A 115,343-nucleotide genomic window follows, 5' to 3' on the forward strand; every position below is an offset into this window, starting at 1 on the left:
ATCTTGTGACCCATCTCGGCCAGTGCCACTAACCTGTTCTGCGGCGAGCTCGACTTATCGATACCATGGTTTCCGTAAGAGATGATCAGTCTCACTTTGCTCTCCGTCAACCGATTGTCAAAGATTGCGCGGCTGTTCCCGCGCGCTGGTTTCTCTCTCAGAAATGCGTATACGGATTTAGAGGAGGAGAACATCGCTCGTTACACGCGTTTGAATGCGCTCAGCCCTCCCCTCACTCTGTGTTGCCGCCTCTAAATAGCAATGGCTGTGCCAACGGCGCTCAAGCGCGTTAAGCTTCGGGTTCGCTTTGATGACCGTTCGCACCGTACATGGCGGGCGGTGTCTTGAACCCGACGATAGCCGTTGCACACTGTCAGAAACCGGACAAGGATCAGCGGTCGTTTGCGGCGAGCGGCCGTTGTTTCGGCGATTGTTGCGGCAGCCGCCGGATCGGAATTTGCGAGCCTCGTTGATAAATAGTCGACTGTGAAGAACCTCCCAAGCCATTGAGCGGGAGTCGATTTTCGGAACGGAGCGAGGTTTGAGATTGCAAGCTTTTGGGGCCTCAACGCCCAAAACCCGGCAATCTCGAATGTCGTTGTGACCAGAAAATCGACTCCCGCTCAAGGACTTACGAGATTCTTCACGGCCGACGAGATATGCCTCGAAGCCGGCGATCGCCCGCCGATTGGCTACTTCTTCAACAGCCTGCTAGGCCGAGCTGCTTGAGCTCGTGCGCAAGTTAGATCGGTTTACTCGAGGCAACGGTGAGCACGACTTAGGTTCTATCTCGCCTCAGACCGCTACTTCTTCAAGATCGACTACTACGACCTGTCGCGTACAGCTGGTTCGCCGGATCCGGGCCGCTCGGCAGTTACTCAGCGCGTGATGACGATCATGCGGTCCGACGAGTACTGGGTGCCCGCGGTCCCATCAAAGAAAAGGCCCCGCTCACGAGCTGGCGTCACAAACTTCATCGCGGGTCAATCGGGCGCCGGCAAATCGACGCTCATGCAAACCTGCAGCAGATGAATCCGAGACACGGCGGTATCGGGCGCGTTGCCGCCGAGGATCTAACCGCGGATCGCCCGCAGGATTGCCTTGCGCACGTTGGCTAGCTATAGCTAGGCCGTGCAACGGCAACTTGAGGCGTGGGCCGATCTCTGCAAAACCGGCCTTCAAGTACAATGCTGAGTTGGGGCTGCGGCTCCACATCGGCTGCCTCGGCGCTCCCACTTCAAGTTGGCCCCAGCCTTTTTCCGTCCCCAAGCCCACGGCAGCCTCAATAAGGTGCATCGCGACCCCAGACGATCGCTGATCCGGCACCACGTAGAGTTCGGTGATAATGCCGTAGGTTCCGCGCGCAAAAAGCGCAGCGCTTTCCGACACCATGATGATACCGACAGGACGTTCCTCGGTGAAGGCGAGAAACCCATAGACGCGCTCTTTCATGGCGAGAAGATTGGCAACCAGCTGGGTATCTAATCCGGCCTGCGCTTGGCCAGCCCCAAGTTCGGCGAGTAGGGCAGCAACCATTTGGGTCACCGTTGTGGCGTCGTCGACAGACACTTCACGCATGGTCACCATGTCACATCCTCCTCCAAGCTCAACATACCACGTAGTAGCATCGGGGCAGCGAGGCTGCCGCAGCATCCGACCCAAAGCAGATATGCTGCGATCTTGAAGCTCAAATGACGCTTTAGTTCACACCATTGGTGAGGTGATAAAGTCTTCGTGTCGATGGCAACTGAAAAAATCGCCAGAAAAATCGAAAGATAACCTGCCGGCAAGATTGTCATGGTCGTACGGAGCGCTCTTGCTTCTTTGGACCTGGGTGTCGCCCCACATTGAACCTCGTCCGAATGAGTACGGCCAGCCCTGAGTTCCATGGGCCGGTGGGATGGCAGCGATGATTTTGAGCTTCTCAGTTGCTGCGAGTAGCGCGTGCGAGAAGCTGACCGATTCGTGGTGCTTGTCGGCGCCATAGCCAGCGGTGAAACGGATTTGGTCGAGGCGTAGTCGAAGCCGGCCTTCTCGGCGATCTGGCCGCGCTTTCAAATTGTAGTCGATCTCCCAGCTGGTGCGTTGCTCAATCGACGAAATAACGGGGCCGCCCGGACACATTCGGCATCCGATAGGCGAATTTGATAGGATCGTTATCGTGGTCATCCTGTTTTCCTCGGCAAGATGGAGTTGGAACGACGGGACGATTGATAAAACGGGCAGCAACTTGCATCACGCCGCTCAGACAAGCGGGTGCGCATCTATTCAAAATCCGACTGCAGGGTACGGCTTGTAGAAGCCTTCGCTATCTGCGGTGTCAGCACGCTGACGCGAAATGGATTAGGTTAACAACACGACGCGCAAGTCATACGACGTGGAGGTGTGCGCAGACCGGAGTTGTTGGCTTCGTCGAAGACGTCATTCCAAATCATCAGCGTTCCCCTTTCTAAGCACCATTGATGACATCAATAGTCTCAGAGAAAGAGCGGCTGCGCGAGTCGAAGACAAGCTATTTTTCATCGCAGTCGGAGAACCCGCTTTCCAATATCCACAACGAACGGATCGTTTGTTACCGTGCGAGAAAAATATTGCCGGCGACAACTCCGGCGGAGGGCCGCACTAGGGCTTCTCACCATTAGAATGCGGGCGACCGCGATCAACCGTACCAGGGCGATCGGATTCAGCCTCTCCGCGGTATCGTTGACGGGCACGCCCTTGACCTGACTCCAAAGGTGATCGGAACGCTCTCCGGATAGCTCGGCAGATTGGCGAGCAGAACCAGCATGCCCATTCGGTCATCAACGCGTTCACCCAGGCCGACGATGCCTTACAACAGATCTCGATGCCGGCATTGCGCACGTGCGCCAGCGTATCGATGCGATCCTGCAGGGTGCGGTGGTGATGATCTTGTCGTAGAACTCGGGCGAAGTGTCGACATTCTTATTGTAGGATTCGAGCCCAGCTTCGGCGAGCCGTGCGGCCTGCCCAGGGAGTCAGCATGCCGAGCGTGACGTAGGTCTCCACGCCGAGGTCTTTCACCGCGCGGACCATATCGCAGACCTTTTGACATCACGGTCTTTCGGGTTGCACGCCAGGCGCACTGGGCAATCCGCTTGGCTCGCTCTCTGCTAGTCTGAGCTGGTCTCCTACAGCGCAGCTCCACATCGCAGACGGCCTAGTGGCAGAAACGCTATTTTCTTGCTAGGGCCAGCCTAGCTCCTCGATAGCGGCCAGAGCCGCATTTGTGCGCGATCAATCGCAGCTCTCAGAATGGTGCAGCGTTAAGGCGCGCGGTCGGGGCCCTCCAAAGCATCACGATCGCCGACAAGCTGTCGTGCATTGTCGCGCGTTCGCCTCCATCCACATCTTTGAATGTGTTTGCAGTCTGCACAAAGCTCATGCCGCGTCTCTTGTGAACGCTTGCGTCAAAAAGAAAACAGACGACTGGGGGCTACCAGTTCACGACGCTTTCCTTTTGTGAACCATTTCACAAAACTTGGCGCCTGAGCGGCGTAGATAACGGAGCGTTTGATTGAGAGTAGATCAGGTGATGCCGACAGAGCGGGAATTCTCGCCGTTGGAGAAGCAAGCTGCGGACGCTCTTCGTCGCGCAAGACGGCTGCCCATTGGTCCGAAGCGAAACGATCTCCGTCAGCTCGCAAGGGGACTTCTTTGGCTGCATCGACACGGTATGGAAGCTCTGGAGCAGGAGCGATCAAAAGCGGAACGTGGGGCTAGATGAGATGAGTTGCGGGTATCGGGCAGTGCTGGCGGTTGCTCGATGAATAGGACCGGCGCGCTTGTTTTCGGATCATCCATCCTGGCAAACCGTCGAGCCGGACTGACGACGAAGAAGTTGCGGAAATGGCATTGCCGGCGGGCTCAACATCGTGAGACGGGGTGGGAGAAAGAAGATCGAGCGAGTAAAGGCAAACCGTGTCGGCGAGTCCCCGAAACCTCTCACCTTAGTCATTTCCGTTTAGATACCAGCGGCCTCAGCCTTGTGTTCTCGGCCTTCATCCAGATTAAAGTTCTTTTTCAGCGTCAAAGTCATCTTCTTTTGGATTCAGGACTCGTAGAGCATTTTTGCGCACGGCGAGCGCTTCCGCAGCGCGAGTAGCGCGCTGCCTTTAGATGAATGCAAACGCGAGCAGGCTCGAGCAGAGCAGCGCGAGGCTGGCCGCCGTCAGGGCCAGGAGACTACCGGAGACAAAGTCGTGATTGCGCATAAAAACTCTCGATTCCATTACAAGGAGAGCAGCAGTCGCTGCTTTGCGCCGTTGACCGGTTAATTGATAAATCATTATTCGAATCCGGTGCCTTATTCCCGCTGCTTCAGGGACAGATTGCATTTTCCCAGCGAAATTACGCAAGTATTCGCGGTTTTGCGGCGAACCTCAGGAAAATCGCGCTTGAGGAACATTGAGGGGCTTTCTTTGGAGGTGTGCTTCTGACTGAACGCCGGAGCGTTAGCGCGCCGATCCCCGAGCAGCTGGATCGAATTCGGCTTCGAAGAACGGAGTTTAGGCTTCTGGAGCTTGCGCTTTGACATACCAACCTAAGCCGCTTGAATCCTGCCCAGGAAGCTGTTCACGCTTCAGCCGAGCACTTTCCTCAGACAGCTGCTCTGCAGACATCTCGCAAAGGCGCGCTCGCCATCATCCCCACCAACACGTCGCGCGCGCTCCAATACCCGCGAGACAAAGCATCTCGATGTCCAGCGCCATCTCGTGGAATGTGCCTCTCAAACTCAAGCAGTTCCGGCCGCGTCGCAACGCGCTTCGAAAAGACCGCCCGAAATTGCCGAGCCGTCGTCACTTTCGCTGCCATCGTCCTATGGATGCGATAAGTGTCCACACGACCCACGGGCCCACTCGATGGAATTCTACGAAGCGAGCGTCAAGTCATTCGGCTTCGCTTCAGGACGACAATCGTATTGGAGAAGTGCTACGCCCGCTTTGCGGCCGTGGCAGAAGTCTTGCTCGATATTCGGTCCGATGAATTCCTCAAGTACTCAAGTGCAGACTTTGCCCTTTGCAATGATGCTTCGTCCGAAAACCAAAGTATAGGCTGATGCCGCCATCCAAGGCGCGAAGTGCGTTTACGCATTTTTTCATCGCTCACTCGCATACAACGCGCAAAACCCGCGCTGGGTCACTCTATTCTATGCTGCGGCCGACAGAGCTGAGGAGAATTCCTTTAGATCGGTGTTCGAAGGCAAATTAAGAATCGCGAATATCGTATCGCCATTCACTCGCGTGACCCATCCACCCTGACGAGATCAAAATATCGGAACTCGGCCGTTCAAGAGGTTCATCTGAGATTTGGCTGCGAAACAGCGATCTCGCCTCACGTCGCCGTGATCTAATGCCATGTCCATCCGCTACGCGATCAGCATCAATCTCGAAGTCAAGACCGCCACCGAGCGGGACATGCCGTGCTTGACCGCGAACCCTGCCCAGACCGGAACGATGATCGCGTTCACCGAGCAATGCCGCTGCTGGGTCGACCAATTCGACAAGGCAGACCGAGGTTGCGTGGTAGCGTCGAGGTTGCCCGGACCATCACTGATCTGGCCCAGGCCCACATTATCGGAGGCGAGGCAGGAGCCAAATGACCGAGTTGCCCCAGTCGCAGACCTTCAGCGCCGATGGCATCATTGCGCCGTTCCACCATGTCACGTTCCGCCGCATATGGCTGGCGAGTCTTTTCTCTAATCTTGGCGCCTTGATTCGGGGCGTTGGCGCGGCTTGGGCGATGACGCAGATGACATCGTCGGCCGACAAGGTCGCACTGGTCCAGACCGCCTTGATGCTGCCGGTCATGCTGATCTCGATGCCGGCCGGTGCCATTGCCGACATGCATGACCGGCGCATCGTGATGCTATTTTCGCTTGGTATCGCGCTCGCGGGCGCGGCCGCGCTGACGGCCCTCGCCTGGCTCGGCCTAGTCACGCCGAACCTGTTATTGGCGCTGTGCTTCGTGGTCGGCAGCGGTGTGGCGCTGATGGATCCGGCCTGGCAATCCTCGGTCAGCGAACAGGTACCGTCGGAAACGCTTCCCGCGGCGGTCGCGCTGAACAGCATCAGCTACAATATCGCACGCAGTGTAGGTCCGGCAATCGGTGGCATTGTCGTTGTGACCGCTGGCGCAGTAGCTGCTTTCGCACTAAACGCGCTGCTTTATCTGCCACTAATGCTGGCGCTGTTCCTGTGGAAACCTTTCTCCGAACCGTCGCGTCTGCCGCCTGAAAGGTTTAACCGTGCCATCGTTACGGGCGTGCGCTACATCGCCAATTCGCCATCGATCAAGATCGTTCTGACCCGCTCCATGGTAACAGGCGCGATCGGCGGCGCGATCATCGCACTGATGCCGCTAGTGGCGCGCGATCTCCTCCATGGCGATGCCCAGACCTATGGCATCATGCTGAGCGCCTTTGGCCTGGGCGCGGTGATCGGCGCTCTCAATCTCACTGAGGTGCGGAAGCGCATGAGTGGCGAGGCGGCGATCCGCGCCTGTGCGCTGTCCATGGGCTGTGCGATTGCCGCGGTGGCGCTGAGCCGAGAGCCGGTACTGACGACGGCCGCGCTTTTTCTCGCGGGCGCCGTGTGGATGATGGCGTGGGCGCTGTTCAATATTGGCGTGCAGCTATCGGCGCCACGCTGGGTGGCGGGACGCTCGCTCGCGGCCTATCAGGCGGCGAGTTCCGGCGGGATTGCTATTGGCAGTTGGGGTTGGGGCTATCTCACCGATGCCGCTGGGGTCCAAACTGCGCTCCTGGTCTCGGCCGCCCTGATGTTGGTCTCGCCGCTCCTAGGCCTTTGGTGGCGCATGCCGCGCGTCGGCGCGTGGGGCGAAGAGGCCGAGGTGCTTGAGGATCCTGAGGTGCGGCTGGCGCTGACCGGACGCAGCGGCCCGTTGGTTGTCGAGATCGAATATCGCGTAACGCAGGGGAATGCGCGGTCCTTTCACAACGTGATGCAGGACGTACAGCTGTTCCGGCAGCGCAATGGCGCTTATGGCTGGTCGATAGCGCGCGACATCGCCGATCCCGAACTATGGACCGAGCGCTATCACTGCCCGACATGGCTCGATTATTTGCGCCAGCGCAACCGCTCGACTCCGTCGGAGCGCGCGATTGAACAGCAGGCAATTGCTTTCCACATTGGCCCTGAGCCCGTGCGGGTCCGACGCATGTTGGAACGCCCGTTCGGATCGGTGCGCTGGAAGGAAAACGTGTCCGCGGCCTTTGGGAAGATTGCGTCTAGCTGAATCAAACTCTCGAGGATAATCGATCGGTTTTCATAAACCTTTGTGCATCTGCACAGGATGCTTTTGCATCAGCTTCTCTGCTTTGACTGAGGAATACAAAGCAGGCAGGCCACAATGATGCAGCTCCTCCAGACTACTACGGCGAGTTCGTCGCTGATCTTGCTCAGATGCATCGGTTGCGCTATGGCGCCCGGCGAGCCTTTCGAAAGCTTTTGTCCGCTGCCATGAACCGCGCCAACACGACTTGCGGACCGAATGCCCGGGATGCGCGCAAAAATATGCGATGCGCGCCGGGCGGCGGCGGCAATCACCTTTTTGGCCTCGACGATCCTGTCCTGATCAAGGACAACCACATTGCGCTTGCCGGTAGTATCCAGGCTGCAATCGAGCGCGCAAAAGGCTCGTGTCGGCCATCTCGTCAAAATCGAAGTCGAGGTCGACAGCCTGGCCCAGCTTGCGGACGCACTGGCGCTCGGCGTCGATGCGGTGCTGCTCGACAACATGACGGTTGAGGCTATCGAGCAGGCCGTAACCATGGTGCGCGGCAAGGCGATCATCGAAGCCTCCGGTCGCATCGCCGCCGCCATCCCGCCCGCCATCGCCGTAACCGGCGTCGACCTGATCTCGGCCGGCTGGATCACGCATTCGTCGGCCGCGCTCGACATCGGCCTGGATTACGTTTGATACAGAGTATTCGCCAACCTGTGTGAAATCGATCGGAATTCCTCAATCGTCTGGGGATTCAAACCGCCTGCCGAAGGTGGAGATCGGCACGGATGGCGGCTATTTCAAACGGCCGGGCTCGACAGGGCAGCGCGTTGAGCCGCTGTCGCACTATGCGTTGATCTTTTTGGAGGCGACTCTGCAAAACGCCCCTCAAGACGACGTCCGCTCAAAACGCAAACGGCGGGTGAAGAGCGCGGGGCTAAGGCCTGGTGGGACGTTTTCGCTTGCCGGCCACGTGCTGTTGCTGCTGGGACTCTTATGGCCGCCGGCCAGCTTCGACAGCAAACAACTGAGGTATCATTCGCTGCGATTGATCGGGAGCCGCCACCTCCCTCTCTCCCGGTAGTCCGGCCTCGATCGGGCGCGCTTCCATGAATTTGAGCAGGGCACGTCCCTCTTCGGTGATGCGCCAGCCACCGCTTATGCGCTCAATGAGTTTCTGCGAAAAGATGTCGAGGTGCGGCACACGGGCGGCCAATCCCTTGGTGCGCTCGGCCCAGTCCCGACCGCTCGTAGCTAAAATGGCCATGTCGCGCTTGAGCTCCGCCACCGCTGCGAACCCGTCCGGATAGCTCACAAGGATCTTCAGGACTGTGACCTGGAAATTCACTTGAGTGACACAATCATGTTGTCCGCGCCGACCGCCATATGGTCGGCGCTTCGTCGATCTGTTTGAGGCGGTCGGGGCCTCGTCTCACCTCTGGGGGCGGCTTTCAGAAGCTTAGAGGCGACATGCGCGCGGGTGCCGGTCTCGTCCCGGCAAACTTTCTCACAGACCTCGTCGAGGACCGCGCGTAGAAGCTCGGTGATAGCGGCATCGAACATTTTGAGATCTCCCCCATCCCTCTAGTGAGGAAGATAATACGGATCGCGCGCTCCTGAATTCAAGTGAGTTAGTCACGCGGAATCTAAAACTGCTTTTCAAGCGTCCGCCGCACAGCGGTTTCCAGCTCCTCTTTCCGCTTCCTCCAGCCTATGATTTCGCGCTGCCTCTGAGCTCTCTCGAATAATTCCAGCGCGGCCCCGCGTAGAGAGGCGGACCACTCTTGCTACACAATTCAAAGGCTCAAGATCCGCCGAGATGACGCTGGGGCCGCATCATGCCCTCTGGGTGAGCATGTGAGGCGCTAGCCGCTTGATGCACAGCGCCAAATGCGCTGGTTGCGGCTTTGAGCAAGCTCAATTTGCTATCCCAGACGGAGTTACACCAGTTTGGCGACGGCTTCAGCCGCATCGTTTCCATGCAGGACCGGCCGGCCCGCTGCGCTGGACCAATGCTCGGATTGCATTAGTTCGCTGCCTGTACTGCAGCCAGATTCTTTCCTGCTTATCGCGCTTGCTGCGCCGAAACAACGTCTCAGCATAGGTGCCCCTGAGGGAGTTGTTACAAATACCTAGCCACGTACTGTTCCTATGCCGTTTCTCCGAACTGGTACTGGAGATGGATTTGACCGCATGATTGTCTTTGCCGCGCCCAAAAGAGTCGGCTCGCGAAAAAGGGTTGTGCTCGACCCTGCATAATAAGGATCCTTCGATGTTGATTACTGCAACGAGTCCCGCGTCGACGGTTAAACTCCGCGTTAGCCCGAGCTTTTCGACGGATTTCACCGCATCGATTGTCCGGTTGTGCTGGCAGCGACCCAGCGATGGGCAAGTCCCGACTTCTGCAGCGCCGAGTGATCTGAGTGCCCACGGGTGACGCGCTGTGGATTGGATTCGCGCTGACAGCGTTGTCCCTGTTAAAAATCCGCGCTATGGAGAGGAAAGCAATGGAACGCTGACAATCCATGCCTCCTGATCTGCCCAGTCTAGCAAGAGCGGTCGGTAGTAGCTCGCAAGACTTTCAGGAGGTGGTCCGGCGATTGGTGTGGCAGATCAGATCCATCAACTTTTGTCTGGAGGACTCCGGGCCAGTGCACTTGGCATCACTGGGCCACAGTGACTGATCTTGATGGCTTTAATGGAGTTGGACGAAGGAAAAGGTATTCCTGTGAATGTGGTGTCGAAATTCATCCACGTCGACTCTTCATTCGTCACTAGCAATCAAAGCTGCTGGAGAAGAAGGGCTTCTTGCGGCGCAAGCCAGCGATGCCGGGGTCGTCCAGATGTCGCTGACGGACAAGACTTACAAGCATTTTACGAGCGTCGCCGCACAATAGGAAGCACTCGACGAATTTGTTTTTGGTGATCTCGCTATTCATGAGGTGACCGAGTTTGCTAACAGGCTTACTGCGCTCAAGCATCGTCTAGAGAAAGCTCGCTTGAAGGCCGTTCTGGAGCTCTGAAGACAAAAACCGCCACAATCCAATGACGCGCTGCCCTGATCATGTCTGATCGATTTTCGGCTTTCGACGTCATAGCGGCCGCTCGCGAGGTTAAGCTTCACCGCGCGCGCAGGCTCATAATTCACAAGCGTTCCGATGTTCGGTCCTCGGTGCGCCGTACGACGTTGCGCATAACGATCTCCGAAAGCCGCACAACCAACTGCTTGAGATGCGCAATCTCCTGCTTGCAGCACTCCAGCTCGCGCTGTTCGTCTGTCGTCACTGATGATTCAGGGCGATCCCTACCGTCCGTCATATCTATTGAGAATTCCTCTCCGATCGAGTCGTCGTGAGCATCGTCCGACTCTGGTTCTGCGAAGGAGTCACCCCTTCGCGAGAACGAAGCTTCGCCTTTATTGGACCTCTTGAGAGCCTTCCTGATTGTTAAGCTTGTACGTACTGTACGGAACGCGCCGTTTAAGTCGTTGCTGTAGTCGGCACGCGTCACTTTCGTCCGAATCGTACCAACTATCTGATTTGTTTTTCTCCAGCGGCATTGTGCCTTTTCTTCATTTGCGGTAGGCGAAAACAACCATGGATAAACCCATGAGCTACAATTCCGCCGAGATTGCGCCGCCTAAGTGATTGGCGCCCACTCTGCTCATCGTCTGACGCCCCGTAGTAGCCTCGAGCTAGGTAGCCGGAAGCGGACACTTCGTTATGGGTGACATGCGATCACCGCATCTCGTTTATGAAAATCTGTTTTCTTTCTCACATGCAACAAGGCCGGCGAGCAATGTTTCGTTTTTATTTCAATCTCGCAGGAAAGCGGAATGTCGACGACCCCTGCGGGTTGGCATTCGAAAACGAGGTGCAAGCCTTCCGTGCGGCCGAGCGCTTGGCAGAGGAGCTAGCGAGAACTCACCCTCTTCTACGGGGTACCACCAGTGTAGTCGTAACATGCAAGGACCGAGATGAAGTGTATTACATAAGCGTGTGATCGGCATTCCATCCAAAGCGAATTGCGGGCGACGAGGGCATGATTCTACCCTGGGGTCGGCTCGGCACCCGCAAGCTGGCGGGAATGGATCGGCGCCAAGGGCTCTATCCCCGAGCGCAGCATATGGAGAGTCCCTTCAGCGAGGCTTTGCCGTCCAACTCCCGCTTGCCTGCGGGAAAGGCGGACAGAGGCGCTGTCAAGCGGCTTCCGTTCCGGCGGGCTGGTGGGTCTGGCAGTTGGTCGGACAAACCCGGGCGCAGGCGCCGCAGCCGATACAAGCGCCCTGGTCATTCATCACCATAATCTTCTTTTCGATCTCATCGTCTTCGTCATCGTCGAGATCGACAAGATCGCCCTCCTCATTGATCCCCTTCAACGTCATGACGTCGCGACCGCAGACCTTGAAACAGCGGCCACAACCGATGCACTTCTTGGGATCAATTGAGATCAGGTAGTTCGGCGTCCAGTCGCGGCCGTCGCGCGTTGCAAATGACATGATCGGATATCCTTTAGGCCTTTTCGAGCGCCTTGAGATCCTCGCGCTTGCGCTCCAGTTCGGCAAAGGCATCGTGCGCCTTCTGCGCCACCGCCAAGATCGAGGTCCAGTTGACGGGAAGTTCCTCGGACAAATCGTGCAGATCCATCTTGGCCTTGGTCGCCTTCACCGACAGCTTTCTTATTTCTGCTTTCAGGATTTCAGGTTCGCTCATGAGCTGCCCTCAATAGTTTGCCACGTCGGGAAATTTCCGGATCATCTTGATGCCGCCTTCGACGTATTTGCCACCCTCGGCGGCGAGCTTTGCGAGATTGTCAAAGCCAAAGCGATGCACATCGCGCAGCTGCTTGTTCACCACGATCAGTCGGCCGCCGATCAGCACGATGCGGCCAAAGCCTTCATGATGCATCTTCAGCATCGGCTGGATCATCACACCCGTCGCCTTCTCGATCGAGAGCGCGACTGCATTGAAGAACAGCTCCAGCCGCCAGAGCGTATCCGGATCGGGATCGCCGACGATCGGCAGCGCCCGCCGTTTCTCCTTGTCCAGAATATACGGTTCGAGCAGATCGAGATCGCTCTTGCCGTCCCACGCGCCATGGACGTCCTGGGCGCGCCAGATCTTGATCAGTTCCCTCACGAATGGCGCATCGAGCGCGCGATCAGTTTGCACGATATCCGCCGCTTCAGTCATGTCGTCCTCATTCTTCGAAATCGAGCGTGCGCTCCTGGTCCTTTGCCAGCGCCTTGCGCAGCCAGGGTGGCGGCGTACCCTTCAGCACGTGCCGAAGCTTCTCGACCAGCACCAGGATGTTCTCGGGCTTGTTCACCTTGATCGGATGTATATTGTTCGCCACTACGCGCGCCGCACCGGAGCCGCCGATGGCCGCGACATAGAGGATGGCGCAATCCTTAATTGCCTCGATCTTGGGCGCGAGCTTGTCCTCGTTGCCGTCTTCCTTGAGGTCGCCGTCGAACTGAATTGCCTTCAGAAATACGTGCCCGATTGGCCCAACATCATAGATCGCGATGTACTTGGCCCAGCCAAAATGCGCATCGACGCGCCTCAAGTCTTGGGTAGCGAATGCGACTTTCATGCAATCGATTCCTCTGTTGAGGCGATGAAGCTGCGGCGGCTGGGCTTTAAGGGCTGTCTCGAGGTCCGCCAGCTATCGGGCGTAGGCTGATGATTTTCCTCGCGGTCGGCGATCACGAGATTGGCGATATCGAAGATCACATCGCGCGTGCCACGATAGCCGACGGATAGCTGGTGTCCCGCGCCGATTCGATCGAACATCGGAAATCCCGCGCGATAAAACGGAATCTTCAGCCGCGCCGCCGCTTGGCGGCCATGCGAATGCGTAATCAGCAGGTCGCAATTCCTCGTCCTAGCAAGCTCTTCCAGATCCTCGAGATCGCCGATCAGCACCTCGTTGGTTCCGATCCGCTCCAGCACCGGCGACTGCGTGGTCGTTACGGCTGCCGTCACCTGCGCGCCCATCTCGTGAAGCATGCTAGACAGGTCGAACAGGAGGTCAGGCTCGGCACCAATCGCGAGCTTGCGGCCGCCGACATGGAAATGGGCGTCCAGCATCGCGTCGGCGAGCTGGCCGCGCTGGCGCCGATATTTTGCTGGCACAGGGCGGCCACTGATGTCGCTCAGGAAAGCGATGAATTCATCGTTGGGGATGAGGCCGCACAGCCGCTCGAACAGGCGGAACGGCACCCCGGTCTTGGCCTGCATGGCTTCTGCCGCCCGCCGCATCTGCTCACCGATGGCAATGGTGCAGCTGGACCGGCCCATGCCCGCTACTTCGTCAACCCCGATGCCACCAATAGTCGTTGGCGTAAACTCGTCCGGGATATGCCCGTCCAGAGATCCTGCGAGATCAGGCAGGAAGGATGGCTTCAGGCCGAAATCCTCCAGGATCGTCCTGAGTTCGTCGAGGTCACCCGGCGTCAGGTGACATCCGGGGAGGACATTCACCCGCGCGGGATCACGCTCCGCCCCGCCCGCCGGCGACTCCACCAGTACCTCGACCATGCATGCCACCGTCTTCCCCCACCCGTCCTGAAAGGTGTCCTTGAAATCGGGCGTCGAGACAAAGACTAAAGGAAATTTGGCGAGCTGCGGATGCTGCTCGCGGATCAGCTTGATGTAGCCGTCGACGTCATCGCCATTAGTTTCGGTCACTCCGGTCGAGCAGATCCCGATGATCTCCGGCTTGGCACGATTGTATATGTTGAGGATAGCCTGCTCGACATTTTCATAACCGCCGAGCACGGTCGCCACCTCGCTCATCGCAGTCGTCTGCAGCGGCACCGCCTCCTTGAAATGCCGCACGAACAGCGTGAGCCCGAAGGATGTGCACCCTTGCGAGCCGTGCAGAAGCGGCATCGCTCCACGCAGGCCCATGAAGGCGAACGCGCCGCCAATCGGCTGACTCATCTTCAGCGGGTTGACCGCGCAGGCCTTCTTCGGCGTGGTGACGATCGCCATGACGCCGTCCTATTCCGCGGCCTGCAGCATGGCAGGCGGCGAGGACACCGGCATTTTCGCCAGGATGTCCTCGATACGCCTCTTGCAGCAGCCACCCAACGCGTTGGTGTGCTGTCTGACTGCCTCGACGCTGGTCAGGCCATGGGAGCGGATTGCATCCTCGAGGGTGCCGAGATCGACTTCCTTGCAGAAGCAGACCTTTTTCGCGCGCCGGGTCGTCTCCGGATCGGCGGCGACCTCGGCGGCCTGCGCGTCCATCTGCGCCATCACCTTGGTCTGCCTATTCTTGGCCACCTGCTCCCACGGCACTGGTCGACGCAGCTGCTCCCACATCGGGTTGAACAGCGCCTTGTCGATCTCCTCGACCAGCTTCACCATACCGAGGTAGCCCATATAGGCGTGGCAGCGCTCCTGGTTGATGTCGAGCCAGGGCATCGCCGCTTTCAGCGCAACGAACTGCGATTTGCCGCCCGAGAGCATGATATCTGCTTTCGCGTCCTTCAGCATCTTGTATATCTCGCGCGGCGTCATGTCCTCGATCATGTGGGCATCCTGTCCCATCAGCTCTTTGATGCGCTCCTTGTCCTGCTTGGTGGATTTCTTGACGCTGGTGCCGACCAGGTCGAGCCCTGCCTCCTGCAGCGCCGCCACCACGGACCAGGACTTGACGCCGCCAGTGATCAGAAGTGCCCTCTTGCCGGCAAAGCGGGGCTTGTAGGGTTCGATCGCGGCCCAGGCGCCCGCCTCCTCGCGCGCGATCACCGCCTCGGTGCGCTCGATCAGTTCGGAAGGCGCCCCACGTTCGACCAACAGCCGGGCAATCTGGCGCAGCGAATCGCTGGAATCCTGGATGCCATAGAACGACCCTTCGAAAAACGGGATGCCGTAACGCTCCTCCATCTTGCGCGCGACACTGATCATCGCCTTCGAACATACCATCATGGCAGCGCGCGCCCGGTGCGAAGAGGCGACTTCGCGATATTTGCCGTCCCCCGAGATGCAGGAGAGGATGCGGATGCCGAGCTCGTCAAGCAGCGGCTTGACCTGCCAAAGCTCGCCGGAGAGGTTGTATTCGCCAATCAGGTTGATGTCATAGGGCGTGGTGTAGTCCGGCTCTTGTGTGCCGATGACATGCTCGAGCAAGGCCTCGCCGGCGAGCTTGTTGCCGAGGTTCTTGGAGCCGACGAAGCCCGGTGAATTTACGGGAATGACCGGCTTGCCGAGCTTTTGCGAAGCCGCCTTGCAAACCGCATTGATGTCGTCGCCGATCATGGCGGGTACGCAGGTCTGATAGACGAAAATGGCCGGCGGGTTGTACTTGCTGACGATCTCTTTGATTGCTTTGTAGAGACGCTTCTCGCCCCCAAATACTATATCGGTTTCGTTCATGTCAGTGGTGAGTCCGGTGCGCCAGATGCTGGCGCCAGACGAAGCCGCACCGCGGTTATCCCAGGAATTACCCTCACAGGCGATCGGACCGTGCACGAGATGGGCGACGTCGGTAAACGGCTGCAGCGCAATTTTGGCGCCGTCGAAGGCGCAGCCGCCTGCGGCGCCGCCCGGCTGCACCTGCTTGGTGCAGCCCTTATTGCGCTCGGCATCTGATTTGTTGGCGTTCTTGGCGCAGCCCGGCTCGTTGAAGATCTTCTGGATCGTGGCCGATAGCGAACTCATCCGTCTCTCCTCCCAACCGAGCTTGTTCGCGAAGGTCAGTCCATCGTGCGCTTAGGCCATCGCCGACGTTTGCCGGCGATGGCGTGCGCCGTTCGTCATCAACGAATGATATCGAAGCTATAGTCGGTCTTGCCGGCAATGTTGGTGTTCTTGTCGATCTCGTCGAAGATCTTGTCGAGAATCTTCACCAACACGTTCATGCCCCCCTGATAGCCCCACACCGGAGAGCGGTGATGGTGATGCCGATCGAAGATTGGGAAACCGATCCGGATCAGCGGCGTACCAGTGTCGCGCTCCAGATATTTGCCATAAGTGTTACCAATCAGGAAATCGACCGGCTCGGTGAACAAGAGCGAGCGCATATGCCAGAGGTCTCGCCCCGGATAGGCATGGCAGTTCTGCCCAAACGGCGAGCTCCCAAATAACGCCTGCATTTTCTCCTCCCAGGCCTTGTTGCCGTTCGTGGACAGCACATGAATCGGTTCGGCGCCAAGCTCGAGCAGGAAGGCAGCCAACCCATAGCAGAGATCTGGATCGCCATAGATCGCAAATTTCTTGCCGTGGATATGCGCGCTAGAGTCGGCCATCGCGTCGACCAAGCGGCCGCGCTCTCGAGCCAGCTCCTCCGGAATGTCTTTGCCACTGATGCGCGACAGCGCCATCAGAAACTCATCCGTTGCGGACACGCCCACCGGATAATTGAAGGCCACGACCTCCTGGCCATGATCGGCGATGAACGGCAGCGTCTTTTCCGTGCACCACTGCTGCATCGAGATCGTTGCTTTAGCGTGAACCGCGTTCGCGGCGTCTTCCAAAGTCGTGCCGCCGTCATACATCCGGAACTCGCCGTCGGTCGGTGTATCGAACACATCGGAATTATCGGCAAGAATAGTGTAGTGAATGCCCATCAATTCGAAGATGCGCTTGATCTCGCGGATGTTGCCAACGGTATAGCCGTCAAAGCCGCCGATGAGGTTGATCTTATTGTTGGGCGCGCGCTCGAGTTTCGCGGCTGTCCCGGCCTTGCCGTCCCAGAAATGCTCGAGGATGCCCTTGAGCGCATTGTCGTACCCGGTGACATGGCTGCCCACGAAGGCTGGCGTGTGCGCAAACGGCACATCGAAATCAGCTGGCACCGAGCCTTTTTCCTTGGAGGTTTTGATAAAAGCATTGAGGTCGTCTCCGATCACCTCCGCCATACAAGTGGTGGAGACCGCGATCATCTTGGGCTTATACATATTATAGCTGTTGGCGAGCCCATCGATCATGTTGTTCAGCCCGCCGAATACCGCAGCGTCCTCCGTCATCGACGAGGAGACGCAGGAGCTTGGCTCCTTGAAGTGCCGCGACAAATGGCTGCGGTAGTAGGCCACGCAGCCTTGGGAGCCATGCACGAACGGCAGCGTGGCCTCGAAGCCAACTGAGGCGAACACCGCGCCCAGCGGCTGGCAAGCCTTGGCTGGGTTTACCGTGAGCGCTTCCCGCGCAAAATTCTTTTCGCGATATTCGGGCGTCTTCGCCCATTCCCTGATGCGTTCTACCTCCGCGGGATCGCGGGGATTCTCGAACATCTTCTTCTTGTTGGCCAGCATCTGCTGGTATTCCGGACCGCGGAACAGCTCGAAATGATCGAGCACGTGTTCTGCACTCTGCGCCATTGGTAGGATCCTTTTCGAAAATCGTGATCAATATTGGGTTCGGCTCTCAGCAGTGAGCCGGGCCACTTGGGTTATTCGGCAGCCAACAGCTTCGGCTTCGGGACCTCCTTCCACGGCGCCTTGGTCTTTTTCCAGATCGGTGAGTTGATGGCCATGTCCATGTCGCGCGCGAAGATCGCAAATCCGTCATAGCCATGATACGGACCCGAATAGTCCCAGGAGTGCATTTGGCGGAACGGTACGCCCATCTTTTGGAAGACATATTTTTCCTTGATGCCAGAGCCGACCAGGTCAGGCTGGATCTTCTCGACGAAGCGTTCGAACTCATAGCCCGTGACGTCGTCGTAGATGAGCGTGCCATCCTTGACGTAGTGCTGGGCAGTGCGCTGGTAATCGTCATTGTGGCCGAACTCATAGCCGGTGCCGACGACCTCCATTCCGAGGTCCTCGTAGGCGCCGATCACATGGCGCGGACGCAGTCCGCCAACGAACAGCATCACGCTCTTGCCTTCCAGGCGCGGGCGATATTTAGCGATCACCGCGTCCACCAGCGGCTGATATTTTGCAATCACCCGCTCGGCACCCTCCTTGATCTTGTCGTCAAAATAACTGGCTATCTTGCGCAGCGACTCCACGATCTTGGAGGGCCCGAAGAAGTTGTATTCGCACCAGGGAATACCGAATTTCTCCTCCATGTGGCGCGAGATGTAGTTCATCGAGCGGTAGCAATGCAGCACGTTAAGCTTCGCCTTCGGCGTTGCCTCGAGCTCGGCCAGGGAACCGTCACCGGACCACTGCGCGATCACGCGCAGGCCCATCTCCTCAAGCAGAATTCGAGATGACCAGGCGTCGCCGCCGATATTGTAGTCGCCGATGATCGCGACATCGTAGGGCGTCGGCTCGAATGTCGGCTTACTCTCGGGGGTGACCTTGTCGAACACCCAATCGCGCACCGCGTCGTTGGCAATATGGTGGCCGAGCGACTGTGACACGCCGCGGAAACCCTCGCAGCGGACCGGCACGATGGTCTTGCCGCCATATTCCTTCGATTTTGCCCTGGAGACTGCCTCGATGTCGTCGCCGATCAGACCGATTGGGCATTCCGACTGGATGGTGATGCCGTTGTTGAGCGGGAACAGCTCCTGAATTTCATCAATGATTTTGACGAGCTTCTTGTCCCCGCCGAACACGATATCCTTTTCCTGGAAGTCGGATGTGAACTGCAAGGTCACGAAACTATCGATACCTGTCGTGCCGACGTAATAGTTACGCCGCGAGCCCCACGAGTACTGTCCACAGCCGACCGGACCGTGGCTGATATGGATCATGTCCTTGATCGGTCCCCAGACCACACCTTTGGAGCCCGCGTAGGCGCAACCGCGGATCGTCATCACACCGGGGATGGATTTGAGGTTGGACTTGACTCCGCAGTCCGACTTGCCGGCCTCGTGAACATTGAGGTGCTTGGCGCGCCGTTTTGCGGTCTTCTCCGGATAGACCCTCAGCACCTCCTGAATCAGCTCTTTGTTGCGGGCTTTGATTTCTGCGATGCTCTGGGTCGTGGCGAGACTCATGCTGATATCCTTCAAAGGTTTCCTGTTGCACGGCGGCTCTCGGCCAAGAGTTTTGCAACGACCGTGCCAGCCGCGACGTGAGCGCAAAAAACAGCGCAGTTGAAAGTAGATAGGCACCTTCGCGCGGGTAACCGGACTGTTGTTGCAAACCCGACATCGAGCGTGTCTACCGTGCTCGTTTGATCCTGTTCGAAACAAAAACAAGGGCGGGCGCGCGCGATATTGCACAGCATTTGCCCCACAAGAGCGCGAGAACATTGCGACACGGGCCCGCTACCGAAAATGGGACGTGACGAGGCGACCCAGCTGCAAGGCTGCGTCAGCCAGTCTGGATCACCATCGTCATGAAGCCTGACCGCTGCTCAGCTCGTTGGCGACGGTGGTGCGCATATTGCGCCTGGCCTCCCTCGCCATCCTGATCCCAATCCTATTGGGCCGACTAGCCAGAGAGATGGTCGCGGCCGGCCCGCAGGCGTTGTTCGACTGCCTGAGCACCTCAAGCCACAGCGCTTGTGGGATTTCCGCTCCATGGGCTTCTGCATGCGCGTCGACGCCCAGACCGCCCTGGCTGATACGCCTTGATGTAATGGGGGCTGTTGATGGGGGTGCGATCCGATGTTGCATCCGGGCTGCCGGGCGTGCTTCACATCCGGCTCCATCCACCGGACAACTGACCTTGATTAGACGAGCACAGAATTAGAAACTTGGGGTTAGAAAACGCGAGAGTAGCATGTCATCTCATTCTGAAGATCTCCTTTCGGCGGCGCTGGCCTATCACCGGCTGCCGCGACCCGGTAAGCTCGAAATCCAGGCGATCAAGCCGCTCGTCAACCAGCGCGACCTTGCGCTCGCCTACTCGCCCGGCGTTGCCGCCGCCTGCACCGAGATCGCCAAAGACCCCGCTGAGGTCGCCTCTCTGACGGCACGTGCCAATTTGGTTGCCGTGGTCAGTAATGGCAGCGCCGTGCTCGGCCTCGGCAATATCGGCCCGCTGGCGTCCAAGCCCGTGATGGAAGGCAAGGCGGTGCTGTTCAAGAAGTTCGCCGGCATCGACGTGTTCGACATCGAGATCAAGGCCGACACCATCGAGCGCGTGGTCGACACGGTGGCGGCGCTGGAGCCGACTTTCGGGGGCATCAATCTCGAAGATATCCGCGGACCGGAATGCTTCGCAATCGAGGCGCAGCTGAAGGAGCGCATGAAGATCCCAGTCTTCCATGACGACCAGCACGGCACCGCCATCATCGTGGGCGCTGCGATCGCAAACGCCCTGCTTCTCAACGGCAAGAAGCTGCCCGACGTGAAGATCGTCTGCTCCGGCGCCGGCGCGGCCGCGATCGCCTGTCTCAACCTGCTGGTGTCGATGGGTGCGCAGCGTAAGAACATCTGGGTCTGTGACATCGATGGCGTCGTCCATGAAGCCCGCAATACCTCGATGGATCCCTGGAAGGCCGTCTATGCGCAGAACACTGATGCGCGGGTGCTCGCGGATGTCATTCCCGGTGCGGATATCTTCTTGGGGTTGTCAGCGCCAAACGTGCTGAGACCGGAAATGGTCAAGCAGATGGCCGACAAGCCGCTGGTGATGGCGCTCGCCAACCCGGTGCCGGAGATCATGCCGGACGAGGCCCGCAAAGGCCGTCCCGACGTGATGATCTGCACGGGACGTTCGGACTTCGCGAACCAGGTCAACAACGTCCTGTGCTTTCCCTTCATCTTCCGCGGCGCGCTCGATGTCGGCGCCACCGAAATCAACGAGGAGATGAAGCACGCGGCGGTCGATGCAATCGCGCAGCTTGCGCGCGATCCTCCGTCGGACGCGGTGGCTTCCGGTTTCGACACCGGCGAGACGCAGGGCTTTGGGCCGGGATCGCTGATCCCGAGCCCGTTCGACCCGCGCCTGATCCTGCGCATCGCGCCGGCGGTGGCGAGGGCTGCGATGGACTCCGGCGTCGCGACGCGGCCGATCAAGAATTTCGACGAATATCGCGCGCTGCTCGAGCGGTTTGCGTTCCGCTCCGGTCTCGTTATGAAGCCGATGTTCGCCAAGGCCAAGACGCAGCCGGTGCGCGTCATCTACGCCGAGGGCGAGGACGAGCGCGTGCTGCGCGCCACGCAAGTGGTCCTCGAGGAGAAGCTGGCGCGGGCGATCCTGGTGGGGCGGCCCTCGGTGGTCGAAGCCCGCATCAAACGGTTTGGCCTCTCGATCAAGCCGGGCGAGGATTTTGACCTTGTCAATCCTGAGGACGATCCGCGCTATCGCTCCTACGTGCAGTCCTATATCGACGTTGCCGGGCGCCACGGCGTCACGCCGGACGCGGCGCGCACGGTGGTGCGCACCAACAACACGGTGATCGCGGCCCTCGCTGTGGTGCGTGGGGAAGCCGACGCCATGCTGTGCGGCGTCGAGGGGCGGTACATGAGCCACCTGCGGCATGTGCGCGAGATCATTGGCTTCTTGCCGGGGACCAGCGATTATGCGGCGCTGGCGCTGATGATCACCAGGAAGGGCTCCTATTTCATCGCCGATACCCAGGTGCGGCCCAGCCCAAGCGCGGAGGAACTGGCGGAAATCGCCTCGCTGGCGGCGCTCCACGTCCAGCGCTTCAACTTCAAGCCGAAGGTCGCGTTCGTATCGCATTCCGACTTCGGCAGCTATGACACCGACTCCTCGCGCAAGATGCGCCGCGCGACCCAGCTTCTGAAAGAGAAGCACCCGGGGCTCGAGGCTGACGGCGAGATGCAGGGCGACACCGCGCTGTCGGCCGCTGCACGACGGATGGTGCTGCCGCAATCGATGTTGGACGGCGAGGCCAACATCCTGATCATGCCGACGCTAGATGCTGCCAACATCGCCTATCAGACGGTAAAGGTCCTGGCGGATGCGCTTCCCGTGGGGCCGATCCTGATCGGTCCGGCGCGGCCGGCGCATATCCTAACGCCCGGGGTGACCGCGCGCGGCGTCCTTAACATGACGGCGGTCGCCGCGGTCGAGGCCCAGGAGCGCGCCGGCCGTCCGCAACTCGGCTAATTGAAGGCGGTCGCCTTCCGGGCGCAGACGGATTCGATTTGATCGCGGAGAGCGGAACGACCATAAACGTTCCGCTCTTCCCGCGTCCGCACTGCAGTCAGCTCCACCAGCCAGCGTTCGTTACCTTTGGGCGAGTTCTTTCGCGTTGCTGTTCATCTACACGCGGGCGACGAAGCTGTTCGGCATACAGCAGACCGCCGATCTCATCGCGACCAAATTTTCAGTTCCCGAGGCGTTCGCGTCCTACACCGCGTCGCTTGAGAGCGCGACCGGAATGCCGACGCCGCAACTTCAGGCGGTTGTGGTCGATTCGCTCGAACTCCTCGCGGCGCTGATGATCGCGTTGAACTTTGGTGCGCGCTTCTTTCTGGTTGTCACGGTCCTCCATGTCGGGATCTCGACTTTGTATTTGTACGACTTCCGGAATTATCCGAGGCACGGCAACGCAGGATGCTGTCGATGTCTTGAAGAAACCTCGCGACCATCGGCGCGTTGTTCATGATCGCAAGCTATGACCGCTGCCGGAAGAATGTCGAGGCGCCTACGGGGACGTGTAGGTCCCGCGGCTCTTGGATTGCGCGACAGGCAGATGGCGAGCGAGGATCGGCAGGCCACCGCGCCTAATTGGGGCGCTGCCGTGCTCAGATCAAACTTGAGGACGAGCCCCCTGCTGCACAACGTTGCAGCATCTACCCCAGATCTTTGTCCCTCTCGCGCCATTGTTGCCGGGAGACCACACATGCGGGTGCGCGAGAGGTGGGCGGCTCGATCAGCGCATCAAGCCGCGTCACGGTGAACGGTGGTCCGCCTTCGGAAATGGTTCGGTCGGCGGCATAGTGGTCAATTCGGGCGGCACGCCGGGCAGGCGTCTCGATCATGATGCGACTAGATGGAATTCGCATCATGATCCCATGTCTTTGTTTGAGCAGGATCTTTCGGGAAACCGGTTTGCACTTTTCCGGATCATGATCGAGGCTTAATACCTCGATTCCACCGAGAGATCCGCTCTCGCCGAGACGAATCATCCCGTGAGCGCGACTGATGATGAAGACGGCCCGCGCTATGAACCCAAGGGCGTAGGACAGATCTGCCGCACGGTTCGAGTCTCGCCCGCAAAGACCAGCGGCTCACCAATATCATTGGGCGGATCCATGCGCCGTTCTTAATCAGCATCAAGTAGCGGACCCACTCGCCCGGGCGGAAGTCCTGCGATACAATGCTTAGCGCATTGCTGCGGCAACTCGCGTATACACGACGCGTCTCATGGTCTGGGGCCAGCCCCTTCGTTCATGAGAACAGCTCCTGCGCCTTGATAAGCGCGCCCGCCAGCACATCGATATCTTCATGCGTGTTGTAGAGAGCGAACGAAGCGCGGCAGGTCGCTGGCACGCCAAAACGTTCGTGCAGCGGCATCGCGCAATGGGTACCGGCGCGCACCGCCACGCCTGCACGATCGATGACGGTGGCAAAATCGTGTGCATGCGCGACTTTTATTTCGAAGGAGATGATCGCGCCCTTCTCAGCCGTCGTTCCGATAATACGTAGGGACTTGATGCCCCGCAGCTTGTTCTGCGCGTAAGCGAGCAGTGCGCTCTCGTGCTTGTGGATCTGTGCCTTTCCTATTGAATTGACATAGTCCACAGCTGCGCCCAGACCGATCGCCTCGACGATCGGAGGCGTGCCAGCCTCGAACCGGTGAGGCGGATCACCGTAGGTGACGCCGCCACGCGAGACCTCGCGGATCATCTCGCCGCCACCATTGAACGGCGGCATCGACGCCAGATGCGTATACTTACCGTAAAGCACGCCGATGCCGGTCGGCCCATACAGTTTGTGGCTCGTCATCACGTAAAAATCGCAATCAATGTCGCGGACATCAACATCTAGATGAACGCAGGCTTGCGAGCCGTCGACCAACACCGCGATGCCACGTGCATGCGCGATCCTCACGATTTCCTTCACCGGCAACACGGTGCCGAGCACGTTGGACATCTGCGTGATCGCAACCATTTTGGTGCGCTCGGTCAGAAGCCGTTCGAACTCCTCGAGGAGGAAATTGCCCTCCCCGTCCACTGGCGCCCATTTGATGACAGCGCCATAGCGTTCCCTGAGAAAATGCCATGGCACGATATTGGCGTGGTGCTCCATGATCGAGAGAACGATCTCATCACCCGCTGTAATGCGCTCGCGGCCGAAAGTCTGCGCGACCAGATTGATCGCCTCGGTGGCGCTACGAGTAAAGATGATCTCCTCGGTGCCGCGCGCGTTGACGAACTGCGCCACCTTCGCGCGGGCGCCCTCATAGGCGTCGGTCGCGGCATTGGCGAGGTAATGCAGGCCACGATGCACGTTGGCGTATTCGCTCTTGTAAGCCTCCGTCATGCGGTCGAGCACGGCGGTCGGCTTCTGAGCGGAGGCGGCGTTATCGAGATAGACCAGCGGCTTTCCATAAACCTTCATCGCCAGCGCGGGGAAATCCTCCCGCACGCGATGCACGTCATAGGCACCATTTTTGACCGCCGGGTGCTGACTCATGAACGTGCCTCCAGCCAGCGCTGCGTGGCTGCAATTGCGAGTTCTCGCAAATCGTCATTGACGATGGATTCAATCGCCTCGCCCACGAACGCTTGGATCAAGAGCGCCTGCGCCTCCTTCTCGGAGAGGCCGCGGGCGCGCAGGTAGAACAAGAGGCTTTCGTCGAGCGCACCGGTGGTGGCGCCATGGCCGCAGGTGAGGTCGTCGGCGAAGATTTCCAGTTCCGGCTTGTTGTCGGCCTCGGCATCGTCGGACAAGAGCAGCGCCCGCGTCATCATCTTGGCGGCGGTCTTCTGCGCGTCGGGACGCACAACGATGCGGCCCTGGAATACCGAATGAGCGCGGTCGTCGGCGACGGCGCGGAACACCTCGCGGCTGGCGCAACGCGGCACCGCATGGTCCATGAACAGCGTGGTGTCGGCGTGCTGGCGGCCATTGAGCAGGTTGACGCCGTTGGTCTCGACCCGGGAGTGCTCGCCGGCGAACGTAATCGTCGCCTGGTAGCGGCTGACGGCGGCGCCGGATGTCATGCTGAAGGTGTTGAAATGCGCATGTGCGCCCAGCGCCACCACGGCGGAGGAGATATTGAAGGCCTCACGGCTGTCCTCGACGAAGCGGACATGGTCGAGCCGCGAATTGTCGCCGATCGCGATGATCAGAGAATCATGGGCCTGATAGATCTTAGCGCCATCGGCCGCGATGTAACTTTCAACCAGCGTCACCCCGGCATCCCTGCCGAGCCGCAGCAGCGAACGGGTGAACATCGCCGCGGGCGCAGGCCCGCTGGCGACATGAATGATCTGGAGCGGCTGCTTCAGCACGAGGCCGTCGGCGATTTCGATCACGACACCGTCTGTCGTCATCGCGCTGTTGAGCGCCACCATCGGATTGGCGTTATCGGGCGTGAAGAGCTCGGCCTGCAACGCAGCGTCGCCGGTTTCCAGCACGTCCCGCAAGGTGCGGATGGTAAGGCCTTTCTCCAGGCCCACAACATCTGAAAGCTTTGGCACGAAGACGCCATCGACCAGCACGAGCCGGCGCGAGCCCTTGATCGCCTGCAGCTTTACGGCCGCCGCGGCCCGCTTCAGCGCAGCCGCATCCGGCGCAGGCGCCAGCGGCAGCACCTCGCGCATCAGCGCGCGCAGATCGGTGTACTTCCAGTCTTCGATCCGCCGATGCGGCAGTCCTGCGCGCTCATAGGCCTCGAAGGCGGCGCTTCTCGCTTCTGCCACCTTGCCGGCGCCGGGCAGCCGATCGCGCGCAATCGCAAAGCTGTCGCTCAGCGCGCGTCCGGTCTCGTTCTTTGCCAAAACCAAATTCATCACAAATCCGTTTTGCGTCAGGCTGCGACTTCGAATTGGGCGTAGCCGGAAGCCTCAAGCTCCAGCGCCAGATCCTTGCCGCCGCTTTTGACGACCCTGCCCTTGGACATCACATGCACAAAGTCAGGGATGATGTAGTTAAGCAGGCGCTGGTAGTGCGTGATGACAACGATGGCTCGCTCGGGCGAGCGCAGCGCATTGACGCCGTCGGCGGCGATTCTGAGCGCGTCGATGTCGAGACCGGAATCCATTTCATCGAGAATGCAGACGGCCGGCTCGAACAGCGCCATCTGCAAGATCTCGTTGCGCTTCTTTTCTCCGCCGGAGAAGCCGACATTAACGCCGCGCTTGAGCATGTCCTGCGGGATGTTGAGCGACTTGGCGACCTCGCGGACCTTCTTGAGAAATTCCGGAGACGTAAGCTGGCTTTGGCCGCGCGCCTTGCGCTGGGCGTTCAACGCCGTGTGCAGGAAGTTCCAGGTGGTGACGCCGGGGATTTCGACCGGATACTGGAACGCCAGGAACACGCCCTTGGCGGCGCGCTCGTCCGGCTCCATCTCCAGGAGGTCCTCGCCCCTAAACAGGATCTGCCCGTCGGTAACCTCATAGCCCGGCTTGCCCGCGATAACGTGCGAAAGCGTCGACTTGCCGGAGCCGTTCGGCCCCATGATCACATGCACCTCGCCCGGATTCACTGTCAGCGTCAGCCCGTGGAGAATCTCGCGCTCCTCGACACGGACCTTCAGATCTTTCACTTCAAGCAATGACATTAGTTACTTCCGCCTTTTGTCGGAACGCTGAGCGACTTCCACCAACTGTTGCATTGGCTCGTTCGAATCCGACGTCCATCGTGATGGCCACTCTGTAAGGTAGCCGACATCATCCCATTTCAATTCAGGACTGCGCCGTACGAATTTGAACCTGGGAGCAGATGAAACGGAGTCTAGCCGCTCATGCATGCGCCAAATTATCGATCCGTCAACGAACGTCCTGAACCGCACCAACCACTTCTCTCCGTCCTCGACGGGAATTGTGCCCACCGCATCAATCGTCCAATAAGCCGGTCGGCTACTAAACTCCATCAACTCCTTGAGCAGCGCTTCAGACACCTTGATTGAACTATCACGGATGCTCGCCATCCAACCCATCGCGCGGACGAAAGCCTCGACCGGCTCATCCGCGGACTGGATCATCCGACGCTGCCCTCCAGCGAGATCGAGATCAGCTTCTGCGCCTCAACCGCGAATTCCATCGGCAGTTGCTGCAGCACGTCCTTGACGAAGCCATTGACCACGAGGCCAACCGCTTCCTCCTGCGAAAGCCCGCGCTGGGTGCAATAGAACAGCACGTCCTCCGAAATCTTCGACGTCGTCGCCTCGTGCTCGAAGGTCGCCGACGAGTTCTTCGCTTCGACATAAGGCACGGTATGCGCGCCGCACTTGTCGCCGATCAGGAGCGAATCGCAGGCGGTGTAGTTGCGTGCGCCGGTCGCCTTACGATGCGCCGTGACGAGGCCGCGATAGGTATTTTGCGATTTGCCCGCCGCGATGCCCTTGGAGATGATCCGGCTCGACGTGTTCTTGCCGAGATGGAGCATCTTGGTGCCGCTATCGACCTGCTGGTAACCGTTCGAGATCGCGATCGAATAGAACTCGCCGCGCGAATTGTCGCCGCGCAGGATGCAGCTCGGGTACTTCCAGGTGATCGCCGAACCGGTCTCGACCTGGGTCCAGGAGATCTTCGAATGGTTGCCGCGGCAGTCGCCACGCTTGGTGACGAAGTTGTAGATGCCGCCTTTGCCTTCGGAGTTGCCGGGATACCAGTTCTGCACCGTCGAATATTTGATCTCGGCGTCATCGAGGGCGACGAGTTCAACGACCGCGGCATGCAACTGATTCTCGTCGCGCTGCGGTGCGGTGCAGCCCTCGAGATAGCTGACGTAGGCTCCCTTGTCGGCGATGATCAGCGTGCGCTCGAACTGGCCGGTGTTGCGCTCGTTGATGCGAAAATAGGTCGACAGCTCCATCGGACAGCGCACGCCCGGCGGCACATAGACGAACGAGCCGTCCGAAAACACTGCCGAGTTAAGCGTCGCGAAGTAATTGTCCGAGGTCGGCACGACCGAACCAAGATACTGCTTCACCAATTCAGGGTGCTCGCGGATCGCTTCCGAGATCGGCATGAAGATCACGCCGGCAGCCTTCAGCTCCTTCTGGAACGTGGTCGCGACCGAAACCGAGTCGAACACCGCGTCGACCGCGATCTTGCGGTTGGCCGACGGCTCGCCGCCCGGCGGCGGCTCGACGCCTTCGAGAATGGCGACTTCGCGCAAGGGGATGCCGAGCTTCTCGTAGGTCTTGAGAATTTCGGGATCGATTTCATCGATCGACGACAGCGTCTTCTTCGGCTTCGGCGCCGCGTAATAGTGAATGTCCTGATAGTCGATCTTCGGATAGTTGACGCGCGCCCAGGTCGGCTCGGTCATGGTCAGCCAGCGGCGATAGGCCTCCAGACGCCATTCCAGCATCCAGGCCGGTTCGTTCTTCTTGGCGGAAATGAAGCGGACGGTTTCTTCCGATAGACCCTTCGGGGCCTTGTCGGATTCAATCAGTGTCTCAAACCCATATCGATACTGGTCGACGTCGATCGAGCGCACCCGGTCGACCGTGTCTTTTACGGCTGCTACCATTGCCCGCTCCGCCGCTCGCGCAAGGACGACTCCGACCATGTCCGACGACGGCGGCAGCGCGCCCCCTTCACCGCATGGGCGATCGCGTAAGTCACACGCAGCCCGCGGCCAACCAGGCCGCGAATCAGAAACGCCGCCGATAGTGTTTCAATCTTGCTGCGCGCAGCGGACCCGCTCATCGGCCGCTCCTTATGCCTGCACGCACGTGCCGGGCACCGGGCAGATAACGGCGCATTGCGGCGTGTCGCAATGCTCCTCGCATTGGGTGCACTTCTTCGGATCAATTACATATACGTCGTTCTTGAGGCTGATTGCTACGTTCGGGCATTCGAACTCACATGCGCCGCAGACGGTGCACTGGGAGGCGATTATCTTGTAGGCCATAAACTCCGATTCCTTGGGCAGGCGACGGGACAGTTTCTTCCCTTCAAAGGTCGTGCCAAACGCCGAGCTGATTTATCTCGGCGATTTCCCTCTTGTGCATGTCCTGGGCCAGACAGCGTGTCGCGACCGCGACACTCGGCTAACAGACGCTTGATCTGGTGGCCATACTTCTTGAGCGTGCAGCCGGCGTAGGTTAACCTAAGGCGGCGAGTCGCCTCCCTCCTGCACCCAGCCCGACTTCTCGATGGCCGCGGTAACGTGGTCGCGGTCGGTCATTTTCGCGCCGCTCCCAAATGCTCGGCGGTCTCGCCCCCGGTTCGGCCGCAACTTGCGAACTCGAAATCGGATGCAGTGACCAGTTCCCCCGGAAGCCGCGCCGGCGCTTCGGCGACAGCGGCACGACCAGCAGCTGCGGCAGTGATAGCTCGTCCGATCGGCGGCTCCACAGCATCGCCAACAGGCACCCGCCGTGAGGAGCTGGCAAAGTCGGTTCTGATGATCGCAAGTTTCTTGGCCAGCATCGCGTCCGCTACACGCAATTCTCGAGCTCGCACATGTTGCGGGGAAAACGCAATTCACTACTAGCACGTCCATTGCAGTGTAGCGAAGCTCAATGCACGACCGTTCTCGCCATTGATTTTTCCAAGAACTCGGCCGCGAGCAGCGGGATCTCACTGCGGCTCTCGCGCAAGGGCGGCAGCAGGATGCGCACGACGATGCGATGGTAGAGGTCTAGCGCGGAACTTGTTTCGCGCCACCGCCTCTCGAGATGCGATTGATCGAGTCAGTGACAGTACGGCGATCTTGATAGTCCGATGTGTCGACGCGCTGGAACTCCTGCTCCTCCAGGATCCAGAGCACTTTTGGAACGGTGGCGAGATCTCACCGATCTCGTCGAGGGGTTGCCTTGTCAGCGAGTTGAATCATCCCTGGCACGGGTTCAGCGCTCCGGTGAAGACCTCTTCTCATGGGCGTGACAATTTCGATCAACCACCGTCTCAGGCAGCCCGGCGCAATTCTTCTCTTATAGGGTCCCCCGCCGCGCGGCGACAGCTCGTGCACGCGTGGGGACCAGTTCCTTGCGGGTCGCAGAACGCCCCGCAACAACACAATCCTGTTGGACTGGGCAACGACCGCGATTTTCTCGAGAGGCCGCCGGGACTGTTGCCGATGATATCTTAATGGACCCTTTTGCAGTCGCGGGTGGGCTTCAGCTCTGATAGCCTCTTCTGCCGCCAGGAGCGCTGCGCCAAATAGCTGGAGGCGCGCGCGCGACCAGGAAATGCAGCTTCACGGTTTGGCCGACCAGATTGCTTAATGGCCAGAGGGCGGCCGTCGGAATCGAAAGCCGACATGGCGAGCGGTCTTCCAGCAACGATCTGCCCGCAACCGTTGCATCATTGCGAATTGGAACACCGATGAAGGCCGCGCGTTTCTTGGAAGCGCCGAGCGCATCTTTCTTTGTCGGGGCCAAACACCGGATTCGTCGCGATCGCAAAAAACTCGCCCTTACCTGCTTATCGTTCTGCCGAATTGGTGTCCTGAGCTCCCGAATGCAACGGGCAATCGCCAAGATCAGCCATCGAAGGCGGCCGAAAAGAGTGCAGATTGGTCTGCCGCTGATCAGGGATGCAGACTGCGGATCGGAGAATTAATCAAACTTGTGGAAAGCAAGATAAGGAACAAGGCAGGTTATCACCGCGACATTTTTGGCGATTCGGTTTTGCCTCCATCTGAGCTTTGCCGGAGCCCGCATACAATCCACTCCCAGTCACGAGATGCTCTCGGTCAATAAGAAATTCAAACGTCCGTCGTTTAGTTAGCTTTTGAGCGGCACAGGCTCCGAATTGACTTCAGAGCCTCAACGTCAAAGGAAATGTGGTCGCTAAGAGCCGTTCAAAGGCGGAACGCTGTTCAAGCAGGCGCTTCTCAACGATTTTTCGCTCCGCATCAGGCAACTCGGTTTGAAGCAACGTACGAACACGCCAAATGTCGTTCCGCACGGATTTGATCTCACTTAAGCTATCATCAATCGAAGTCATCCCGGATTCCGATACTTAGTTTAGAACCCAACCTTTGAAAACTGACCAATCGTGCCATTCTTCAGCAAGCCACCGTACATTTGCCTGGCGTCTTCATCTCGAATAATTCGGTGTGCGCGAGGTTTATATCGATCGATGCCACTCATCGCAGCGCCCCTACGATACAACGGCGGTTCGTCAGCAGCAGTGCAATCAGAGTGGCTGAGATGCGGCTGCCACCTGGCAAGTCCTCCGATTGGCCGCCGACTGGCTTTTCGTCTACCTGATTCAGCGCCGCTAGTATGTTGTCCAGGCACAATCTATGCAGGATAGCCGTTACCTCGCGAAGCGCCGGGGAAATTTGATCACACATATCCAACGCTTATGACGATATGATTACACGCTTCTCGTCTGCCCAAAGGAGGCATCGAGCACATCCTCGGGTGAACCGTGGGGGCGATACCGGGGATTTGGGCTAGCTGTGGTGAGTGGCAAGGGGCTGTGGCGCAAACTTCGCGCGTAGAACGAGGCGGAGGCAGCCAGCGCATCGTATTCTTCTCTAGACTGGTATTGGCATAGACAAGACGACGATCTGGCGGTGGACGAAGGTAAAGCTGTTGGCTGATCGGGACGCGATCAAAAGAGCATTGAAGCCATTGCTGGCCGGCTGCGCGCCGTCCCCGGGGCGCCGGAGCGCTTCGGTCTTCGGCTAAATGAACTGAGCTCCCCAAGAACGAGATGAGGGCCCGGTCGCTCTCAACCAGTTAGAATCTGAGATCTGTTTTGGCTTCCGCATACTGGCTATTGTCAATGACTTCACGCGGGAATGTCTTGCTTATCTTTTATAGTGCGCCGCCAGTCTTTGGGGGTCGGGCGAGCTCGATGCTGTGATTGCATTGCACGTTGTTCCAGCGATAATTGTCCCTGATAGCGGCACCGAGCTCACCAGCATGGCAACATTGCGCTGGTCGCAGCACCGGCAGATCGAGTGGCACTACATCCCAGCGAGCCCACAGTTATTCCTTCGTCCAACTGTCACATCAGCTCATCATATCTCTTGTATTCGTCGGCGTGACCGTCCCTAACCCGACTGCCATACTCACTCGGCGGAACGGGCCATCAGGTGCCGAGTTCTAGTTTTTCGGGAACACTGGCTGGTAGGCCGGAGTCCGCATGAACAGGTTCTATTTTGTGGAGTAGCATCATGACGCCCGCAAACTCCTCGCAAAATAAAGTGTGTGCTGAGTTGAGGGGTGTTCTGGAGCATGCTGTCAGGATGGTGCCCGAAGCGAGGCGGACCTCTTCGTTGAAGGCATGCCTTGCTGAGAAGGTCTTAACTCTGGCCGCAGGGGGTGAATCGGATCCAACTATCTTGGCGCGTGTAGCGGTGCGGACAATGCAGGAATCCTGTCGTAGCTGCTACGGATGTCAAGGCTGGTGACCTGCGCGCGACATGTTGCGTGCCGCCCGGGCACTTGAACTGCTGCACTGGCAGCCGAAGGCGAAACGCCGAGCTTGTCCTTCCCGCAACAGCGATGGTGTGATTTCCTGGGACCCTCAGGATCGCTTTGGTCTTGGGTTTGCGGCCATAAAGTTCCGACCGTTTTTCCGCCGGCAGAATTCCAAAGCTCGTCATCAACAATATGCGAAGGCGACCCCTGGCGACAGAAGATCGCACTATCAGCCGGGTTTTGCCGCATTGATTGATCAGCGACAAAGTCAATCTCGCATTCGCGCCGATTAACTCGCCATTTTCGAAGCCTCTCAGTGCGACGCAATCCTCTCGAACCAAAATGTCGGTTTATCTCGCGGCTGGCCTTGACGCCGACCAATTCCCTCCCCCGCGTCCGGCAGCTGGTCAGGTGCGGGGAAAGTCCTGCCGGACGGCGAAACAGAAATCAGGTCGCCGCGTGATATGCCTCTGAACCGCTTCCGGGCGGGAGGATTCCGGACGGCTTACGGCCGGTTTGGATTTTGTGCTCGGTTCCCGGGCTCGTGACGGAAACAGTCTGTGTACGCCTTTGTTGCAGGCTGCACGCTTGGCTTCCCGAAATAAGGGCCACTCCTCCCCAAAGGACTGGCTGTAGGCGCGTCGGCGCCTGAAGCTTTCAAGGAGCTGACTAGAAATCAGCGTGGGCCAATATGTATCGGTCGCGCATCGGTGAACTGGATTGCTGCGTCGAGCCGGCACCGGTCATTTCTGAGGGCCCGGTGCATTCACCGTTCTTCAAAACTTTGCGAAGATTCGGACACTAACCGCGCCGTTTTGTCAGCTTTGAGACCAATGTCCCACAACTTGGCGCTACCTACACCCAGTACGAAGCGACTGTAGAACCTCAAATTTTCGAATCGGCACGCCGATTGCTTCGTTCAACCACAACGACTGATCTGATCACATGTGGGACCGCTAATGTTACGGGAGGACTTTGCACGTGCTCGGTAGCGTCCGGTGCGCCCCGCCGTTTGCTGTGAGGCGAAATGAAACAGCATGTTGGAGAAGCTGCGGTCGCATTCGCTCGCGCTCTCCACCGTGATGTCCTTCACCAAACCCGTGGGTCAGGATCAGTGTCTCCGTACGCGCGAGCTGAGCAAACGGATACGATCATAACAATCAATGCGAAGTCAGCGGTTCGTTAGCGAACGGTGCGACGTCACGTGGCAAGGGAAACCTAGGCTGTTGCGAGCATACAGCAGTCTTGATTACGACACCTCAACCCACTCCTCGGTGAAGGCACCGAAAATCACGCGCTTATATTCGATTGCCGGAAGACTGGTTCTTTGCATAAACCGGCTGATGGGAACCGGTAGAGAATGACGGAGTAATGCGATGGAAATTGCCCTCGGAATCGGCGCCGCAGTCGTTTTCGTCGCGATACTTGTTGGCTGCGTCTGGGCCGTTCGGTGACCACACTCATTAAGATTTTGCTCGCGCGTAAACAGAAGCTCATCGAGCAACTGGGGGTCACCGAAGGCGCTCACGAGCGACACCAGATCGGACGTCAGCTTGGGCAGATCGACGCCGCACTGGTACTTTTGGAGAAAACTGAGCTCAAGAGCCAGGAACGACCGTTGGACGATCCCATGCGCCGCAGGGAAATCTGAAAGCTGAACGGGGGGATCCGTCGGAAGCGAATGCACTTCGTCGTGCCCGCCCGGCGCAGTTCCCTCAAAACCCCGCAAGCGCGCACCTCAACCAACGGGTCTCGCAGAACGACAATCCAAAACGAATCGGCAAAGCCCCGCGACGAAATCGTTTTTGGGCGCACATACCTCAGGCCTAGAAAAATGTCGTATTTCAGGCGCTGGACATCGGCGATGGATCCGAAGAAGATTCGCGGATTGAGATCCAGCGGCCGGCACCTTTCTCGCCGGTAACTTGCCTTGCCGCCGCGTAGCGCCTTGATGCGCATACCCCTGACTCGTGGGTTTCAGTCCAAGGCCTGACGTACTGGCGTCGTCCTATCTAGAACTGCATCGCTTTCAGAATGAGGCCATCGATTGCGAGCCGCGCCTAGATGAGGATGTGAGTGCCATCGCGCATGTGCGTTCGTTAGCGGATTTACGTTGTCACGCTAGCCCGCATGTTTCTAAGGCTGCTATCTGCTCGGACGACGAAAGGGAGAACGAAATTGATATGGCGCGACGGCCAGCAAACCGAATCCGTACAGGGCTGACGTACCGGAAAATGCTCGGTCCATCAAGAAAGCAAGGATCAGCTCTGATGCGACGCCGAGATGATCGCGGATTGGCCCCTCTGAGGAAGCGAGCTCGCGTTCGGTTGCTCAACGGGCGCCTGGCCGGCCAGCTCGTGGCAGGAGCTTCCCGCGACGGCGGTTAATTTGAACAGGGCTTCAAAGATTCCGCTCTTCCGGAAGCCGCCTGATCGCGCTCGAGGCTATCGCCCCGCTCAAAATGCCTCAACCATTGACGTGATCGCGCCAACCGCAGACTTCATGAAGCAATGGAAAGCGCTCCCGAATGTCGATATCGAGCCGTTCTGAGATCAGTACCGCCGAGAAGGAGCCGCGCATGTTAATTTCTCGACACCTCTGCTCATCCGCGACATGGCAAAGCTTTATCGGCCCGCAGATTGTAGCATGCACAAAAACACTGGCTCTTGCGCCCACGCAATCTCGAATGAAGAGTAGCGACCTTGTTGACGTCGAGTGAGTTGCGCAAGCTGCTCCCCTTCTCCGGCTGACTTGCTGATAATGTCATGCAACCATCACGCTGGAGTTTGTCGGATCACAAACGCCGGGCCCGCCTAAGCCTCGCCGTCAAGCCAGCCAATCTTGCTCTTCAGGAATCGAAAGCCCAGCACCTCGAAGCCGGCGCGCTCCCTGTTGTCCCGGCCGTAACCATGGCCGCCAGCCGCCGGCTCGTAGAAATAGGCCTCGTAGCCCATTGCCTGGAGCTTCGCGGCCATCTTGCGCGCGTGTCCGGGATGAACACGATCGTCCCGCCGCGTAGTGGCGATCAGGATCGGGGGGTATTTTTGGCCGCGCTTGGCGGCATGATACGCGGAATAGGTCTTGAGCCACTCCCACTCCTCGTGCTTATCGGGGTCCCCATATTCTGCAATCCAGCTTGCTCCTGCCAGCAGCTTAGTGTAGCGGCGCATGTCGATCAGCGGGATCGTGCAGAACAGCGCGCCGAAGCGTTCTGGATAGCGCGTCAGCATATTGGTGATGAGGATGCCGCCGTTCGATCCGCCCTGGGCTGCGATCCGCTTCGGCGCCGTCACGCCGCGTCGCACGAGATCGGCGGCAACGGCAGCGAAGTCGTCGTGCGACAATTTCTTACCACGGAGCCGGCCGGCATCGTGCCAGCGCGTACCGAACTCGCCGCCGCCGCGTAAATTTGCCTGCACCGTGGTGCCGCCGCGCTCGAGCCAAAGCTTGCCAAGCGCTGAATTGTAGTACGGCCTCACCGAGATCCCAAAGCCTCCGTAGCCGCCCATGTGGACGGGCGCATCGCCCGTCTCGTCGGCCGGACCGGTCTGTACATAGGGGATGCGCTCGCCATCAATCGAAATGGCTTCATGTTGGGTGACCACCAGCCCATCCGCGGTAAAGGTCTTCGGCGCCTGCTTGAGCACGGTCGGACTGGCGACGTTATTCTCGATCAGCATAAGCGAAGCTGGCGTGAGCGGATCCTGGCTCCCGACGAGCAGGTTGCCGTTCCTTTCGGATCGATAATAATCAAGAGGCCATACGTCGACGACCCCGATGTCGGGAAGCCCGCGCAGTTGCGCGCGGCTCCACCCCTTTTCGGACGGCGTGCATATCTCGAAGAGCGGCCGAAGTTCGTTGAGAATGGAAAGCACAAGCTTGCCGGCACTCCAAAAGAACCCCTGCAGCGCGCGGCGCGGGCCTGGTTCGAAAAGAACCTCGAATTGACGGTTGCCTTCAAGGAAAGCTACCAACGAGATGACGAGCACCGTATCCGCGGCATAGGTCTGCCCCGCCACAGACCAGGTTTCGCGCGGCCTGACGGCAACCCAGTCGTGATGAGGGAGCAGCCAGATGTTGCTTGGAAGATCGAGCTTTGCCGTCGCTCCCTTTTCGTCGCCGAGCCATCTGACGAAACTGAAGAAGTCCACCTGATCGACGAACCACATCCGCGGCGGCGCAACGGTGTGGTCGACATTGCAGTCTACTCCGACATGATCGGCTGCGATCTCAAAGATCGCTGTCGCTTGATCGGCCTGCGTACCGCGGCGCCACAGCCTCACCGTACGCGCATAGCCGGAGATCGTCGCCATGCCCTGCCCATGCGAGCTCGACAGCACCAACGTATCGGGATCGAGCCATTCAACGCAGCCCTTAGCCTCCGGCAAGACGAAGCCATCGCTGACAAAGGTCTTCGCGTCGATATCGAACTCACGCAAGGTGACGGAATCGCTGCCGCCGCGCGAAAGGCTCAGAATCGTCCGTCTATGATCGCCCGCCAGTGAGGCCATTCCGTTCAGAAGCCAGTCTTGGCCTTCGCTGATAGCGATCTGATCGATGTCGAGCAGAACTTCCCATGACGGCTTCGGCGTACGAAATTCTTCCAGAGTGGTTCGTCGCCAAAGGCCGCGTGGATTGTTGGCATCCTTCCAGAGATTGTAAAGATAGCCGCCGCACCGGCTGACATAGGGGATATTGTCCGGTCGGTCATAAATCGAGGTCAGCGCATCGCGATCCCGCTCGAATGCGGCGCCGCCAAACACCTGCAGAGTCTTGCTATTCTGCCGCTCGACAAATTTCAGCGCCCGTGCGCCTTCGATCTGTTCCAACCACAGATAGGGATCATCGTCTGGAGCGGAAAGCGTGGGCTTTCCAACCCGCGACTTTGTCGTCGCTCTTGCTTTGACCAAACTTCACTCCATCCCTGGCACTGACGCGCAATCCCGAAATGGCATTGCATCAAAGCTTCTAATATGTTGCATCCATACTTCCTTGATTCTGTCGCCGCGTGGGTTTCTTGATGCTGATTGCCATGTGTCCGTCAGTTCCATCAATTGCTGAATTTGGTAGTTGATTGGGCGCGCTCTGACGCATCCGACCATAACGCGCATCCTCCACACTTCCAACCGAAGCCGCCGGTGGCAACTTTCATCTTGCATGCGAGCCGCATCGGGTCGAGCGGGCGACTCTCAATGTCCAAAAAGCGCGAGAGAAGCGCCGCCCGCAGTTTTCTTCTCTCCGTCGTGGCGATGCAAACGATCGGTCTACGGGCGCTGCCTTTTCAATGAAAAATGAGTTCTGCATAGCGGCGCGAGGACAAGCCTCGCCCTCATTTTCGACGAAAGCTATCCACTCATTCAGGTCGGGCGCAGAAAACCTCCTCTTCATGGCCTGGAGGCCCAAGCGAATCACAGCCTAAGCTCTAATCTGCACAGGAAGAGCGGAATAACCGTGCACAAAGTTAGACGCAATTCGATCGGGTTCGCCGACAACCTCGACTTCGAGCCGCGCGTTCAAAACTTCTTCCCAGAGGATTTTCAGCTGCAGTTCGGCAAGATGTCGACCAAGGCAGCGATGGATGCCGAATCCGAACGAGAGATGCTGCCGGACGTTCTTGCGGTCGATGAGAAATCTGTCGGCGTTCTCGATGACCTCTTCGTCGCGGTTACCAGAGATGTACCACATGACGACCTTGTCGCCCTTCCTGATTTGTTTCCCACCTACGACGATATCGGTCGCGGCGTTGCGGCGCATATGTGCGATGGGAGTCTGATACCGAATAATTTCTGACACCGCGCTCGATACCAGCTCAGGATTATCGCGTAGTTTTCGCAGCTCGGAGGGGTGCTGGTTCATGAACAGGAGGCCCCCGGTAATCGAATTACGCGTGGTGTCATTTCCCCCGACGATCAGCAGAATCAGATTCCCGAGAAACTCGCTCGGCTCCATCTGTCGAGTTGCAGGCGAGTGCGCCATCATGGAAATCAGGTCCATGCGTGGCTCGGCATTGATGCGCTCGTTCCAAAGCCGCGTGAAATACTCCAGGCACTCGGACAAGATCGTGCTTCGCTTATCCCAGCTGTCGATCGCGTGGCCCGCTTTCGGGATTGCAACAGCTACGTCTGACCAATAGGTCAAGAGCCGCCGATCCTCGAATGGAAAGTCGAATAGCGTGGCCAGCATCTGCGTCGTCAACTCGATGGAGACCATGTCCACCCAATTGAAGTCATGATTGCGCGGCAAGCTGCCCAGAATCGTCCTGACCCGTCGGCGGATCAAGCTTTCGAGCTTAATCAGGTTTTCCGGTGCGACGATCGGGCTTACAGTATGGCGCTGCTCGCCATGTTTGGGAGGACCCATCTTGATGAAACTCTGAGTCCAGTGCTTGTCAGGCACGTCGACAATAGCGACACCCTGCTCCGATGAGAACGCTTTGTGATTTGTATCTACCGCTACGATATCTCGGTATTTTGTCACGGACCAATATGGACCATAAGGGCTGGCTTGACAGTAGTGAACGGGATCTTCCATTCGCAACCGCTCGAAGTACCCCCATATGCTATCATCCTGAAAGCGCTTGGCTTCGCTTACATCCAGATTGCTCAGCGGGATCTGACACACATCATCGGCTCTCAAGTCCGCCAATCGCGTTTTCATGACCAGATTGTTCTCTCTTGAGATATACGGATCTGGTCGCGATTCATGGTTCGAGCTGCCGTGACATTTTGGGTTGCGCGGGTCGTTCCTCGAACAGAGTATCTCAAAGTGCAGGCAGCCTCCCCTACCAAATCCAATAGTAAGGATCGCATTGACTTTCCAAATCGATCTGCTCCGGTGGATGGATGAGAGCTGGGCACTGCTACCCAGGCATCGCGCAATGGCAGCTGCATCGCCGCTGCGTTGTCAACGAGACGAAATGTGACCGCAGCTTCCCGCTTCTTTGAAATGACCAAACGCGGCGTCTTTGGCTCCTCACAGTTGGCCGCTCCTCGACTTGTCCTTAGCTTTGCGAGCAAGCGAAAGCTGCCGATCACGGTTCCGATGCTTGACAGCAGCTCAAGAACTCGAGCACACCGTCATTATTGGTCTTGTTGAGAAGGGAATGCTCTCGGCTGGATCGGTCCATGCGCCAGCTCCCAGTCGCAACACCAAAACGTGGATGGACGAAGACGCGGTGCAAGAATTGAAACGGTCCGGATGGTCGCTCGAGTTCTGTATGATTGAAAGCGAGGCCGATGCCTACCCCTGACTAGCACCGAGGATGCAGCAAAGCGGCTGCCGGGTCGTGCGGTCCTGCTTGCTGCTGCGGCAGGGTTATCGTCCCAAGCGGAAGCGCTGCGCCAAATGGCATCTAACGAACAACAATTCTGTATCAAAGAAGAACCATATGCTGCCGAAACATTTGCGTCGCCTCGAGGCTGAGTCGATCGAAATCATGCGTGAGGTAGTCGCCGGGTTCAAAAATCCGGTTATGCTCTACTCGATCGGTAAAGACTCGAGTGTCATGCTGCACGTTGCAATCAAGGCGTTCTATCCCGCGAAGTTGCCGTTTCCCCTCCTTCACGTCGATACGACCTGGAAATTCCGCGAGATGATCACTTTCCGGGATGAGACGGCCAAGCGGCTAGGCGTCGAACTCATCGTCCATGTGAACAAGGAGGGCCTTGAGCGCGGGATTAACCCGATCGATTCCGGCTCAGCTCTTCATACGCGGGTGATGAAGACCGATGCCCTGAAGCAGGCGCTCGATCTCTATCAGTTCGATGCTGCGTTTGGTGGGGCGCGACGTGACGAGGAAAAGAGCCGCGCGAAAGAACGGATCTTCTCCTTCCGTTCGGCCGGGCACGTGTGGGATCCCCGCAACCAGCGGCCGGAGCTCTGGAACCTCTTCAACACCCAACTCCTCCAGGGCGAAACCATGCGTGTATTCGCAATGTCGAACTGGACCGAGCTCGACATCTGGGAATACATCATGCTCGAGAAGATCCCGGTCGTCCCGCTCTACTTCGCAAAGCAAAGACCCGTGGTGCGGCGAAGCGGCGCAACGATCATGGTCGATGACAAACGATTGCGTCTTCAATCCAACGAGATGCCGGAGATGCGCATGATCCGTTTTCGCACGCTGGGATGCTATCCGCTGAGCGGGGCCATCGACTCCGACGCGACCACAATTGAGGACATTGTCGCGGAAATGCACACTGCGACCGTATCTGAGCGCCAGGGACGCTTGATCGATACCGATGAAGCCGCTTCGATGGAGAAGAAGAAGTGGGAAGGCTACTTTTGATGCCTTCCAAGGCAACAATCGACCGTGTCCAGGCCGGCAAGGACCAGCTGCAATTCATCACCTGTGGTTCAGTAGACGACGGAAAGTCGACGCTGATCGGACGGCTGTTGCATGATAGCAAGGTGATTTACGAGGATCAGCTCGCGGCGCTGGCACGCGACAGCGCCAAGCACGGCACCACCGGCAATGATGTTGATTTTGCTCTGCTAGTTGACGGGCTTGAAGCTGAACGGGAACAAGGCATCACGATCGATGTGGCCTATCGCTTTTTTACCACCCTGCGCCGATCGTTCATGGTGGCAGACACGCCCGGCCACGAGCAGTACACCCGCAACATGGCAACTGGCGCCTCGAACGCCCAGCTCGCCATCATCCTGATCGATGCCCGCAAGGGCGTGTTGGTCCAGACCAAGCGTCACTCCTTCATCTGCTCGCTGCTAGGTATCCGCCATGTGGTGCTGGCAGTGAACAAGATCGACCTGGTCAAGTACAACAAGGAGAGATTTGATCGGATCGTAGGCGATTATATGGCCTTTGCTGCCGGTCTTGGCTTCACCTCGGTCGTTCCGATCCCGATCTCCGCCCGGTACGGCGACAACGTCATCAACCAGTCCGATAAAACCAAGTGGTACCAAGGCCCGTGCCTGCTCGACTATTTGGAGAGCATCGATATTCAATCCGACGTCGCGCGCCAGGTTTTCCGCTTTCCGGTTCAGTGGGTGAATCGGCCCAATCTGGACTTCCGCGGTTATGCCGGCTCGGTGGCCTCCGGGAGCATCTCGGCGGGAGATGAGATTGTTGTCGCAGCGTCTGGACGGACCACTCGCGTCAAGCGAATCGTGGCCCAGGACGGCAATCTTCCCCGCGCCGACGCTGGCGATGCCGTCACCATTACCCTCGAAGACGAGATCGATATCGGCCGTGGCGATCTTCTGGCGCGTCCGAACGAGCGGCCTGAGGTCACCGACCAGTTCGCGGCCCATCTGATCTGGATGGACAACGATCCGCTCGTTGCTGGACGCAATTACATCCTTCGTATTGGAACTCGGACCGGAGTCGCCGGTAGCATTACCGCGATCAAGCATCGGATCGACGTCAACACACGTGAGCACCTGGCGGCCAGGAAGCTTAGCCTCAACGAGATCGGCTTCTGCAATGTCGCGACGGCACTGCCCGTGGCCTTCGATCCGTACGAGGTCAATCGCAAGACCGGATCGTTCATTGTCATTGACCGCTTTACCAATCGCACCGTTGGCGCCGGCATGATTGCGTTCCCGCTGCGGCGGGCTACCAATACGGCAACCGCTTTTTAGTGGGAAAGAGCGAGCGGGCCGCCCTGAAGAACCAAAAGCCTTGCATCATCTGGTTCACCGGCCTGTCCGGTGCCGGCAAGTCGACTATCGCCAACATCGTCGATCAAAAGCTGTTCGCAATGTCGTGTCACCCCATCCTGCTGGATGGCGACAACATGCGGCACGGGTTGAACCGAGACCTCGGTTTCTCGGAGGCCGATCGTGTCGAGAATATTCGACGTGTCGGCGAAGTCGCCAAGTTGATGGCCGACGGTGGCCTGATCGTGATTTGCTCGTTCATCTCGCCCTACAGAGCGGAGCGAGACATGGTACGCAACCTGGTTGCTAGGGAGGAGTTCATCGAAATCTTTGTCGACACGCCGCTTGAAGAATGCGTGCGGCGCGATCCAAAGGGTCTCTATTCGAAGGCGAAGTCTGGCAAGATCAAGAACTTCACGGGTATCGATGCACCCTACGAAATACCGATGAGACCCGAATTTCATCTCAGGACCATGGATCAGACGCCTGAGCAACTTGCGGAGGCCGTCATAGATGTCCTGAAGGCGCGCGCAATCGTCCACGGTCACTAGTCTAAAACTGATCGGCTCGACACCGAGTATTTGAATGGCGCTCTCCTCGGTTGGCTGCGCGGCGAGCCGAACCATTGCCAAATGGCAGCAATCCCAAGCCTCGATGAAGAGGACGCCCGGCGTCCAAACCGCGAGCGGGAAAACCTTGTCAGCCAACAAACCAGCATCGTCAATCGAATGAAGGCATGTCTCATTCGCCTGGGTATTCGCAATTTCAAGCCGACCCTACGTCATGCGTCAGAGCGGCTCGAGACGCTGCGCACGCCGGAAGGGGTGCCTCTGCCACCCAACACTGTCGCCGAGATGCGCCGGGACATGGTCCGCCCTCGCCTCGTCAGGGAGCAGATCAGGGAGATCGAGGCAGCTCGATTACAGCGTTTGCAGGTTTCTGACGGCGGAGCGCACGCGATGGTCAAATTGCTGGCGCGGATCATTGGCGTTGGAATCGAAACAGCGGACATGCTCGTGCATGAGATCCTTTCCCCGCAATTGAGAGATCGCAGAGCGGTCGCGCGCGCGGGCCTCACGGGCGCTCCCGATGAGAGCGGCAAGCGAAGACGGGAGAAGGGCCTTGCATGCGCTGGCAATGCCCGGGTGCGGCGTGGGATGATCCAACTGGCCTGGCGCTTTCTCCTTTTCCAGAAAGACAGCGCATTAGCACATTGGTACCGTACTCGCGCGGCCGACGCGCGCGGCGGCACGCGCAAGACCATGATCGTGGCGCTGGCGCGCAAATTTCTCATAGCGTTCTGGCGCTTGACGACGACAGGCGAAATACCTGCAGGGATCAAGTTACGCCCGGTAGCATGAACGCGAGACGGGACACCTCAATTGGGGCTTGGCGAAGCAATCGCTAAACCCTGATACGCCGAGGTGGCGGTGACCCGCGCTACAACTTGGTCCATATGACCTCGCGGAAGAATGGGCCCGCTGCCCCAGCTTCGCTAGAGATGCGCATTGCCGCATCCTGGTCGAAGATAGCGTTCGACCGCATACAAGTACGCGGCGCGATGCCCGCCGGAGATTGCAAGCTCCCTCGGAATGTCTCTCAGTCGCCATGCCATGGAGTTAGTGGTCTCTGATGATCATCCGAGCTTGAAGAAGGTGATCGCTGAGGTCCTGACAACGCCATGTGCACTTCTTCAGGAACGCGCTCTACTCCGTGCCCCGCAAGGTCGACGACGATTGCCTGCTTTATCGCGCTATCTGCTGAAAGAGCGCAAAAAAGGAGGCGTTACGCCCTGCCGCTTGACCATACTCAGGTCCACCGAGGGGACGGCTTCGCCGGACCCCACGATCAATTTGCCGAACTTGACGCACACAACTGCGCCCTCGGTGCAAGGAGAAGAATGGCTAAGAGCTCTTGACAGGAGACACCCCATACAAGTTTGTAGCCGGGGGCGGCGAGGACGGCGTTGATGGCGTCGCCCTCGCGATGCCAGAGGTGATTGCGGCCCATTCGATGCTCGGACTTGAGGTGGCCGATGACCGGCTCGACGGCGGAACGCCTTCGCAGCTCGCGCTTGATCTGTGGCGTCACCCGCCCCCTTCTGCCCTGAGGTGAACACCCTGAACTTGTAATCGGGTGGGGCATTGTGGCCGCGATAGTGTCGGCGAGGAGGCGCTCGAGGGTGATGCCGATGAGGGCCTCCATGTCCAAAATGACGGTTGCGAGCGTATGCCTGTCATAGGGGGTGCCGGGCAGCGCCTTCACGTGGGTCACGAATTGACCGCCTTTGAACGCCATCATGCGGCGGCTCCTGTAGAGACGACCGCGGAAAGAACCATGAACCCGGCAGTGGATCACGTTTGTCTATCGGGGTTGACACCGTGCCCGCGATTAAAGAACGGAGACTCATTCATATAATAATGCGGCGCGCGCTGGCGCGACCCGCCCGACTGTGCCCTTACACGACGGTTTACAATCGTTTCAATCACTGCTGCGGCGCTCGACGATGGCGCTGCAATCTTCTCGGCTGCCATCTGCGCTGCGGTCTTAGCTTGCGCCGCGGTCTCCTCCACGTTGGCGAGCTTTAGCTCGAGCTGCTCCAGCAATGCGCCTTGCTCGGAGGACTGTCCGAACTGCTCGTGCCGGAGCTTCTTGATCGTGAGTTTGAGCTTCTCGATCAGCAAGGCCCCCTGGGCTTCGGCTTCCGCGGCCAAACAGGCCGCTCGCTCGGGCGAGCCCCCCGGTGTAGTGTCCGGGAGAGCCGCTCCAGCCAGCTCCATTAGCCCAAGCCGGGATGAGCCAGTCGACTCTGGAGGGACCGCCGATTGGCGACTAGGTTGTCAAGGTGCAGCGGCTCGTGCGCTGGCCGCTCTCCTTGGGCCAATCGTCGAACCAGCGCCCGCGTGCCGTCCACCACAAAGACGCCGCAATCATAGCTGTTCCGTTGCTGGACCATGCTGGGTGACTCCAGGCGGGCGCGCAGCCGTCGTGCGAGCTGCGCTGCCGCCTCGTGGTTGTGTCCCCGGACAGAGTCGTAGTGATAGGCAACCGGCTCTCCTCGCGTGTGGCGATCAAGGAGCAGCAGCGACCAATGCGTGCCGAGGCGATTAGGATCCATAGCGTCGTTCACTGGCAGGAACAGGAAGTCGGCCGTATCATTACCATTTGGATCGTAGACGATGCGCTGGAACGCGCGGAGCATGTCGGGCTCGGCGCCGAAGCGCAGTTGATAGTGAGCTATCAGGGGGTCCACGAACTGCGTCAGGGCGGCGAGTTCCGGACGGACCCGCCGCAACTCCTCCGCCAGGAGCTCGTAATCCCTGTGGATATGCTTGTCGCCCAGCCATTCCTTGGCGCCGAGCTCTAGTCCACTGCGGCCGTGGGAGGAGGCGGTCGGATCCAAAGCCCCCATCTGAGCATCGGCGGATGTGCGCGGGAAAGGCGCATAACGAGCATCATCACGCAGCTCCTGCAGCGTGGGCGGATCTAGATCAATCACCTGCGGTCTGGGCGCATCCCGACCAACAAATGATACAGGACCAGCGTAGGTGTCCGAGCGACCCCTGGCAGGATGGGCTGGCGCAAAGTGAGCATCGTCGCGCAACTCGGACGGCGTTGGCGCATTCAGATCAACAAATGGCTCAAGACCAGCGTAGGTGTCTGAGCGACCCTTGGCAGGATCGGCTGGCGTAAAGTGAGCATCGTCGCGCAACTCGGACGGCGTTGGCGCATTCAGATCAACAAATGGCTCAAGACCAGCGTAGGTGTCTGAGCGAACCCTGGCAGGAGCGGCTGGCGCAAAGTGAGCATCGTCGCGCAACTCGGACGGCGTTGGCGCATTCAGATCAACAAATGGCTCAAGACCAGCGTAGGTGTCTGAGCGAACCCTGGCAGGAGCGGCTGGCGCAAAGTGAGCATCGTCGCGCAACTCGGACGGCGGTGGCGCATTCAGATCAACAAATGGCTCACGCCTGCCCTTAGCATTTGACGCGGGCCTGGATGGTGATCCTGGTTCTTGCCGCTGTTCACTCAACCAAACCCAAGCTCCAGCGCTTCGGCTGGCCGGCGTTGAGGGGAGATCCTGCGAAGAGCCGGAAAACCGATCGCCCTGCGCGGCCGGCGAGCTCGGCTGCTCAGGGCCTCGCAGCCCCAGCTCTCGGTTCGCCTCGATGAGTTTCAAGTAGCTGCGAAGATGCGACAAATCGGGACCGTGTACTCTGCCTCCAGTCCGTTGGAATGCTACCACGTCATGGTCGAGGGATAACTGCTGCCTGCTGGAGCCGTTTAGTCGCCCAATAATGCTCCCTTTGCCATTCCCTCTAAGCCACGCACTCAGCGCACGAAGACGTGTCGCCCGCTGTTGCGCAGACTGCCTCAGCTTCGCAGTCGGGGTTTTAAGATCTTTCAGGGCTTGGCTCAGCGCGCCCTCGATGAGGGGCGCATCTTCTGGATGAGGAACGTGGTGACGGGGGGCACCGAGAACGCGGGGTTCGGGTGCTTCGACTTCTTCCCCCCCACGTAGCAGCCGCCTGAGAACGTCCACAGCCGATCTAATGCGGTTCTGGGGGTCACGGCCCAAGCTCCTGTACTTCGCTATTTCCTCATCGAGCGATGAACCGTCTCGCAGCCGAGAAGCTACAGGGCCCCTATGACTTGCGTTGACCCAGCGGACAAAAGTCCTAAGCCCGGAAACACTGTTGTTGATGGCCCCTAGGGTGAGCTTGCGCCGCTCGGCGTCTACACGAAACCTCGCCAAGAGCTCCGCGTCTTCGGCCGGAAGCTGCTCGCCGATCAGCTCGTCCGGCGACGACACCGGAGCTTGCCTCTGCGATGGTGACGCCGCCAGTTGATGGGATGGGGTCTGCATCAGCTGCCGCTCAACCGCGTCGCCCTGTGGAGGCGGCGAGGAGCTGGGTCCGTCCATCGTCTCCAAAAGCAGATCCTGCTGGTTCGCAGGCAGAGTCTCCGGCCAGCTGACAGCTCCGTTCGACCCGCTGTGCTGCGCAGTCGCGGTGAGGGTCGGCTTCGTCTTGGCGCGAACCGCGTCTTCGAGATCAGGAAGGGGGCGAATATGACGCAGGAGTTCGATCGCTCTAGCACCCGCCGGCGACCTCAGGAGATGAGCCAGTGCGGCTCCGGCTTTTCTGCGGCCATGGGGGTCCGCCTCCTTATACCGACTGACATCTTCATCCAGCGAGTCGTGGCCAAGCCGAGCAGCAATGCCGGGCTTATCGTTTTCACGGAGGTAATCACTGAAATCGATAAGAAGAGTTGCATAGCTCCTGGCGGTGTTGGCGGTGCTTGGGGCTGCTTCTTCCTTGTACCTTTTGATGAGATCCGCATCCTGGGGATAGGGATTCCGCTCAACCCGGCTTGCAAACGGCGTGATGCCGCCCGGCGATTGGGAGGCTCGAAGATGATCCAGTGGGGTAGCGATGGCCTGCTCCTCCTTCTCGGCGAACTCCTGGGCATCCTTGTCCAGCGACTTGTCGTAAAGCCGGGAAGCAATGCCCGGCTTGTCGTTCTTCACGAGCCAATGCCCCAAGCTGAGAAGACCACGTAGATTGCGGCCGACCGTGCTCTCGGAGGCCCCAGCCTTGATGAGTGCCGGCCTCAGCCCCTCAATAAGAGAGGCATCTTCGCAATAAACAGGATCCAGGCTGCTACCTGCGAAAACCAATTTTGCATGGCCGGGCGGTAGCGCCGAGGCATTCAGCATCGTTCCACCGCCTTGACCGTGCGGAGGCGGCGTAGATGGGTGCCCGCTCGCCCGCATGATGGGAATCTGCTCGCCTGGCACGAGGATGTTGCGGTAACGTTCATCCGTCAGCTCGTCGTCCTGGTGGCGCCAGTTCACGGGATTAGGGGACTCTGTAGGATTCAATGCCAGGCCATGCCGCGGTGGCTGAAGACACGACGATGCACCGGCTTCGTCGACCGTCCCAAAGAATAAATCTTGATCATCCCCCTCAGCGAGTGCCGCTGGCCAACTGAAGGCGGGCTGCGAGCCGCCCTGCTTAGCCGCGGCCTCAATGCCCCCTGCCCGGGCAGTGATTGACGCGACTCCGCCCGGCGACTGAGAGGCGCGGAGACGATCTAGTGCGGTAAGAACGAGGTGCCTGCGACTTTGATCGAAGATCGCAGCCTCGCTGCTGAGCGATTCGTCGTTAAGCCGAGCAGCCACTCCCGGCTTGTTTTTTGCAAAGAGCCACCGGCTGAATCTGCGAAGAGGACCAACATAATTCGTCTTAGCGGTGATCTCCTCGTACCCAGCCTTAACGAGTGCTTCTTGAAGTCCGGAAATCAAGGGCGCGTCTTCGGGATGAAAAGGCGGACCGTTGAGTTTTCTCGCTCCATTACGGAGATGATCAAGTGCCGCGCCGATACTTTTGTTACCCCCGGCGTCCTTGTAGCGCTGGATCTCTTCATTGAGCGGTTCGTCCTCGTTCCATGTCTCGTCCTGAAGCCGAGCAGCAATGCCAGGCTTGTTGTTTGCCCGAAGGTAGTGGCTGAAATCCGTGAGAATAGATGCATAGGTTTTGGCGGTACTTGAATTTCCGGCCGCCACTGCTTGCTTTCTGTATTCTTTGATGAGAGTTCCGTCCTTGGGATAAGGAGTCAGGTCAGGGCGGCCTGCGATCGGTACGACTCCTCCCGTCAATTGAGAGGTCCGCAGATGAGCTAGTGCCCAAGGGACGTTCGCCATCCCACCTTTGGTTATGAACTCCTCGACATCCTTGTCCATCGACTCATCATGAAGCCGATCAGCAATGCACGGCTTGTCGTTTGCAAAGAGCCAGCGGCTCAAGCTGAGCAGATAACCGACGTTGCTCGTGGCGGTGCTCTCGGCGGCTCCACCCCTGAGGAGCGCCTGTTTAAGGCCGGAAATAAGGCGCGCATCCTTAGCATAAAGCGGCTCCTTGCTGCGACCTACCAAGACCCAATTTGACTGAGCGGTCTGCAGCGCTGCGGCGCCCAGCACCGCCTCATCGTTTCCGGCATGCGCCTCAGATCGCGATGCCTCCGCTTGATGGGCGCGGATGAGCACGGGAGCAGACGGGACAGCGATCTCGCTCAGCTGCTGCTCAAAGGCCGCCGCATCTGTGGACGGAGCCGGTGAGCTCTCTTGCGGGCCCGCGGTGCCCGATTGTTGACGCACCCAGTTGGTGGATTGGAACTTCATTCGTTCTCACTTCGGAATATAGGCCAATTTGAAGCCTGAGTGATTTGCCACGGACTCGACTCGGCAGCATCGAACCCAGCAGAAAACTACCGTGAACGCCCCAAAATGCCCCGTCCAAGCACCCCCGACCGCGCGCTCCAGTATTCTTGCAGCGATCGCCAGCTATGATCGCCTCTGGAGACCCTACTCTATGTGCGATAGCTGTCGAGAACCTGACGCGGAGCCGCCGACTTGCTGCAGCGGACACGCAGGCTGCCCCCATGGCCGGAAATCGATAAAGAACCTCGCGAAGAACGGTTCTGTGGGCTTTCCTGAGCCTTGTTGTATAATGAAGAACGGCCCCATGGGGCGATCGGCAATCGACCCGATTTTGCTGCAAAACCGCGATGGCGCCACCAGCCCGCCAACGTGTTTAGAGTCGTAAAACTCTAGTTTCGAGTGGTCCAAAGTTCGGTCTCGCTGCAGAACCACCGAGACTCTAATTGCCGCTGGATGAAAGTTTAGTGGCAGGTCAGCGGTCACCAAACATCCTTCGGGGATATCGAAATGGCCCTCTTGCGATCTACTGCCAAATTTTATGCCTTTGCCGGAACTCTCCACCCGACGAGATCTAGCTACTTGCGCTGTAATCATCCGGCAAGGTCCGGCGAGGGCCGCCTTGCTCAGAGGGTCTGCAGGCTGCAACTCCTATTGCAAGCACTAGGAGTAGTCCTATGACAACGGTAAGTGGCAAAGAGACCCCATCTGGCGGAGTGGATGAGCGATCGGCTATCGGCTGCGGAGTGTGTGAGCCGATGTGAGCTTCTATGTCTGCGCCTAGTTCTGAAACTAGACCTTCCATATGATCGTAGCGGTCGCAGAGCGTCTTGAGGGAGCCCCGCGACAACTTGGCCGACGCTGGTCGGATGAGTTCAAGGCACAAGTCGTGGCAGAGGCGCTGGAGCCCGGCGGGAGTGTATCGGAGAGCATTCACCCGTCGCAGCTCTTCACCTGGCGTCGCGATGCTCGGGCCTCGTCGCGGTTTTCGAGTCGCGAAGCCGCGGTGGGTGCATCAGTTTGTCACCGGCGAGCTCCGAAAACCGAAACGGTCGCGATCAAGACTCGGGCCTCTCAGCAACCCTCGCCCGAGTTGATGGTGAACTCACAAAGGTTTTTGGCCACGACACGGCATATCGTAGAAGCCGAGCGACCCAGCTCGATCAGGGCTAAGGAGGATATAAATCGGTTTGTGTTGCAGCGCTGAACTCGGTTGTCTGCACGTGCAAGCGACCGAGATCGCAAAAGCACTGAGGGCTTCAGCGTCAGCATCCGCACAACGCTAGCCTCGTGCACAGCGACCCCGGAGGCTCCATTCTTCGCGTGCGCGATACGCCTTCCCTCGGCCGTCACACGCGTCGACCTCCTTTCATTTCGCAGAAGCGCGTAAAGCCCTCTATAACTTCCCCGGTCACGTGCGGGTCTCTGCTCGCGTCTAGCCCCCGGCCAGGCCGATCAACAACAAGAGGCTTACGTAACCGAGCATGAAAGCAGAGGGTCTTCTGATGAAGCGGTCTTCAATTTATTGTTTTGAAGCCTCTCTCTTATGGTCTTGTCCACCGTATGCATTTGGCGAAGCCGCCGCCAAACGAGACGATCGTGTCATGGCCCCCGAAAGCCATCCACAGACCTTTTCAAATCCTAAGTAAGGAGACGGGCCAACGATAGACATCTCCCCCAAAGGCTTTCCCTGATTGTTACTCGGTTTATCTTCGGTGGAAGTGCCGGCCCGGCTGCTGCGCTCCACTGGTTCTAAGCGCACTGCCGTGTGGGTTCTAAGGGCCCTCATGGCCGCCTCGATCAGCCAATTTCTTTAAACGAAAGTTTTCTTTCGGCGTCATCAAAGCCCGAAAGCCCGGAACTCGCTCTTCCGCTCATGCCATTGATATCAATGGATTAATCGCACCGAGGCAACCTGATAATGCTAGCGCTAGCTGCTGAATCAGTGCGAGCGCAAGAGAGCCTAAACATTCGTATAATTCTCCAGCTGCTTTCGATAGTTTAGGTTGATGGGTGATCAGCTTACTAGATTCAACTTCGCAAGCTCACGCAGTTTTTTTTGCGCGGGCGTTGATGACGCTAACTTCGTTGTACCTTCACACCCAGTTCGCCGCGACGGCGTTCGGCTATTTGGAAATGATATTGGTGTTTTCTCTGATGGGCAGCCTCATCCCCTCTGCCACGCTTTTCATCTTGCCATTCGCTGCTTTGGCCTATTTCTTTGCGCCGCCCACTTTCAATCTCGACGATCCGCGGGATCTTCCTGTGGTTGTGGCCTTCCTTGTTGCCTCAATTGTCGGAACGCACCTGATTGGAAAAGTCCGCCGAGAAAAGGAGGTTGCGCTTGAGGCCGCAGCCAGGCTCCGGCGCAGCGAGGCTGAGTTGCGCGACCGCGAGAAACAGTGGCGCGAAATTTTCGAGCATAATCCGGTCATGCACTTCATGGTCAACCCCACCGGAATGGTCCTGAACGTCAACACGTTTGGCGCAACACAGCTCGGCTATGCGCCCTCGGAGCTTGTCGGGCATTCCGTTCTGAAGGTATTTCTGGAAGAAGATCGTCCGTTTGTTCGCGAGCGCGTCGGGCTGTGCATAGAAACGGTCGGCCAATCGCACACTTGGGAGATCCAGAAGATCAGGAAGGATGGCTCAGTGCTGTGGGTGCGCGAAAACGCCAAAGCCATGCAGTGGGCAGAAGACAAGCTCGTCGTCCTTATCGCCTGCGAAGATATCACCGAGCGAAAGCGGACGGAAACTGCCCTGCGGCGGAGCGAAGCCCATCTGGCCCAGGCGCAGGAATTGAGCCGCACCGGCAGCTTCGGCTGGAACGTCGCCACCGGCGAGGTCCACTGGTCAAAGGAGACGTTTCGTATTTTTCAATACGATCCGTCGACCGAACCGACCCCGCAACTCGTCCTTGATCGAACCCATCCAGAAGATCGGGCTGCCGTGCGAGAGACCATCGAACGAGCGCTCCAAAACGAAGAGGATTTCGAGCACGAATACCGACTGCTGATGCCGGACGGCTCGGTGAAGCACCTCCACGCGGTGGTACGAGCCTTCGGAAAGGCCTCTGGTGATATCGAGTTTGTCGGCGCAGTGACGGATATTACGGCTGCAAAGCAGGCGGAACAGCAGTTGCGTCGTAGCGAGGCATATCTGGCCGAAGCCCAGCATCTTAGCCACACGGGCAGTTGGTCCTGGGACGTTCACCGTCTCGAATTTGTGTATCGCTCCGCCGAAATCGATCGCCTGTTTGGGTTCGATCCGCAACAGGCTGTATCGATAGAGACCATCCGGTCGCGTATCCATCCAGACGACTTGCCGCGGCTTCAGGAAGTGTCGCGCCAGGCTATCGAAGACAAAGGAGGGCATTTCGAATATGATTTCCGAATCCTTCTTCCAGATGGCGCGATGAGGCGCATACATTCCGTTGCGCACGCCGTGGTCGGCAGCGATGGCAACGTCAGCGAGCTCATCGGAACGCATATGGATGTCACCGAGCAACATGCGGCCAGGGAACGACTGGAAAGGGCTCTTGCTGCGTTGCGCGAAAGCGAGCAGCGGTTTCGCGACTACGCTGAAACGGCCTCCGACTGGCTCTGGGAGACCGGACCGGACCATCGGATCACCCGCTTTTCGGAGCACACCAGCGCAGCAGGCATACTGGCCACAAGGGTCGTCGGCCTGCTTCGCTGGGAAATTGCGCGCGATGTCGAGGCAGAACCCGAGAAGTGGCGACAGCATCGGGCGACGCTCGATGCACGTCTTCCATTTCGCGATTTCATCTATCGCACCGTCACCCAGATGGGATCTCCAATTTACGTCCGGAGCAGCGGCAAGCCATTCTTTGATGCTGACGGCAATTTCCTCGGCTATCGCGGCGTCAGCACCGACATCACCGCAACCATCCGCGCAGATCAGGCCGAACGAGAACTGCGGAAGGCACAGGCAGAGCTCGCGCACGTGACGCGCGTGACGACACTGGGCGAGCTGACAACCTCCATCGCCCACGAGATAAACCAGCCGCTCGCCGCCATTGTCACCAATGGCGAGGCTTGTCTGGGTTGGCTTGGTCGCGAAACTCCTGACCTTTCCGCGGCGCGCTGCTCAGTGGAGTGGATCATCGAGGACGGGATCCGAGCGAGCGAGGTGATCCGCCGCATCCGCGCGCTTGCGAAGAAAAGCGAGATCGAGATGGTGCCGGTCGATATCAATGACATCGTCAAGGAGGTAATCGCGCTGGTAGCACGCGAGCTGGTCAGCCATCAGGTCTCGTTGCGGACCGAGTTGGCGCCGGCCCTCCCCCTGATCCTAGGTGACCGGGTTCAACTGCAACAGGTGATCACAAATCTGGTGATGAACGGGATTGAGGCCATGCAAACGGTCAGGGACCGGCCGCGCGAACTGGTGATTCAGTCATCCGAAGATGATATGGGACGCGTGCACCTCGCCGTGACTGATTGCGGTATCGGGATCACCGAGGACGACGCGGATCGCGTGTTCAATCCCTTTTTCACCACTAAATCAAGCGGCCTTGGAATGGGGCTTTCGATCTGCCGTTCGATTGTGGAGGCTCACGGCGGGAGCCTATCGATCGCTCGCAAGCAAGAGCCGGGCGCGACGTTTCAATTCGTCCTGCCGTTGCATAAAGAGGTCGTGTCGTGACCGGGCTCTCCGACTCGCCGCACCAAGGCGTGAAGGCCGAGGAGCCCAGCGGAAGGGCGATCGTGTTCGTGATCGACGACGACGTCTCAATACGTCGTTCGCTCTCGAATCTTTTTCGATCGGTGAACTTGGACGTTGCTGCGTTCGGATCGGCCCAGGAAATGCTGCAAGGCAAGCTTCCGGAGGTTGCCAGCTGCCTCGTCCTTGACGTCAGGCTGCCGGGATTGAGCGGCCTCGAGCTGCAGACCGAGCTAGCCAAGTTGAACCTTCACATTCCGATTATTTTCATCACTGGCCACGGCGACATTCCAATGAGCGTCAAGGCCATGAAAGGTGGAGCGGTCGATTTTCTTACCAAGCCGTTCCGCGATCAGGAGCTGCTTGACGCCGTCGTCGCCGCGACCGAACGGGATCGCAAGAGGCGAGAGGTTGAGAAGACAGTTGCGAACCTGCAATCCTTGTTCGAGACGTTAAGCCCTCGCGAACAGGCAGTGATGAAACTGGTCGCTGCTGGCCTTATGAACAAACAAGTAGCGGCAGAGCTCGAGCTCGCCGAAATTACCGTCAAGATCTATCGCGGACGAGTGATGAAGAAAATGGGGGCACGGTCGCTGGCCGATTTAATCAGAATGGCTGAGACCCTCGGAATTTGTGCCAACCAGCCCGAATAAGCCTAAGTATGAGTTTACAATTTCATCCCGCAAGCCCACCCTTGATCCAGGCGACTATGCTTCGGCAAGCGCCTTTCCCGCGTTAGAGGGCATCGTCTTGTCCACGCCTCCGCTCATTTCCATCGTCGATGACGACGGATCGGTACGTGCTGCGATAGATAATCTTTTGAAGTCCCGCGGCTATATCGTTCATACATTTGTGTCGGCCGAGGAGTTCTTGCGCTCGCCCCACCTGAACGGAACATCGTGTGTGATTGCGGATGTGCAGATGTCGATTATGAGCGGCTTGGACCTGCTGACACATATGCGGGCTCAAGGTTACGGTGCACCGTTCATTTTCATCACTGCCTTTCCCGATGATCGCGTTCGCGCGCGCGCGCTGAGCGCCGGAGCAATTTGCTTCCTGGCCAAGCCCTTTGCCGGACAGACCTTGATCAGGTGCCTTGATACCGCACTGGATAAGCATCGCGGCGGAGCCAGCGCATGAGACGATGAGCACGCAGTTTGCTCAAACTTCGGGTCTGATTTGTGAGCGCGGCCCGCGGAACCGCGCGCTTCGCCATACAACAAGGTCGATGAGGACCTCGGCCTCACGCGCAACTCGTCAGCAATTCTTGGCGATCGGGCTCTTTTATTGACATTCTTCGTTCGCTATTCGTCACCTTGCTTGCGGCCGGCCTGCATCACCTACGAGGTCTCCGATGAAGCCATCCGGCCAGTCCTCCGTTGCACTAGCTAACCGAACTTGCTCGCCTCGCTTCAGCTTTATGAATTTGGCCAAAAACCCGCACGTTGAGAATTGATGTTTGGCAAAGCACAGCCGGCTCGATTAAGCTGCCCGCCTCCTCAACTCTCTTGGTCAGGGCTGCCGGAGACTGCCGCTGCGAGAGTGCTGTTCGGGCCTCTGCAAGAGCTTCTTCAAGGACCGATTCCATCGTCATGGTAGGACCCGTAAAGCACGACAGTGCGCACGTTCGGATTTTGTAATATATGCTGTAAGAAATCGAAGAGTTCTTTGCGATTGGACTGCTCGCCATCGGTGATGAGCCGCAATCTTTCGGTCATCACCCCGACGGTCGTTCGTGCGAAGTTCCTCACGGTGATAAATGCCGGCGTCGGCCGTGCTGCAGCCGTGATAGCCCCGTAAGATCACGGGTTCGACAGCCTCAGCAAGCTTCTCGATGCACTACCCGATCCGGGCGGTGGGCCTCTTTATGAGCGCGTAATCGAGCGGCATCATCACAGCACACATGGTGGAAAGTACCGGGCTTTTTCGCGTACCGGGCTTGAGGCGTTTGAGCGTCGGGACAGTTACGATGCAGCTATCGAGTTCAATGCGGCCGGTACCGATAGGAAGATTTCGGAGGTCTTGTTGCCGCTGAGTGAAAAGGGCGGCACAACCGACCGATTTCGGAGCGACCCGAGTAGCCGGCTCTAGCAAACCGCCGCCGCTCGGCGGCGTTCAGAACTTTACGGCCGCGCCGGTAGTCCGCAGACGCTTAGCGCTTGCATTGTCCTATCTCTCACCCTCCCCTGAAACAAAATAGCCGATGGTGCTTCAGCACGAGTGTCTAGAACAGAAGGTTGTGCGCGATATGCAATGTGCTCCCTTCAAGGTCTGCCTGGTTATGGGACCCATTTATCAAGCCGCTCGCAACCAGCGAACTTTCTGTCGCATATCGCGGTCCCTTACTGGACCGCGGAGGAAGTATGGGAGCTGTTGCGCATTCTCGCCTTTCGGCGGATAGCCCCTTGCATTTTCTTCACGTCTTCACCACGCTGGCACGTGAAGTGCAGCGATGCCAAGTCTCGCGGCAGCCCAAGAGCTCGACTCTGATGTGCGCCTTCGTGCCGAATCTGCGCGCTCCATCACTGTGCTGCGCCGATTGCTGACTGTAACGATTTGGCGGCCGATGGGGTGGGTATAGATTCGCCTGGAGTCATCAGCGCCAAGCGAGATCCGACATCTCGTTGCGAGCCTTAGGCGGCTCCGTCGTAAGTTGAAGCAGATTGTCCGCAGGCAGCCTCTGCCCCACGGCAATGGGAGCTCGCTATGCTTTATCGTAAAACCGCTTCAGCAGGACTACGCCTACACTTTTTTGAAGTTCTCCTATCTGCAGTAACGCTGCATCGCTTTCTGGGCCGCGCGGAAGCCGAGTTGCTGACGATAGGATGTCGATCAGCAGTTGGAGCAGCTCCTCGATGGCGGCCGCGTCATCGCCCTTCTCACTCATGCGAGCACTCTCCTCCATCGCTTTCCAATCTTCCGGAAGCGGGACTTCTCGACAAAAAAGCATCGGTCGAGGGTTTAAAGCTGCGGGTACAGTGAGGCCGCAGACCGGAGAGTTGGAACAGGCGATGAACGGTGCTTTTGGCAATTTCCGTCCCTTTAGATCGGCGCACGGTCCAATGGATTGCGGCTTTGGGCCTGCGAGAAGTGTCTTGCTGATCAGCTCGGCCACAGCCTCACCCTCAACCGCGCGGGGTCCGCTGGTATGCGTCTCATCGTAGATGATCGGCGATTCGATTGGCGATAGAGCGATTGGGCCTTTTGCCCGATCCTATGGGGCCGACCACCAAGCCGCGTCGCCAAGACGATGGCGCTCGGCTCACGTTGGCAGGCCAGCACGATCTCTGTTCGCTGCGTCAGCGCCGCGACAGCGAGCGCGACCGTGTTATGGCCGTGAGCTGCGTGTCTTCGTCGCTGAAAATCGTCAGCATCGCCTTCCCGTCCGGTGCGCATCGGTATCTCCTTCATCGGGATACCCGGAACTCATGCAATAACCATGCTACGAAGTTGCGGGACAGAACACTAGCAGCGAGGCGGGGTCACGGTCCTCTTCTCCTGGGAATGTAACCTCGGCAAACGTGAACCGCGATGTTCTTGTGACGGGATCTTCGATCACTCGCGGAGAGCTGCAAACGATGCGACGTCGGTATTGTCGAGCAGCACCCGTAACTCGATCTGGATCTACGCGCATCGGGCGGTCGGCTATCGCCGGAGCAGCTCAGGAATGACAGGTGCCACCACATCGAGATCAGGGGTGCCGCGATGGTGCCGGAGTTTGGTGTGTGCCTTGCTTCACGAGAGAAAACACGCGCAGCCGCTAGCATGCCTTTGGATCGACGCTGCAGGTTGTCAGATCTCCGACACCTCCGTCTGGAACCCGACGCGTCTGATGTTGAAAGATGGAAAGTCATCTGATGACTATCGCCTCTCGTGCTGAGGCGGACGGATGCCTGACGATCATGCGTCCCTGTGCCGTTGGCGCCGACCTAGGCGCTCGACCTCACGTATCGTTAGGCTCTGCTTCTTCGCGCGCGCTGGCCATCGGGGCTAGCCGGCTATCTGATCGAATTATCGGCCTAATCCGGTGACCGTCGCGCCGGTTTTCGCGATTCCTTTGGCGCTCTTGCCGGCAGGTAATCGTTCGCGGCTCGTTTTCGGGGCTGGCACGGTGCTTGCTGGAGATCACTCGCTAAATGCGAGGTCTGCCTTGAAACCCCGGTGACGTCACCTGCCGTCCGCCCCGCAAACCAGGCGCTTCGTATCTTCTTAGAAGGACGAGACCGCATCTGCGATAGTAGAGAAGTTTCACCAAACCAATGATCGAAGGCAGTCTCGATGAGACTTTTCGAAGTTGAACCTGCGGGATCGTCGATCCTCAACCAAGCTAATGCCGCACGGAGGCAAGGGGCACCGGCGAGTTTCAGGCGCATCCCATCGAAAATGGGTACGGATTAGCTGCGATAGGTGCGTGGCCGATTTTGCGTCGTACGAATAGCGCACCAACCGGCCGATTGCCGCGGATTTGATGATTACCAATCTAGCGTTCACCGATTCCGGGTCGCAGCTGAATACGTTCGTTTGGTGAAAGAAACCGCAAAGACTGGAACATCCATGAGCGAAACGACCTTGATCGAGAATGTCATTCCGCGTACCGATATCGTCAAACGCGCAGCGCGCATCGGCGCCGAAATCAGAAATATCAAGCTCTCGAGCGATTTGCCGGACGAGACGATCGCTGCAATCAACCGCTTGCTGCTCGACCACAAGGTGATCTTCTTCCGCGACCAAAGTCACCTCGGCGATGCCGAGCAGGAGCGATTTGCTGCCCTTTTCGGGAAGCTGGTGCTGCATCCGATGCTCGGCGTTGCCAAGGGAACGGCATCGCTCCTCGAGCTTGACTCCGCTCGCGGTGGTGGCCGGGCCGATGTGTGGCACGCCGATGGGACCTTCGCCGAAGCCTATCCCAAGATTTTGGTGCTGCGGGCCGTTGTGATCCCACCATTCGGCGGTGATACGGTCTGGTCGAACACCGCGGCCGCTTATCTCGATCTGCCGCCACCGCTGCAACGGCTTGCAGACGAGCTCTGGGCCGTTCACAGCAACGTCTTCGACTATGCCGGAATGGCCCGAGTCCGTGAGGTCGATAAGAAGCATTTTGACGAGGTCTTCACCAGAACCATCTTCGAAACCGAGCATCCCGTCGTGCGTGTCCACCCCGAGACCGGAGAGCGGACGCTAGTGCTCGGCGCTTTGGTACAGCGTTTTCTTGGCATCCCCAAATATGACGGCCAAAAGCTGCTTGATATATTCCAGTCTCACATCACCGCGCCCGAAAACACCGTGCGCTGGAACTGGAGGGATGGTGATGTCGCGATCTGGGATAACCGCGCCACGCACCATTATGCTGTCAATGATTACGGCGACCAGCATCGCGTCGTTCGTCGCGCCACCATCGAGGGTGACGTGCCCGTCAGCATTGATGGCCGGCGCAGTGTAACGCGCGTAAAGGTCACCAAGCAGCCATGACGCGCTCGCACATTCACGGAGATCCGGCCGTTATGGACTATGCTGCCGCGTTCGCTGCTTGTACTAGGTGCGGTCAAACGGCCAGCGCGGGTCTGACGAAGACCTGATTTTCGCGAGCCTCATCAAGAGCGCGGTCGGCGCTGCAGTAGACGTACAGCACTGCGCCGCCACGCCTATAGGACTACCACGTGTGCGCGACGGCCCAGGTAATCAACCTCGAGGGACAGCGAGTTGAGTTCAAGGTGCCGGCAAGTGATGGCATAGAGGAGATCGGCCGCGGCACTTAACGGGTGGTGATCGACTTTCATTCGTCCAACGAGAGCCTTGAAAAGAGGAGCTACTAACCCAACGGTCGGCCTGACATTGCGGCCAGCTTGTGATACAATGCATGCCGGACCTTCCCGTGAGGAAGCGGTAGCGCCTTGCGATGGCAAAAAGGAGGAAATCGGGTGCGACCAGAAGGCGAGCATAGCGTGGCTTCTCACTGGCAGTATCAGGTTAGGTTCGACGTGAATGATTCCGCTACGGCGGAATCTGTAGGCCGAAAACTCCGTGCTCCGGCACTGGCACCGCTGTTCGATATTCTCGCCAAGCATCGCGCTGCACCGAAATGCCAGTTCGATGCCTTTGCGGAGTATGCCGCCGCAGCAGAAGAGCACGGCGTCGAAAACTATCCGCTCTACCAGTGGACAAAGGCGACGATCGAGAATGCAGCGAAGAAGGAAAAGTATTTGAAGTCCTTTGCGCTCTACGTAGACGAGCGGGAGATCTATGCCAAGGAGATTGCCGACTCGCTGGAGGCGGACTTGCAACCGCTCACCACTAGCGGGCTCATCACGCGGATATCGAAGTACGATACCAACCCCGCCAACAATCCTCAGCCGCGGCAGGGCCCCCGCGATTAGAGCTAGGAGCGAGCTGAGTGCCCGCTCTTGGCCCCAAGCCGAAGACCATCACCAACGACGCGCGGTCCGCTTTCTGGGGGATTGTGTTGCAAAAGTCGATGTTCGCCGATGACCAAAATTCTGGGGGCTGTAGGTGCGAATTCCGTATACAAAATGTGAGGGACCTCACGGCGTCACGCAAAATTTCACAGGCGACTTCAATAACGCGAATGAGGTCATACGATCAGCGATCGCTCGCTGCTTAGTGCTTTCGCGACAATTCCTGAGCCTTGCGACTTTCGACTTTTGCAACACTATCTGGGGTAATCGGACAGTGTTGGTGCTGGTCTTCGACCGATGCTCATGGGCCTAACTCGAACGTTGTGATCAGAAGAGCGCTGGGTGTCGAACCTCAATCAGCCGCATAGAACGCTTCCCGAATGGGATTGGAGATCGCGCCGGAGCCAATAATCTCCGCCTTGGGTGAACCGCTCGGTGACAAACGATTCCAGGCTGTTTCCCGCCACTTTCTCAAGAAGAGATCGATGCTCAAGTTCCTGAAGGGCTGGATGTCCATATCGTCGTCGATCACTACGCCACCCACAAGCCGCCCAAGATCAAAGCGTGGCTCGCCCGCCGGCCGCACTATCATGTCCATCTTACGCCGACGTCCGCATCATGGGTCAGGTCGAGCGCTGGTTCGCTGAACTCACCAGAAAGCAGATCCATCGAGGCGTCCACACCTCCGTCAGGCAGCTCGAGGCCGACATACGTACCTTCATCGACCTGCATAACAGAAACCCGAAGCCCTTCAAATGGACCAAGTCAGCAGACCAGATTTTGGCTTCAGTCAAACGCTTCTGCCACAAAGCTCAACAGACTTTATGTGGCGAACTTTAGATTCACGTGACTAGCCTTGAGGGCCTAGAAGAATATTGAGGTAGACACCAACAAATTCAGAGCATGCCCTGTTTGGCGCGTGTGTGTAATGCTCGTCGGGTTGTTGATGTATGCCAGTCCTACACTTGCATATATCCCGGGTGCCAGATGCGCGGTATAGGTAGCCAAGATCGCTGTGCTGTCGCGATGCACGAGATTCCCTTTAGCCAAGGCAGCGTCCACTGCAAAGTTGCTCCAAACGGTGTTGGTAGCAACAATAGCAATCTGATCACTGGGCCGGCTCTCAAACAGTCCCTTTGCATAAAGACGAAGCTCGTAATATTGACTGACTTTATTTAGGTCAGGCGGAGCGTACATTACAGAGAACCCACCATAGATACCACGATATGCCGAGCCTTGGACATCAGATTGCCAGAGTTGCCTGTCCCCTGCGACGTAGTAGACGCTGTTCGCGTCGGCTCTCGATTGCTGCGGATACTGCAAGTTCTTGTAGCTGCTGTTATTGAAACCGGCGCCCGCCCGCAACCAGGTCTCGGGTGAGCCCGGAGCAGCTTTGTTCTTGTAGCCAATTTCATCAAGCAAAAGAATGCCCGCGTTGGCCGTGCTCCAGCTTAAGCCGGCGGGATTTTCGCTGATCTGCGCATACTGACCGTCTGGACTGATTGAGCGCTGGATTGAGACCTTGTCATATAGGTGATCATCAAAATTGTACTTCACGTTGAGAGCTGGCGTAGGAGCGGCATTGTTGCTCATGCCAGCTTGATACAGGATATTCGACGAGGGGGCCAAAACGCTTGCTCCTGCGTTCCCTCCGACCAATGTGCCTGCGAACTCATTTACATTTCTGAGGTAGCCCATTTTGAGTTCGAGTTTCCTGTCGAAGAACGTCTGGTAGTAGGCCAACGTATTGAGACCTGCTCTATCTGGCCCGCCGGGTTTCCATGTCCAGTATTGCTGCTCGGCTCCCACGATGATCTGACCATCGGGAATTCCAAAGCGGCTGAGATCGTAGGTCACTATCATGAAATTTACGGTACTAAATGTCGGATTCTGGCCCAGGTATAGCTGATTGGCGGTGGTGGCTCTGGCTGCATTTGGCAGTTGATTGTCTATGACGCTGACTACTGTCCCGCCAACGTAGCCGATCCCGACGTCTGCCAGCGCGGATCTAACGCCGCCTTTATCATGATCTATCGTATCGGCAGGACCAGGGATATTGAGCCACATGCCTTTTTCGCGGAGGTTCTCGAACTTTGCGAATGGGTCAATCTCCTTTTGAGTTCTATTCTTAGCAATTTCATCCGCACTGTCCCGCTTTGCGGAAGGCAAACTGGCAGTTTGTGCTAGCGCCGAGTTACCGACCAGAAGCGTTGCTCGTTTGAGCTGGCGGCTTCGGAATTTTGTGACCGAATCGGACTCCCTCTCAATTCTTCTTTTAGCAACCTCATCTGGAATGTCGCGTTTTGGCTTAGGCCCATTGGCAGTCTGTGTTAGCGCCGAACTGCCGACGAGGCTCGCTGCTAGGGAGAGTGCGATAGCAAGCCCTCTTTGCTTCGTAGTTGATCGAAAGCTGAAAACGTGCGCCGCAGCCGTCGCTACGACAAAGTAACCATGCATAGTGAACTCCGCGTCCGTATTGCTAGTCTTGAATGGATTGCGCTCCGGCCTGATTGGCCCGGAGCTCCCCCCCAATTTTCTAATGTCCGTAGGCTCCGGGGCTTGGCAGCAATCGGCTCGTCTAGCTCAGCGATACCCGCTGAGCCTTCCCACCTCGTCACCGGCCGACACGCTATTGGCTTCATCGGCGAGGCACGTGTCGAGCACGCCATACCGCGGCCAAGCTAATCGACTGTTCCAACGCAGTTCTGTTGCGCTGCCTCGGTGTCGAGAGCGGCCGGTTTTATTCGGTGCCTTCGCTCGGCGAGATAGTGGCGAGGGGCGGACAACGCCTTGCTGTCCTCGCCACCAATACACTGCGAACGACCCGCCTCTTCCACCACAAGCATAAGGATTTCGGCCGTGCAGCATTCTGATCGAAGAAGACGTCTTCTTCGAGAAGATAGCAGTCATCAGAAAGCCAGGCTCGCACGCCAGCGACGACGCGTTGGTTCCATGATGCTTCACTGCCATCGCGGCAGCCGAGAGACGAGGCAACTGAGAGGCCCGAAGCCCAGAGAGCTTTGAAACTTGTGCGCTCGGCGATCGCGCCAGAAGGTCCATCATGGGCATGCATAAGAAAGGAGAGATCGCGGTTGGAGCCGATTTGATAGCCGCAGACGTCTTGGCACATCCATCAGGGCCGTTGGAGCGACCAGTTCTATATTGCATCCCAGTTCCTTGACTGTGTGACCCGCGCGACCTTCATCAACCGCCGATTGCCACATGTCCGTCATTTCCTCCAACTGCTGACGTTAGTAGTTGACTGGGTCGCAAGGCGTTGCCTGTCGATGCAGGGATCGTGGCTGTTTCGCTGCTCCGGATGAGGCCTCCTCGACAACTAGACGAACTCCGGCGATGGTGACATTCGGTCCGGTGGAAACCGGGCGGCGGTCACTCGTGAGCGCTGCAGCCGCTCAGCTCTTTACGCGCCCATCTCTCGGCGGGAACGCAGTGAAACCGCGATTTGTTGATCTGCATCATTAGCGTCGTTTTCAAGCGACGGCTTTGAAGGGTTGCCCGGATAGGCCCGGGGAAGAAGTTGGCTGAGTTCGTCGTTCGGGTGACCATTGACGATCATCCTCAGTATGTCGGTGACGTAGGCGAGAGGAAGGGCGTCATTGAGCTTGCAGATTTATGCCGACCGCCGGACCCTCCGAATGGGTTTATTTTCCCCAAGATTTTTCTGTGCAATTTGGCTCAACACAGTTGGCGTTGTGCTCCGTATTCGACTGCGCAGGCCAGGATAGCTTCAAGAGTAGTTGGGTACGAGCCGAGTGTTCCGGCGCGTGAAGAGTGGCCCCAACCGACAGCTCGTAGAGCTCTAAGTGGCGCGTCTCGTCAAGGGATGGACTTGCGGGCCACGGTAAGTGGCGATGCCTGGCTCGATACGAGCCTGAAGGATAATTCAGGAAATAACTACTGGCTCGCATTCGGGTCGGCAAATGGAGATTGTTCGCAGAGTTTTTCTGAATGGCGAGGAAATGCTGCGCCATGGCCGATGAAGACGAGAAGTATTGCTTTGCAGTAGCGCTATGATGTAGGAGCCGGCGATGCGCAAAAAGTGTCAACGCACCGATCACAGGAGTGGATGGCCAAACGATGAGGGCAACTTGCGGATAACGGTTTGTCGATGGTTGCGGCTCGTTGCAGCTCTTGACCCTCGTGTGATAGCGCGTCAACGAGCAAAGCCAACCCGGGCCGCGACATCGAGCGAGGGATGATGGAGATGATGGATCAAGCAACCGGTTCGGAGTTGCCGCCGGTATTGCACACGTCGCCGAGACGCGTTCCGTGGGTTTTAGTGCTCGTAGTTATCCTCGTTGGCCTGTGCGCTGCAGGAGCCTATTTTTGGACCAACGTCGAACACATTGTCGAGACGTCGGCGGCTCGTGAAGTTGCCCCAATGCCAGGCTTGTCACCTGAGGACAGAGCGGCCCTGTCGGAGATTCAGTCGGGACAACAGAAGACTAGCGATGAGCTCGCGGAACTCAGCCGCAGCATCAGCGCCCAGCTCGCCGATTTAACACGAATCTCGGATCAAATTGCGGCGCTCACTTTACGGGTCGACTCGTTGCTGAGTCCGGCACCCACGGCTTCTCCTCCTCATGTTAATCGTCCTGGCCATGCCGTTTCGGAGTCGGCCAGGAAACCCGTGCGATCGACTAAACCACAAGGGCCGGTTTCTGTCGGGGGCGCGCCGCTGATCTCAGGACCGAACGCGGACGAGCCTTGATGACGTCCCAGAGTGCTACAGGCTAATCCAGCCCGCCAGCTCCCGCTCAACGCGGTTGATCGTTTCTCGCCAAGCGGCCAGCCGGGCGATTACGGTGCCAAGGCTTACGGCAGTGCCAGGTCTCCAACGTGACGCTCGCAGAGGCCGTCGACATCGTTGCCGCACCGAGGGCAGTCTGGATCAGATTGCATAGAACCATTTCTACATGGTCGAGGCGCCGTCCTGTTAGCGACGAGCGGTGATGCTTTTGGATCCGTTTACGCGGCTTGTTAATAAGGTGAACGGTTGAGATAAGCGTCGAATGCGGCAGCAACAGCGCGAATCACAAAGCGGTGCTCCTGCCTCACGCGGACGAAACCCTTTTCGATGTCGACTATCCCGTCCTCGGCGAGCATCGCCAAGCGTTCAGCTGAATCGAGAAAAGGGTTCGCATAAAATCCGTGGGCGGCACAGATTGCCGGCACGTCGGCCTCCAGATCGCACATGAGCCGCTCGATGATCGCGGCTCGGACGCGGTCTTCATCGGTGAGACGGTAGCCTTTTGACGTCGCCAGACGGCCAGCTCTGATGTGCCGGCTGTAGGAGCCTGTTGCAACATCGTTCTGGACGTAACCGTCGCCGAGACGGCCGATGGCCGACGTGCCGAAGCCGATCAGGGTTTTGCAGGTGTCGGCCGAGTAGCCCAAGGAGTTACGCCGCAGGCGACCGGCTTTCTGCGCCAGCGCGAGCTCATCGTCCGGCAAGGCGAAATGGTCGAGCCCGATTTGGTGGTAGCCGGCGTCGACCAGCGTATCGGCCACGGCCGCGGCCTGTTCGGCGCGGGCAGCACTGTCCGGCAGCGCTGCCTCATCGATCAGGCGCTGACGTTTCATATACGAAGGAACGTGCGCGTAGCCGAAAACCGCAAGCCGGTTTGGGCGCATGGCGATCGCCATCGTCGTGCTCTCGACGCAGGACTGCACCGTCTGATTTGGGAGACCGAAAATAAGGTCGAAGTTGATGCGGCTTATTCCGTGCCGGCGAAGATTTTCGACGGCAGCGGCGGTCTGCGCCTTACTCTGGACCCGGTTGATCGCTTTTTGAACGATGGGATCGAAGCTCTGCACACCGAGGCTCGCGCGGTTCACGCCGGCTGCTCCTAACGCTTCGGCCATCTCGACCGTGAACGTGCGCGGGTCGATCTCGACGGCGATTGCAGCCGTTTTCCTGAACGCGAAGCGGCGGCGCAGGAGTTCCATCAGGGCCAGGAACTCCGCTGGCGCGATGACGGTCGGCGTTCCGCCGCCGAAGTGCACGTCGCTCACGGGCAGCGCTTGCGGCGCTTGCTCCGCGACCAAACGGATCTCCTCACGCAGCACCGACAGATAATTCAGGATCGGCGCACCCCGGCGACTGACGGCCGTCGGAAAGCCGCAATACCAGCAGATCGACCGGCAGAACGGAATGTGGAGATAGAGCGACACGGAGTCGTCAGGCGGCAGGCGCCTCAGCCATTTCTCACAGTCCTGTGCACCGACATCCGCGGAGAACTCCGGTACAGTTGGATAGATGGTGTACCAAGGCAGGCGGGCATCGCAATACTTTTTCAGGATTGAGGCCTGCAACGGTTGCTTTCCCAAGCTTATATCAGCATCACCCTAAGCGCTGCGCTCCCCTGTGTCTTTGCGCCATATCAAACGGTCCGCTCTTACCCGCGAAATCTGCGTTCCATCGAACCCTGCTAAGGTCCGGTCAGCATGATAGCGGGACTCATTTGACGTTTGTGAGAGGACCGAATTTATTACACGACTGATGTTGAAGCAGGGCTTGATGTTAAGGATGCTTCATGAGGAATCGCTCGGGCGATCTGCTCAAAGCAACAACGAAATGGCAGAAGTTGCTATTGTGCTCAACAGATCCGGGGTAATTGTTCGCCCAACAGCCAATCGACAATTCGCCCCCCACCAAAGCTGGTTGACAGCTGCACAAACTGATGGCTGTCGGCTACGGCCTCGCCGATATCAGCAGCATCGCACCCGAGCGGATGCCCCCTCATAGCTGCAAGCACGGCATCGGCCATATCAGCCGCCACGATGGCAACGAGCTTGCCCTCGTTGGCGACATGTAGCGGATCAAGCCCAAGGAGTTCGCAGGCGGCGGCAACCGCCGGCTTCACCGGAATGGCCTCTTCCTGCAGACGGAACCCGAGGCCCGACTGATGCGCAATCTCGTTGAGCATCGCGGCAAGACCGCCGCGCGTGGGGTCGCGCATCACCCGGATGCTGCTGCCGCCCGCCGCAACCATTAGGGCTACGAGATCATGCAGCGCCGCGGAATCCGAGACGATCTCGGTCTCGAAAGCGAGATTCTGGCGCCTCGACATGATCGCCGCACCATGGTCGCCGAGACTGCCAGAGACCAGCACGCGGTCGCCGACCCTTGCCTTCTCCGCGGAGAGATCGAGCCCATCGGCCAAAACCCCGACCCCCGTCGTCGAGATGAACAGGCCGTCCGCCTTCCCGCGTTCGACGACCTTGGTGTCACCCGTGATGATGTAAACGCCGGCGGCGCGCGCGGCCTCGCCCATCGAATCTGCAATCGTCTTCAGATCCGAAAAGCGGAAGCCCTCCTCGATGATGAAGCTTGCCGATAGATAGAGCGGACGCGCGCCGCCCATCGCGACATCATTGATCGTGCCGTGCACCGCGAGCGATCCGATATTGCCGCCGGGAAAGAACAGCGGCGAAACGACATAGCCATCGGTCGTCATCACCATCCTGCCGGCGCCAACATCGAAGGCCGCCTGATCGTTGCCGCGGGCGAGCCATTCATTCCCGAAGGCTTCGTGAAACAGGCCGGAGATCAGCTGCGCCATGGCGCGTCCCCCGGCGCCATGGGACAGGTCGACCCGTCCGTTCTCGATGTCGAGCTTGCGTTGATAGGCCGTTGCTCTCATCACGCCCGCCTCAACTGATAATCGCGAAACCGTCCATACGTCCAATGCGCGGCACAGGCGCCTTCCGATGAGACCATGCACGATCCTATCGGGATTTCCGGCGTGCAGACGGTTCCGAACAGCTTGCAGTCAACCGGCCTCTTCACGCCACGCAGGATGGCCCCGCACTCGCACGCCGGATTATCGGCGACACGCACTTCGTGCATCGCGAAGCGCTTCTCGGCGTCGAATTGAGCGTAAGCCTGCTTTAGCTTTAATCCGCTATGGGGTACGAGTCCGAGCCCGCGCCATTCAAACTGGTCACGCAATTCAAAGATATCCGACACCTCTTCCTGGGCGCGCCGATTGCCTTTCCGCGTCACCGCACGGCTGTATTGGTTCTCCACCTCATGTCGGCCTTCGTTCACCTGCCGCACCAGCATCAGGATCGCCTGCATCATATCGAGCGGTTCAAATCCCGCTATCACGATCGGCTTGCCGAATTGTTCCGCGAGGACCTCGTAAGGCTCCGTGCCGATGATGGTGCTGACATGCGCAGGCCCGAGGAAGCCATCAATTTCGACCCGCCCGATATTGCGGATACCGGGACTCTCGAGAATGCTGTGCATCGCCGAGGGCGTCAGCACGTGGTTGCAGAAAACACTGAAACTCTTCAGCCATTTCTTCTCGGCAAGCCGGATCATCACCGCCGTCGGCGGCGTCGTGGTCTCAAATCCAATGGCAAAAAAGACCACCTCCCGATTCGGTGCCTGTTCGGCGATCCTGATCGCATCGAGCGTCGAGTAGACCATCCGAATGTCGGCGCCAAACGCCTTGGCGCTCAGCAGGGATTTTCCCTGCGAGCCGGGGACGCGCATCAGGTCGCCATAAACACAGAGAGTGACCTCCGGCCGCTCGGCGAGCCTGATCGCCATGTCGATCCGGCTGGCGGGCAGAACACAGACGGGACAACCCGGCCCGTGGATCATCCGAACGTTCGCAGGCAATATATCCTCCAGGCCATAGCGGGAAATCGCATGCGTGTGTCCGCCGCAGAATTCCATGAACCGATATTCCCTTTGCGAATCGGCTTCGGCGCCAATCGCACGCAGAGCCCGTGCGCGATAGTCTTGTCGCCAAATTCGTCGGCATATTTCATGACTGGAGCTCCCGCCCCACGCTGCCTAGCTCCTTCGATGGCAATGTCATCGGGAAGAATTTTGGCGACCTCGGCTGGTACTGAGAGACACATCAGGCTGTTCCTTCCAGGGCTGACGGCCGTTGTTCAATCTGCAGAGCGGCGATCCAGGCTTGTCCGAGGCTCAAGCCACCGTCATTGGGTGGAACCTGCCGTGGCAGCAGCGGAGTGAGGCCGGCCGCCATGCAGCCGCGCTCGATTTCATCTGCGAGTACCGCGTTCAGGAAGCAGCCGCCGCTCAGAACGACGGTGGCAACGCCAGTTGCCCGCGCCGCGCGCGCGACCCAGTCAACGCAGGCAGCGGCGAACGTGCCATGAAATAGCCAGGCTCCCTCCGCGGCGCCAACGTTGTTTGCAATCAAATGCGCAAACAGCGGGCGAAAGGACAGCACGTCGCCATCGATCATCCAGCCCTCTTCAAGCACCGCAGTCCGCCGCACACACGCCTCGAGCTTCATCGCGGCTTCGCCCTCATAGCTCTGCAAAGTCGCGATCCCCAGCAGCGCCGCCGCTGCTTCGAACAGCCGGCCCGCGCTGGTCGTGGTCGCCACGCCGGGCTGATCGAGCAATGACCGCAGACGCTCGGCCTGCGGCTGTGCTGCGAAGCGCAGCCCGATTTCCTTTTTCCGCCCCAGCAAGTGAAATATTGCACTCGCCATGCGCCAAGGCTCGCGGGCTGCGCGATCTCCGCCGGGCATTTGCAACGGCGCGAGATGCCCGATTCGTCGAAATCCGGCGCCTTCGCACAACAATAGCTCGCCACCCCAGTTGCCGCCGTCGGAGCCATAACCATAGCCGTCGAGGAGAAGGGCGAGCGTAGGCCCCCCAAGGCCATGCTCCGCGATAACGGCGGCAGCGTGCGCGTGGTGATGCTGGACAGCGACCAGCGCGCGGCCGCTCGCTTCCGCAAAGCGGGTGGTCGCCATGTTGGGATGCAGATCATGGGCAATGACGACAGGATCGATGTCGAGGGTCGATGTGAGGTGCCGGATGGTCTCCTCGAAGAAGCGGATGCCTTCAGCCGTATCGAGATCACCGATGTGCTGGGAGACGAAGGCCTCCCTGCCCCGTGTGACCGTAATGGTCGATTTCAACGCGCCGCCGACGGCGAGCACGGGCGGCACAGACCTCGCAAGCCGGATAGGTTCGGGAACATAGCCACGGGCCCGACGAATGAATTGGCGCCGCCCCGCCACCACCGCCATTACCGAATCATCGGCGCGCGTCAGAATATCGCGATCATGGGTCACGATCAGATCGGCGATTCCCGCGAGCCGCCGCAGCGCCTCCGCGTTGTCGATCGGGAGCGGTTCGCCGCCGGGATTAGCACTGGTGCTGACAATGACCGGACCTTCAACCCGATGCCATGCACCTGTCGAACGAAGCGCATGGAAGATGAGGTGATGCAACGGGGCCGCCGGCAGCATCACGCCGACGCGCGACAGGCCAGGGGCTATCGCCGGCGCTAGATTGTTGCGCGACGGCAGGAGGACGATCGGACGGGCGACGGATTCGAGCAGTGGGAGCTCGGCGGCATTAGCCTCCGCAATCTCGCTGACCTGCTCTACGGAACCAACCATGACCGCGAACGGCTTCTGGTCGCGCTGTTTCCTCCTGCGCAAACGCTGCACGGCATCATGGTTGCGAGCGTCGCAAAGCAGCTGGTACCCGCCAATCCCCTTTATTGCGACGATTTGGCCGCCATCGATCCCCGCGGCAATGTCGTTGATCCCATGACTGAGCCGAGGACCGCATGTCGGACACGCAATCGCTTCCGCATGAAACCTGCGGCTCGCCGGATCGGCATATTCGCCCGCGCAGGCGGCACACATCGCAAAGTCCCCCATCGCCGTGTTGCGGCGATCGTAGGGAAGCCGTTCGGCGATGGTGTAGCGCGGGCCGCAATGAGAGCAGTTGATGAAGGGATAGAGGTAATGGCGGCTGTTCGGGTCGAACAACTCATCGAGACATTGCTGGCATGTCGCGGCATCGGCGACGATCCGCGTTGAGACCCTCCCGTGTTCGCTGGCGCGGATCGAGAAGTCTTTCGCCGCAAGCGCATCAATCTCCTGAACGGAGATGTGGTCGATCCGCGCCAATGGAGGGCTTTCGAGTGGCAAAGCGGCCACAAACTCGCACGTAAGGTCGCCCTCAACCTCGATGATCACGCCATCAGGATCGTTGGCGACGAATCCGGCCAACCTATAGCGGGTAGCGAGACCATAAATATACGGACGAAAGCCGACACCCTGCACGGCGCCACTGACGCGCACCTGCAGCCGCGTTCCGCCCCGGATGATGGCGTCGCTGCTCGCGCTCATCGCAATGCGTCACCGACGGGACGCCTCTGATTCGCAGCCTGCTTCCAGATCCAGGCGTAGAGCGCGGCAAAGCCCTCGCCCGTACGCGCCGAAACCGTCAGCACCTCAATGTTCGGATTGACGCGTCTCGCATATTCGATGGTCTTGGCTAAATCGAAGTCGATCACCGGCACCAGATCAATCTTGTTGATCAGCATCAGCGACGATGCGGCGAACATATCCGGATATTTGAGCGGCTTGTCTTCACCATCGGCGGTCGAGAACACCACGATCTTGCAGGCCTCGCCGAGATCGAACGCCGCGGGACAAACTAGATTCCCGACATTCTCGATGAAGAGAATACCGCCCTTAAGCGGCGGCAAGCAACTATAAGCCTCACCGACCATCGCAGCATCGAGATGGCAGCCCTTGCCAGTATTGATCTGGATTGCGGGAACGCCGGTGGCGCGAATGCGATCGGCATCGTTCGAGGTCTGCTGGTCTCCCTCGATGACACCAACCGGGCGGCTATCCTTCAGTTCGGAGACGGCGCGGACGAGCAGCGAGGTTTTGCCGGCGCCCGGACTGGAAACAAGATTGAATACGAGCAGGTCATCTGTCAGGAAGCGCGCGCGGTTGTTGGCGGCGATCCTATTGTTCTTGCCAAGGATGTCGCGCTCGATCCGAATGGTTCGCTCGCTGCTCATACCCACGATCTTCAAGCCGGCCGGATCGGCACCGCAATCCACAAGTGCCCCTCCGCCCAGAGCATGCTGATGGCTATGATCATGATGGTGATAATGGCCGTGGTGATGGTTGTGAGAATCATGCACGTAATGACCGCAATGCACATGATCACGGTGGTGACCGTAGTGATCATTGTGATGGCCCTGGGTTTGCTCACTTTGCGCGTCGGCAGGTTCGGTGGAGGGTGTTCTTTCGCTACAGCCACATACGGTACACATCAATCGACCTCCAGCTCTTTCACCCGCATCTCTTCGCCCCCGGTCACCTGCAGCTGATAGCTGCCGCAGCAGGAACACGGCTCATCGCGGTGCGCAATCTCAACGCTCCTCGAACAGGCAAAGCACCAGGCGACGCCAGGCAACTCGACGACCTCAATGACCGCGCCATCGGCGATGGTCCGCGCGGCAACGGCCGCAAAGCAGAACCTCATCGCTTCGGGAGCGACATGGCTCAGCGCCCCGATCTCCAGACATACGGTCTTCACCCTGGAAAACGATCGCCGGCGCGCCTCCTCCTCAACGATCTCGACGATGCCCTCACAAAGCGCCATTTCATGCATCGCCAATTTCGCGAAAATTGAGAGTGAACCCGACGCAAGGGTCGAAGGATGCGACCATCGCGCGAACCGCACGCTGTCCCCGTGGTTTCGCGGCCAGCACCGCGCCTTGCAGGCTGCGGACAAGCGGTCCGCGCGCGTGGAAATTCCACTCGGTCGGGGCAATAACTTCGAAGCGCGACATCTGCCGCTGACGATCAAGCTCCACCGCGTGATAGAGACGTCCCCTCGCGCATTCGACCGCGGCCGCACCACGGCCCGGCCCCAGCCTGTAACTTTCGACGATCCCATGCTCCGCTGTTTCAACACGAGCACCGAGGCGAAGCCAAGCGCGCAGCCGCGCGATTTCCGCAATCCTCGCCTTCAGCCGCTCGGCCGGCCCCGACCGGCCTAGCGTGATCTGAAGACGCATCATTTGGCGTGCCCACGCACCTGTTTCGGGAATGCGGCCCTCAAGGTCGGGACAACGGCAAAATCCTGCATCATCCACGAGCCGTTCAATGACGTCGCGGTCGTCAGCAACGGACAAAAACGAGTGCTGCATCGGCGTTGGGTTCAACGCATCTTCCTCGAGAGCCGCGACGCGAAGCGCTAGTGGGGTACCGAGCCTCGGCGCTCCCTCTTCGTTCGTTATGCCAAGCGCCGCCAGCGCAATCGCAACCCGCGCTATTGCCTCGCGTCGAACTTGGCCGCAGCTGGGCTCTGCGCTGCTGAGAAGCGCCGATACACCCTGCATCAGGGCGCGGATCGCTGCGGCGCTGGTAGCATCCAGCGGGAAATGCCCGACAAACAGGCCCCGCAGCAATTCCGCCAGCCGCTCGGCAACGACCATGGCGATACGATGCTGCCGCGTCGCAAGGCTGATGCCTTCGCCGCGCGCCGCCTCGATCGCGGACAGGAATGCCACCTGGTGCGCGGCGGCACACAACGAGAAGATTCGCGGCAGCACATTGAGCAACGAAGCGGGCGGCTTGCCGGCGAACAGCCGCCCCAGTGGCGGCCGGGCGCGCGGCAGAATCTCGACCGCGGCAATTGCGTCGCCAGCAAGCGATACGGTAACATCGATCTGGTTGCGGATGGCGAGGCTCATGCGCGCCGCTCAGTCTGTACACCGCGCAAGAAAGTCCGGCGGTCGATCGGAGTGATATTTGGCGCATCGGGCCCATGTGACGCCGCGCGATTGGCCGGCGACATCAGCGCCGCGAGCACTGCTTCGGCGGTGGCGCGCGCGGAGGCCATATCCTCGAACTCAAACATCGGCGAGAACAGTGAGTAGCTCGCGATCGAGCCCACAGGCGCCAGCTCGCTGACGGTGAATTCGATGTCGCCGGCCGGCAATCGCAAGCGCAGGTTCGTGCCCGGAGACGATTGCGAAGTGCCGTCACGCATGCGTGTGACCACGTTCATGAACCAAGGCGTGACCATCATGCCGACGACCCTGCCCTCGCGCGCGCGAAAGCCGATGGCTTCGACGCTCAAGGCCTCGTTGAAGATCGGCAGGTCGCGCATGCTGCGATCGGCGATATCCCGATAGGCTGCCGCGAGCATCTCGCCCCACGCCGACGCATCGGCGTGCACGCTCCTGCGGGGATGCTGTTCGCGGTCAGAAATCATCTTCAATCGCCATGAACTTCGATTTGGGCGCATCGACATTTGCGACAACGCCATTTTTCGGGCAACCCGGCGAAAGGCATTCCAGCTGCAATCTGCGTCGCCTCATCCCCCTCAGCCGGGTCGTAACCGATCCAACAGATGCCGCACTTCGTGCGTGCGCCGTCTGCGATATGCTTCTTGACGCCAAATTGTCGAAGCTCGTCATTCGAAGTACGCTTTGATGATTTCTTGCAGGCGTTCGGCGGAATCCCAGAAATCCTCGTCGGCAGCCAACGCAACGGTTGGCACGCCGCCGACCTCCAGCGTATCCAGAATGATGGTGTCCATGGCATTGAAGAACTGCACCGACCAGACGTTCCGGATGCCTGTCGCTAGCACTCGGCAAGTCCCGTAGCCGCGCGAGATGAGCTGGATCGGCCCGTTGCCAACGCTTTGCTGCAGAAACGCCTGGTCGACCGCGCTCATCGGCAGCAGGGTGAAGTTGATGATTTGCGAGCGCATGCCCGGCCGCCAGGCCAGCGCCCGGTCGCGAATTTCCGCGAGCACCGGCAGCACGTTCATCGCGCCGTCCGGTGCCGCGCCGATCATGAGAACGCTCGACGTCAGGTCGGTCGCGGCGCGCCGCACGATCTCCGGGATCGCACCGACCTCGACATATTCGTGTGCGGCGTCGGTCTCTATGCGCACGCGCCAGATTCCCGCAAGTACCGATTCCTGGACTTGCGCCGCGCGGCCCCCCGGCAGCGCAATGACCCCGGCGAGCTCGCCCTCCCCAAGCACGTCCGCAATCAGCTTGCGCTCGAGATCGCTGAGATTCCCGAGCCCGAACAGCTGCGTCGGCATGTCGCTCTTCTGGCCAGAAACGGCAGCCGCGACGGAAGACAACAGCGCGATGGCATTCGGACAGTTCCTCGCCAGCTCGATGCTATTGAGCGAAGCGAGCTTCGCGAGCGCACCCGCAGCTGTTAGCCTGCTATGGGCTGCGTCGAGACTTTCCTCGGCGATAGGAAACCCGCTCATCGGCGGCCGCATTTTCTCGGCGCTATCGGGTGCGACCCGGAAATCTGTATCATGATACGACGTTCCGTTGGTGTGCTGAGGGATAATGCTTGTGTCCGCGGACGCGCCATTGGCGCCCGCGCGATCAATGAGCTTCCAGATGCGGTGGATAGAGATCTCCGGATCTTGGCGATCATGGCGAGTGTCTTTCACCGGAGCCGCGTCAGATCATGTTTCCCGAGCTGAAAGTCCATTAGCCGCCTCTCTGATATTCCATGGTTCTGCTGGATGAGGTGTAGCAAGGGACGTGCCAATCGTTGCTCTTTCGCGATTGCGTTCCCGCTCGGATCAGCACCCGCTCGATATGTTCTCCGTGACGCTTGTTTCGGCTGCAAATCTGGTTTCCACTGGCATCGGCAAAGATGGGCAGGCAGTGTCCGGGAGGCGGCACCGGCTAGCGCAAGTGCTCGGGTAGTTGCGGCTCTTGACCGATCAAGTCCGCAAAGAACCGATCGCAATCGTGGTCAGCCGCATAAAGGCCCTCAAGCGCGTCGGCGATTAGCCGCGCTTCGTCGTCATCCAAGAGCCGCACCGCGGTATCGATATGGACAAGCACCTTGGCACCGACGGGCGGCTCGGAGAGCAGCATGACTGAGACGCGCCGCTGTTCATTGGCATATTCGCAAAGCGCCGACATGCCGTCGGTCTCAATAATCGTCATTGGCAAGCCAAGGCACATGCTAATCTGCGAGCCGCTAGATCGGTCGCGCCCTCCTCTCATAGTTTGCGTGGTCGATATCGTTGGCGAGCAGACGCTCCGACTTCGGTAGCGGCGCGGTCCGCAACTTTGCCGGAGAACCCCACTGCGCCAGCAGTTCGCAACCCAGTTCGATCGCAGGCGCAATCTGAGTGCGCACCGGAGCCGTCAGCGGCCCACCCCAATCCTCTAGATCAAGTGGCTGACAGCCGATTAGAGCGAGCTCTCGCGGGCAGCGGCCAAGCAGATTGGCCGCACTTAAGACCTCCTGGAAACTGGTCTGATGCAGGCTCACCTTCTTGGCGCCGGTGAATTTCGGCACCTCCTCGTCTCGCACGAGCTTCAAGTGCCCGGGCGCGAGCCCATAATCGATGGCATCGAACACGATCAGGCAATCGGCCTCCTCGAGAAAATTGACGAGGTAGAGCCCCTGCGTGCCGCCATCGAGCATGGTGACATTGTCAGGGACGGCGTAGCGGCGGTGGAACTGCTCCACCACCCGCACGCCGAACCCCTCATCGGCCCACAGGATATTGCCGATGCCGAGCATCAGGATCCGTTTCGTGTTCTCCGGAGTTGGCATCTGCATCGTCAATCAATCGCGGAATTCGCGCTCGCCAGAAATGATCGAGGAGACGATGCTCTGGCGCGACACGATGTCTTCGCGAACCGCTGTATAGATGTGGATGAGCGCAAACGTCACGATCATCCATAGGCCGAGATGATGCCAGGTGTGGACGTCCTGGCTGTTCGGCCAAATCGAAAACACCCAGCCGAACAGCTTGTACTGCCAGCTGTCGTTGCCGGTGCCCTGTGCGTAGAGTGCAAAGCCGGTGATGATCATGAACGCGATCGCCAGCGTAAACATGAAGAACATCGCAAGCTGGGCCAGCGGATTGTGCGCGACGTATTTCTTTGGCTCGGCCGCAACGAAAGCGTACCAGCGAATCTCGTGCCACACCTCGCGCCAATAGCTCTTGCGCCAGAGCGGCACGTAGAAAATCTGCTTAGCGTGGGGGTTGCCCATGAACGCCCAGTAAATGCGCAAGAGGAAGCCGAGCGTGAGCACGTAGCCTGCGAAGAAATGCGCAAAACGGATATAGCCGAACAGGAAATTGTCGCTTGCCTCTCCTGGCATGGTCGGTATCGCGCTGCCAATGAAATATCCGCTGAGACCCAACACCAGGATTGCCGCGGCGTTGATCCAATGCCACAGCCGCACCGGCGCCTCGTAGACATAGACGACGCCGCGCTCGGCCCTGCGGCCGGAGCGTACCGCAACGGCCGCGACAGCGGCGGTTAGCGCTTGCGGAGATTTGTCCAACAATGCCTCCTCCGCTAGCGGACCTTGACCATTGCCATTTCCTGGCCACCCGGCCCCATCACATGGGTGGAGCAGGCCAGGCATGGATCAAAGGAATGGATCGTGCGCAGGATTTCCAGCGGCTTCTCCGGATCAGCGATCGGCGTATCCATCAGCGAGGCCTCAAACGCACCGATATTTCGCTTTGGATCACGCGGCGAGCCGTTCCATGTCGTCGGCACAACGCACTGGTAGTTGTCGATCTTGGTCTCCTTGATCTTGATCCAGTGCCCGAGCGCACCACGCGGCGCCTCGGTAAAACCGTATCCCTTGGCTTCCTTCGGCCAGCTCTCCGGCTTCCATTTATCGATGTTGGCGGTAGCGGTGTCACCCGCTTTGATATTCGCCATAAGCTTGTCCTGGAAATGGCGCATCTGGCGCGCGGCCCATTGGCATTCGAGCGCACGCGTCGCAGTGCGGCCGAGCGTCGAGAAGAGTGCAGCGAAGGGAAGATCGAGTGTCTTCAGCAGCTTCTCGGTCGGTTCCTTGAACTCCGCTTTGCCTTGGGCGTGACCTATGATGTATCGCGCCAGCGGTCCCACCTCGACGGCGTTGCCGCGCCAACGAGGCGCCTTGATCCACGAATATTTGTCGCCTTCGTCGAGCTCCTTGATGTCGGTCCTGGTGCCCTTGAAATTGGGCCCGAGCTGGAAGTTCGGCTCGGTGACACCATCCCAGGGATGCAGACCCCTCGTTTCATCAGGATATTTGTACCAGGAATGGGCGACGAACTCCTGGATCTGCTCGGGATCGCCGTGATCGATCGGCAGGACTTCGCTGAAATTGCCATTGAGGATCACGCCGCGCGGCTGCTTGAGGTTTTTCGCGGAATAATCATTGGCTTTCTCGGGAATGTCGCCATAGGACATTACGCTCTTACCCGAGAGACCGCCGCCAAAGAGCCAATCCTTGTAGAAGGAGCCAATCACGGTAACGTCGGGCAGATAAACCTGCTCGACGAATTCGATCGAGCGGCCAATGATCGAGGATACCAGGTTCAGCCGCTCCATGTTGATGGCGCCCACCGCACCGGTACCATCAACATTGACGGCACAGGCCACGCCACCGACCAGCCAGTTCGGATGCGGGTTCTTGCCGCCATAGATGGCGTGGATCTTGACGACGTCCTTTTGGAAGTCGAGCGCTTCTAGGTAATGCGCCAAGGCCATCAGGTTCGCTTCCGGCGGAAGCTTATAGGCCGGATGCCCCCAATAGGCATTCTTAAAAGGGCCGAGCTGGCCCGATTCAACGAACTTGGTGAGCCTGATCTGCAGATGCTTGAAATAGCCTGGCGATGATAGAGGCCAGGAGGAGACCGATTGCGCCAACGCAGAGGTCGCCTTGGGATCGGCCTTAAGGGCAGAAATCACGTCGACCCAATCCAACGCGTGCAGGTGATAGAAGTGCACAAGATGATCATGCACCTGCAGGCAGAGCTGCATGATATTGCGGATCGAATTAGCATTCTCGGGAATGATGATGCCCAGCGCGTTCTCAACCGACCGCACCGAGGTGAGCGCATGCGTGCCAGTGCAGACGCCGCAAATCCGCTCGGTGAACGCCCAGGCATCGCGAGGATCGCGTCCACGCAGGATCGTCTCGATGCCGCGCCACATAGTTCCGGATGAGACCGCGTTGCGGATCACATTGTCGGAATCGAGATTGACCTCGACGCGGAGGTGGCCTTCGACCCGGGTCAGCGGATCGACGACAATGCGTTTGCCGGAATTGTCGAGCTTGAACCCATTGGATGTCTGGGCGCCCATCGTTGTCTCTTCCCTGAATTCGATTATTTTTCCTGAGCTACGCTGCCTGGATTCCGGGTCAGCCGCTTCGCGGCCGTGACCGCCGCGTGCGCGGCAACGGCTAGGCCGACCGCGCCGGCAGCGGCCATGCCGATCTGATCGGCGTTGGCCTCGATGCCGAATTGCCTGATGGTCGTCAGTCGATCGTAAAATGAGCCCTTGTCCCAGAAGCCGTCTTCGGAGCAGCCGAAACAGCCGTGGCCGGATTGGATCGGGAAGGAAACGCCGCCGTTCCACCGAACGGCCGAGCAGGCGTTGTAGGTGGTCGGCCCTTTGCAGCCCATCTTGTAGAGGCAATAGCCCTTGCGCGCGGACTCGTCGTCCCACCCCTCGACAAACTGGCCGGCGTCGAAATGGGGACGCCTATAGCACTTGTCGTGGATGCGCTGGGAATAGAACATCTTTGGACGCCCTTGGCGGTCGAGCTCGGGAAGCTTTCCGAACGTGGTGATGAAGGTCACCAAGGCGGTCATGACCTCTGCGATGGGCGGGCAGCCGGGCACCTTGATGATCGGTTTGTTCGTGATCACTTTATCGATCGGCGTCGCCCAAGTGGGATTAGGCTTGGCCGCTTGCACGCAACCCCAGGCCGCACAAGTCCCCCAAGCGATGATCGCCATGGAATCTTCCGCCATCGCCCTGAGCTTTTCGACGAACGGCTTGCCGCCATCAATGCAGAACATGCCACCTTCGTTCAGCGGCGCATTGCCTTCAACGGCAAGCACATATTCGCCCTTGTACTTGGCGCGGATCTCCTCGATGATGGCTTCGGCCTGGTGTCCTGCCGCCGCCATGATCAGGGCGTCATAATCCAGCGAGATCATCGACAGCACCACGTCTTTGACCAGCGGATGGGCCGAGCGGATAAAGCTTTCCGAACAGCACGTGCATTCGAGCCCGTGCATCCAGATCACGGGCACACGCGGCTTTGTCTCCAGCGCGTTGGCAATTTGGCTTGCCGCGAGCGGACCGAGCCCGAGGCTCGTTGCCGTCAAACTGCAGAATTTGTGGAAACTACGACGCGTGATACCCTGACGTCTGATCACGCCGTAAAACGTTTCCGCTCCCCCGCCCATAAATTCTTCCCCGAGATCTACAATCGACGACTTGCCGACGCTCGGGTAGCAAGAAGCAGGCCACTACCACACATGAAACACTTGAGAGATACAAGCCGTTTCCAGAAGAAACGCTCAAATTAGTCACGTAAGGGCGATGAGAGCCGGGGAAACGGAACGCATTCAATCAGAAAGCGGCAAGTAAGCTGTCGGCTATAGCTCCGTGACTTTGCGATCAGTCCGCCGTACACATCACGCAGGGCCTAACGAACACGATATTCTGGTCGAAGCGTATGCATGACCAAGTCGCTGTTAGACGCTATCTAATAGCCAAACATCACCTCGATGGGGCATCGCCACGTCTTTACTCGTCGAGCTCACCTTCCGCGCTTCCCGACGCGCTTTTCTGGGTCGTCGCGCGCCGCAATTCAGCGCCTCCCCTTCTTCAGCCTTTCACCAAACTGGTCCCTCAGCACTAGACTGGATTATCCAGGCTCACAATGTCCTCGATCACGTCAGGTGGTTCATCCCGGCCTGTGAGCCGCTTATCGTAGAAGATCACTGCATATCCGTGCAACATCCCTTCCTTGCGGCGAACGTAGCCAACCGTCTCATAAAGTCTTTGAGCCCCTACTTGGATCTTTGTCGTGTCGAGAATTATCCGCTTAAATCCTAGAGAGCCGGCTCGCGATTCCAATTTACTAAGAATCCTCCTCCCAAGCCCTCGTCGTTGAAAGGCGGGATCGACCCGCATCCGCTTCAGCTCTGCGACATCACCGTCAACAGGTTTCAATCCTCCCATGGCAACGAGTCGGGAACCAATATGCGCAACCACGAAGTCTCCGCCTGACGCGATGTATACTTCTCCAATGTTGCGTAAATCATCCTCCCACGCTCCTTCCGGGCCACGCACACCAACACTCTCCGATGCGCTTCTATGCATATGCCATACATTATCAGTATCCCCCGACTCAAACCGACGAAAGATCACCTCGTCTTGAGACATCGAACATCACCTTTCGACCGGTGTCGGACGCCGCACATCTGGCGCATACCGTCAGCTTACGGACGCGCCGCCGTTAACAGCCGCTGTGAAAGAACAGCCTCAACACTTTCCGACGCCTCAACTCCGACAATTGGACGACCCGGTTCAATCGTATATTTTAAAGCAGTAATACGGTGCATCCGGGTAAACTGATCCAGCGCATAAACACAAGACGCGCGCAGCTTTCCGATTTCAGGGCCGTGGCGTTCCATGACGGGCGAAATGGTTGCAGACCTAGGAAAGTCCGCTCTCCCTTCTAGCCAAGTTGGCGTGAGCTCCGCGCTTTTGCCCGGTGACAACCAGCGGAACACCTCGTGAATGCATACCTGCGGATAGTATTCGGACAGCCGATATACATCCCTATAAAATTGCGGTTTCTGTTGGAAGAGTTCTTCACCGGCTAGTAGCACCGAGACCGCCACGATGCGGGCAGAGAACCGGCCGCTCGGGCCAAGCCTGTTCTTGTAAGGATTTTTTCCGTAGAACACACGAAATTGGCCGAATAGGTCAGGCGACATATGCTCATAAAAGCGCGTCAGAACACAATTTGCTGACTCAAGGCGCTCCAAGCACACCGCAAGACATTGACGAGCGTCCGCGCCAGCACCGTCACGCAACTCAAGTAGAGCATCGATTGCTAGCTGTAGCTCGCTCTCGATGAGTTGGTGACCCAAGCAAAAATCTCGCTCTTCGACCCCAGCCGCGCCGAGGCAATATACGCGTGGATCGCTCTGTACCGGGTTCGCAAGAATCATATCTTCATACGAGAGGACCTCAATGCTAGGCTGCCGATGACGACTTAAGCGAGCAAGACGGCTCAGTTCCTCTCCCACCGTCAACTCGGCTTCCACCGGATGAAGACCGGCAAACGCTGACATCTGATAAGCACAGTTGACGAGATAGTGGATGTCGGTCTTAGCGATCGCGAAGTCGGGCTGCGGCAGATTCAGCAGCTGTACGTCATAGTCAGTCGACGCAATCATCGCATTAATGCTTCGTCCAAGAGCCTTGACCCCTTCATCTGGCCGTTTACTACCTTTGATCTCGGCAATGCAGTGCGGCAGCTGATCGGCTACAAAATTGCTGACAAGCCCAAGCGGGCGTTTTCGCTGCCCGCGATCAATGCTGTCGGTCAGATGAGAAAATATCTGCTGCGCTCGATAGGACGGCGGCTCCGGCGTGGAAAAGAATAAGCTAGCGACCATTGACGAGCGCGCCCGATTTCATCGAAAGACAGCTTGCATTTCTGCACTTGACCCGTATCTTGCGGCCGGCGAGTAGTCGTGTTTTTCGAGCAGATCGGTTCGCTTGTCTGTTATCCTGCTATCGTTGTACGCGACCCGCTCAAGCACATTGTCGGAGAAAAATTGCAGCGATACAGCGCCCGCGTTGATATTGCCGGCGGCAGTTAATGACAGCACGCCATCGTTCGAGATGCAGACGAGACCCGCCTCTCTTAAGATTTCAAGCTCACGGCAAAAGTATTTTTCAACCGATACTCCAAATTCCCGCTCGAAGCGGGAGAGCAACACTCCGCTGCTTCGCAAGGCAAACATTAACGTTCTGCGCATGAGGTCGTCCTGCGACAGTACAACCCCCTTCCACACTGGCTTCTCGCCTGCCTCAACCCTAGAAAGGTAGCGATCTAAATCTGCCTCGTTGTAGAACTGGCACTGGCTCATGTAACCAAATCCGCCAACCCCAAACGGGACAAGATTATTGTCATTCCAGGAATCGTACTTACGGCGCTGTTGAACGGAGTGTGGCTGCGACCTCTTAGTCCAATAGAAAATCGGCCCGTGGCGATAGCCGAGTTTCGTGAGGATATGTTCTGCCATAAAGTGCATTATGATGCGCTCTTTAGCCCCGGCGAATTGATATCGCCCTCTAGCCAAATGGCGGGCTACGGGGTCAGTCGATTTAAACATCAATGGGAATACATTGAACTTCTCTATGCCCATGTCCAATAGGCCGATAATCGAGTCGTACCAGCTCCGGAGCGTTTGCTGCGGCAGCCCATACATGAGGTCAAGCGACAGATTCTCAACGCCCATCTCATTCAGCAGTTTTACGATTTGTATCACCTCCTCCACACCGTGCCCGCGGTTCAGTATGCGCAAAATACTTCGATCTAGACTTTGAACGCCAAGCACGAAGCGGTTTACCCCACCTCTAAGCAGAGTGGATATGCGATCCGCAGCGTCCGCATGCCTCACAAGAGAGGGATGCAATTCGAAACTTACTTCGGCCCTCGATAAATCAAAGCGCTGATTAGTCATATCAAATAGTGTTTTGAGTTGATGGTTGGTCAAAAACGAGGGAGTGCCACCTCCAAAGAAAGCAGTCTCGACATCTCTGCCAGCAAGCGCCGCATCTGACCAACTCATCTCCTTATTCAAAGCCGCCAAATAACGTTCCACTCGCTCGGAAGATGGATTGATTTCCTTGGCGAAGTGGCAAAAGGTGCAATACTGATTACAGAAGGGGATGTGGAAATAGAGGTCAATTGACGACGCGACCTTATTCAACAACCTTTCGGCATCCAGGTCCCCCATTGCCTTGAGAGGCGGATAGGTGCCGACGAGATAATCGTTGTGCGTATCAAGGTGCAAGTTTCGCGATCTCAACATGTCTAGGTTAATCTCGTACGAACGGTCGATCGCGAATTCCAGGGCCTCCGAATAGCTTGGCGCGTTCATGCTTGGGGTTCCTTAGTTTTCGTGTTTAGGCAAGCCGCGATGGCAGCTGCGGCCACGTCCCATAAATCTCTTCTTTGGCCCGTTACTGAAGCAGCACATCTCGATCAGCGACCTGCATTCGCCTTCCACTCGACCCAGATCAGATCGCACGTCGCGATGCGCACGGCGAGACACGCGGGATGACTACAGATTGTCGAGGACAGGCAGGTGTCGCGGCCAACGCGAATATTCTTCGTGCGTTGCGAAACCTGACGGCACTCAGTGCGGCGCCTCTGTCGTTGATTTGGGTTAATCGAGTAAGTTTCATCTAGCTCCTGCGCCAACGACTGGAAGAGCGGCATAGTCGTGCGGATCCTTTACCATCTCCCAGCAATCGACGTGCCACCAAGCACGTTTGTGCGGGCCTTGCTTGAAGAGTGAAAGCATGTGCTTCGCGCCGCGGCGACGGAATACTTCCCGCCTCGGCGTCGGTTTTCGAACATACGCGTCTTCAACCGGACACGCTGAATACGACACCACCATCGTAGCATCCATCGATTTCGCAGCCGTTTCGATGCGCGTGTCGATCCCGCCCTGAACCGGTTAGGGCCAGAATTGCTTGAAGTGGGCATGACAGCGATAAAGAAGCCCGTAATACGGCGGTGCCAGGGTTTTGGGCCGTTGCCGGCTCTGGCGGCATTTTCCAACTTTCCGGAGCTCCGCGGGCAGTTGGCGAATGGCCTTGGGAATAGCATTACCCCCTGACTTCAGGGGTGTGAGATCAAATGCAAGATCTCTAAGCGGGCCTTATACTCGCCACAGTAAAGAAGCCCGATCCCTCTCGGCGGCCGAGCGGGAAGCCAGCCTCGGAGGAGCGACGCTGCTACACATCGCACCAGCTTCCGTCGGCAGAGGGATGGTGCCGACGGTTCATTTGCGGCGAGGCGTTCGCCGTTAGCTTTGGCCACGGGAAGGCCGATATCCGTTCCAAACGAAATCTAGCTCGCTTCCTTTTCTCGAAACAAGATCGAAGGAATTCAGCCCAACGTTCGCGTCAACAATATCGACAACGGCCTCAGTGTTTCCCTTCACGTAATCTTATGACGGTCCTCAAAGACCATGCTTCGCCGATAAACCCCACGGAAACGGATATTCGGCAATACTTCACCTACTGACTGATCCTGATCCACGACGGAAATGACGTCGAGTATGTGTGCCACTCTGCGCCGCACTGCCAACGACTTCGCCTGCATCTTCGCGATGATTTTGACTGCGATAACGTTCGATCCTGTTGACCACCTTGCAGACGCATTCGAGACCTGCATTCGGCTGCTCCGACAGATCGCGCAGTGAAAGCGCAGTTGAGGTGGACTCAACTATACCGAGGGAGCGGCCGAAAACCTACACGAGGATCTGTCCTTGGTTAGTGAGCACCGATGCAACCTGGGGGCGCTTGTCCACGCCGGGGCCAGCGGGGATGCAACTTGCGCTGCCCGTCTAATGCCGGCTCCACTGGAGATCCGCCCGATTGATGCTCTGAGTAACACCTGAACACGTTCTCAGAGCCAGGCGTTAGTCCGCAATTGTTTTGAGGCTAAGTCAGCAGCTTACACGTTAAGGAGGCCTCCGCACAGTGGTTGCTATTATGCGCACGGCCAATGACGCTCACGTCTCTACGAGAATGCCCTGCGAGCACGCCGGAACATATGAAGCAAGAACGTCGGAAGCATGAGAAGTGGCGGGCCATCAGGACATCTCAGCTTCCCGAATTCTTCCTTGCGCCTTTTCATACACACTGTGACGATATCATTCGCTAAGTCGGAAACATCGCTTTGAAAGCATACAACCTGACGCTACGTGCGATTCAGGTGTCACTTGAAGGTCTTCGCACGAGTTTGTGAGAACTTTCGGCTTACGGATCTGCTCTTCGCTCGTTTTTTGTGCAGGAATCGTCCGTCGCCTTTCGTGCTTCAAGTCTGAGCCGCTTGCGCCTCAGTTTCGCCACGCGGTGGAGATTTGCGAAGCGCTCGGGATCAGCGTCATGACCCGGAGCTGTTCCACAAGTTGCCGGAATGCTTTGACGTTAATAGCAGGTGACTGCAAACGGCTTCACCCGGAGGCGTGAGCGCGCCTAGGGAAAATCATGCGCTTTGATGCCGATCCGGAAGTCAACTCTTGCGTTTTGTGCATCGCCAACGCATATACGCACCACGGTAGCGCGATGCGCTATCGCAGCCCTCCTTGGGCGTTTCCTCCCTGGACTTGGGCCGCTTGTTCATTACAAGCGGCCTCTTTTTCTCAGTCGCCCCTATGGCGACACCCCGGCAATTCTTTCGGAAATTGGCTTGCGCAGGTTGGTTAGACGACCGCCACACTCGCAACGAGTTGCTACACTTTGGCGCGAGCGCCCATAGCCGTCGCATTAACGAGAAGGGCCGAGCGCGATCATGAGAAAGTGGTCTGACGCGCGAGGCAACGCGCCTTCGTGTTGCAGGTCGGCGCCGGGGGTGTTGAGATACGCATTTTGCTCCGGCCGTGATATCAGTCCTTCGCGGTAAAGCCTCCGCGGGCGAATGTTAAAGATGTTTCTCGCATTGATAAGCATCGGAGATATAGGGATGGAAGGGGAAGCCTTTCTTTGGTTGGTCCGGCATGCGGTAGTCGTCAATACTATCGAAGGAACGATCTCGCCTTCGGGCGCTCCGGCCGATCTCAGCGATCGGGCGCATTTGGACGCCGTGCGAAGGCGCTTGCCGCGGGACGCCGCAAGCTATGCGAGTCCGTCTCAACGGACTGTCGATACCGCGCGCGCATTCGAGCTTGATCCGATTCTCGTGCCTGAGTTTCGGGAGCAGGACTTCGGGGATTGGACCGGCCGACGTCACGACGATCTCGCCGCTCTCGGAGAAGAAGGGTACGCCGAGTTCTGGAAGGATCCCGCTCGTTCAAGCCCACCCGGCGGCGAGAGCTTCGAAGATCAAATTGCGAGGGTTCGGGATGGATTTCGTAAAATAGCTGCTGGTCCAGCAACGCTCGTCGTGCATTCCGGCACTATTCGCGCCGCGCTCTGCGTAGCTCTCGATATCACACCGCGAGCAGCGTTGCGCTTCGTAATCGATCCGCTGTCGATCACCCGAATTGATCGGCTACGGCACGATTGGCGGATTGTGTCGGTCAATCAGAATGTCGCGTTATGAGCGATTCGGAATGCTGGCTTGCGCGAAGGTCGCCATGCCGTTGTGCAGAGCGCATGCAAGCCGCAGGATCGGCAATGCAAGCGCGGCGCCCGACCCCTCCCCTAACCTGAGGTCCAGATTGAATAACGGCTGCACATTCAGCGCCTCAAGAACTAGGCGGTGCCCCTGCTCGGCCGATTGATGCGACGATAAGAGAAAGGGCCGACACGACGGATTAAGATGCACCGCCGTCAACGCCGCGACGGACACGATGAAACCGTCGATCAGGATCGGGAGGCGACGCTGTGCGGCGGCGATGATCGCGCCCGTAATAGCAGCAGTTTCAAGACCGCCGACCGCGCACAGGATCCGCTCGGCAGAAGTTCCTGGTCTTGTAAGGTCATGACGAGCCAGCGCTGCATCAATCAGGTGCGCCTTGCGCGCACGGCTGTCTGCATCGATCCCGGTGCCATTGCCGGTCACCTGCTCGGCGCGGATGCCAAGCAGGGCGGCGGCGACTGCCGCAGAAGTCGTGGTGTTGCCGATCCCCATGTCACCAAGGATCAGAAGATCCGGCTCTGCTGAGGCCGCCCGCGCGATAGCGCGCTTGCCGCAGCCGAAGGCGAAGGCGACCTCGCCCAACTCAAGCGCCGCTTCCTTGCTGAAATCCCGGCTGCCCTGGCGCGGCTTGTCTGTCACGACTCCCGGGACGGGCTGTTCGGCGAGCGTTCCGGCATCGACGATTTCCAGACTTAAGCCCAGTTCGCGCGCGAGAACCGAAATTGCTGCACCGCCTGACGCGAAATTCGACATCATCGCGATCGTAACTTCCTGAGGATAGGCCGATACGCCCTGCGCGACGATGCCGTGATCCCCTGCAAAGACGATGATCGGCGCGCGCTCGGCTCGAGGCCGGTCGGTTTGTTGCAGACCGGCCAGCTCGATCGCGAGGTGCTCGAGGCGACCCAGCGCACCGGTCGGCTTGGTGAGCTCGGCCTGACGGGCCAGGGCGGCATCGCGATGGAAGATCGAAACGCCCGGGCACTCCTGGTAGACCCACTCGGGTAGCATGTCGTCCTGCCCTTGGTGATTGTTCAAAATGCCAGCAGCCTTCGTACGAGTGCTACGACACGCGCTTGAGGATGTAGCTATCCATGATCCAGCCGTGCCTGGCGCGTGCTTCCTGTCGGGTGGCAACGATGCCTGGCCCCACTTCTGCGAGCGCACCTGACATGGTGATTTGCCGGGGCATCCCGAGATAGGCGCCCCACCAGATATGTAGTCCGTTCGGATCGAGCCACTGGAACGCGGCACCCCCATCGAGCATGACGACCACGGTGTCGGTGCCGGACGGCCAACCGCCTTCGCGCAGCCGCCGTCCGGTGGTGACGAGAAAAGGCTCCCCAATGTCGTTCAGCGGCAGTGAATGTGCGGCGCAAAGCGCCTGGATCGACGTGATGCCCGGGACGACCTCGATCATCGGCAACGGATCAAGCTTTCGTGCGATCCGCAAGCTCGAATCGTATAGCGAAGGATCGCCCCAAATCAGCAGGGCAACGCGCCCGCAATCACCGAGATGCGCCGCAATCGCTCGGGACCAGCTCACTGCGACGGCGTCGTGCCATTCGTCCACTCCCTTGCGGTAGCCCTCCTGCGCCGTGTCGCGAATGGGCAGGTCGAACTCGGCAACGCGCGTACGGCTGTTCGTCAAGGCTTGCGCGCAAATCAGCCGGCGCAGGTCGGCGAGATCGGACTTTACCGGGCCCTTGCGCGGAATCAGCACCAGGTCAGCCGCATTGATTGCGCGGATCGCAGCAAGCGTGAGCTGCTCGGGATCGCCGCAGCCAATGCCTATCAGGGAGAGTGTCAGCATCGCGTTATGAGTCGGGGCGGCCGCGACTTGCGACCGCCCTTAGGCCATCTCAGGCGGCGTTGTGAAGCCGATAAGTAACAAGACCATCGGCCGTCACAGCTCTCAGTGATTTCGCCAGTGCCAGCACGGCTAGATCGGCCAGCGGCTCAATTACTATGACGAGCGCGTAGGAAGCGGCGAAAGACGCGATGGAGGCGAGGTTCTCGGCCGCAAAGCCCGCACCATACAGCGCCCAGAAGGCGACCCACGCCACGATTCCGGATTGATAGGCGGTCGAAAGCGCAAGTGCCTGCCGATACTGCAGGTCAACATAGGCGGTGTTGCGAGGAATGATCCGCCCGGCCAGCGCCTGGATCGCAAACAAAGGCACCAGCAGCGTAGTCACGTTCATACCATATTGCGGCAGGTCGGTCGGCACGAAGAACAGCCCCTGCAGCAGAAGACCAAGCGCCAGGCCGAACGCGGCTGGCGCTGCGCCGAACAGGAGAAACAGCGTCGAGCCGAGAATGAAATGCACCTCCGAGACCCCCATCCGGAAATGCGGCAGGAGTTCGAAGAACGAGAAAACCAGGACCGTTGTTGCGATGGTGCGCACCGCGAATGAAACAACCCCCTGCTCGCGCACGGTTTCGACCGTGAGCTTGAGAGCGCAGCCGCCGGCAACGGCACCCGTCGCGTAACTCAGCATGAGCTTGGCGCCCGTAACGGTACCTGGTTCGATATGCATGACTTACGTCCCTTCTGCCGTCACACCCGACGGCGCTGGTGTTAAGAATTGCAGGGCCGGTCTCCTCGCTCGCGGTTCGAAACGGGTCCTGGCTTCCCAAGCTTGACGGCCCAGTGGCGGATCGGAGCCCCTCACCGCTTACAGGCGCGGGCGCGGCCGGAGCTTTGGGCGCCGCATTCACGTCCGCCCTTGCCCGTTCCCGATTATGCTCCGGCGCTTTGCTCCGCTTCGAGCACCATGCCTGCTCTGTGTGCTCCTTCCGAGGAGACGTCAAGGGGCTGGCGAGATCGGGCGACGGCATCATCATAAAGTCTCTCCCGCCAGCGCGCCGAAAAGAATGACCGCCGCCGTCGTTGCGGCGGTCGCTTGCGCGAGCTGCTCTGCGAGCTGTGCAATCGTGGTGCGGACAATCCGCTCCTCGGCGCGGCCCAGAGACTCCGCAAATAGCGCCGGCGTGTCGGGAGCCATGCCGTGCTCTATCAGCTTTGCCGCGAGCGCCGGGAATGTGCGCTTGCCCATATAGACCGCGGTCGTCGATTCCGGATCGGCCAGTGCCGCCCAATTGAGATTCGCGGGCAACCGCCCGGTGACATCTGCGCCGGTCACGAACTGGACGCGGCGCGAGGTGCGCCGGCGGGTGAGTGGAATGCTGGCGCGCGCTGCCGCAACGTAGGCTGAGGTGACGCCTGGAATGATCTCGTAGTCGATGCGCGCCGCGCGCAGCGCCTCGATCTCTTCTTCAAGCCGGCCGAAGATGCCGGCGTCTCCCGATTTCAAACGTACAACGCGGGCGTTTGCGGCGGCGCAGTCGATGAGCAGCCGGTTGAGGTGCTCCTGTTTGGCTGAGGGCCGGCCCACACGCTTGCCAACCGCTACCAGATTGGCCCCGGCTCGGGCGTAATCGAGGATCGCGCCCGAGGCAAGGTCGTCATACAGCACGACATCAGCAGCGCGCAGACGCGCAGCCGCCTTGAGCGTCAGGAGCTCGGGATCGCCTGGGCCGGCCGAGACAAAGGAAACAAAGCCGCTCACCTGTCCTCCGCAATGAGGTGGAAGAACGTGCCGGTGGCGTAGCCGCGTCGCGAGCCCGTCTCCGCAACGACCGCGCCAGTCGCGTCGCGCACGATAGCCAGAGGTGTATCGGGCTGCGAGACAATCGTGGAGTAATGGAATTCATGGCCGCGCAGGAGCGCTCTGGCCTGATATCCGGGCATCGGCAGAGCGAGTTCCGCAAGTCGATAGCCCAGATGCATGCGACGTTGGGCAAAACTCGTCTCCAGGCCGAGCAGTCCGGTCATCTCGTGGCGTGTGCCGCCACCCTCGGTCAAGGCGGTGCCCAGCACCATGTAACCGCCGCATTCGCCATGCACCGGCCGTGTCTCAGCAAAGGATTTTAGCGCACGGCGGAATTGGCGATTTGCCGCGAGTTGGCCGGCGTGCAATTCCGGATAGCCGCCGGGCAGCCAGCAGACGTCGGCACTGTCATCAGGACCCTCGTCGGCGAGCGGCGAGAAGGTCGCGATCTCGGCACCGGCGGCACGCCAGGCCTCCAGCATGTGCGGATAGACGAACGAGAATGCGCCGTCGCGCGCCAGAGCGATGCGCTGGCCGGGTGGCTTGACGCTCGGGCCGTGTGCGGCGCATGGCGCCGTCGAGGCGCATGCCGCCGATTGCAACACTGCATCGAGATCGACATGCTCGGCGACGAAGCGGGCGGCTTCCGCGATCAGGCCGTCGACCTCGCCCTGCTCCTCAGCCTGCACCAGGCCAAGATGCCGCTTCGGCAAGCTGATCGCGGCGTGGCGGGGCAACGCCCCGAACACGGCAATGCCGGCGCCTGCCATGGCACGGCGCACCAGGTCCTCGTGCCGGGTGCTGGCGACGCGGTTGAGAACGACGCCGGCAAGACGCACGCCTGCGCGGAAATCGCGCAGTCCCGCAGCCACCGCCGCGGCGGTTTGCGCCTGTCCGGAGGGATCGATCACAAGCAGGACCGGCCAGCCCATCATCTCGGCGATATCGGAGGTAGCGCCGGTCCCCGAGAGGCCCCGTGTGGCAACGCCGTCGAATAAGCCCATCGAACCTTCGGCCAGAACGAGATCCGCATTCGCACCGCGCGAAGCGAGCGCCTCGATCGCTTCGCGGTGCATGGCCCAGCTGTCGATGTTGACGGAGGTGCGCCCCGCGGCGGCCGCATGAAAGGCGGTATCGATATAATCGGGCCCGCTCTTGAAGCACTGGACCTTCAGCCCGCGATCGCGATAGGCGCGCGCCAACGCCAGCGTCAGCGTCGTCTTGCCGACACCGGATGCAGGCGCGGAGATGACGAGGCTCGCCGTCATCACGAGCCTTCCGGAAAGCGCGGCGTCGGCCCGAGCGGCCGATAGCGGCGGTCATAGTCGACGGCATACAGGCGGCTCTCTCCGAAATCTTCCGAACCCAGTGTGCGGCCAACCAGAATAACGGCCGTGCGCTCGAGCTCGGTGCTTACAGCAGAATCCAGCGTACCGAGCGTAGCGCGAATGATGCGCTGATCCGGCCAGCTTGCGCGCCAGACTATTGCGACCGGGCAGTCTCCTCCGTAGTGCGGCGTCAGCTCATCAATTACCCTAGAAAGCAGATGGATCGAGAGATGGATGGCGAGCACCGCACCGGTCGCGGCGAAGGTGGCGAGCTTCTCGCCTTTCGGCATCACGCTCGCCCTGCCCGGCATCCGCGTCAGGACGACCGATTGCACAAGACCTGGCAGCGTGAGCTCAGCCTCGATCGCGGCCGCGGCGGCGGAAAAGGCCGGCACGCCGGGCGTGATTGAATAGGAGATTTGAAGCGCGCGCAGGCGGCGCAATTGCTCGCCCATCGCCGACCAGATCGAGAGATCCCCGGAATGTAGCCGTGCGACGTCCTTGCCCTTATGATGCGCGGCGACGATCTCCGACATGATGTCGTCGAGCGACAGCGGCGCGGTGTTCACGATCCGTGCATCCTTTGGGCAATGGGCAAGAACGCCCTGGGGTACGAGAGAGCCGGCATAGAGGCAGACCGGACAGGCGGCAATCAGATCGCGACCGCGCAAGGTGAGCAGATCAGCTGCTCCCGGTCCGGCGCCGATGAAGTGCACCGTCATTCGGCGTCTCCTTCCGCGATCGCTGCGGTCGCCGTCCGATCCTGCGAGAGGGCCCGCGTCGAAACAAGGCGCGCACCACGGCCGGCGACCGCAAGCGCCGCGGCTTCGGCGACGGAGCCCGTACCGAACTTCGCCTTGATGGATTCTGACTGTGTGGGCGTGGCAATGCCGGCCAGGACATCGGCCGAAACAGGCCGGATCGGCACGTTGAGTTCGCGCGCCAGCAATTTGAGCGCGGCGGTTTCGGCCTTGTCGCTGACCGTTGCAACTGCCGCGAGATCTTCAGGACCGCCCGCGGCGGCGAGAGCTTCGCGCAGCGCAGCCAGTGTGACCTCCCGCTTGAACCCCAGACCTGCGACTTTCACTTGACTGCACTCCATTGCACGACCGGCCGCACCGCTTCCCAGGAGCGGTAGCGGCCGAGGTGACCCGCATGCGCAATCTCGATTCGCATCAACTCGCCACCGTGGCGTTGATGAAGGTCCGAGAGTAGCGCCTCGGTCTCCAGCGTGACGGCATGCGCAACTAACCTCACTCTCGGCTCAATGCGCGACCACACCGCATCGAACATCCTGGCGTCGAGCCCTCCGCCGATGAAAACGGCTTGCGGTGTCCCAAGGCCCGAGAGGATATCTGGCGCTATTCCCTCAACGATGGCGATCCGATGCGTCAGACCGAAGGTTGCCGCGTTGCCGCGGATATTCGCTACGCGATCAGCCCGCGCTTCGACGGCGATCGCCGTGCCACCACAGAGAGCCCATTCTACCGAGATCGAACCTGAACCGGCGCCAATGTCCCATAATCTGTCGCCGCATCTCGGCGCCAGCGCCGAAAGCGCGAGCGCGCGCATCGGCCGCTTGGTGAACTGGCCGTCATGCACGAAGAGCGCGTCCGAAAGGCCGGAGCTACGCGGAACGCCGTGCGGTCCATTGGTTTCCAGCGCAACTGTCACCGGACCCGCGCCGCTATCGGCGGCGTAGCTGTCGGCCCGATATTGCGCCACGGATTCGCGGGCACCGCCGAGCGCGGTGAGCGTCCACAGCCGTGAATCGCCCCAGCCGCGCGCCGTCAACCATTTGGCCAGATCTCCGGGCGCCTTGTCGTCGCGCACGAGACAGATAATGCGCGCTCCACGTGTCAGATGCGGCACCAGGCGTTCGAATGGCGCCGCGTGGAGTCCAAGACAGACGACAGATTCGAGCCGCCATCCGAGCCGCGCCGCAGCAAGTGAGAATGTCGAGGGCGCAGGATGCGCAATCCATTCGCTCTTGCTGAGCCGTTCCGCGAGACTGGCTCCTACGCCGTACCAGGATGGATCGCCCGAGGCGAGCACCACCGTCGGACGGCCGCGGCAGGTCAGGACGCAATCTGTCTCGAACGGCACCGACCAGGGACGGCCGCGGTCGGCAATCCCTGCCAGCGCGAGATGCCGTTCGCCGCCAAACACCGTCTCGGCTTCCGCAAGCGCCTTTCGGCTTGCATCCGAGAGGCCGGCAAGGCCATCTTCGCCAATGCCGATAATCGTCAGCCAGGGATCATGCATGATGCGCGCCCTCATTCTGGGCGGAACAAGCGATGCCAATCTGCTCGCGGACGCTGTGGCGCGCGCGGGGTGTAATGCGATCTATTCCTATGGAGGTCGCACCCGCGCCCCGGCGAACCAGCCGCTGCCGACCCGCATCGGGGGGTTCGGCGGCGTGAATGGCCTTGCCGAGTTCATTCGACGCGAGGGAATAACGCACCTTGTCGATGCAACCCATCCCTTCGCGGCCGAGATGAGCCGCAATGCGGTTGCAGCGTGCGAGACGACCGGAACACCGCTGATCGCGCTCGAGCGCGCACCCTGGGCAAAAGAGGCCGGGGACACTTGGATCGAGGCCGCGGATATCACCTCGGCTGCCGCAGTGTTGCCGAACAATCGCGCGCGGGTATTTCTTGCGATCGGACGGCAGCACATCACAGCTTTCAGCGCCAGGCCGCAGCACGCCTACACTTTGCGGTTTGTCGATCCTCCCGATCGACCACTGCCATTTCCGGATGTCGATGTCATTGTGTCGCGCGGACCATTCACCCTCGCCGGCGAATTGGAGATGATGCGCGCGCGCGGCATCGAATGGGTTGTTGCCCGCAATGCCGGTGGAGCGGGCGCGCGTGCCAAGATCGACGCTGCGCGCGAGCTCGGCCTTCCCGTCGTGATGCTCAAGCGGCCCGAATTGCCTGACAGGCCGCGGGTCGAAAGCGTGACGGAGGTCATGCATTGGCTCCGTCATCGGGCATGCCTCGGTGCATAGACCCAGCGGCCGACGCGGCGCGTTGCTGAATTGCCTACGATGACAAGGGTTCGCATGTCGGCCATCTCGGGCCGTGCCTCGCGCAGCATCACCGTTTCAATTCGCTCCGCGGCCGTGCTGACCGCATGGGCAAAGATCACGAGGCGTTCGCCCCAACCTGCCTCCTTCAGAACCGAGAGCGCGCGTCCAAAACCATCGGGCCGGCTCACTGAGCGCGGATTGTACATCGCGATCGCAAAGTCAGCTTCGGCAGCAAGCCGCAAGCGCTTCTCGATCATCGGCCACGGCTTCAGATTATCGGAGAGATTGATCGCGCAAAAATCGTGGCCGAGCGGCGCGCCGGCGCGCGCGGCCGCTGCCAGCATTGCAGTTACGCCGGGCAGAACGCGGATTGCAAGCCCCTGCCATTGCGGCGAGACTTCAAGGGCTTCGAATACAGCCGCTGCCATGGCGAAAACACCCGGGTCGCCGGACGAAACCATGACAACGCGGCGTCCCTTCGATGCCAGCTGCAAGGCATCGTTTGCGCGCTGCAACTCCATGCGATTGTCTGATGGATGTAGCGTCAGTCCTTCACGCGGTTGCACCCGCGCGACATAGGGCGCATAGCCCACGACGTCGGTCGCGGCGGCGAGCGCGGCGGAGACTTCCGGCGTGACTAGCGCCTGGTCGCCCGGCCCAAGTCCCGCGATGGTCAATATGCCCGTCATTCGGCCGCCTCCATCCGGCGTCCCTGCCCATGCACGAGTACGATCGCGAAATAGGGACACTCGGTCTCGTCCAGGTCCCTCAGCCGCACGACGCGCTCACCCGGCATGGTGCCGCGTTCGATCAGCCATGCCTCGCCAAGGCGGCCGGCGGCGGCAAGCGCGCGGCGCACCTTCTTCAGATTGCGCCCGGTCTTCATGATGACGAGCGCATCGGAATTGCGCGCGCGTTGCTCGAGCTCGTGTTCCGATAGCGTACCCATCAGCACCGTCATCACATCTTCGCCGAGGGCGATCGGCAGGCCGACCGAATTCCAGCAGCCAGCCATGCCGGGAATGCCGGCGATCACCTCGATTTCGACGCGGGCCTGCAGACGTGCACGCAGGTGCATGAAGGAGCCGTAGAAGTAGGGATCGCCCTCGCAGAGAATGACGACGTCGAATGCGCGGGCAAGCCGCGCAAGACGCTCCGCCCACTCGTCGTAGAAGCCTGCAAGGAGGCGAACATATTCCGGACGGTCGAAGGCGATCTCCGTCGTGACCGGATACTCCATCGGATATTCGCAGACGTCCTTTGCCAGTAGTCCCTCGACGATGCGGCGCGCCTGGCCGGGCCGTCCCTTCTTCCGGAAATAGGCAACGTGCTTGGCCGCACGGACCTCACGATCGGCGCGCACGCTCATGAGGTCCGGATTTCCTGGCCCGAGGCCGCAACAGATGATGCGCCCCATGGCTATTCGCTCCGGCTCGCCAGCGCGTTCACGGCGGCGACCGTGATCGCCGAGCCGCCAAGGCGTCCCTCGACCGTCAGCGCCGGCGCAGGCTGGTCAGCCATTAGCGCAACCTTGGCTTCAGCCGCGCCGACAAAGCCGACCGGACAACCAATGATCGCCGCAGGTCTTGGACAGTTGCGATCCTCCAGCATGTTGAGCAGGTGAAATAGCGCGGTCGGCGCATTGCCAATAGCGACGATCGCGCCGTCCAGATGCGGCCTCCACAATTCCAGCGCTGCGGCTGAGCGGGTATTGCACATGGATTGCGCGAGGGAGGGAACCGCGGGATCGTCAAGCGTACAGATGATGGCGTTGCCGGCCGGCAGGCGCGCACGCGTAATTCCCTCCGACACCATGCGTGCGTCGCAGAGGATAGGCGCGGCGTTCTGAAGCGCAGTCCGCGCGATGCGCGCCATGCCGGGCGTGAAGCGGATGCAGGATTCGAGACTGACCATGCCAGCGGCATGGATCATGCGAACGACGACCGGCTCCTCGTCGGCCGAAAAGCGCTCAAGGTCCGCCTCGGCACGGATGGTGGCGAAGGATTGACGGTAGATCGCCGCACCATCGGTTTCATAGACGTGCGGCATCAGCGCGCTCCCGTTAGAACGGAAGGATCCGCGATCATTCGGCCCGCGCTTACTCCACGCTGGCTAGGCGTATCCCGCGTTGAGCCGCTGCGGATGACATCAAATCCCTCGCGGGTCGCAACAAGGGTGAGCGCGGCAGCCGCCGAATGGGCACAGCCTTTGGCACAGCCAGAGACGTGAAGCCTCTCGTCCGCGGCAATATGCGGCGCAAGCGCGGCTGCAAGCGCACGAGTATCGGAATGCGCCTCACAGCAGGCGGGCGCACCGCTGCAGGCGACGACGCGCAGAATGGGATCGTCCGCTTGGGTGACAAGGCCCTCGCAGTGGGGCATTTCGCGCAATTCTTCCGCCACAATCATGCGCCAGGGCGTCATCCGTAATCCTTGCGAGCATCCGGCAAGATGGCTGAGCGCGGCATGTGTCAGCTGTCCGAAAGCCGCAGCGACCATCGCGCCTTGCGGATAAAGTCCGGGACGCGGCTCCGCGGTCATGCAAGCCGGCTTGAGGTTGCCACGAAGCGCGTCGGGCAGTTTTGCGCCAGCCCCGACATGCGCTCTCATTCGCCCTCTGCCCTCCCTGGCTCCGCCCGAATCGACGAACCACTCGGCAAGCGCGAGCGCAACGCTTACCGCTTCTGTCCGCGAGACGGGGCGACCATGCTCCGCACCGTCGGCACGCACGATCAGCTCTCCCGCGATGCTGCGCTCGATGCGGATGTCGGCGGAGGCGCCGGCCAGCACGGGCTCTGTGCTGCAATCAACGGCGAAGCCGAATTTTGTTGGCAGGCCGGGCGGTCCCATCACAAGCCCGTGTTCAAGTTCTGCTGCGAGAAAACAGGTATCGTCACTTTCGCTCCAGAAGGGCGTGACAAGGATGTTGCGCCGCGCTTCCGAGTCCGGATCGGGATCGAGCAAGTGCAGCCGTGATAGTTCCTCGATCAACGGCCGATGACCTTGATCACTGACACCCCTGATTTGCAGGTTGGCCCGGCTGGTCAGATCGATCAGGCCGTTGCCGTAGCACTCGGCCAGCACCGCAATTCCCGCTGCCTGCTTCGCATCGAGCCGGCCACCGTGCGGCCGGATGCGAACCACGAGCCCATCCCCCGACCGCATCGGCCGTAAGGCGCTGGGGCACCAGCCCTTGATCGCAACAGCGCTCATGAAGCCTCCCGCAGCGCGGCCGCAATCGAATTGCGCCGTGTCCTCCAGAGCGAAGCGTGATGCAAACGGGTGAAGCAAGTCTCGATCGCCGCGAGCGCCGCCGGATTCTCGCGCGCCATGAAAGTGCGCACGTTGTCGCTGCCAAGCGTTGCGTCGTAGTAGAGATCGAAGAGATGCGTGGGCACCGCATCGGCAAGATGTGCAAAGCTGGCCATATGCTCTAGCGTGGCAGCGATTTCCGCCGCGCCCCGAAAGCCGTGGCGCATCATGCCGGCGATCCATTTTGGATTCGCCGCACGCGCACGCACGACGCGCGAAATTTCCTCGGTCAACGAGTGAGCACGCGGCTGATCGGGATGTGTCGCGTCGAGGTGGTAGAGCGATGGTGTGGCCGCGCCCAGGGACGCCGCCGCGGCCGCAAGGCCCGCCTCATGCACGGCATAGTCTGCGGCGAGCAGCAGATCCGTTTCCGGCAGGTCCTGCACATGGACGAAGGCATTAGCGGCGACGAGCCGTGCCTCGACACCTGTGCGATCAGGCCGCATCGTGCCGTCGGACGCGAATGCCCAAGATGAAGCCGACAGCCAGGCTTCACCGGCCGCGTTGCGCGTCCCCGCCGTGAAGACATCCGGCATCGATGCCATACCGACACCGTACTGCCCCGGACGGGGTCCAAACACACGCGCCGCGCGATGACGATAGGGATTTTCGTCGCCCTCCTCATCGCGTTCCGAAAGCGCTTGGGTCGCTGCCTCGAACAATTGCGCAAGAGATGAAAAGACGTCGCGAAACAGTCCCGACACGCGAAGCGTCACGTCGATGCGCGGCCGACCAAGAGCCGCTGGTGCGATGATCTCATAACCCGACACCCGGCCCGATCCGTGGTCCCAGCACGGCGCGATGCCTGCCAGGTGCAGGGCCATCGCGAAATCCTCGCCTGCGGTGCGCATGGTGGATGATCCCCAGAGATTAACCAGCAGCCCCCTCGGCCAGTCGCCGTGATCCTGCAGGTGACGGCGCAGCAATTCCTCGGCGAGCTTGATCCCCTGCACATGCGCGGACGGTGTCGGCACTGCGCGGGGATCGACGGCGAACAGATTGCGTCCGGTCGGAAGCACATCGCGCCGCCCGCGATAGGGCGAGCCTGCCGGCCCCGGAGCAACGCGCCTACCAGAGAGAGCGTCAAGCAGCGCGCCCTTCTCCGCCTCGCCGCAAGCCCCGCGGCCGAACACATGCAGGCCATCGCCGAACTGGCTTTCCTTGAGGTCGCAGACAAAGCGATCGATCCGGGGAATTGCCTCAGCCGCCGCAGCCGAGGCGCCAAGCCCGAGATCCTCTTCCAGTCCCGCGGCACGCGCTTCATCGCGAATCGACGCGATTAGGCGCTGGCGGCGCGCCGGATCGAGACCATCGGCCGTCGAATATTCATCGAGCAGTTGCTCGAGCCGGCGCAGGCCTTGAGGCAACGCCGCCCGAGCCAATGGTGGCGGCAAATGCCCAATCGTGACGGCGCCGATGCGCCGCTTGGCCTGCGCGGCCTCGCCGGGATCGTTGACGATGAAGGGATAGATCACGGGCATGTCGCCGATCAGCGCTTCAGGCCAACAGGCAGCGGACAGCGCCACGGACTTGCCGGGCAGCCATTCCAGCGTTCCGTGAGCGCCCATATGGACGACCGCGTCGACCTTTTGCTGCCTGAGCCAAAGATAGAATGCGACATAGGCGTGGCGAGGCGTGCGGGAAAGATCATGATACTCGGCGTCACGATTGGTAACATCACTGCGTTCAGGCTGAACGGCGATAATCGCCTTGCCACACTGGATCGCTGCGAAATGAAATTCGCCACCACGACAGGCGGGATCGTTCTCCGGCGCGCCCCAGGCGCGCGCAAGGTCATCCTGTAATGGGCGTGAAAGCCTCGCCAGTTCCGTGCGGTAATCCGCAACGCTAAAGATCAATTCCTCCCGCTGGAGAGTTTCACCGAACGCTCCCGCAGCTTTCACATCGTAACCAGCAGCTTCGAGATCGGAGAGCAGCGTTTCGACCGAAGCGAGCGCGTCGAGCCCAACCGCATGCGCGAGCTGGTGCGGACGGCCCGGATAGTTCGAGAGCACAATCGCCAGCCGCTTCACGCCTGCCGGCTTGTCCGCGAGCCTGTGCCAGGCTACCACCCGATCCACGACCGAACCGACACGTTCGTCGTCAGGCCTGTGCGCCAGATGCGCAAATTGCAGATCGGGATCGCGCTCACCCGCCGACTTGAAGCTGACCACGCCCGCAAATAGCCGGCCGTCAATCTCCGGCAACGCTACATGCATCGCCAGATCGCCCGGTGAGAGACCGCGAAGCGACTCTGCCCAATCCTCGCGCCGGGCCGTCGACAACGCAACCTGGAACACCGGACAGGAGGCGGCATCGAAAGGCGTCGTGCCGTCGTCGGCGGCCGCAGAGAAGGCGGTTGCATTGACGATCACTGCAGGCGGGGATTGCTCGAACTGCCCCTTCAGCCAATCCGTTACACCGGCGGCCTTTAGCGATGTGACGAAGACGCCATAGGCATCAAAACCCTTTTGCCGCAGTGCTGTGATCAGTGCGTCGACCGGGGCGGTATCTGCCGAGGTGAGATAGGAACGATAGAATGTGATCAGCGCGCGCGGGTGGCAGGAATTTCGCAGCACCGCGATTGCGCCCCGATCTGGATCGTAAAAACCGATCTCGGAGATTTCGATCTCGCCGACTACAGGCCCCGCATAAAGTCCCGAGGCCAATGCAAGCTGGGCGATTGCCGCCTGCGCCGCCATTGCTCCGCCCTTGTCGCATAATGCCTTCAGCCGTCCGAGCGTCAAGGCAGGCAATGTTGAGAGCGCATCCAGCCGCGGGTCGTCGCGACCATCACCTGGCAGCACCGCGAGCGCGATGTCGCGGTCCTTGGCCAATTGATGCAGGGCAGCCAGTCCATATGGCCAGTAGGACTCGCCACCGATCAGGCGCACCAGTACGCCGCGCGCATGCGATAGCGTCCGCTCGATATAGGTATCGACCGAAAGCGGATGACGCAGTTCCGCAAGGTTCGCGAGCCTCAGCGACGGCAGGCAAGTACGCCCACGCTGCCAGCCGGACGCGAACGCGGCGAGATCGCTATCCGAGAACGAGAGCACGACAAGGTCGGCCGGGTCCTGGCCGAGATCCCTAGGGATCGCGGTCTCCTCAAGACCGCGGCTCTCGCGAAATACGACGTGCATCAAAGACCAAGTCCCACCCTGATGGCAGCCTCGTCGATATTGTCGTGTTCACCAATCAGAACCAGCTTCGATCGCCTGGGCCGCGTGCCCCAAGCCATATCGAACTGATACCGCACCCGCTCGCCAACTGATTGCAGCAACAATCGCATCGGCTTGCCCGCGACCGCGATATATCCCTTAGCGCGCAGCACATTCTGCTCACGCGCAAGTCGCTGGATCGATGCGACCAGCGCTTCGATATCGGCAACTTCCGGGAGTTCGACGACAACGGAGGCAAAATCGTTGTGTTCGTGCTCGTCCTCGCCGTCGTGGTGCGACGGGCGCGCGGCGAGATCGTCTTCCGCTGCCGCTTCGAGACCAAGGATGATACGCGCATCGACTGCGCCGTCGACGACCGCCAGCATCGGCACGCGACGCGGCATTTCGGCGCCAATCGCCGCCTTGGCCGCTTCAAGTCCTTGAACGCCGGCAAGATCCGCCTTGGTGAGCAGCACGATATCCGCGCACGCGATCTGATCCTCGAACACTTCCGACAGCGGCGTCTCGTGATCGAGGTTTTCATCGGCCGCACGCTGCGCTTCCACCGCAACGGGGTCTGGCGCAAATCGGCCGGCCGCCACAGCCTCGGCATCCGCCAGCGCGATCACGCCGTCGACGGTGATCCGCGAGCGGATCTCCGGCCAATCGAACGCCTTGAGCAGCGGCTTTGGCAAGGCCAATCCCGATGTCTCGATCAGGATATGGTCGGGCTTCACGCGGCGCGAGAGCAGCTGCTCCATGGCGGGAATGAAGTCATCGGCCACCGTGCAGCAAATGCAGCCATTGGCGAGCTCGACGATGTTCTCGGCGGGACAATTGACATCCGCGCAGGATTTCAGGATCTCTCCGTCCACGCCTTCACTGCCGAACTCGTTGACGAGCACCGCAAGCTTCTTGCCATTCGCGTTGGCGATCAGGTGCTGGATCAGCGTCGTCTTGCCCGAACCGAGAAAGCCGGTGACGACCGTGACCGGAACCTTGGCGAGCGTGTTCATTCTGCGGGCTCCGGCAGGATGGTGATGGGTGGAATACGGGCAAGCGATTGTTTGCGGAAGATCTCCGGCCGGCTGCGCCACGGCACGATGCCGTCGGGCGCCGCCGCATAGGCCGCAGCTCCAGCAACTACGTCCGGCGCGTTTGCATCGGATAGGCGTCCGTAGACATAGGACCAGCGTCGCGGCGCGCTGAGAGCAATCGAGCAGCCCTGGCTGCAGGCGGACAGGCACTCGACCGGAACGACGCTGACGCCTTCGGGCACGCCAGCCTGAAGGATGGCGCTATGCAGACGGGCGCCCGGCGCGGTCTCGCCTTCCCTCAAGGATTGGCCGGCACGGCAGGTGATGCAGACATGAAGCGTGACGGTCATCGCCCTCCTCGACGTTTTGGCGGAGGCGATGAGGCGCACGAACCATAGACATAAGGGTTCGTTGCCGTCGCGGAGCACCCCGTCCGCCGGTCTCAAGTCTCTGCGCTGGCAGGTCTCCCGGCTTGCGGAGCAGGTTTTCCCTTCGATCTCCGCCTTCCCAACCCTGACGGGTCAGTGGCTCTTGAAGATCTCTCCGGTCACGGTCGCGGGGGCGGCTGCGTTTCAGGCTCAAGCTTTCAAGGCCAGAGTCCTATCGCATTCCCTCTTCGCCTGTCGTAGGACAGGAACCAACGCCACCCCACCATTTGCCCAAGCGTGCAACTTGTCAAGCCAAAGGAGCGTGCCGATGACTTCCGAACCTGATGCCGCTGAGGATGAAACCGTGACCTCCGAGGCCTCGCTGGACGCCCGTCATGCGGACAAAATGGCGAAGAAAAAAGCAGCGCGCGACCGGATGATGGCCGCCAAGAGCAGCGAGAAGGGACTCATCATCGTCCATACCGGCGCGGGCAAGGGGAAATCCTCCTCGGCTTTTGGCATGATCATGCGGTGCGTCGCGCATGGCTTTTGCTGCGCCGTCGTGCAGTTCATCAAGGGTGCGTGGGAAACTGGCGAGCGCCGCCTGCTGACCGGACATTTTGGTGAATTATGCCAATTCCACGCGATGGGTGAAGGCTTCACCTGGGAAACACAGGACCGCGCCCGGGACATCGTCGCGGCGCGCGCTGCATGGGAAAAGGCCAAGCAGCTGATCGCCGATGAAGCCTTGCGCATGGTCGTTCTCGACGAGATCAACATTGCGCTTCGCTACGACTATCTGGAGATCGGAGAAGTGGTCGAGTTCCTGAGCAATTCAAAGCCGCCGATGACGCATGTCGTCCTCACGGGGCGCAATGCCAGGCAGGAATTGATCGATGCCGCCGACCTCGTCACAGAGATGACGCTCGTGAAGCATCCCTTCCGATCCGGCATCAAGGCGCAGCCCGGCGTCGAGTACTGACGAATCAACCGCGGAATCCAATTCGATGGCGCTCGCATTGATGATCCAAGGTGCGGGATCGGACGTGGGCAAGTCGCTCATCGTTGCCGGCCTTGCGCGCGCCGCGACTCGGCGCGGCTATCGGGTGCTGCCCTTCAAGCCGCAGAACATGTCGAACAATGCGGCCGTGACAATCGACGGTGGCGAGATCGGACGCGCGCAGGCATTGCAGGCGCAGGCCGCAGGTGTCGAGCCGCACACCGACATGAATCCCGTCCTGCTCAAGCCGGAGACAGATGTTGGCGCCCAGATCATCGTGCAGGGACGGCGCGTGGCGACGCTGCGAGCCCGCGCGTACGCTGCGATGAAGTCATCGCTGATGGAGCCGGTCCTCGAAAGTTTCGGACGCCTGAAGGATCGTGCCGATCTTGTTCTGGTCGAGGGCGCCGGCAGCCCAGCCGAAGTTAATCTGAGGAGCGCCGATATCGCCAATATGGGTTTTGCCCGCAAGGCCGACGTGCCAGTCGTGCTGGTCGGCGACATCGATCGCGGCGGTGTGATAGCGCAGCTCGTCGGCATTAAGACCGTGCTAGATGCAGACGATGCGGCCATGATCCGCGGCTTCGTCATCAACAAGTTCCGCGGCGATCCGACGCTGTTTGACAACGGCTACCGGCTGATAGAAGCACGCACATCCTGGCGGGGATTTGGGGTTCTCCCCTATTTCGCCCGCGCTAGCGAGCTTCCGGCTGAAGATGCGCTGGGGCTTGCTGACGCCCGCAAGGTAGGCAAGTGCAAGATTGCCTTTCTCGCGCTGTCGCGGATCGCGAACTTTGACGACCTCGATCCGCTGAAGCTCGAGCCTGATGTCGACCTTGTGATGGTCCGGCCTGGAGAGGCAATCCCGGGCGACGCAAAACTCGTGATCCTTCCCGGCTCGAAGTCGACACGCGGCGACCTCACCTTCCTGCGCGCGCAAGGTTGGGACATCGATCTTCTCGCGCATCATCGTCGCGGCGGCCATGTGCTCGGCGTCTGCGGCGGTTACCAGATGCTCGGACGCAGTGTGGCGGATCCGACAGGAATCGAGGGACCGGCGGGAGAAACGCCCGGCCTCGGACTTCTCGACGTGACGACGGTGATGACGTCAAAAAAGACTCTCACGCGCGTTGCGGCGGTCCATGCCGCGACGGACCGGCCGATCGAGGCTTACGAGATTCACATCGGGCATACCGACGGGCCGGACCGTGCACGGCCATTTGCTTTGGTTGGCAGCGCGCCGGAAGGCGCAGTTTCCAGCGACGGACGCGTGTACGGTAGCTACCTGCACGGCCTGTTTGCTTCAGACAATTTCCGCAGCGCATTTCTCGCGCAACTGGACATTCCGGCCGCAGACCAGCAGTACCGCGCCAGGGTGGAGAGCGCGCTCGATGCGCTTGCCGATCACATCGACAACCATCTCGATGTAAATGGGCTGCTTGCGCTCGCGCGCTGAGTATTATTGATCAACGCGAGAGCGCGGCAGCAAGCCGCGACCATTCCGCCCCGTTACCCGGCAAGCCCAGCCTGAGCCATCCCGGCTTTTGCTCAAAAGCACGCGACCATATCTGGCCGCGCGCGAGCTTCTCCTGCGCAGCCTGCGCGTCCCCGGTCTCATAGAGCCGGAACAGCGGTGTGCCGCCGACCTGTTGCCAGCCCTGCGATCGCACCTCGGCATCCAGCCGGAGGCAATCGCGCGCCAGACGCGTCGCGGTTGCCTTTGCCCACTCGCGATCGAGCAAGGCGCGCCGTCCGATCGCAATCGCTCCGCCCGAAATCGGCCACGGACCCACCATCCCCGCCAGCGCCGCGACGTCAGCCTCGCTGCCGAGCACGAAACCGAGCCGCAGTCCGGCAAGCCCGTAAAACTTTCCGAACGAGCGCAGGACCAACAGCCCTGACCGTCCCGCCTCCGATGCCAACGACAGGCCGGAGACGGCATCGACGAAGCTCTCGTCAACCAAGAGCCGACCGACCTTCGGCAAGAGCGCCACCAATTCGGTCGGATTATGGCGCCGACCATCTGGATTGTTGGGATTGACGACCACGGCAAGATCCGCTCCCGCCAGTCCTTCGAGTTCGGAAACTTCGGCCACGTCCCAGGCTGCGGCTGAAAGAACCGCCGCGTACTCGTTGTAGGTCGGCGCAAGAATTCGCGCGCGGCCGTGCGATGAAAGATTCGGCAACAATTGGATGGCCGCTTGTGCGCCAGTAAGCGCCACGAGTGGCGCCCGGGTAGCGTAGGCCTCTCGGGCAGCTTGGTGGAGGGACGCGATATCTGATCGCGAAGGCAGCGCGCTCCAGTACCTAAGCTCCACCTCACCCACCGGATAGGGCTGCCGATTGATCCCGGTTGAGAGGTCGATCCAGTCCTGCGCACGCCCGCCGAAGCGCTGAACGGCGAGATCGAGATTTCCACCATGCTCGAGCATTGCCCTCTCCGTCACGCGAAGGCCAGAATCGCAAGCGCACCGGCCAAAAGAACCATGGCGCGGACGTAGAGCTTCAACCCTTGCCGGATGTCCGCAGCGAACGGATCGCGCGCTCCCTCGTTGAGCCAAGGTTCGTTGGCGGTGTCACCGTGATAGGTGCGTGGCCCGCTGAGCCGCACGCCGAGCGCGCCGGCCATGGCTGCTTCCGGCCAGCCGGCATTGATCGAGCGGTGGCGGCGCGCATCCCTCGCCATGCAAGACAACGCATTCGAAGGCCGCGTCGCCAGCACTACAAACAAAACGCCTGTGAGGCGCGCCGGTACGAAATTGGCGAGATCGTCGATGCGCGCGGCGGCCCAACCGAAGGATTCGTGACGCGCCGTGCGATGGCCGATCATGGAGTCGAGCGTATTGATTGCCTTGTAGCCGACAATGCCGGGCAGCCCGAACAACGCTCCCCAGAACACGGGCGCCACAATGCCGTCGGAAGCATTCTCGGCCAGGCTCTCGATAGCTGCGCGCGCAATGCCCGCCTCATCAAGAGCTGCGGGATCGCGTCCTACGATGTGCGCGACCGCAGCACGCGCGGCTGCGATATCACCGGATTGCAAGGGGTTCGCAACGGGGGCGACATGATCATAGAGCGAACGCAGCGCGACCAGGGGCCATGCGAGAATTCCCAAGAGGACGATGCGGCTCCATTCAAAGGCGAGCCCGGCCTGAACCGACCATCCAATTCCGGCCGAAACTCCAATCACGAAAAGCGCCACGGCTGCGCCAGCGATCCGCCTAACTGCAGGCGGATCGATGGGCCGGTTGAAGCTGATGTCGAGAATGTTGATGAGCCTCCCGAGCCAGGTGACGGGATGACCAATGCGGACGAACAGCGCGTTGGGCCAGCCCAACAGGGCGTCCACCGTCATTGCCACCGCCATCGCTCCCGCAAAGACCACGCATCATCTCCCGTCGTGCCTGGCCCTGATGCACAAGAATTCCGTATCAAGGCAAGCCCATATCGCGTGATTTCACCTTTGTCTTTGTCGAAGATTGATGATTAGTGCTGGCCTTAACTGGAGGACGTCATGGCCATCATACTTATCACGGGCGGCGCCCGATCCGGCAAAAGCTTACGCGCAGAAGTCCGCACCCGCGCTTTTCCGGAACAGCCCGTCTATATCGCCACGGCAGAGGCGCTCGATGAGGAAATGGGCGAGCGAATAGCGAAGCATCGCGCGCGGCGAGGAAAGGACTGGATCGAGCGCGAGGTTCCACTCGATCTCGTGCAGGCCTTGATCGAAACCGATGGCGGTGGCGCAAGGCTGGTCGATTGCCTCACGCTGTGGCTATCGAACCTGCTCCACGCGGAACGCAACTGGTCGCATGAGGCTTCGCTACTCGCTGACGCGCTTGCCCGCCAGCGCAGCCCGGTCATCATCGTCACGAACGAGGTCGGGTTCGGTATCGTGCCGGACAATGCGCTGGCGCGCGCGTTTCGGGACGCGGCGGGTATCCTGAACCAGACGATTGCATCCGTTGCGGATGAGGTCGAATTCGTCGTGGCAGGATTGCCGATGAAGCTGAAGTAATGCCGCGCTTGACGGAATTGCGACGCGTCGTGGAGTGAGCGCGAGCGAGTTGACGGTTCGAGGGCTGAAGACACATGTATCATTCAGAGCTTCTCAGGGGCATCGTCGCTGACCTGAGAATCGCCATTTCGCTCTCCACGATTCTGCCTCTTGGGCCGGCGACGCCGGTCGGCGATGGCGACGTTGCCCGCGCGAGCTGGGCGTTGCCAGTGGCAGGATTGCTGGTTGGCTTTGCCGGTGCGGCGGTCTACTGGATCGCATGTGAGGTGGGCTTGACGCCAAGCCCTGCAGCCATGCTGGCGCTGGCGGCCACGGTTCTCGTCACCGGCGCGATGCACGAGGACGGCCTTGCCGATACCGCCGACGGGCTCGGCGGCGGCCGGACGCGCGAGCGCAAGCTCGAGATCATGCGCGACAGCCGAATCGGTACATACGGTGCGTGCGCGCTCATCGCATCGCTCATCTTGCGATGGAGCGCGCTCGAAACGATCGCCGAGCCAAAGTCAATTGCGGCGGCGCTTTCAGTTGCACATGCGGCGGCGCGCGCCGGCATGCCCGCCTTCATGTGGCTGATTCCGCCGGCGCGATCGGATGGGCTTTCGGCCCGAGCCGGACGGCCGCCGGGGCGAAGCGCCGCCATTGCATTTGCTCTCGGGGCTCTTTGCCTTGTTTTCGGTGCCGGGCCAAGCAAGGCGATGATCGGAGTGATTTTGCTCTCACTTGCCGGGTTGGTGCTGGCGTGGCTTGCCACAAGGCAGGTCGGCGGACAGACAGGTGATATATTGGGTGCGTTCGAACAGATTGGCGAGATCGTGGTTTTGCTGATGACAGCCTCCCTCCTCCACACGGAACCAGGACCCTGATGGTCGCTTTCGATGAAGCCTTTCGCCGGCAACTGCGCGAGCTCTTCGTGTGGCGCCGCGACGTGCGGCGCTTTCGTCCCGATCCTCTGCCGAGCGGCGCCATGGAGCGGCTGATTGAGATCGCCTGCCTTTCCCCGTCGGTCGGCTTGAGCCAGCCTTGGCGGTTTGTGATCGTCGAAGACAGCGCAAGGCGCAGTGCCGTGGTCGAGGATTTCAGGGCCTGCAACGCCGATGCGTTGCATTCTTATTCAGGCGAACGCGCGGCGCGGTACGCGAGCCTCAAGCTCGCCGGCCTCGAAGAGGCCCCGGGTCATCTGGCCGTGTTTGCGGACAAAACGAACGATATGGGGCATCGCCTCGGGCGTGCAACCATGCCAGATACGGTCGAGTACTCCGTCGCCGCCGCCATCTGCTGCATGTGGCTCGCCGCACGTGCAGACGGCATGGGACTTGGCTGGGTATCGATCCTTAACCCGGCTCGCATCCACGAGGTTCTTGAAGTGCCGGAGTCCTGGAAGTTCATCGGCTATCTCTGCGTCGGCTATCCCCAGAAAGAGTTTGATCGACCCGAACTTGAGCGCGCCAACTGGGAATATCGGCGATCGGCGAAGGAATTCACCACTCGACGCTAGCGCCCAGATTTCAAGTTTCCATCCGGAGCCTTCGTCGCGTGTCAACGTCGTGTAGGTCAACCAACCAGGATGCTGGTCGCGATGCATCATGATGCTACCGACCTGGCGATTGGCCGAAGGGCAACCTTAGATTCCTCTCGGCTAGATATTGGCCCCACACTGGTTTGTTTGGCACTGCAGACCCGGACCGCGATGTTTTTCCAGAGAGAGAGGGAGAATTTCCAGTTCCGGACGTCTGTGTTCGCTCGCAATACCCCGTGCGCAGCTAAGAAGCGAGAAACTCGTTCGGGTTGAGGCCGCGGATCGGCGCGATCGATGCGGCCCCTGTTGCTGACTGCCGTCGAAACCGGTTGGCCTCGCGCTTAAAGCTAGGCGCTAACCGACATCGATCGCCCAGCAATGATGGGTAGAGCGCGTGAGAAGGCACCCACAGCCATCTACAGAGTACGCTCGTACGACGATCGATCAATGTGCTCGCAATTCGACGGGAAAGAATAATACCCGGTCGCCACTTCAGCTGTACGAGGCCACAACGTGGTAATGCCATGCCCGTCCTTCAAAACGCTTTTCTGCTGGCCCAGTATCGTTGCGAAGTAATAGGCCGGTGACAGACATCAACTAATCCTATCGGCCGTTCTGATTTAGCGATGGATTGGTGCGAGGACGCGGCCAACCCCTGAATTCATGGGTGTGAGTGAGATCAAATGCAAGATCTGCAAGCTGGCGCTCAACACTCGCCATAGTAAAAAATGCCCGGCCACCTTTCGGCGGCCGGGCCGAAGTCAGTCTGGGAGGAGCGACGCTGCTACACATCGCACCAGCTTCCGTCGGCAGAGGGAGGGTGCCGACGGTTCATTTACGGCGAGGGCATTCGCCGTTAACTTTAGCCACGGGAAGGCCGATATCCGTTCCAAACGAAATCTGGTTTCGCTTCCTTCTGCTCTCTTCAGGGAATTCGGCCCAACGCTCGCGGGAAGATCAACAACGGCGTCAGTTCTTCCCTTCACGTAATCTTAGGACGGTCACCAAAGATCATGCTTCTGAGATGAACCCCGTGGAAAAGAGGCTGTCCGTCAATGCTTCACCCATCGATTGATCGTCATCCACGACGAAAATCCGCCGAGTGTGCGCGCCATCTGCACCAGCCTATGCGCTTTTTCTATGCAGCATTCCGTAAAATTGGTGAAATCGATTGTTTTGATGGGATACATCTATACTGTTGATACATAAAGACATGCGTTCAGCGGCCTTAATCTAAGTCGCGTCGTTCGTGCCGGACGCTCTGATGACCCGGCGTAAGCTCTGGCCGCATAGCAATCTATTCTATCAAGACCTCGCGGTGGCCGACTTCTTTACGCGGCCTCGGCGCTTTTCCCACCTGCAAGATCCGCTGCGAGGCTTGCGCTACTTTTTCGGATCAGCCAGGGCACGCCGCGGAAACCTCACAATTGCGCGTTTAGGGCTTCAATCTCGGAAGACCGCTGAGGGAGCGCGTTGGCCAACGGCTGGTGCGGCGAAGGTAATCAGCGAGGCTTGCACGGACACGGCTCGCAACGGCGAGGCACCCGGCTCATCATGGCGCAGATTGTTTGATGGCGGACAAAGTCTCACTCAGCAATGTGGTAATTGCGACACTATTCTCAATCCAAGAATATCGCGCGGCCGTGCCCCGGGCCGACAAGCCGCACATCATCGGCAGCCTTCGAGCGGCACGTCATTTGCAAAGATGATGTTGGGCGTGGACACGGACGGTCACCCGTGCCGATGCCCGCAACCTTCAGGTTGCAGCCCGACGCACCTCTTGGTCCTCTCTTGCAAAGTGCGTCGGGCTTTTTCGGTCATCATGCAGACATGTCCTTGCAAGTTTCCACACATCTGCCTGTCCTCCGGTGATGCAAATTGGAACTCCGATGAACTATACGCGCACATTTTAGGAGACGCCGAACGAATCCATGTCGGCGCCAACACCGGATGCATGGCGATGCTCTCGGAGACCAGCGGCATTGCGGTCGCCGAGATTTGGTCCACTTCCTTCGCCAGACGCAGCGGTAACGCTCAGGGTGAGCAGGAGGCAGCGCTTGCGCCAGAGCGTCGCGGCGCTGAAAAGTGCAGTTCCCTAGATTGATCACCTTCAATAGGTCTTTCGGTAGCGTCCAATCCGATTAGAAGTGCACGGTGCTCCGTATGTGGATTTTCGTATCCGGGATGCGACAATGCACCAGACAACCGGTTGGGGAGCCATCGAAAAACATTCCCAAATTGATAATTTCCCGTCGATTTAGAACGCTACCAACCACAACCTTGACGATCAAGCCCATTGGCTTTGAATCGCTGATCTCGCCGATCATGCTGTTACTGGCCGCTTTCCCAGTGAAGCTGATGGAAGCCACTCGATCCAGCTCGCGACTGCGCGCTGCAATGCATGTTAAGCAATTGTGATGCTCACCCGGGATTTCAATCTCAAATGAGAATTCCTCGATAGCCGTATTGCCGTCGTTCCGCACCCGAATGATTACGCGGGTCAGCGACCGAAGCGTGCCTCCGTCGAATCCAACTCCTAGCTCTCTGCTCTTAAATTCGTTTCGCAATTCGCGCGTTAGATCCAGCGTCTCTTCTATTTCAAACTTTAGCTTTCTCCGCCTCGCTACAAGAGAATGCGCAATCAAGAACCGCACGGGAGCGCCGATCGCGGCCCGCACGATAGCCGAAAACGGCTGTTTTATTCTGAGATCCGGCATTTTTCGCCTCCAGCACCGGGCTCCTGATCGCAGGGCCATGTCGGCGGTGCTACCTTGATGCGAGCGCGAACCGATTCTGTCGGAGTTAGCTCCTGCGAGCGTTTCGGGGCGCTTGCCTTGTCTGTCGTGAATGGTGCGAACCTAAGATCGCGCCTGTTCAGCGGAATGCTCGAGCATCTAGCGCGCTCGTTCATTTGTTTTTCCAGCAACGCCAAGCCCAACCACCTCTCTCTCAAGCGTGGCCTTTGGCGAAATCATCCCGCCGTGATCGGACGCCAGCACTGACTGCAGCAGGCCGAGCGCGGCACTCCTGCCGTCCACCAGCGCCGCGACAGGATCGCAGACCGCATGGAGGCTGTTGACGTCGTGGGTAACCATAAAGACGATGAAGCTCAGCGTCCGCTGCAGCCTCACCATATCGAGCTTCGCATTAGCAATCCGGCGGCTGTGGTGTTGCCGGCACAGTGACGGCCACGCGGTGGCCCGCGGATTGAAGTCCCCGGGCAACTACGGCGCCGATGCCCCGGACGCTGCCCGTATCCAATGCAATGCGTGCCATGCCAATCTCTCTCCTCGTCTTCGTGACCTGCATCTTTGCCAAATAACGCAAGAAAGGCCGGCGGGTTTGATGTGGGTCAACAATTGGGATCGCGCTGCCATGTTGAATTCGTCCGGCGGCTACGGGCATTCGCGTCTCAAGTAAACCGTGCTCGGCGCTGTCACGCGAGCAATGCTTCAGTCCATGACCGTGCCGACGCTGATGTCCCACTCACCTTCTACTAATGGTTGCTTCCGATATCAGAGAGAGAGAGGGAGAGATAAGGAGATCTCACATACATCCATCATGGATGCCGTTAATATCATGCTGCGCTGTCACATCAGCAGCCTGCGGTGACGAATGAGGACGGCACGCTTAGCGATGCTAGCGAATTGACTTTGCAGGTCGGGTGCAGTGGAAGCTCCGCGGCAAGCGGGGCCCGAAGCCGCCCCGCTAATTCGGAATCCAGTTGATCCAGCGCAAAGTCCAGTCGGCGCCAAAGCTGTTATGTGGCTAGGAATGGCGGGAACTCGAATATGCGATCGGATTTGGCTGACATCTACGGGCAAGACAAGCTCCCCCGGTACACCAGCTATCCAACAGCCCCGGACTTCTCTTCTGCAATTGGCGAGAAGGTGTATCGACATTGGCTCAGATCGGTTTCGGTCCACCGACCCGTCTCGCTCTATTTTCACATACCTTTCTGTCGCTCAATGTGCTGGTACTGCGGATGCCATACATCGGTGGCACGCACGACGAGCCGATCGCCGCGTTCGTCGCAGCTTTGCGTCGGGAGGCGCAACTAGTCGCGGACGCGATAGAGAAAAGCCTGCCGGTCGCGCATCTGCACTTCGGCGGGGGCACTCCGACCATCATGGCTCCGCAACTGCTCGTCGATCTCGCTGACGCCCTGCGCTATATCTTTTTCGTAACTCCGGATGCCGAGATTGCCGTTGAGGTCGATCCGCGAACTCTGACCAATGACCTGACGCAGGCTTTTAAATACTGCGGGGTCACCCGCGCGAGCCTCGGAGTTCAGAGCTTCGACCCAAGAGTGCAACGCACTATAAATCGATTGCAAAGCTTCGAGCAGACGGCAGCTGCAGTCGAAAGGCTTCGCCGGGCAGGTGTGCGGGGGATCAACTTCGACCTTCTCTATGGTCTCCCCTTTCAGACGGTAAGCTCTTGTCTAGACAGCATTGCCAAGTGCGTCGAATTGCGCCCCGACCGGCTTTCGGTTTTCGGCTACGCGCACGTCCCCTCATTCAAGAAGCATCAGCGCAAGATCGCGGAGGAGAGCTTACCTGACAGCGTCGCGCGACACGTGCAGTCCGAGACCATCGCAGAGGCCCTTCAGGACGCGGGGTATGTGCGCATCGGATTGGATCATTTCGCGCTCCCAGACGATGCGCTCGCGACGGCGCAGCGCGATGGCCGATTGCGGCGCAATTTCCAGGGCTACACCGATGACGGCGCTGACACACTCATCGGCCTCGGGGCGAGCGCGATCGGTCGGATGCCACACGGCTTTGTCCAAAACGTGGTGGCCATCCGCGACTACCTGAACCGCATCGCGGAGGGCCGGCTAGCCACGGTGAAGGGTTATGCTTTCACCGAGGATGATCTTTTCCGCGCTGACATCATCGAGCGGATCATGTGCGATTTGACCGTTGACCTGGAGCAGATATCCCGCATCCATCGTCGGGATCCACGGACAGCAGTCGTCGATCGCGCGCGCATCGACCGGCTTTTAGCAGACGGAGTCGCGACAATGTCTCAAGGTCGGCTAACCGTCAGCGAAGGATCGGAATTCCTGGTGCGTAGCGTCGCCTCAGCGTTTGATGCCCACCTCTTGCGGTCAACAGGCGTGCACAGTCGCGCGGTTTAAAGACCGTGAGGCCCTTAGACCATTTGTAGCTTGTCAGCAGCAGCTCGGACCACGAACGAGATCCATCGCACCTGGCTTTGGCTTCGTCCGGAGCGCATCGATCGTGTAGCTGTTGGCGCAGTATTCATGAAGGTGCTGCGCCGTTGTTTCCGCCTCTATCTCGCGGTTGCATCGGGTCTTTTCGGCGCACAGTGCACATACCAGCGTCATGTCGCGCAGCACGCCCGGCTCCTTGCGCGCAATGGCCGTCTCGTCGATGCCAAGCACCTTGAGTAGTC

The 115,343-nt window shown here is 59.5% G+C and carries 87 protein-coding genes, 13 pseudogenes and 2 riboswitches (2 of these 102 cut by a window edge); of the genes and pseudogenes, 28 read left to right on the forward strand and 72 right to left on the reverse strand.

The features are described 5' to 3' along the window. A protein-coding gene (locus HCN50_RS34980; protein ID WP_235976686.1) for a P-loop NTPase family protein crosses the window boundary here: on the reverse strand, positions 1-194 show its 5' portion. 124 nt of this gene lie to the left of the window's left edge; the window shows 194 of its 318 coding nt (coding positions 1-194); its start codon is at positions 192-194; its stop codon lies off the left edge, out of view. Positions 195-831: 637 nt separating this feature from the next. On the opposite strand from HCN50_RS34980, the gene HCN50_RS33305 reads away from it, so the two are divergent. Further along, positions 832-1,032 (forward strand): hypothetical protein, encoded by a 201-nt coding sequence (locus HCN50_RS33305; RefSeq protein WP_235976735.1) that lies wholly within the window; start codon positions 832-834, stop codon positions 1,030-1,032. Here HCN50_RS33305 and HCN50_RS00770 read toward each other — a convergent pair. The 3 genes and pseudogenes from HCN50_RS00770 to HCN50_RS33315 form a co-directional block, all read right to left on the reverse strand. After that, positions 952-1,587 carry a GNAT family N-acetyltransferase gene (locus HCN50_RS00770; protein ID WP_171707728.1) on the reverse strand — a complete coding sequence of 212 codons (636 nt, stop codon included), beginning with the start codon at positions 1,585-1,587 and terminating at the stop codon, positions 952-954. The genes HCN50_RS33305 and HCN50_RS00770 overlap by 81 nt on opposite strands. 117 nt (positions 1,588-1,704) lie before the next feature. Beyond that, positions 1,705-2,169 carry a hypothetical protein gene (locus tag HCN50_RS34645; RefSeq protein ID WP_210264733.1) on the reverse strand — a complete coding sequence of 155 codons (465 nt, stop codon included), beginning with the start codon at positions 2,167-2,169 and terminating at the stop codon, positions 1,705-1,707. A gap of 413 nt (positions 2,170-2,582) precedes the next feature. Continuing rightward, positions 2,583-3,089, reverse strand: a pseudogene (locus tag HCN50_RS33315) (biotin synthase BioB); the annotation flags it as partial. 1,556 nt (positions 3,090-4,645) lie between these two features. Here HCN50_RS33315 and HCN50_RS34650 point away from each other — a divergent pair. From HCN50_RS34650 to HCN50_RS00790, 3 genes and pseudogenes are all read left to right on the forward strand, one after another. Beyond that, positions 4,646-4,852: pseudogene (locus HCN50_RS34650) on the forward strand (IS5/IS1182 family transposase); the annotation flags it as partial. A 764-nt stretch (positions 4,853-5,616) separates the two neighbouring features. Further along, positions 5,617-7,275, forward strand: coding sequence for an MFS transporter (locus tag HCN50_RS00780; protein WP_171707729.1), 1,659 nt, complete (start codon positions 5,617-5,619; stop codon positions 7,273-7,275). Positions 7,276-7,546: 271 nt separating this feature from the next. Next, a pseudogene (locus HCN50_RS00790) lies at positions 7,547-7,959 on the forward strand (beta/alpha barrel domain-containing protein); the annotation flags it as partial. Positions 7,960-8,257: 298 nt separating this feature from the next. Here HCN50_RS00790 and HCN50_RS00795 read toward each other — a convergent pair. Together HCN50_RS00795 and HCN50_RS33320 are read right to left on the reverse strand one after the other, a co-directional pair. Then, complete coding sequence (locus tag HCN50_RS00795; protein WP_171707730.1) at positions 8,258-8,611, reverse strand: hypothetical protein; 354 nt, start codon at positions 8,609-8,611, stop codon at positions 8,258-8,260. Positions 8,612-8,624: 13 nt separating this feature from the next. Next, positions 8,625-8,826 (reverse strand): annotated as a pseudogene (locus HCN50_RS33320) (hypothetical protein). Positions 8,827-11,061: 2,235 nt separating this feature from the next. Between HCN50_RS33320 and HCN50_RS34655 the strand changes: the two are divergent. After that, positions 11,062-11,265: a DUF6894 family protein gene (locus HCN50_RS34655; protein ID WP_376700239.1), complete on the forward strand. Its 204-nt coding sequence runs from the start codon at positions 11,062-11,064 to the stop codon at positions 11,263-11,265. A gap of 196 nt (positions 11,266-11,461) precedes the next feature. On the opposite strand, the gene fdxB is transcribed toward HCN50_RS34655, so the two are convergent. From fdxB to nifD, 8 genes are all read right to left on the reverse strand, one after another. Further along, positions 11,462-11,761: a ferredoxin III, nif-specific gene (fdxB, locus tag HCN50_RS00800; protein WP_171580742.1), complete on the reverse strand. Its 300-nt coding sequence runs from the start codon at positions 11,759-11,761 to the stop codon at positions 11,462-11,464. Between the two features lie 13 nt (positions 11,762-11,774). Then, positions 11,775-11,975 (reverse strand): CCE_0567 family metalloprotein, encoded by a 201-nt coding sequence (locus HCN50_RS00805; protein WP_171707731.1) that lies wholly within the window; start codon positions 11,973-11,975, stop codon positions 11,775-11,777. A gap of 9 nt (positions 11,976-11,984) precedes the next feature. After that, positions 11,985-12,455, reverse strand: a complete 471-nt coding sequence (locus HCN50_RS00810; RefSeq protein ID WP_171707732.1) for a NifX-associated nitrogen fixation protein — start codon at positions 12,453-12,455, stop codon at positions 11,985-11,987. Between the two features lie 7 nt (positions 12,456-12,462). Continuing rightward, a complete protein-coding gene (gene nifX, locus HCN50_RS00815; protein ID WP_065730399.1) occupies positions 12,463-12,858 on the reverse strand; it encodes a nitrogen fixation protein NifX in 396 nt (131 codons plus the stop codon). After that, on the reverse strand, positions 12,855-14,261 hold the full coding sequence (gene nifN / locus HCN50_RS00820; protein ID WP_171707733.1) for a nitrogenase iron-molybdenum cofactor biosynthesis protein NifN: 1,407 nt from the start codon (positions 14,259-14,261) through the stop codon (positions 12,855-12,857). Before nifN ends, nifX begins: the two co-directional genes overlap by 4 nt. Positions 14,262-14,270: 9 nt before the next feature. Continuing rightward, a complete protein-coding gene (gene nifE / locus HCN50_RS00825) occupies positions 14,271-15,935 on the reverse strand; it encodes a nitrogenase iron-molybdenum cofactor biosynthesis protein NifE (protein WP_171707734.1) in 1,665 nt (554 codons plus the stop codon). Between the two features lie 98 nt (positions 15,936-16,033). Beyond that, on the reverse strand, positions 16,034-17,593 hold the full coding sequence (nifK, locus tag HCN50_RS00830) for a nitrogenase molybdenum-iron protein subunit beta (RefSeq protein ID WP_171707735.1): 1,560 nt from the start codon (positions 17,591-17,593) through the stop codon (positions 16,034-16,036). Positions 17,594-17,664: 71 nt separating this feature from the next. Further along, positions 17,665-19,167: a nitrogenase molybdenum-iron protein alpha chain gene (gene nifD, locus HCN50_RS00835; RefSeq protein WP_171707736.1), complete on the reverse strand. Its 1,503-nt coding sequence runs from the start codon at positions 19,165-19,167 to the stop codon at positions 17,665-17,667. A gap of 730 nt (positions 19,168-19,897) precedes the next feature. Between nifD and HCN50_RS00840 the strand changes: the two genes are divergently transcribed. Together HCN50_RS00840 and HCN50_RS00845 are read left to right on the forward strand one after the other, a co-directional pair. Then, complete coding sequence (locus tag HCN50_RS00840; protein ID WP_171707737.1) at positions 19,898-22,198, forward strand: NADP-dependent malic enzyme; 2,301 nt, start codon at positions 19,898-19,900, stop codon at positions 22,196-22,198. A 145-nt stretch (positions 22,199-22,343) separates the two neighbouring features. Next, entirely contained in the window at positions 22,344-22,700 is a 357-nt protein-coding gene (locus tag HCN50_RS00845; RefSeq protein ID WP_235976687.1) for a DoxX family membrane protein, read from the forward strand. Positions 22,701-22,887: 187 nt separating this feature from the next. Here the strand turns inward: HCN50_RS00845 and HCN50_RS00850 are convergent, their stop codons facing one another. From HCN50_RS00850 to HCN50_RS00895, 10 genes are all read right to left on the reverse strand, one after another. Next, positions 22,888-23,223 carry a hypothetical protein gene (locus HCN50_RS00850; protein ID WP_171580735.1) on the reverse strand — a complete coding sequence of 112 codons (336 nt, stop codon included), beginning with the start codon at positions 23,221-23,223 and terminating at the stop codon, positions 22,888-22,890. Between the two features lie 262 nt (positions 23,224-23,485). Next, positions 23,486-24,733, reverse strand: coding sequence for a cysteine desulfurase (locus HCN50_RS00855; protein ID WP_171707738.1), 1,248 nt, complete (start codon positions 24,731-24,733; stop codon positions 23,486-23,488). After that, positions 24,730-26,055 carry a Fe-S cluster assembly protein SufD gene (gene sufD, locus HCN50_RS00860; RefSeq protein ID WP_171707739.1) on the reverse strand — a complete coding sequence of 442 codons (1,326 nt, stop codon included), beginning with the start codon at positions 26,053-26,055 and terminating at the stop codon, positions 24,730-24,732. The genes HCN50_RS00855 and sufD overlap by 4 nt, the downstream gene beginning before the upstream one ends. 17 nt (positions 26,056-26,072) lie before the next feature. Further along, positions 26,073-26,825, reverse strand: coding sequence for a Fe-S cluster assembly ATPase SufC (sufC, locus tag HCN50_RS00865; protein WP_171707740.1), 753 nt, complete (start codon positions 26,823-26,825; stop codon positions 26,073-26,075). 3 nt (positions 26,826-26,828) lie between these two features. Continuing rightward, a complete protein-coding gene (locus HCN50_RS00870; RefSeq protein WP_171707741.1) occupies positions 26,829-27,248 on the reverse strand; it encodes a hypothetical protein in 420 nt (139 codons plus the stop codon). Continuing rightward, the gene (gene sufB / locus HCN50_RS00875) at positions 27,245-28,744 is read right to left on the reverse strand and encodes a Fe-S cluster assembly protein SufB (RefSeq protein ID WP_171707742.1); all 1,500 of its coding nucleotides are present in this window, start codon (positions 28,742-28,744) and stop codon (positions 27,245-27,247) included. Before sufB ends, HCN50_RS00870 begins: the two co-directional genes overlap by 4 nt. After that, entirely contained in the window at positions 28,738-28,923 is a 186-nt protein-coding gene (locus HCN50_RS00880) for a hypothetical protein (RefSeq protein ID WP_171580729.1), read from the reverse strand. The genes sufB and HCN50_RS00880 overlap by 7 nt, the downstream gene beginning before the upstream one ends. A gap of 10 nt (positions 28,924-28,933) precedes the next feature. Beyond that, positions 28,934-29,128, reverse strand: coding sequence for a 4Fe-4S binding protein (locus tag HCN50_RS00885; protein WP_171707743.1), 195 nt, complete (start codon positions 29,126-29,128; stop codon positions 28,934-28,936). A 1,210-nt stretch (positions 29,129-30,338) separates the two neighbouring features. Beyond that, a complete protein-coding gene (locus HCN50_RS00890) occupies positions 30,339-30,602 on the reverse strand; it encodes a hypothetical protein (protein ID WP_171707744.1) in 264 nt (87 codons plus the stop codon). 379 nt (positions 30,603-30,981) lie between these two features. After that, positions 30,982-31,170, reverse strand: coding sequence for a hypothetical protein (locus HCN50_RS00895; RefSeq protein ID WP_176722047.1), 189 nt, complete (start codon positions 31,168-31,170; stop codon positions 30,982-30,984). Positions 31,171-31,937: 767 nt separating this feature from the next. Here HCN50_RS00895 and HCN50_RS33330 point away from each other — a divergent pair. Both HCN50_RS33330 and HCN50_RS00900 read left to right on the forward strand, forming a co-directional pair. Next, positions 31,938-32,162, forward strand: a pseudogene (locus HCN50_RS33330) (integrase catalytic domain-containing protein); the annotation flags it as partial. A gap of 440 nt (positions 32,163-32,602) precedes the next feature. Then, positions 32,603-32,893: a hypothetical protein gene (locus HCN50_RS00900; protein ID WP_171707745.1), complete on the forward strand. Its 291-nt coding sequence runs from the start codon at positions 32,603-32,605 to the stop codon at positions 32,891-32,893. Positions 32,894-33,849: 956 nt separating this feature from the next. Here HCN50_RS00900 and HCN50_RS00905 read toward each other — a convergent pair. The 3 genes from HCN50_RS00905 to HCN50_RS00915 all read right to left on the reverse strand — a co-directional run bounded on the left by HCN50_RS00905 (position 33,850) and on the right by HCN50_RS00915 (position 39,257). Next, complete coding sequence (locus HCN50_RS00905; RefSeq protein ID WP_171707746.1) at positions 33,850-34,329, reverse strand: hypothetical protein; 480 nt, start codon at positions 34,327-34,329, stop codon at positions 33,850-33,852. Between the two features lie 1,084 nt (positions 34,330-35,413). Further along, positions 35,414-37,510 carry a prolyl oligopeptidase family serine peptidase gene (locus tag HCN50_RS00910; RefSeq protein ID WP_171707747.1) on the reverse strand — a complete coding sequence of 699 codons (2,097 nt, stop codon included), beginning with the start codon at positions 37,508-37,510 and terminating at the stop codon, positions 35,414-35,416. 505 nt (positions 37,511-38,015) lie between these two features. Next, the gene (locus HCN50_RS00915) at positions 38,016-39,257 is read right to left on the reverse strand and encodes a cytochrome P450 (RefSeq protein WP_171707748.1); all 1,242 of its coding nucleotides are present in this window, start codon (positions 39,255-39,257) and stop codon (positions 38,016-38,018) included. A 604-nt stretch (positions 39,258-39,861) separates the two neighbouring features. Between HCN50_RS00915 and cysD the strand changes: the two genes are divergently transcribed. The 4 genes and pseudogenes from cysD to HCN50_RS34985 form a co-directional block, all read left to right on the forward strand. Next, positions 39,862-40,887, forward strand: a complete 1,026-nt coding sequence (cysD, locus tag HCN50_RS00920; RefSeq protein WP_171707749.1) for a sulfate adenylyltransferase subunit CysD — start codon at positions 39,862-39,864, stop codon at positions 40,885-40,887. After that, positions 40,887-42,769: pseudogene (gene cysN / locus HCN50_RS00925) on the forward strand (sulfate adenylyltransferase subunit CysN). The gene cysD and the pseudogene cysN overlap by 1 nt, the downstream one beginning before the upstream one ends. Beyond that, positions 42,770-43,579, forward strand: a pseudogene (locus HCN50_RS00930) (transposase); the annotation flags it as partial. A gap of 246 nt (positions 43,580-43,825) precedes the next feature. Further along, positions 43,826-43,964: pseudogene (locus tag HCN50_RS34985) on the forward strand (transposase); the annotation flags it as partial. A 102-nt stretch (positions 43,965-44,066) separates the two neighbouring features. Here the strand turns inward: HCN50_RS34985 and HCN50_RS00935 are convergent. From HCN50_RS00935 to HCN50_RS00945, 3 genes and pseudogenes are all read right to left on the reverse strand, one after another. After that, positions 44,067-44,507: pseudogene (locus HCN50_RS00935) on the reverse strand (IS5/IS1182 family transposase); the annotation flags it as partial. Between the two features lie 65 nt (positions 44,508-44,572). Then, positions 44,573-44,932 (reverse strand): IS66 family transposase, encoded by a 360-nt coding sequence (locus tag HCN50_RS00940; RefSeq protein WP_171707750.1) that lies wholly within the window; start codon positions 44,930-44,932, stop codon positions 44,573-44,575. Positions 44,933-44,997: 65 nt separating this feature from the next. Continuing rightward, positions 44,998-49,401: a Ulp1 family isopeptidase gene (locus tag HCN50_RS00945; protein ID WP_235976690.1), complete on the reverse strand. Its 4,404-nt coding sequence runs from the start codon at positions 49,399-49,401 to the stop codon at positions 44,998-45,000. 841 nt (positions 49,402-50,242) lie between these two features. On the opposite strand from HCN50_RS00945, the gene HCN50_RS33340 reads away from it, so the two are divergent. The 4 genes from HCN50_RS33340 to HCN50_RS00965 all read left to right on the forward strand — a co-directional run bounded on the left by HCN50_RS33340 (position 50,243) and on the right by HCN50_RS00965 (position 55,263). Further along, on the forward strand, positions 50,243-50,644 hold the full coding sequence (locus tag HCN50_RS33340; RefSeq protein ID WP_235976691.1) for a transposase: 402 nt from the start codon (positions 50,243-50,245) through the stop codon (positions 50,642-50,644). Between the two features lie 806 nt (positions 50,645-51,450). After that, a complete protein-coding gene (locus HCN50_RS00955; RefSeq protein ID WP_311966952.1) occupies positions 51,451-54,105 on the forward strand; it encodes a PAS domain S-box protein in 2,655 nt (884 codons plus the stop codon). A gap of 29 nt (positions 54,106-54,134) precedes the next feature. Next, complete coding sequence (locus tag HCN50_RS00960) at positions 54,135-54,776, forward strand: response regulator transcription factor (RefSeq protein WP_311966977.1); 642 nt, start codon at positions 54,135-54,137, stop codon at positions 54,774-54,776. 97 nt (positions 54,777-54,873) lie between these two features. Beyond that, complete coding sequence (locus tag HCN50_RS00965) at positions 54,874-55,263, forward strand: response regulator transcription factor (protein WP_171707753.1); 390 nt, start codon at positions 54,874-54,876, stop codon at positions 55,261-55,263. Between the two features lie 1,564 nt (positions 55,264-56,827). On the opposite strand, the gene HCN50_RS00970 is transcribed toward HCN50_RS00965, so the two are convergent. Continuing rightward, positions 56,828-57,010 carry a hypothetical protein gene (locus HCN50_RS00970; RefSeq protein ID WP_171580721.1) on the reverse strand — a complete coding sequence of 61 codons (183 nt, stop codon included), beginning with the start codon at positions 57,008-57,010 and terminating at the stop codon, positions 56,828-56,830. A 1,667-nt stretch (positions 57,011-58,677) separates the two neighbouring features. Here HCN50_RS00970 and HCN50_RS00975 point away from each other — a divergent pair. The 3 genes and pseudogenes from HCN50_RS00975 to HCN50_RS00985 all read left to right on the forward strand — a co-directional run. Further along, a complete protein-coding gene (locus HCN50_RS00975; protein ID WP_171707754.1) occupies positions 58,678-59,592 on the forward strand; it encodes a TauD/TfdA dioxygenase family protein in 915 nt (304 codons plus the stop codon). 473 nt (positions 59,593-60,065) lie between these two features. Further along, positions 60,066-60,497 carry a hypothetical protein gene (locus tag HCN50_RS00980; RefSeq protein ID WP_171708394.1) on the forward strand — a complete coding sequence of 144 codons (432 nt, stop codon included), beginning with the start codon at positions 60,066-60,068 and terminating at the stop codon, positions 60,495-60,497. A gap of 514 nt (positions 60,498-61,011) precedes the next feature. Continuing rightward, positions 61,012-61,376: pseudogene (locus tag HCN50_RS00985) on the forward strand (IS630 family transposase); the annotation flags it as partial. A 24-nt stretch (positions 61,377-61,400) separates the two neighbouring features. On the opposite strand, the gene HCN50_RS00990 reads toward HCN50_RS00985, so the two are convergent. From HCN50_RS00990 to HCN50_RS01090, 21 genes and pseudogenes are all read right to left on the reverse strand, one after another. Beyond that, on the reverse strand, positions 61,401-62,993 hold the full coding sequence (locus HCN50_RS00990) for a carbohydrate porin (protein ID WP_171707755.1): 1,593 nt from the start codon (positions 62,991-62,993) through the stop codon (positions 61,401-61,403). Between the two features lie 481 nt (positions 62,994-63,474). Beyond that, positions 63,475-63,666 (reverse strand): annotated as a pseudogene (locus HCN50_RS34660) (isocitrate lyase/phosphoenolpyruvate mutase family protein); the annotation flags it as partial. Between the two features lie 291 nt (positions 63,667-63,957). Further along, positions 63,958-64,167 carry a transposase domain-containing protein gene (locus HCN50_RS34150; protein WP_171580847.1) on the reverse strand — a complete coding sequence of 70 codons (210 nt, stop codon included), beginning with the start codon at positions 64,165-64,167 and terminating at the stop codon, positions 63,958-63,960. A gap of 1,370 nt (positions 64,168-65,537) precedes the next feature. After that, positions 65,538-66,872: an oxygen-independent coproporphyrinogen III oxidase gene (hemN, locus tag HCN50_RS01005; protein WP_171707757.1), complete on the reverse strand. Its 1,335-nt coding sequence runs from the start codon at positions 66,870-66,872 to the stop codon at positions 65,538-65,540. A 284-nt stretch (positions 66,873-67,156) separates the two neighbouring features. Further along, a complete protein-coding gene (hypE, locus tag HCN50_RS01010; RefSeq protein WP_171707758.1) occupies positions 67,157-68,203 on the reverse strand; it encodes a hydrogenase expression/formation protein HypE in 1,047 nt (348 codons plus the stop codon). Beyond that, a pseudogene (gene hypD, locus HCN50_RS01015) lies at positions 68,203-69,341 on the reverse strand (hydrogenase formation protein HypD). Before hypD ends, hypE begins: the two are co-directional and overlap by 1 nt. Positions 69,342-69,433: 92 nt before the next feature. After that, complete coding sequence (gene hypF, locus HCN50_RS01020; RefSeq protein ID WP_171707759.1) at positions 69,434-71,701, reverse strand: carbamoyltransferase HypF; 2,268 nt, start codon at positions 71,699-71,701, stop codon at positions 69,434-69,436. Further along, positions 71,698-72,645: a hydrogenase nickel incorporation protein HypB gene (hypB, locus tag HCN50_RS01025; protein ID WP_171708396.1), complete on the reverse strand. Its 948-nt coding sequence runs from the start codon at positions 72,643-72,645 to the stop codon at positions 71,698-71,700. Before hypB ends, hypF begins: the two co-directional genes overlap by 4 nt. Continuing rightward, positions 72,645-72,986, reverse strand: a complete 342-nt coding sequence (gene hypA / locus HCN50_RS01030) for a hydrogenase maturation nickel metallochaperone HypA (RefSeq protein WP_171707760.1) — start codon at positions 72,984-72,986, stop codon at positions 72,645-72,647. The genes hypB and hypA overlap by 1 nt, the downstream gene beginning before the upstream one ends. Next, entirely contained in the window at positions 72,979-74,073 is a 1,095-nt protein-coding gene (locus tag HCN50_RS01035) for a nickel-dependent hydrogenase large subunit (RefSeq protein ID WP_171707761.1), read from the reverse strand. The genes hypA and HCN50_RS01035 overlap by 8 nt, the downstream gene beginning before the upstream one ends. Further along, positions 74,070-74,636: a [NiFe]-hydrogenase assembly chaperone HybE gene (gene hybE / locus HCN50_RS01040; protein ID WP_376700240.1), complete on the reverse strand. Its 567-nt coding sequence runs from the start codon at positions 74,634-74,636 to the stop codon at positions 74,070-74,072. Before hybE ends, HCN50_RS01035 begins: the two co-directional genes overlap by 4 nt. Beyond that, positions 74,600-74,875 carry a rubredoxin gene (locus tag HCN50_RS34665; protein ID WP_376700241.1) on the reverse strand — a complete coding sequence of 92 codons (276 nt, stop codon included), beginning with the start codon at positions 74,873-74,875 and terminating at the stop codon, positions 74,600-74,602. The genes hybE and HCN50_RS34665 overlap by 37 nt, the downstream gene beginning before the upstream one ends. Beyond that, positions 74,799-75,629 (reverse strand): hydrogenase expression/formation protein, encoded by an 831-nt coding sequence (locus tag HCN50_RS01050; RefSeq protein WP_171708397.1) that lies wholly within the window; start codon positions 75,627-75,629, stop codon positions 74,799-74,801. Before HCN50_RS01050 ends, HCN50_RS34665 begins: the two co-directional genes overlap by 77 nt. 421 nt (positions 75,630-76,050) lie before the next feature. After that, positions 76,051-76,335, reverse strand: coding sequence for a HypC/HybG/HupF family hydrogenase formation chaperone (locus tag HCN50_RS01055; RefSeq protein WP_171707763.1), 285 nt, complete (start codon positions 76,333-76,335; stop codon positions 76,051-76,053). Between the two features lie 16 nt (positions 76,336-76,351). After that, a complete protein-coding gene (locus tag HCN50_RS01060) occupies positions 76,352-76,936 on the reverse strand; it encodes a HyaD/HybD family hydrogenase maturation endopeptidase (RefSeq protein ID WP_171708398.1) in 585 nt (194 codons plus the stop codon). Positions 76,937-76,948: 12 nt separating this feature from the next. Beyond that, positions 76,949-77,680, reverse strand: coding sequence for a Ni/Fe-hydrogenase, b-type cytochrome subunit (gene cybH, locus HCN50_RS01065; RefSeq protein ID WP_235976694.1), 732 nt, complete (start codon positions 77,678-77,680; stop codon positions 76,949-76,951). 11 nt (positions 77,681-77,691) lie between these two features. Further along, positions 77,692-79,482: a nickel-dependent hydrogenase large subunit gene (locus tag HCN50_RS01070; RefSeq protein ID WP_171707765.1), complete on the reverse strand. Its 1,791-nt coding sequence runs from the start codon at positions 79,480-79,482 to the stop codon at positions 77,692-77,694. Positions 79,483-79,505: 23 nt separating this feature from the next. Next, on the reverse strand, positions 79,506-80,597 hold the full coding sequence (locus HCN50_RS01075; protein ID WP_171707766.1) for a hydrogenase small subunit: 1,092 nt from the start codon (positions 80,595-80,597) through the stop codon (positions 79,506-79,508). Between the two features lie 454 nt (positions 80,598-81,051). After that, the gene (locus HCN50_RS01080; RefSeq protein WP_171707767.1) at positions 81,052-81,582 is read right to left on the reverse strand and encodes a GNAT family N-acetyltransferase; all 531 of its coding nucleotides are present in this window, start codon (positions 81,580-81,582) and stop codon (positions 81,052-81,054) included. Positions 81,583-81,638: 56 nt separating this feature from the next. Continuing rightward, a complete protein-coding gene (locus tag HCN50_RS01085) occupies positions 81,639-82,826 on the reverse strand; it encodes a hypothetical protein (protein ID WP_171707768.1) in 1,188 nt (395 codons plus the stop codon). 18 nt (positions 82,827-82,844) lie between these two features. Beyond that, positions 82,845-84,320 carry a coproporphyrinogen-III oxidase family protein gene (locus tag HCN50_RS01090; protein ID WP_171707769.1) on the reverse strand — a complete coding sequence of 492 codons (1,476 nt, stop codon included), beginning with the start codon at positions 84,318-84,320 and terminating at the stop codon, positions 82,845-82,847. 2,597 nt (positions 84,321-86,917) lie between these two features. Here HCN50_RS01090 and HCN50_RS01095 point away from each other — a divergent pair. Continuing rightward, positions 86,918-87,496 carry a histidine phosphatase family protein gene (locus HCN50_RS01095; protein ID WP_171707770.1) on the forward strand — a complete coding sequence of 193 codons (579 nt, stop codon included), beginning with the start codon at positions 86,918-86,920 and terminating at the stop codon, positions 87,494-87,496. On the opposite strand, the gene cobT is transcribed toward HCN50_RS01095, so the two are convergent. The 8 genes from cobT to cbiE all read right to left on the reverse strand — a co-directional run bounded on the left by cobT (position 87,491) and on the right by cbiE (position 94,742). After that, positions 87,491-88,546 (reverse strand): nicotinate-nucleotide--dimethylbenzimidazole phosphoribosyltransferase, encoded by a 1,056-nt coding sequence (cobT, locus tag HCN50_RS01100; protein WP_171708399.1) that lies wholly within the window; start codon positions 88,544-88,546, stop codon positions 87,491-87,493. The two genes, HCN50_RS01095 and cobT, sit on opposite strands and share 6 nt — an antisense overlap. A 52-nt stretch (positions 88,547-88,598) precedes the next feature. Next, positions 88,599-89,348, reverse strand: coding sequence for a precorrin-6A synthase (deacetylating) (gene cobF, locus HCN50_RS01105; protein WP_171707771.1), 750 nt, complete (start codon positions 89,346-89,348; stop codon positions 88,599-88,601). Between the two features lie 49 nt (positions 89,349-89,397). After that, positions 89,398-90,075: an energy-coupling factor ABC transporter permease gene (locus HCN50_RS01110; protein WP_171707772.1), complete on the reverse strand. Its 678-nt coding sequence runs from the start codon at positions 90,073-90,075 to the stop codon at positions 89,398-89,400. 37 nt (positions 90,076-90,112) lie between these two features. Beyond that, a riboswitch (cobalamin riboswitch) is annotated at positions 90,113-90,330 on the reverse strand. A gap of 48 nt (positions 90,331-90,378) precedes the next feature. Beyond that, positions 90,379-91,107: a uroporphyrinogen-III C-methyltransferase gene (cobA, locus tag HCN50_RS01115; RefSeq protein WP_171707773.1), complete on the reverse strand. Its 729-nt coding sequence runs from the start codon at positions 91,105-91,107 to the stop codon at positions 90,379-90,381. Further along, a complete protein-coding gene (locus tag HCN50_RS01120; protein WP_171707774.1) occupies positions 91,104-92,417 on the reverse strand; it encodes a cobyrinic acid a,c-diamide synthase CobB in 1,314 nt (437 codons plus the stop codon). The genes cobA and HCN50_RS01120 overlap by 4 nt, the downstream gene beginning before the upstream one ends. Further along, positions 92,417-93,199, reverse strand: a complete 783-nt coding sequence (cobM, locus tag HCN50_RS01125; RefSeq protein WP_171580693.1) for a precorrin-4 C(11)-methyltransferase — start codon at positions 93,197-93,199, stop codon at positions 92,417-92,419. The genes HCN50_RS01120 and cobM overlap by 1 nt, the downstream gene beginning before the upstream one ends. Beyond that, entirely contained in the window at positions 93,196-93,564 is a 369-nt protein-coding gene (locus HCN50_RS01130) for a cobalamin biosynthesis protein (protein WP_171707775.1), read from the reverse strand. Before HCN50_RS01130 ends, cobM begins: the two co-directional genes overlap by 4 nt. After that, complete coding sequence (cbiE, locus tag HCN50_RS01135; RefSeq protein WP_171707776.1) at positions 93,561-94,742, reverse strand: precorrin-6y C5,15-methyltransferase (decarboxylating) subunit CbiE; 1,182 nt, start codon at positions 94,740-94,742, stop codon at positions 93,561-93,563. The genes HCN50_RS01130 and cbiE overlap by 4 nt, the downstream gene beginning before the upstream one ends. Here cbiE and HCN50_RS01140 point away from each other — a divergent pair. Then, entirely contained in the window at positions 94,741-95,490 is a 750-nt protein-coding gene (locus HCN50_RS01140; protein ID WP_171707777.1) for a cobalt-precorrin-6A reductase, read from the forward strand. The two genes, cbiE and HCN50_RS01140, sit on opposite strands and share 2 nt — an antisense overlap. On the opposite strand, the gene cobJ is transcribed toward HCN50_RS01140, so the two are convergent. From cobJ to HCN50_RS01175, 7 genes are read right to left on the reverse strand one after another with little or no spacing between them, the layout of a single operon-like run. Then, complete coding sequence (gene cobJ, locus HCN50_RS01145) at positions 95,466-96,200, reverse strand: precorrin-3B C(17)-methyltransferase (RefSeq protein ID WP_171707778.1); 735 nt, start codon at positions 96,198-96,200, stop codon at positions 95,466-95,468. The genes HCN50_RS01140 and cobJ overlap by 25 nt on opposite strands. After that, positions 96,197-96,928 (reverse strand): precorrin-2 C(20)-methyltransferase, encoded by a 732-nt coding sequence (locus HCN50_RS01150; protein ID WP_171707779.1) that lies wholly within the window; start codon positions 96,926-96,928, stop codon positions 96,197-96,199. The genes cobJ and HCN50_RS01150 overlap by 4 nt, the downstream gene beginning before the upstream one ends. 2 nt (positions 96,929-96,930) lie before the next feature. Then, complete coding sequence (locus HCN50_RS01155; RefSeq protein WP_171707780.1) at positions 96,931-97,560, reverse strand: precorrin-8X methylmutase; 630 nt, start codon at positions 97,558-97,560, stop codon at positions 96,931-96,933. Beyond that, positions 97,560-98,723, reverse strand: a complete 1,164-nt coding sequence (cobG, locus tag HCN50_RS01160) for a precorrin-3B synthase (protein WP_171707781.1) — start codon at positions 98,721-98,723, stop codon at positions 97,560-97,562. The genes HCN50_RS01155 and cobG overlap by 1 nt, the downstream gene beginning before the upstream one ends. After that, a complete protein-coding gene (cobN, locus tag HCN50_RS01165; protein ID WP_171707782.1) occupies positions 98,720-101,965 on the reverse strand; it encodes a cobaltochelatase subunit CobN in 3,246 nt (1,081 codons plus the stop codon). Before cobN ends, cobG begins: the two co-directional genes overlap by 4 nt. Next, entirely contained in the window at positions 101,965-102,999 is a 1,035-nt protein-coding gene (gene cobW, locus HCN50_RS01170) for a cobalamin biosynthesis protein CobW (protein ID WP_171707783.1), read from the reverse strand. Before cobW ends, cobN begins: the two co-directional genes overlap by 1 nt. Next, positions 102,996-103,370 (reverse strand): DUF1636 family protein, encoded by a 375-nt coding sequence (locus HCN50_RS01175; RefSeq protein ID WP_028348744.1) that lies wholly within the window; start codon positions 103,368-103,370, stop codon positions 102,996-102,998. Before HCN50_RS01175 ends, cobW begins: the two co-directional genes overlap by 4 nt. Positions 103,371-103,460: 90 nt before the next feature. Continuing rightward, positions 103,461-103,677: riboswitch (cobalamin riboswitch) on the reverse strand. A 39-nt stretch (positions 103,678-103,716) separates the two neighbouring features. Between HCN50_RS01175 and cobO the strand changes: the two genes are divergently transcribed. Further along, positions 103,717-104,370, forward strand: coding sequence for a cob(I)yrinic acid a,c-diamide adenosyltransferase (gene cobO / locus HCN50_RS01180; protein ID WP_171707784.1), 654 nt, complete (start codon positions 103,717-103,719; stop codon positions 104,368-104,370). Positions 104,371-104,395: 25 nt separating this feature from the next. After that, the gene (locus HCN50_RS01185) at positions 104,396-105,844 is read left to right on the forward strand and encodes a cobyric acid synthase (protein ID WP_171707785.1); all 1,449 of its coding nucleotides are present in this window, start codon (positions 104,396-104,398) and stop codon (positions 105,842-105,844) included. Between the two features lie 10 nt (positions 105,845-105,854). Here the strand turns inward: HCN50_RS01185 and cobD are convergent, their stop codons facing one another. Further along, a complete protein-coding gene (cobD, locus tag HCN50_RS01190; RefSeq protein WP_171707786.1) occupies positions 105,855-106,820 on the reverse strand; it encodes a threonine-phosphate decarboxylase CobD in 966 nt (321 codons plus the stop codon). Positions 106,821-106,831: 11 nt separating this feature from the next. Further along, the gene (cbiB, locus tag HCN50_RS01195; RefSeq protein WP_171707787.1) at positions 106,832-107,773 is read right to left on the reverse strand and encodes an adenosylcobinamide-phosphate synthase CbiB; all 942 of its coding nucleotides are present in this window, start codon (positions 107,771-107,773) and stop codon (positions 106,832-106,834) included. A 129-nt stretch (positions 107,774-107,902) separates the two neighbouring features. On the opposite strand from cbiB, the gene cobU reads away from it, so the two are divergent. The 3 genes from cobU (at position 107,903) to bluB (ending at position 109,901) form a co-directional block, all read left to right on the forward strand. Next, a complete protein-coding gene (cobU, locus tag HCN50_RS01200; protein ID WP_171707788.1) occupies positions 107,903-108,406 on the forward strand; it encodes a bifunctional adenosylcobinamide kinase/adenosylcobinamide-phosphate guanylyltransferase in 504 nt (167 codons plus the stop codon). A gap of 74 nt (positions 108,407-108,480) precedes the next feature. Continuing rightward, positions 108,481-109,269, forward strand: a complete 789-nt coding sequence (gene cobS, locus HCN50_RS01205; RefSeq protein ID WP_171707789.1) for an adenosylcobinamide-GDP ribazoletransferase — start codon at positions 108,481-108,483, stop codon at positions 109,267-109,269. Beyond that, the gene (gene bluB / locus HCN50_RS01210) at positions 109,269-109,901 is read left to right on the forward strand and encodes a 5,6-dimethylbenzimidazole synthase (protein ID WP_171707790.1); all 633 of its coding nucleotides are present in this window, start codon (positions 109,269-109,271) and stop codon (positions 109,899-109,901) included. The genes cobS and bluB overlap by 1 nt, the downstream gene beginning before the upstream one ends. Before the next feature lie 2,162 nt (positions 109,902-112,063). Here bluB and HCN50_RS01215 read toward each other — a convergent pair. Further along, positions 112,064-112,639, reverse strand: coding sequence for a hypothetical protein (locus HCN50_RS01215; protein WP_171707791.1), 576 nt, complete (start codon positions 112,637-112,639; stop codon positions 112,064-112,066). Between the two features lie 177 nt (positions 112,640-112,816). After that, positions 112,817-113,056, reverse strand: a complete 240-nt coding sequence (locus HCN50_RS01220; protein WP_171707792.1) for a P-loop NTPase family protein — start codon at positions 113,054-113,056, stop codon at positions 112,817-112,819. Positions 113,057-113,713: 657 nt separating this feature from the next. On the opposite strand from HCN50_RS01220, the pseudogene hemN (HCN50_RS01225) reads away from it, so the two are divergent. Continuing rightward, positions 113,714-115,065: pseudogene (gene hemN, locus HCN50_RS01225) on the forward strand (oxygen-independent coproporphyrinogen III oxidase). 33 nt (positions 115,066-115,098) lie between these two features. Here hemN (HCN50_RS01225) and HCN50_RS01230 read toward each other — a convergent pair. Continuing rightward, on the reverse strand, positions 115,099-115,343 hold the 3' portion of the coding sequence (locus HCN50_RS01230; RefSeq protein WP_171707793.1) for a DUF6455 family protein. It continues 163 nt past the right edge of the window; the window shows 245 of its 408 coding nt (coding positions 164-408); its start codon lies off the right edge, out of view — the gene reads right to left on this strand; its stop codon occupies positions 115,099-115,101.

The sequence above is a fragment of the Bradyrhizobium archetypum genome (assembly GCF_013114835.1).
Classification (GTDB): Bacteria; Pseudomonadota; Alphaproteobacteria; order Rhizobiales; family Xanthobacteraceae; genus Bradyrhizobium; species Bradyrhizobium archetypum.

Bases quoted from the DNA above. Each gene is read 5' to 3' on its own strand.
- HCN50_RS00885 (WP_171707743.1), bottom strand. From the start codon at position 29,128: ATGGCCTACAAGATAATCGCCTCCCAGTGCACCGTCTGCGGCGCATGT.
- cysD (WP_171707749.1), top strand. From the start codon at position 39,862: ATGCAGCAAAGCGGCTGCCGGGTCGTGCGGTCCTGCTTGCTGCTGCGG.
- HCN50_RS01095 (WP_171707770.1), top strand. From the start codon at position 86,918: ATGGAAGGGGAAGCCTTTCTTTGGTTGGTCCGGCATGCGGTAGTCGTC.
- HCN50_RS01150 (WP_171707779.1), bottom strand. From the start codon at position 96,928: ATGGGGCGCATCATCTGTTGCGGCCTCGGGCCAGGAAATCCGGACCTC.
- HCN50_RS01220 (WP_171707792.1), bottom strand. From the start codon at position 113,056: ATGGTGAGGCTGCAGCGGACGCTGAGCTTCATCGTCTTTATGGTTACC.
- HCN50_RS01185 (WP_171707785.1), top strand. From the start codon at position 104,396: ATGGCGCTCGCATTGATGATCCAAGGTGCGGGATCGGACGTGGGCAAG.
- cobS (WP_171707789.1), top strand. From the start codon at position 108,481: ATGTATCATTCAGAGCTTCTCAGGGGCATCGTCGCTGACCTGAGAATC.
- sufC (WP_171707740.1), bottom strand. From the start codon at position 26,825: ATGTCATTGCTTGAAGTGAAAGATCTGAAGGTCCGTGTCGAGGAGCGC.
- HCN50_RS00870 (WP_171707741.1), bottom strand. From the start codon at position 27,248: ATGATCCAGTCCGCGGATGAGCCGGTCGAGGCTTTCGTCCGCGCGATG.
- HCN50_RS00780 (WP_171707729.1), top strand. From the start codon at position 5,617: ATGACCGAGTTGCCCCAGTCGCAGACCTTCAGCGCCGATGGCATCATT.
- cobO (WP_171707784.1), top strand. From the start codon at position 103,717: ATGACTTCCGAACCTGATGCCGCTGAGGATGAAACCGTGACCTCCGAG.
- bluB (WP_171707790.1), top strand. From the start codon at position 109,269: ATGGTCGCTTTCGATGAAGCCTTTCGCCGGCAACTGCGCGAGCTCTTC.
- fdxB (WP_171580742.1), bottom strand. From the start codon at position 11,761: ATGTCATTTGCAACGCGCGACGGCCGCGACTGGACGCCGAACTACCTG.
- HCN50_RS00810 (WP_171707732.1), bottom strand. From the start codon at position 12,455: ATGACTGAAGCGGCGGATATCGTGCAAACTGATCGCGCGCTCGATGCG.
- HCN50_RS00855 (WP_171707738.1), bottom strand. From the start codon at position 24,733: ATGAGTCAGCACCCGGCGGTCAAAAATGGTGCCTATGACGTGCATCGC.
- HCN50_RS01085 (WP_171707768.1), bottom strand. From the start codon at position 82,826: ATGGTCGCTAGCTTATTCTTTTCCACGCCGGAGCCGCCGTCCTATCGA.
- HCN50_RS01110 (WP_171707772.1), bottom strand. From the start codon at position 90,075: ATGCATATCGAACCAGGTACCGTTACGGGCGCCAAGCTCATGCTGAGT.
- HCN50_RS00770 (WP_171707728.1), bottom strand. From the start codon at position 1,587: ATGGTGACCATGCGTGAAGTGTCTGTCGACGACGCCACAACGGTGACC.
- HCN50_RS00915 (WP_171707748.1), bottom strand. From the start codon at position 39,257: ATGAAAACGCGATTGGCGGACTTGAGAGCCGATGATGTGTGTCAGATC.
- HCN50_RS00900 (WP_171707745.1), top strand. From the start codon at position 32,603: ATGTTGCGTGCCGCCCGGGCACTTGAACTGCTGCACTGGCAGCCGAAG.
- HCN50_RS00840 (WP_171707737.1), top strand. From the start codon at position 19,898: ATGTCATCTCATTCTGAAGATCTCCTTTCGGCGGCGCTGGCCTATCAC.
- nifX (WP_065730399.1), bottom strand. From the start codon at position 12,858: ATGAAAGTCGCATTCGCTACCCAAGACTTGAGGCGCGTCGATGCGCAT.
- HCN50_RS01075 (WP_171707766.1), bottom strand. From the start codon at position 80,597: ATGGGCGGGGGAGCGGAAACGTTTTACGGCGTGATCAGACGTCAGGGT.
- HCN50_RS01080 (WP_171707767.1), bottom strand. From the start codon at position 81,582: ATGTCTCAAGACGAGGTGATCTTTCGTCGGTTTGAGTCGGGGGATACT.
- HCN50_RS00970 (WP_171580721.1), bottom strand. From the start codon at position 57,010: ATGAGTGAGAAGGGCGATGACGCGGCCGCCATCGAGGAGCTGCTCCAA.
- HCN50_RS01215 (WP_171707791.1), bottom strand. From the start codon at position 112,639: ATGCCGGATCTCAGAATAAAACAGCCGTTTTCGGCTATCGTGCGGGCC.
- HCN50_RS00945 (WP_235976690.1), bottom strand. From the start codon at position 49,401: ATGAAGTTCCAATCCACCAACTGGGTGCGTCAACAATCGGGCACCGCG.
- HCN50_RS00805 (WP_171707731.1), bottom strand. From the start codon at position 11,975: ATGAGCGAACCTGAAATCCTGAAAGCAGAAATAAGAAAGCTGTCGGTG.
- nifK (WP_171707735.1), bottom strand. From the start codon at position 17,593: ATGGCGCAGAGTGCAGAACACGTGCTCGATCATTTCGAGCTGTTCCGC.
- hypB (WP_171708396.1), bottom strand. From the start codon at position 72,645: ATGTGTACCGTATGTGGCTGTAGCGAAAGAACACCCTCCACCGAACCT.
- HCN50_RS00895 (WP_176722047.1), bottom strand. From the start codon at position 31,170: ATGACTTCGATTGATGATAGCTTAAGTGAGATCAAATCCGTGCGGAAC.
- nifD (WP_171707736.1), bottom strand. From the start codon at position 19,167: ATGAGTCTCGCCACGACCCAGAGCATCGCAGAAATCAAAGCCCGCAAC.
- HCN50_RS01070 (WP_171707765.1), bottom strand. From the start codon at position 79,482: ATGGGCGCCCAGACATCCAATGGGTTCAAGCTCGACAATTCCGGCAAA.
- HCN50_RS00990 (WP_171707755.1), bottom strand. From the start codon at position 62,993: ATGCATGGTTACTTTGTCGTAGCGACGGCTGCGGCGCACGTTTTCAGC.
- hypF (WP_171707759.1), bottom strand. From the start codon at position 71,701: ATGAGCGCGAGCAGCGACGCCATCATCCGGGGCGGAACGCGGCTGCAG.
- HCN50_RS00880 (WP_171580729.1), bottom strand. From the start codon at position 28,923: ATGAGCGGGTCCGCTGCGCGCAGCAAGATTGAAACACTATCGGCGGCG.
- HCN50_RS01140 (WP_171707777.1), top strand. From the start codon at position 94,741: ATGATGCGCGCCCTCATTCTGGGCGGAACAAGCGATGCCAATCTGCTC.
- HCN50_RS01060 (WP_171708398.1), bottom strand. From the start codon at position 76,936: ATGCCAACTCCGGAGAACACGAAACGGATCCTGATGCTCGGCATCGGC.
- hybE (WP_376700240.1), bottom strand. From the start codon at position 74,636: ATGTCGATGCGCCCAAATCGAAGTTCATGGCGATTGAAGATGATTTCT.
- HCN50_RS01050 (WP_171708397.1), bottom strand. From the start codon at position 75,629: ATGCGGCCGCCGATGAGCGGGTTTCCTATCGCCGAGGAAAGTCTCGAC.
- HCN50_RS34645 (WP_210264733.1), bottom strand. From the start codon at position 2,169: ATGACCACGATAACGATCCTATCAAATTCGCCTATCGGATGCCGAATG.
- nifN (WP_171707733.1), bottom strand. From the start codon at position 14,261: ATGGCGATCGTCACCACGCCGAAGAAGGCCTGCGCGGTCAACCCGCTG.
- cobT (WP_171708399.1), bottom strand. From the start codon at position 88,546: ATGCTACCCGAGTGGGTCTACCAGGAGTGCCCGGGCGTTTCGATCTTC.
- HCN50_RS01055 (WP_171707763.1), bottom strand. From the start codon at position 76,335: ATGTGCCTTGGCTTGCCAATGACGATTATTGAGACCGACGGCATGTCG.
- hypA (WP_171707760.1), bottom strand. From the start codon at position 72,986: ATGCATGAAATGGCGCTTTGTGAGGGCATCGTCGAGATCGTTGAGGAG.
- cobM (WP_171580693.1), bottom strand. From the start codon at position 93,199: ATGACGGTGCACTTCATCGGCGCCGGACCGGGAGCAGCTGATCTGCTC.
- hypE (WP_171707758.1), bottom strand. From the start codon at position 68,203: ATGAGAGCAACGGCCTATCAACGCAAGCTCGACATCGAGAACGGACGG.
- cobD (WP_171707786.1), bottom strand. From the start codon at position 106,820: ATGCTCGAGCATGGTGGAAATCTCGATCTCGCCGTTCAGCGCTTCGGC.
- HCN50_RS34655 (WP_376700239.1), top strand. From the start codon at position 11,062: ATGTTTCGTTTTTATTTCAATCTCGCAGGAAAGCGGAATGTCGACGAC.
- HCN50_RS01035 (WP_171707761.1), bottom strand. From the start codon at position 74,073: ATGAGCCTCGCCATCCGCAACCAGATCGATGTTACCGTATCGCTTGCT.
- sufD (WP_171707739.1), bottom strand. From the start codon at position 26,055: ATGAATTTGGTTTTGGCAAAGAACGAGACCGGACGCGCGCTGAGCGAC.
- HCN50_RS01155 (WP_171707780.1), bottom strand. From the start codon at position 97,560: ATGCCGCACGTCTATGAAACCGATGGTGCGGCGATCTACCGTCAATCC.
- cobF (WP_171707771.1), bottom strand. From the start codon at position 89,348: ATGCTGACACTCTCCCTGATAGGCATTGGCTGCGGCGATCCCGAGCAG.
- HCN50_RS01090 (WP_171707769.1), bottom strand. From the start codon at position 84,320: ATGAACGCGCCAAGCTATTCGGAGGCCCTGGAATTCGCGATCGACCGT.
- cobW (WP_171707783.1), bottom strand. From the start codon at position 102,999: ATGAACACGCTCGCCAAGGTTCCGGTCACGGTCGTCACCGGCTTTCTC.
- cobU (WP_171707788.1), top strand. From the start codon at position 107,903: ATGGCCATCATACTTATCACGGGCGGCGCCCGATCCGGCAAAAGCTTA.
- HCN50_RS00850 (WP_171580735.1), bottom strand. From the start codon at position 23,223: ATGATTCGTCTCGGCGAGAGCGGATCTCTCGGTGGAATCGAGGTATTA.
- cbiE (WP_171707776.1), bottom strand. From the start codon at position 94,742: ATGCATGATCCCTGGCTGACGATTATCGGCATTGGCGAAGATGGCCTT.
- HCN50_RS33340 (WP_235976691.1), top strand. From the start codon at position 50,243: ATGATCGTAGCGGTCGCAGAGCGTCTTGAGGGAGCCCCGCGACAACTT.
- HCN50_RS00975 (WP_171707754.1), top strand. From the start codon at position 58,678: ATGAGCGAAACGACCTTGATCGAGAATGTCATTCCGCGTACCGATATC.
- nifE (WP_171707734.1), bottom strand. From the start codon at position 15,935: ATGAGTTCGCTATCGGCCACGATCCAGAAGATCTTCAACGAGCCGGGC.
- HCN50_RS01120 (WP_171707774.1), bottom strand. From the start codon at position 92,417: ATGACGGCGAGCCTCGTCATCTCCGCGCCTGCATCCGGTGTCGGCAAG.
- sufB (WP_171707742.1), bottom strand. From the start codon at position 28,744: ATGGTAGCAGCCGTAAAAGACACGGTCGACCGGGTGCGCTCGATCGAC.
- cobG (WP_171707781.1), bottom strand. From the start codon at position 98,723: ATGAGCGCTGTTGCGATCAAGGGCTGGTGCCCCAGCGCCTTACGGCCG.
- cobN (WP_171707782.1), bottom strand. From the start codon at position 101,965: ATGCACGTCGTATTTCGCGAGAGCCGCGGTCTTGAGGAGACCGCGATC.
- HCN50_RS01175 (WP_028348744.1), bottom strand. From the start codon at position 103,370: ATGACCGTCACGCTTCATGTCTGCATCACCTGCCGTGCCGGCCAATCC.
- cobJ (WP_171707778.1), bottom strand. From the start codon at position 96,200: ATGACGGGCATATTGACCATCGCGGGACTTGGGCCGGGCGACCAGGCG.